At 30.2% G+C, this 115,343-nt stretch carries 124 protein-coding genes, 1 pseudogene and 2 riboswitches (1 of these 127 running past the window's edge); of the genes and pseudogenes, 13 read left to right on the plus strand and 112 right to left on the minus strand.

Translation table 11 applies throughout. From position 1 onward, the window contains the following. Positions 1 to 1,179: a 30S ribosomal protein S1 gene (gene rpsA, locus NR218_RS00005; protein ID WP_049336186.1), complete on the minus strand. Its 1,179-nt coding sequence runs from the start codon at positions 1,177 to 1,179 to the stop codon at positions 1 to 3. Positions 1,180 to 1,488: 309 nt separating this feature from the next. Next, positions 1,489 to 2,145, minus strand: a complete 657-nt coding sequence (cmk, locus tag NR218_RS00010; RefSeq protein WP_019835232.1) for a (d)CMP kinase — start codon at positions 2,143 to 2,145, stop codon at positions 1,489 to 1,491. Between the two features lie 75 nt (positions 2,146 to 2,220). On the opposite strand from cmk, the gene NR218_RS00015 reads away from it, so the two are divergent. Further along, positions 2,221 to 3,189, plus strand: a complete 969-nt coding sequence (locus NR218_RS00015) for an asparaginase (RefSeq protein WP_019835231.1) — start codon at positions 2,221 to 2,223, stop codon at positions 3,187 to 3,189. A gap of 62 nt (positions 3,190 to 3,251) precedes the next feature. On the opposite strand, the gene ypdA is transcribed toward NR218_RS00015, so the two are convergent. From ypdA to NR218_RS00035, 4 genes are all read right to left on the minus strand, one after another. Continuing rightward, positions 3,252 to 4,238 (minus strand): bacillithiol disulfide reductase YpdA, encoded by a 987-nt coding sequence (ypdA, locus tag NR218_RS00020; protein WP_019835230.1) that lies wholly within the window; start codon positions 4,236 to 4,238, stop codon positions 3,252 to 3,254. A 150-nt stretch (positions 4,239 to 4,388) separates the two neighbouring features. Then, positions 4,389 to 5,864 carry an elastin-binding protein EbpS gene (gene ebpS / locus NR218_RS00025; protein ID WP_019835229.1) on the minus strand — a complete coding sequence of 492 codons (1,476 nt, stop codon included), beginning with the start codon at positions 5,862 to 5,864 and terminating at the stop codon, positions 4,389 to 4,391. A 146-nt stretch (positions 5,865 to 6,010) separates the two neighbouring features. Beyond that, positions 6,011 to 7,390: a RecQ family ATP-dependent DNA helicase gene (locus NR218_RS00030; protein ID WP_019835228.1), complete on the minus strand. Its 1,380-nt coding sequence runs from the start codon at positions 7,388 to 7,390 to the stop codon at positions 6,011 to 6,013. After that, entirely contained in the window at positions 7,371 to 8,336 is a 966-nt protein-coding gene (locus tag NR218_RS00035; RefSeq protein ID WP_002455317.1) for a helix-turn-helix domain-containing protein, read from the minus strand. Before NR218_RS00035 ends, NR218_RS00030 begins: the two co-directional genes overlap by 20 nt. A 96-nt stretch (positions 8,337 to 8,432) precedes the next feature. On the opposite strand from NR218_RS00035, the gene NR218_RS00040 reads away from it, so the two are divergent. Beyond that, the gene (locus NR218_RS00040) at positions 8,433 to 8,681 is read left to right on the plus strand and encodes a ferredoxin (protein ID WP_002449743.1); all 249 of its coding nucleotides are present in this window, start codon (positions 8,433 to 8,435) and stop codon (positions 8,679 to 8,681) included. Between the two features lie 83 nt (positions 8,682 to 8,764). Here the strand turns inward: NR218_RS00040 and NR218_RS00045 are convergent, their stop codons facing one another. The 6 genes from NR218_RS00045 to NR218_RS00070 all read right to left on the minus strand — a co-directional run bounded on the left by NR218_RS00045 (position 8,765) and on the right by NR218_RS00070 (position 14,427). After that, the gene (locus NR218_RS00045) at positions 8,765 to 9,310 is read right to left on the minus strand and encodes an ECF transporter S component (RefSeq protein WP_002449844.1); all 546 of its coding nucleotides are present in this window, start codon (positions 9,308 to 9,310) and stop codon (positions 8,765 to 8,767) included. Positions 9,311 to 9,374: 64 nt separating this feature from the next. Then, positions 9,375 to 9,502: riboswitch (FMN riboswitch) on the minus strand. Positions 9,503 to 9,747: 245 nt separating this feature from the next. Further along, a complete protein-coding gene (locus NR218_RS00050) occupies positions 9,748 to 11,514 on the minus strand; it encodes an ATP-binding protein (RefSeq protein ID WP_270671344.1) in 1,767 nt (588 codons plus the stop codon). Then, the gene (locus NR218_RS00055; RefSeq protein ID WP_002449874.1) at positions 11,498 to 12,223 is read right to left on the minus strand and encodes a response regulator; all 726 of its coding nucleotides are present in this window, start codon (positions 12,221 to 12,223) and stop codon (positions 11,498 to 11,500) included. The genes NR218_RS00050 and NR218_RS00055 overlap by 17 nt, the downstream gene beginning before the upstream one ends. A 207-nt stretch (positions 12,224 to 12,430) precedes the next feature. Continuing rightward, the gene (locus NR218_RS00060; protein WP_017176278.1) at positions 12,431 to 13,168 is read right to left on the minus strand and encodes a pseudouridine synthase; all 738 of its coding nucleotides are present in this window, start codon (positions 13,166 to 13,168) and stop codon (positions 12,431 to 12,433) included. Between the two features lies 1 nt (position 13,169). After that, the gene (gene scpB / locus NR218_RS00065; protein WP_025987178.1) at positions 13,170 to 13,703 is read right to left on the minus strand and encodes an SMC-Scp complex subunit ScpB; all 534 of its coding nucleotides are present in this window, start codon (positions 13,701 to 13,703) and stop codon (positions 13,170 to 13,172) included. Beyond that, the gene (locus NR218_RS00070) at positions 13,696 to 14,427 is read right to left on the minus strand and encodes a segregation and condensation protein A (protein WP_019835226.1); all 732 of its coding nucleotides are present in this window, start codon (positions 14,425 to 14,427) and stop codon (positions 13,696 to 13,698) included. Before NR218_RS00070 ends, scpB begins: the two co-directional genes overlap by 8 nt. 98 nt (positions 14,428 to 14,525) lie before the next feature. Here NR218_RS00070 and NR218_RS00075 point away from each other — a divergent pair, with 98 nt between their 5' ends. After that, positions 14,526 to 15,029, plus strand: coding sequence for a DUF309 domain-containing protein (locus tag NR218_RS00075; RefSeq protein ID WP_019835225.1), 504 nt, complete (start codon positions 14,526 to 14,528; stop codon positions 15,027 to 15,029). 25 nt (positions 15,030 to 15,054) lie between these two features. On the opposite strand, the gene xerD is transcribed toward NR218_RS00075, so the two are convergent. The 3 genes from xerD to NR218_RS00090 all read right to left on the minus strand — a co-directional run bounded on the left by xerD (position 15,055) and on the right by NR218_RS00090 (position 17,198). After that, the gene (gene xerD, locus NR218_RS00080; RefSeq protein ID WP_002449900.1) at positions 15,055 to 15,942 is read right to left on the minus strand and encodes a site-specific tyrosine recombinase XerD; all 888 of its coding nucleotides are present in this window, start codon (positions 15,940 to 15,942) and stop codon (positions 15,055 to 15,057) included. Positions 15,943 to 16,108: 166 nt separating this feature from the next. Continuing rightward, complete coding sequence (locus tag NR218_RS00085) at positions 16,109 to 16,555, minus strand: Fur family transcriptional regulator (protein ID WP_002449777.1); 447 nt, start codon at positions 16,553 to 16,555, stop codon at positions 16,109 to 16,111. Between the two features lie 100 nt (positions 16,556 to 16,655). Next, the gene (locus tag NR218_RS00090) at positions 16,656 to 17,198 is read right to left on the minus strand and encodes an NUDIX domain-containing protein (RefSeq protein WP_002449742.1); all 543 of its coding nucleotides are present in this window, start codon (positions 17,196 to 17,198) and stop codon (positions 16,656 to 16,658) included. Between the two features lie 81 nt (positions 17,199 to 17,279). On the opposite strand from NR218_RS00090, the gene NR218_RS00095 reads away from it, so the two are divergent. After that, positions 17,280 to 18,188: an aldo/keto reductase gene (locus NR218_RS00095; RefSeq protein ID WP_002449875.1), complete on the plus strand. Its 909-nt coding sequence runs from the start codon at positions 17,280 to 17,282 to the stop codon at positions 18,186 to 18,188. A gap of 91 nt (positions 18,189 to 18,279) precedes the next feature. Here the strand turns inward: NR218_RS00095 and NR218_RS00100 are convergent. After that, positions 18,280 to 19,037: pseudogene (locus tag NR218_RS00100) on the minus strand (SDR family NAD(P)-dependent oxidoreductase). 104 nt (positions 19,038 to 19,141) lie between these two features. On the opposite strand from NR218_RS00100, the gene proC reads away from it, so the two are divergent. Beyond that, on the plus strand, positions 19,142 to 19,957 hold the full coding sequence (gene proC / locus NR218_RS00105) for a pyrroline-5-carboxylate reductase (protein ID WP_017176269.1): 816 nt from the start codon (positions 19,142 to 19,144) through the stop codon (positions 19,955 to 19,957). 94 nt (positions 19,958 to 20,051) lie between these two features. Here proC and rnz read toward each other — a convergent pair whose 3' ends face one another. After that, positions 20,052 to 20,972 (minus strand): ribonuclease Z, encoded by a 921-nt coding sequence (gene rnz, locus NR218_RS00110; protein WP_019835224.1) that lies wholly within the window; start codon positions 20,970 to 20,972, stop codon positions 20,052 to 20,054. A 242-nt stretch (positions 20,973 to 21,214) separates the two neighbouring features. Between rnz and zwf the strand changes: the two genes are divergently transcribed. Both zwf and NR218_RS00120 read left to right on the plus strand, forming a co-directional pair. Next, complete coding sequence (zwf, locus tag NR218_RS00115) at positions 21,215 to 22,699, plus strand: glucose-6-phosphate dehydrogenase (protein ID WP_070436448.1); 1,485 nt, start codon at positions 21,215 to 21,217, stop codon at positions 22,697 to 22,699. A 211-nt stretch (positions 22,700 to 22,910) separates the two neighbouring features. Further along, positions 22,911 to 23,777: an AraC family transcriptional regulator gene (locus tag NR218_RS00120; RefSeq protein WP_002449782.1), complete on the plus strand. Its 867-nt coding sequence runs from the start codon at positions 22,911 to 22,913 to the stop codon at positions 23,775 to 23,777. 53 nt (positions 23,778 to 23,830) lie between these two features. Here the strand turns inward: NR218_RS00120 and NR218_RS00125 are convergent, their stop codons facing one another. The 3 genes from NR218_RS00125 to NR218_RS00135 form a co-directional block, all read right to left on the minus strand. After that, positions 23,831 to 25,477, minus strand: coding sequence for a glycoside hydrolase family 13 protein (locus NR218_RS00125; protein WP_019835223.1), 1,647 nt, complete (start codon positions 25,475 to 25,477; stop codon positions 23,831 to 23,833). A 361-nt stretch (positions 25,478 to 25,838) separates the two neighbouring features. After that, positions 25,839 to 27,245, minus strand: a complete 1,407-nt coding sequence (gndA, locus tag NR218_RS00130) for an NADP-dependent phosphogluconate dehydrogenase (protein WP_017176264.1) — start codon at positions 27,243 to 27,245, stop codon at positions 25,839 to 25,841. A gap of 77 nt (positions 27,246 to 27,322) precedes the next feature. Beyond that, entirely contained in the window at positions 27,323 to 28,447 is a 1,125-nt protein-coding gene (locus NR218_RS00135) for a M20/M25/M40 family metallo-hydrolase (RefSeq protein WP_017176263.1), read from the minus strand. Positions 28,448 to 28,615: 168 nt separating this feature from the next. Between NR218_RS00135 and prli42 the strand changes: the two genes are divergently transcribed. Continuing rightward, the gene (prli42, locus tag NR218_RS00140) at positions 28,616 to 28,711 is read left to right on the plus strand and encodes a stressosome-associated protein Prli42 (RefSeq protein WP_017176262.1); all 96 of its coding nucleotides are present in this window, start codon (positions 28,616 to 28,618) and stop codon (positions 28,709 to 28,711) included. A 151-nt stretch (positions 28,712 to 28,862) separates the two neighbouring features. Here the strand turns inward: prli42 and NR218_RS00145 are convergent, their stop codons facing one another. The 17 genes from NR218_RS00145 to NR218_RS00225 all read right to left on the minus strand — a co-directional run bounded on the left by NR218_RS00145 (position 28,863) and on the right by NR218_RS00225 (position 44,607). Further along, positions 28,863 to 29,840, minus strand: a complete 978-nt coding sequence (locus NR218_RS00145) for an aromatic acid exporter family protein (RefSeq protein WP_017176261.1) — start codon at positions 29,838 to 29,840, stop codon at positions 28,863 to 28,865. Between the two features lie 12 nt (positions 29,841 to 29,852). Then, positions 29,853 to 30,290: a bacilliredoxin BrxB gene (gene brxB, locus NR218_RS00150; RefSeq protein ID WP_017176260.1), complete on the minus strand. Its 438-nt coding sequence runs from the start codon at positions 30,288 to 30,290 to the stop codon at positions 29,853 to 29,855. A gap of 92 nt (positions 30,291 to 30,382) precedes the next feature. Continuing rightward, the gene (locus NR218_RS00155) at positions 30,383 to 31,669 is read right to left on the minus strand and encodes a dihydrolipoamide acetyltransferase family protein (protein WP_070443599.1); all 1,287 of its coding nucleotides are present in this window, start codon (positions 31,667 to 31,669) and stop codon (positions 30,383 to 30,385) included. Positions 31,670 to 31,681: 12 nt separating this feature from the next. Continuing rightward, complete coding sequence (locus NR218_RS00160) at positions 31,682 to 32,665, minus strand: alpha-ketoacid dehydrogenase subunit beta (protein ID WP_049420509.1); 984 nt, start codon at positions 32,663 to 32,665, stop codon at positions 31,682 to 31,684. Beyond that, positions 32,658 to 33,659, minus strand: coding sequence for a thiamine pyrophosphate-dependent dehydrogenase E1 component subunit alpha (locus NR218_RS00165; RefSeq protein WP_017176258.1), 1,002 nt, complete (start codon positions 33,657 to 33,659; stop codon positions 32,658 to 32,660). The genes NR218_RS00160 and NR218_RS00165 overlap by 8 nt, the downstream gene beginning before the upstream one ends. A gap of 13 nt (positions 33,660 to 33,672) precedes the next feature. After that, a complete protein-coding gene (gene lpdA, locus NR218_RS00170) occupies positions 33,673 to 35,097 on the minus strand; it encodes a dihydrolipoyl dehydrogenase (protein WP_048787742.1) in 1,425 nt (474 codons plus the stop codon). A gap of 142 nt (positions 35,098 to 35,239) precedes the next feature. Further along, positions 35,240 to 36,913, minus strand: a complete 1,674-nt coding sequence (recN, locus tag NR218_RS00175; RefSeq protein WP_049434811.1) for a DNA repair protein RecN — start codon at positions 36,911 to 36,913, stop codon at positions 35,240 to 35,242. 15 nt (positions 36,914 to 36,928) lie between these two features. Next, on the minus strand, positions 36,929 to 37,381 hold the full coding sequence (gene ahrC / locus NR218_RS00180; protein WP_002449839.1) for a transcriptional regulator AhrC/ArgR: 453 nt from the start codon (positions 37,379 to 37,381) through the stop codon (positions 36,929 to 36,931). 261 nt (positions 37,382 to 37,642) lie between these two features. After that, positions 37,643 to 38,524, minus strand: coding sequence for a polyprenyl synthetase family protein (locus NR218_RS00185; RefSeq protein WP_019835216.1), 882 nt, complete (start codon positions 38,522 to 38,524; stop codon positions 37,643 to 37,645). Then, on the minus strand, positions 38,502 to 38,732 hold the full coding sequence (locus NR218_RS00190) for an exodeoxyribonuclease VII small subunit (RefSeq protein ID WP_017176254.1): 231 nt from the start codon (positions 38,730 to 38,732) through the stop codon (positions 38,502 to 38,504). The genes NR218_RS00185 and NR218_RS00190 overlap by 23 nt, the downstream gene beginning before the upstream one ends. Continuing rightward, positions 38,725 to 40,062, minus strand: a complete 1,338-nt coding sequence (xseA, locus tag NR218_RS00195) for an exodeoxyribonuclease VII large subunit (RefSeq protein ID WP_019835215.1) — start codon at positions 40,060 to 40,062, stop codon at positions 38,725 to 38,727. Before xseA ends, NR218_RS00190 begins: the two co-directional genes overlap by 8 nt. Before the next feature lie 20 nt (positions 40,063 to 40,082). Further along, complete coding sequence (gene nusB / locus NR218_RS00200; protein ID WP_017176252.1) at positions 40,083 to 40,469, minus strand: transcription antitermination factor NusB; 387 nt, start codon at positions 40,467 to 40,469, stop codon at positions 40,083 to 40,085. 32 nt (positions 40,470 to 40,501) lie between these two features. Further along, a complete protein-coding gene (locus NR218_RS00205) occupies positions 40,502 to 40,861 on the minus strand; it encodes an Asp23/Gls24 family envelope stress response protein (RefSeq protein ID WP_017176251.1) in 360 nt (119 codons plus the stop codon). Positions 40,862 to 40,873: 12 nt separating this feature from the next. Beyond that, positions 40,874 to 42,229 carry an acetyl-CoA carboxylase biotin carboxylase subunit gene (gene accC / locus NR218_RS00210; RefSeq protein WP_017176250.1) on the minus strand — a complete coding sequence of 452 codons (1,356 nt, stop codon included), beginning with the start codon at positions 42,227 to 42,229 and terminating at the stop codon, positions 40,874 to 40,876. Beyond that, positions 42,229 to 42,705 (minus strand): acetyl-CoA carboxylase biotin carboxyl carrier protein, encoded by a 477-nt coding sequence (gene accB, locus NR218_RS00215; protein WP_019835214.1) that lies wholly within the window; start codon positions 42,703 to 42,705, stop codon positions 42,229 to 42,231. Before accB ends, accC begins: the two co-directional genes overlap by 1 nt. Positions 42,706 to 42,963: 258 nt before the next feature. Further along, on the minus strand, positions 42,964 to 43,521 hold the full coding sequence (efp, locus tag NR218_RS00220) for an elongation factor P (RefSeq protein ID WP_002449752.1): 558 nt from the start codon (positions 43,519 to 43,521) through the stop codon (positions 42,964 to 42,966). 27 nt (positions 43,522 to 43,548) lie between these two features. Then, positions 43,549 to 44,607, minus strand: coding sequence for a M24 family metallopeptidase (locus tag NR218_RS00225; RefSeq protein ID WP_019835213.1), 1,059 nt, complete (start codon positions 44,605 to 44,607; stop codon positions 43,549 to 43,551). 100 nt (positions 44,608 to 44,707) lie between these two features. Here NR218_RS00225 and NR218_RS00230 point away from each other — a divergent pair, with 100 nt between their 5' ends. Next, a complete protein-coding gene (locus tag NR218_RS00230) occupies positions 44,708 to 45,289 on the plus strand; it encodes a hypothetical protein (protein ID WP_017176248.1) in 582 nt (193 codons plus the stop codon). 16 nt (positions 45,290 to 45,305) lie between these two features. Beyond that, positions 45,306 to 45,521: an SA1362 family protein gene (locus tag NR218_RS00235; RefSeq protein ID WP_017176247.1), complete on the plus strand. Its 216-nt coding sequence runs from the start codon at positions 45,306 to 45,308 to the stop codon at positions 45,519 to 45,521. A 51-nt stretch (positions 45,522 to 45,572) separates the two neighbouring features. Here NR218_RS00235 and NR218_RS00240 read toward each other — a convergent pair whose 3' ends face one another. After that, entirely contained in the window at positions 45,573 to 46,403 is an 831-nt protein-coding gene (locus tag NR218_RS00240) for a lipoate--protein ligase family protein (RefSeq protein ID WP_017176246.1), read from the minus strand. Positions 46,404 to 46,554: 151 nt separating this feature from the next. On the opposite strand from NR218_RS00240, the gene NR218_RS00245 reads away from it, so the two are divergent. Continuing rightward, positions 46,555 to 46,941, plus strand: a complete 387-nt coding sequence (locus tag NR218_RS00245; protein WP_002449897.1) for a rhodanese-like domain-containing protein — start codon at positions 46,555 to 46,557, stop codon at positions 46,939 to 46,941. Positions 46,942 to 47,025: 84 nt separating this feature from the next. On the opposite strand, the gene gcvPB is transcribed toward NR218_RS00245, so the two are convergent. From gcvPB to NR218_RS00390, 29 genes are all read right to left on the minus strand, one after another. Further along, on the minus strand, positions 47,026 to 48,504 hold the full coding sequence (gene gcvPB / locus NR218_RS00250; RefSeq protein ID WP_017176245.1) for an aminomethyl-transferring glycine dehydrogenase subunit GcvPB: 1,479 nt from the start codon (positions 48,502 to 48,504) through the stop codon (positions 47,026 to 47,028). Continuing rightward, complete coding sequence (gcvPA, locus tag NR218_RS00255) at positions 48,491 to 49,843, minus strand: aminomethyl-transferring glycine dehydrogenase subunit GcvPA (protein ID WP_265883173.1); 1,353 nt, start codon at positions 49,841 to 49,843, stop codon at positions 48,491 to 48,493. Before gcvPA ends, gcvPB begins: the two co-directional genes overlap by 14 nt. A 16-nt stretch (positions 49,844 to 49,859) precedes the next feature. Then, positions 49,860 to 50,951, minus strand: a complete 1,092-nt coding sequence (gene gcvT / locus NR218_RS00260) for a glycine cleavage system aminomethyltransferase GcvT (RefSeq protein ID WP_172473646.1) — start codon at positions 50,949 to 50,951, stop codon at positions 49,860 to 49,862. 76 nt (positions 50,952 to 51,027) lie between these two features. Then, a riboswitch (glycine riboswitch) is annotated at positions 51,028 to 51,149 on the minus strand. Further along, entirely contained in the window at positions 51,146 to 51,655 is a 510-nt protein-coding gene (locus NR218_RS00265; protein WP_172473645.1) for a shikimate kinase, read from the minus strand. It overlaps the preceding riboswitch by 4 nt. Positions 51,656 to 51,819: 164 nt before the next feature. Beyond that, entirely contained in the window at positions 51,820 to 52,281 is a 462-nt protein-coding gene (locus NR218_RS00270; protein WP_265883174.1) for a type IV pilus minor pilin ComGF family protein, read from the minus strand. A 227-nt stretch (positions 52,282 to 52,508) separates the two neighbouring features. Then, on the minus strand, positions 52,509 to 52,955 hold the full coding sequence (comGD, locus tag NR218_RS00275) for a competence type IV pilus minor pilin ComGD (RefSeq protein ID WP_265883175.1): 447 nt from the start codon (positions 52,953 to 52,955) through the stop codon (positions 52,509 to 52,511). Then, positions 52,933 to 53,244 carry a competence type IV pilus major pilin ComGC gene (gene comGC / locus NR218_RS00280; RefSeq protein ID WP_070672217.1) on the minus strand — a complete coding sequence of 104 codons (312 nt, stop codon included), beginning with the start codon at positions 53,242 to 53,244 and terminating at the stop codon, positions 52,933 to 52,935. The genes comGD and comGC overlap by 23 nt, the downstream gene beginning before the upstream one ends. 19 nt (positions 53,245 to 53,263) lie before the next feature. Continuing rightward, positions 53,264 to 54,328 (minus strand): competence type IV pilus assembly protein ComGB, encoded by a 1,065-nt coding sequence (gene comGB / locus NR218_RS00285; protein ID WP_416346225.1) that lies wholly within the window; start codon positions 54,326 to 54,328, stop codon positions 53,264 to 53,266. Then, positions 54,300 to 55,274, minus strand: a complete 975-nt coding sequence (gene comGA / locus NR218_RS00290; RefSeq protein ID WP_172473643.1) for a competence type IV pilus ATPase ComGA — start codon at positions 55,272 to 55,274, stop codon at positions 54,300 to 54,302. Before comGA ends, comGB begins: the two co-directional genes overlap by 29 nt. Before the next feature lie 50 nt (positions 55,275 to 55,324). Continuing rightward, positions 55,325 to 55,951, minus strand: a complete 627-nt coding sequence (locus tag NR218_RS00295; RefSeq protein ID WP_172473642.1) for an MBL fold metallo-hydrolase — start codon at positions 55,949 to 55,951, stop codon at positions 55,325 to 55,327. Position 55,952: 1 nt separating this feature from the next. After that, positions 55,953 to 56,276 carry an MTH1187 family thiamine-binding protein gene (locus tag NR218_RS00300; protein ID WP_070549119.1) on the minus strand — a complete coding sequence of 108 codons (324 nt, stop codon included), beginning with the start codon at positions 56,274 to 56,276 and terminating at the stop codon, positions 55,953 to 55,955. After that, positions 56,276 to 57,262 carry an ROK family glucokinase gene (locus NR218_RS00305; protein WP_265883176.1) on the minus strand — a complete coding sequence of 329 codons (987 nt, stop codon included), beginning with the start codon at positions 57,260 to 57,262 and terminating at the stop codon, positions 56,276 to 56,278. The genes NR218_RS00300 and NR218_RS00305 overlap by 1 nt, the downstream gene beginning before the upstream one ends. After that, entirely contained in the window at positions 57,259 to 57,462 is a 204-nt protein-coding gene (locus NR218_RS00310; protein WP_265883177.1) for a YqgQ family protein, read from the minus strand. The genes NR218_RS00305 and NR218_RS00310 overlap by 4 nt, the downstream gene beginning before the upstream one ends. Further along, the gene (locus tag NR218_RS00315) at positions 57,446 to 58,903 is read right to left on the minus strand and encodes a rhomboid family protein (protein WP_265883178.1); all 1,458 of its coding nucleotides are present in this window, start codon (positions 58,901 to 58,903) and stop codon (positions 57,446 to 57,448) included. Before NR218_RS00315 ends, NR218_RS00310 begins: the two co-directional genes overlap by 17 nt. Continuing rightward, on the minus strand, positions 58,903 to 59,454 hold the full coding sequence (locus NR218_RS00320) for a 5-formyltetrahydrofolate cyclo-ligase (protein ID WP_265883179.1): 552 nt from the start codon (positions 59,452 to 59,454) through the stop codon (positions 58,903 to 58,905). The genes NR218_RS00315 and NR218_RS00320 overlap by 1 nt, the downstream gene beginning before the upstream one ends. A gap of 211 nt (positions 59,455 to 59,665) precedes the next feature. Further along, positions 59,666 to 59,815, minus strand: coding sequence for a 50S ribosomal protein L33 (gene rpmG, locus NR218_RS00325; protein WP_002449881.1), 150 nt, complete (start codon positions 59,813 to 59,815; stop codon positions 59,666 to 59,668). A 122-nt stretch (positions 59,816 to 59,937) separates the two neighbouring features. Continuing rightward, positions 59,938 to 61,983, minus strand: coding sequence for a peptidoglycan D,D-transpeptidase FtsI family protein (locus tag NR218_RS00330; RefSeq protein WP_265883180.1), 2,046 nt, complete (start codon positions 61,981 to 61,983; stop codon positions 59,938 to 59,940). Between the two features lie 129 nt (positions 61,984 to 62,112). Beyond that, positions 62,113 to 62,715, minus strand: coding sequence for a superoxide dismutase (locus tag NR218_RS00335; protein ID WP_002449767.1), 603 nt, complete (start codon positions 62,713 to 62,715; stop codon positions 62,113 to 62,115). A gap of 230 nt (positions 62,716 to 62,945) precedes the next feature. Next, complete coding sequence (locus NR218_RS00340) at positions 62,946 to 63,368, minus strand: Fur family transcriptional regulator (RefSeq protein ID WP_002455286.1); 423 nt, start codon at positions 63,366 to 63,368, stop codon at positions 62,946 to 62,948. Positions 63,369 to 63,371: 3 nt separating this feature from the next. Beyond that, positions 63,372 to 64,217 (minus strand): metal ABC transporter permease, encoded by an 846-nt coding sequence (locus NR218_RS00345; RefSeq protein WP_265883181.1) that lies wholly within the window; start codon positions 64,215 to 64,217, stop codon positions 63,372 to 63,374. Between the two features lie 56 nt (positions 64,218 to 64,273). Next, positions 64,274 to 65,050, minus strand: coding sequence for a metal ABC transporter ATP-binding protein (locus tag NR218_RS00350; RefSeq protein ID WP_048761607.1), 777 nt, complete (start codon positions 65,048 to 65,050; stop codon positions 64,274 to 64,276). Positions 65,051 to 65,170: 120 nt separating this feature from the next. Beyond that, positions 65,171 to 66,061 (minus strand): deoxyribonuclease IV, encoded by an 891-nt coding sequence (locus tag NR218_RS00355; RefSeq protein WP_049419727.1) that lies wholly within the window; start codon positions 66,059 to 66,061, stop codon positions 65,171 to 65,173. A 9-nt stretch (positions 66,062 to 66,070) separates the two neighbouring features. Continuing rightward, a complete protein-coding gene (locus tag NR218_RS00360; protein ID WP_017176225.1) occupies positions 66,071 to 67,417 on the minus strand; it encodes a DEAD/DEAH box helicase in 1,347 nt (448 codons plus the stop codon). A gap of 24 nt (positions 67,418 to 67,441) precedes the next feature. Next, complete coding sequence (locus tag NR218_RS00365; protein WP_017176224.1) at positions 67,442 to 68,545, minus strand: Nif3-like dinuclear metal center hexameric protein; 1,104 nt, start codon at positions 68,543 to 68,545, stop codon at positions 67,442 to 67,444. Beyond that, positions 68,535 to 69,224, minus strand: a complete 690-nt coding sequence (locus NR218_RS00370) for a tRNA (adenine(22)-N(1))-methyltransferase (RefSeq protein ID WP_017176223.1) — start codon at positions 69,222 to 69,224, stop codon at positions 68,535 to 68,537. Before NR218_RS00370 ends, NR218_RS00365 begins: the two co-directional genes overlap by 11 nt. Before the next feature lie 103 nt (positions 69,225 to 69,327). Continuing rightward, the gene (gene rpoD / locus NR218_RS00375) at positions 69,328 to 70,434 is read right to left on the minus strand and encodes an RNA polymerase sigma factor RpoD (protein ID WP_002449793.1); all 1,107 of its coding nucleotides are present in this window, start codon (positions 70,432 to 70,434) and stop codon (positions 69,328 to 69,330) included. Positions 70,435 to 70,706: 272 nt separating this feature from the next. Further along, positions 70,707 to 72,515: a DNA primase gene (dnaG, locus tag NR218_RS00380; RefSeq protein WP_017176222.1), complete on the minus strand. Its 1,809-nt coding sequence runs from the start codon at positions 72,513 to 72,515 to the stop codon at positions 70,707 to 70,709. A gap of 63 nt (positions 72,516 to 72,578) precedes the next feature. Continuing rightward, entirely contained in the window at positions 72,579 to 73,391 is an 813-nt protein-coding gene (locus NR218_RS00385; protein WP_265883182.1) for a pyruvate, water dikinase regulatory protein, read from the minus strand. A gap of 10 nt (positions 73,392 to 73,401) precedes the next feature. Next, a complete protein-coding gene (locus NR218_RS00390) occupies positions 73,402 to 74,025 on the minus strand; it encodes a helix-turn-helix transcriptional regulator (RefSeq protein WP_072291429.1) in 624 nt (207 codons plus the stop codon). A 330-nt stretch (positions 74,026 to 74,355) separates the two neighbouring features. Between NR218_RS00390 and NR218_RS00395 the strand changes: the two genes are divergently transcribed. Next, positions 74,356 to 75,747 (plus strand): glycine--tRNA ligase, encoded by a 1,392-nt coding sequence (locus tag NR218_RS00395; RefSeq protein ID WP_017176219.1) that lies wholly within the window; start codon positions 74,356 to 74,358, stop codon positions 75,745 to 75,747. 73 nt (positions 75,748 to 75,820) lie between these two features. On the opposite strand, the gene recO is transcribed toward NR218_RS00395, so the two are convergent. From recO to lepA, 19 genes are all read right to left on the minus strand, one after another. Next, positions 75,821 to 76,570 (minus strand): DNA repair protein RecO, encoded by a 750-nt coding sequence (gene recO, locus NR218_RS00400; protein WP_017176218.1) that lies wholly within the window; start codon positions 76,568 to 76,570, stop codon positions 75,821 to 75,823. A 33-nt stretch (positions 76,571 to 76,603) separates the two neighbouring features. Beyond that, a complete protein-coding gene (gene era, locus NR218_RS00405; RefSeq protein ID WP_242278874.1) occupies positions 76,604 to 77,503 on the minus strand; it encodes a GTPase Era in 900 nt (299 codons plus the stop codon). Next, entirely contained in the window at positions 77,504 to 77,908 is a 405-nt protein-coding gene (gene cdd, locus NR218_RS00410; protein ID WP_242278875.1) for a cytidine deaminase, read from the minus strand. It abuts the gene before it with no gap. Between the two features lie 13 nt (positions 77,909 to 77,921). Continuing rightward, positions 77,922 to 78,269: a diacylglycerol kinase family protein gene (locus tag NR218_RS00415; protein WP_029376821.1), complete on the minus strand. Its 348-nt coding sequence runs from the start codon at positions 78,267 to 78,269 to the stop codon at positions 77,922 to 77,924. Beyond that, positions 78,265 to 78,726 (minus strand): rRNA maturation RNase YbeY, encoded by a 462-nt coding sequence (gene ybeY, locus NR218_RS00420; RefSeq protein ID WP_242278877.1) that lies wholly within the window; start codon positions 78,724 to 78,726, stop codon positions 78,265 to 78,267. The genes NR218_RS00415 and ybeY overlap by 5 nt, the downstream gene beginning before the upstream one ends. Next, positions 78,727 to 79,674, minus strand: coding sequence for a PhoH family protein (locus NR218_RS00425; protein WP_002449734.1), 948 nt, complete (start codon positions 79,672 to 79,674; stop codon positions 78,727 to 78,729). A gap of 273 nt (positions 79,675 to 79,947) precedes the next feature. Beyond that, positions 79,948 to 80,643, minus strand: a complete 696-nt coding sequence (locus NR218_RS00430) for a hypothetical protein (RefSeq protein ID WP_242278879.1) — start codon at positions 80,641 to 80,643, stop codon at positions 79,948 to 79,950. 16 nt (positions 80,644 to 80,659) lie between these two features. Then, positions 80,660 to 81,646, minus strand: a complete 987-nt coding sequence (gene floA, locus NR218_RS00435; RefSeq protein WP_017176214.1) for a flotillin-like protein FloA — start codon at positions 81,644 to 81,646, stop codon at positions 80,660 to 80,662. 14 nt (positions 81,647 to 81,660) lie between these two features. Next, complete coding sequence (locus tag NR218_RS00440; protein WP_242278881.1) at positions 81,661 to 82,368, minus strand: NfeD family protein; 708 nt, start codon at positions 82,366 to 82,368, stop codon at positions 81,661 to 81,663. A 151-nt stretch (positions 82,369 to 82,519) separates the two neighbouring features. Continuing rightward, positions 82,520 to 82,696: a 30S ribosomal protein S21 gene (gene rpsU, locus NR218_RS00445; protein ID WP_002449867.1), complete on the minus strand. Its 177-nt coding sequence runs from the start codon at positions 82,694 to 82,696 to the stop codon at positions 82,520 to 82,522. Positions 82,697 to 82,828: 132 nt separating this feature from the next. Beyond that, a complete protein-coding gene (gene mtaB / locus NR218_RS00450; RefSeq protein WP_242278883.1) occupies positions 82,829 to 84,175 on the minus strand; it encodes a tRNA (N(6)-L-threonylcarbamoyladenosine(37)-C(2))-methylthiotransferase MtaB in 1,347 nt (448 codons plus the stop codon). A gap of 5 nt (positions 84,176 to 84,180) precedes the next feature. Further along, positions 84,181 to 84,933 (minus strand): 16S rRNA (uracil(1498)-N(3))-methyltransferase, encoded by a 753-nt coding sequence (locus NR218_RS00455; RefSeq protein WP_265883203.1) that lies wholly within the window; start codon positions 84,931 to 84,933, stop codon positions 84,181 to 84,183. A gap of 1 nt (position 84,934) precedes the next feature. Further along, complete coding sequence (prmA, locus tag NR218_RS00460; RefSeq protein WP_242278885.1) at positions 84,935 to 85,873, minus strand: 50S ribosomal protein L11 methyltransferase; 939 nt, start codon at positions 85,871 to 85,873, stop codon at positions 84,935 to 84,937. A 2-nt stretch (positions 85,874 to 85,875) separates the two neighbouring features. Further along, complete coding sequence (gene dnaJ, locus NR218_RS00465) at positions 85,876 to 87,006, minus strand: molecular chaperone DnaJ (RefSeq protein ID WP_049336072.1); 1,131 nt, start codon at positions 87,004 to 87,006, stop codon at positions 85,876 to 85,878. Between the two features lie 152 nt (positions 87,007 to 87,158). Continuing rightward, positions 87,159 to 88,991 (minus strand): molecular chaperone DnaK, encoded by a 1,833-nt coding sequence (dnaK, locus tag NR218_RS00470; protein ID WP_017176208.1) that lies wholly within the window; start codon positions 88,989 to 88,991, stop codon positions 87,159 to 87,161. A gap of 42 nt (positions 88,992 to 89,033) precedes the next feature. Then, on the minus strand, positions 89,034 to 89,657 hold the full coding sequence (grpE, locus tag NR218_RS00475) for a nucleotide exchange factor GrpE (RefSeq protein ID WP_265883183.1): 624 nt from the start codon (positions 89,655 to 89,657) through the stop codon (positions 89,034 to 89,036). A gap of 31 nt (positions 89,658 to 89,688) precedes the next feature. Further along, positions 89,689 to 90,666, minus strand: coding sequence for a heat-inducible transcriptional repressor HrcA (hrcA, locus tag NR218_RS00480; RefSeq protein WP_070443257.1), 978 nt, complete (start codon positions 90,664 to 90,666; stop codon positions 89,689 to 89,691). Positions 90,667 to 90,769: 103 nt separating this feature from the next. Then, positions 90,770 to 91,891, minus strand: a complete 1,122-nt coding sequence (gene hemW, locus NR218_RS00485; RefSeq protein ID WP_265883184.1) for a radical SAM family heme chaperone HemW — start codon at positions 91,889 to 91,891, stop codon at positions 90,770 to 90,772. A gap of 83 nt (positions 91,892 to 91,974) precedes the next feature. After that, a complete protein-coding gene (lepA, locus tag NR218_RS00490; RefSeq protein ID WP_049336065.1) occupies positions 91,975 to 93,798 on the minus strand; it encodes a translation elongation factor 4 in 1,824 nt (607 codons plus the stop codon). Between the two features lie 330 nt (positions 93,799 to 94,128). Here lepA and rpsT point away from each other — a divergent pair, with 330 nt between their 5' ends. Then, positions 94,129 to 94,380 (plus strand): 30S ribosomal protein S20, encoded by a 252-nt coding sequence (gene rpsT / locus NR218_RS00495; RefSeq protein ID WP_017176203.1) that lies wholly within the window; start codon positions 94,129 to 94,131, stop codon positions 94,378 to 94,380. 41 nt (positions 94,381 to 94,421) lie between these two features. Here the strand turns inward: rpsT and holA are convergent, their stop codons facing one another. The 26 genes from holA to ruvX all read right to left on the minus strand — a co-directional run. Next, on the minus strand, positions 94,422 to 95,396 hold the full coding sequence (gene holA, locus NR218_RS00500; protein ID WP_070443261.1) for a DNA polymerase III subunit delta: 975 nt from the start codon (positions 95,394 to 95,396) through the stop codon (positions 94,422 to 94,424). A 70-nt stretch (positions 95,397 to 95,466) separates the two neighbouring features. Then, positions 95,467 to 97,656 (minus strand): DNA internalization-related competence protein ComEC/Rec2, encoded by a 2,190-nt coding sequence (locus NR218_RS00505; RefSeq protein WP_265883185.1) that lies wholly within the window; start codon positions 97,654 to 97,656, stop codon positions 95,467 to 95,469. After that, positions 97,650 to 98,114: a ComE operon protein 2 gene (locus NR218_RS00510; RefSeq protein WP_017176200.1), complete on the minus strand. Its 465-nt coding sequence runs from the start codon at positions 98,112 to 98,114 to the stop codon at positions 97,650 to 97,652. Before NR218_RS00510 ends, NR218_RS00505 begins: the two co-directional genes overlap by 7 nt. A gap of 66 nt (positions 98,115 to 98,180) precedes the next feature. Beyond that, entirely contained in the window at positions 98,181 to 98,843 is a 663-nt protein-coding gene (locus tag NR218_RS00515) for a helix-hairpin-helix domain-containing protein (RefSeq protein ID WP_049419718.1), read from the minus strand. Positions 98,844 to 98,895: 52 nt separating this feature from the next. Further along, positions 98,896 to 99,627, minus strand: coding sequence for a class I SAM-dependent DNA methyltransferase (locus NR218_RS00520; RefSeq protein WP_019834856.1), 732 nt, complete (start codon positions 99,625 to 99,627; stop codon positions 98,896 to 98,898). Position 99,628: 1 nt separating this feature from the next. After that, entirely contained in the window at positions 99,629 to 99,982 is a 354-nt protein-coding gene (gene rsfS / locus NR218_RS00525) for a ribosome silencing factor (protein ID WP_002449779.1), read from the minus strand. Next, a complete protein-coding gene (gene yqeK / locus NR218_RS00530) occupies positions 99,983 to 100,567 on the minus strand; it encodes a bis(5'-nucleosyl)-tetraphosphatase (symmetrical) YqeK (protein WP_017176197.1) in 585 nt (194 codons plus the stop codon). It abuts the gene before it with no gap. Beyond that, positions 100,557 to 101,126: a nicotinate-nucleotide adenylyltransferase gene (locus NR218_RS00535; RefSeq protein WP_049420492.1), complete on the minus strand. Its 570-nt coding sequence runs from the start codon at positions 101,124 to 101,126 to the stop codon at positions 100,557 to 100,559. Before NR218_RS00535 ends, yqeK begins: the two co-directional genes overlap by 11 nt. 4 nt (positions 101,127 to 101,130) lie before the next feature. Next, positions 101,131 to 101,421, minus strand: coding sequence for a ribosome assembly RNA-binding protein YhbY (gene yhbY / locus NR218_RS00540; protein WP_017176196.1), 291 nt, complete (start codon positions 101,419 to 101,421; stop codon positions 101,131 to 101,133). 6 nt (positions 101,422 to 101,427) lie between these two features. Beyond that, positions 101,428 to 102,234 carry a shikimate dehydrogenase gene (aroE, locus tag NR218_RS00545; RefSeq protein WP_019834855.1) on the minus strand — a complete coding sequence of 269 codons (807 nt, stop codon included), beginning with the start codon at positions 102,232 to 102,234 and terminating at the stop codon, positions 101,428 to 101,430. A 12-nt stretch (positions 102,235 to 102,246) separates the two neighbouring features. Continuing rightward, the gene (yqeH, locus tag NR218_RS00550) at positions 102,247 to 103,347 is read right to left on the minus strand and encodes a ribosome biogenesis GTPase YqeH (RefSeq protein ID WP_049419717.1); all 1,101 of its coding nucleotides are present in this window, start codon (positions 103,345 to 103,347) and stop codon (positions 102,247 to 102,249) included. Continuing rightward, positions 103,348 to 103,875 (minus strand): YqeG family HAD IIIA-type phosphatase, encoded by a 528-nt coding sequence (locus NR218_RS00555; protein WP_017176193.1) that lies wholly within the window; start codon positions 103,873 to 103,875, stop codon positions 103,348 to 103,350. It abuts the gene before it with no gap. Between the two features lie 27 nt (positions 103,876 to 103,902). Next, positions 103,903 to 104,589: a 5'-methylthioadenosine/adenosylhomocysteine nucleosidase gene (locus NR218_RS00560; RefSeq protein WP_017176192.1), complete on the minus strand. Its 687-nt coding sequence runs from the start codon at positions 104,587 to 104,589 to the stop codon at positions 103,903 to 103,905. Between the two features lie 167 nt (positions 104,590 to 104,756). Continuing rightward, positions 104,757 to 105,995: an NRAMP family divalent metal transporter gene (locus NR218_RS00565; RefSeq protein ID WP_017176191.1), complete on the minus strand. Its 1,239-nt coding sequence runs from the start codon at positions 105,993 to 105,995 to the stop codon at positions 104,757 to 104,759. Positions 105,996 to 106,007: 12 nt separating this feature from the next. Then, positions 106,008 to 106,760 (minus strand): 5-oxoprolinase subunit PxpA, encoded by a 753-nt coding sequence (gene pxpA / locus NR218_RS00570; RefSeq protein WP_048680291.1) that lies wholly within the window; start codon positions 106,758 to 106,760, stop codon positions 106,008 to 106,010. Continuing rightward, the gene (locus tag NR218_RS00575) at positions 106,760 to 108,121 is read right to left on the minus strand and encodes an acetyl-CoA carboxylase biotin carboxylase subunit (RefSeq protein ID WP_019834851.1); all 1,362 of its coding nucleotides are present in this window, start codon (positions 108,119 to 108,121) and stop codon (positions 106,760 to 106,762) included. Before NR218_RS00575 ends, pxpA begins: the two co-directional genes overlap by 1 nt. Positions 108,122 to 108,137: 16 nt before the next feature. Further along, the gene (locus NR218_RS00580) at positions 108,138 to 108,578 is read right to left on the minus strand and encodes an acetyl-CoA carboxylase biotin carboxyl carrier protein (protein WP_019834850.1); all 441 of its coding nucleotides are present in this window, start codon (positions 108,576 to 108,578) and stop codon (positions 108,138 to 108,140) included. A 2-nt stretch (positions 108,579 to 108,580) separates the two neighbouring features. Beyond that, positions 108,581 to 109,585, minus strand: a complete 1,005-nt coding sequence (locus NR218_RS00585) for a biotin-dependent carboxyltransferase family protein (protein WP_265883187.1) — start codon at positions 109,583 to 109,585, stop codon at positions 108,581 to 108,583. Next, positions 109,575 to 110,303 (minus strand): 5-oxoprolinase subunit PxpB, encoded by a 729-nt coding sequence (pxpB, locus tag NR218_RS00590; RefSeq protein ID WP_048680284.1) that lies wholly within the window; start codon positions 110,301 to 110,303, stop codon positions 109,575 to 109,577. The genes NR218_RS00585 and pxpB overlap by 11 nt, the downstream gene beginning before the upstream one ends. Positions 110,304 to 110,639: 336 nt before the next feature. Then, entirely contained in the window at positions 110,640 to 111,116 is a 477-nt protein-coding gene (gene greA, locus NR218_RS00595) for a transcription elongation factor GreA (protein ID WP_017176185.1), read from the minus strand. 57 nt (positions 111,117 to 111,173) lie between these two features. Continuing rightward, positions 111,174 to 111,797 (minus strand): uridine kinase, encoded by a 624-nt coding sequence (gene udk, locus NR218_RS00600; protein WP_017176184.1) that lies wholly within the window; start codon positions 111,795 to 111,797, stop codon positions 111,174 to 111,176. Next, positions 111,797 to 113,065: a peptidase U32 family protein gene (locus NR218_RS00605; protein WP_019834847.1), complete on the minus strand. Its 1,269-nt coding sequence runs from the start codon at positions 113,063 to 113,065 to the stop codon at positions 111,797 to 111,799. Before NR218_RS00605 ends, udk begins: the two co-directional genes overlap by 1 nt. Positions 113,066 to 113,078: 13 nt before the next feature. After that, the gene (locus tag NR218_RS00610) at positions 113,079 to 114,002 is read right to left on the minus strand and encodes a peptidase U32 family protein (RefSeq protein ID WP_017176182.1); all 924 of its coding nucleotides are present in this window, start codon (positions 114,000 to 114,002) and stop codon (positions 113,079 to 113,081) included. Positions 114,003 to 114,004: 2 nt separating this feature from the next. Beyond that, complete coding sequence (locus NR218_RS00615; RefSeq protein ID WP_025987143.1) at positions 114,005 to 114,640, minus strand: O-methyltransferase; 636 nt, start codon at positions 114,638 to 114,640, stop codon at positions 114,005 to 114,007. Between the two features lie 260 nt (positions 114,641 to 114,900). Then, a complete protein-coding gene (locus tag NR218_RS00620) occupies positions 114,901 to 115,215 on the minus strand; it encodes a DUF1292 domain-containing protein (protein WP_017176180.1) in 315 nt (104 codons plus the stop codon). 14 nt (positions 115,216 to 115,229) lie between these two features. Further along, positions 115,230 to 115,343: the end of a Holliday junction resolvase RuvX gene (gene ruvX, locus NR218_RS00625; RefSeq protein WP_017176179.1), read on the minus strand. The gene runs 315 nt beyond the window's last position; the window shows 114 of its 429 coding nt (coding positions 316-429); the start codon falls outside the window, past its right edge — the gene reads right to left on this strand; its stop codon occupies positions 115,230 to 115,232.

The raw sequence follows: 115,343 nt of genomic DNA on the forward strand, positions 1-115,343 counted from the left end.
TTAGAATTTTAAGTTTTTAAATTTATCACCAAAAACGTCACCTAAAGTTGGATTGTCTTCATCTGTTTCATTAGATAAATATGATTGAGTTGTAGCTTCGTCACTTTCAATCACATCTTCATTTGGTAATGTAGCTTTAATAGATAAAGAAATACGCTCATTTTCTTCATCAATACCTAAAATTTTAACGCTCACTTGTTGTCCTGGTTCTAACACTTCACTTGGTGTACCAATATGTTTATGAGCAATTTCTGAAATGTGTACAAGTCCTTGAACACCAGGAGCAATTTCCACAAAAGCGCCAAAGTTAGCCAAGCGAATTACTTTACCTTCGATAACGTCGTTTTCGTGGAATTTACCTTTAATATTTTCGAATGGAGTTGGTAAAGTATCTTTAATAGATAAAGAAATACGTTCAGAATCTTTTTCAACAGATTTAACTTTAACGTCCACTTCTTGTCCAACGCTTACCACGTCTTCAGGAGATTGAACATGCTCATGTGATAATTCTGATACGTGAACTAATCCATCAACGCCACCAATATCTACAAAAGCACCAAAGTTAGTAAGACGAGCAACTTTCCCTTTGATAACGTCTCCTTCATTAAGTGAATCTAATAACGATGCTTTTTTAACGTCATTTTCAGCTTGTTCAACTGCTTTACGGCTTAAAATGACTCTATTATTTTCAGGATCTAATTCTTCTACTTTAAGACGAATGGTTTGTCCTTCAAATACAGAGAAATCTTCAATGAAATCAGTTGAAATGAGTGACGCAGGAACGAATCCTCTTTGGCCCACATCCACAACTAAGCCACCTTTAACTACTTCAGTAACTTTAGCTTCGATTACTTCGTCATTATCAAGCTTTTCTTGTAAATATTCATATGATTTTTCGGTTTCAAGTTGACGTTTTGATAAAATGTAAGCGCCTGATTCATTTTCTTCGTCAATTTCAATTTTGGTTACATATGCTTCAATTTCATCACCCTCTGAAATAATCTCACTTGGATTTTCAATGTGATGAGTTGAAAGTTGGCTAATTGGAATAATTCCATTATATTTAGCCCCATCAATATGAACTACTACTTGTTTATCTTCAACTTGTTGAACTTTTCCAGTGACTTTGTCACCTTCTTTAATATCATTAATCATTGATTCATTGAATTCTTCAGTCATCATGTTTGCCTCCTTATACACTACATAACTATAACATCTTATAAACACGAGGAATTGTCAAGAAATACCCCTTTAGTTTCATAAGTTTTTAAAAAATATATCATTTTTTAAAATTATTTAATATTAAGCAATAGAAAAATATATTTATTAATATCGATGAAAATCGAAACTTATGATTGAATATAAGACTAAGAAAATTTATTGTTTATATTTTCATAATTAATTATATATAACTAAAATAGCTATTTAAAATAATTCGCTTATACTTTAGTCATTTGACGAATTAAATTAAATAGCTATGTATGAAAATTACAGATTCTCTACTAACTTTAATATTTCTTCAGTTACGTCTTCTATAGTTTTACTCGTTGTATCCACTGTTATAGCATCTTCCGCTTTTCTTAAAGGTGAAATATCACGATTCATATCGTAATGATCTCTTTCTTCAATCTCTTTTTTTAATTGATTTAAAGTGGAAGGAATGCCACGTAATTCATTCTCTTTTTGTCTTCTTTCCGCTCTTTCATCTACAGAGGCAATCATATATACTTTTAACTCAGCATCTGGAAGAACGATGGTACCAATATCTCTACCGTCCATAACAATTCCTTTTTTTATTGCTAATTCTTTTTGTTTTTGTACGGCGTAGGTGCGTACAGGTTCTTTTGATGCAACATATGAAACATGTTGTGTGACATCATTTTCTCTTAAATAGTCTGTCACATCCTCGTTATCTAAAATAATTCGTTGGCCTTTTGATGGATTGTAAGTTAATTCTAAAGAAGTATGATTAATTAAATTTTGAAAATCTTCAGGAGCATCTTGCTTTAAATATTTATACGTTATTGCACGATACATTGCACCAGTATCGACATAAATCATTGATAATTTACTAGCTACTTGTCTTGCAATTGTACTTTTCCCAGCAGCAGCAGGACCATCTAATGCAATATTAATTGGATTCATAACATTTTTCCTTTCTTGTTGTTTTATCTGTATTATTTTATCATAAATATATATTTTAAAAATAGGAGGAGTTTAATGAAAAAGATACTTGTTATTCATACAGGTGGAACAATTAGTATGTCTCAAAATCAACTCAATCAGGTCGTTACAAATGATATCAATCCTATTTCATTGCATAAAAACATCATAGATCAATATGCAAATGTATATGAAATAAGTCCCTTTAATGTGCCATCACCACATATCACACTTTCTCATGTCATAAAGTTAAAAGATATTATTATGAAGGAATTTTCTAAGAATCATTATGATGGATGTGTGATTACACATGGCACAGATACGTTAGAAGAAACAGCTTATTTGCTCGATTTAACAATCGATATAAGTCAACCTATTGTTATAACAGGTGCAATGCGTTCATCAAACGAGATTGGTTCAGATGGGCTATATAACTTTATCTCAGCAATTAGAGTTGCAACTTCATTAGAAGCTTCTGATAAAGGCGTGATGATCGTATTTAATGACGAAATACATACTGCGAGAAATGTTACTAAAACACATACCTCGAATATCAATACCTTTCAGAGTCCTAATCAAGGCCCTTTAGGTATCTTAACTAAAGATCGTGTTCAATTTTATAATCGTCCATATCGACAAAAAGTATTTCCAAGAATAGATGAAAGTTTAAATGTGCCATTAATTAAAGCGTATATGGGAATGACTAAGGATGTTTTAGAATTTTATGCTCAACAAAACGTTCAAGGTATAATTATTGAAGCGTTAGGCCAAGGTAACTTACCTCCAAGTTGTTTGAAAGGTATTGAATCATGTGTCAAAAAAGATATTCCTATCGTACTCGTGTCTCGCTCATTTAATGGCATTGTAAGTCCAGTATATGATTATGAAGGTGGAGGTTTTCGATTAGCTGAAGAGGGTCTTATTTTTTCTAACGGATTAAATGGCCCTAAAGCAAGATTAAAACTTTTAATTGGTTTAAGTAACCATATGAATCATAAGGAATTGAAAGAATACTTTGAAACTTAAAAAAGAGAGAAACAATGATGATGCACTCATTGTTTCTCTCTTTTAATTAAAATAAATGAAATTTAACTTTCTAGTGGAGTTTGTTTTTTTCTTAAAATACTTTGAGCGATAATGCCACCATGATATTTACCGTTTTCAATGAAAATTGAATTATTATCATTACCAGCTGCTATAACACCAGCAATATAACAGTTTTCCACATTTGTTTCATACGTTTCTTTATTATAAATTGGAGCTGTTCCAAATTCATTAGTATGAATATCTATACCAATAGATTGTAAAAACTCATAGTCTGGATGATAACCAATCATTGCAAAAACAAAGTCATTTGGTATTGTTACTGTTTCACCATTTTTTTCATAAGTTACTGAATGTTGAGTGATTTCAGTAACATTTGCATCAAATTCCATATCGATTTTTTCATGGTTAACTAAAGATTCAAAGTTTGGCAAAATCCAAGGTTTAATTGCTGCTGAATATCGATCTCCACGATACAATACAGTCACATTTGCCCCAGCCTTTTCCAATTCCAAAGCTGCATCTACTGCAGAATTCTTACCTCCAATAACCACGACATCTTGATTGAAGTATGGATGTGCTTCTTTAAAGTAATGTTTAACCTTAGATAAATCCGCACCTTTAACATCTAAAGTATTATGTTGACCATAATAACCAGTCGCAACTGTTAAAAATTTACATTCATACACGTCTTTAGTTGTTGTAATTGTAAATTTATTTCCAATTTTTTTAACTGTTAATACTTCCTCAAAAGGATGTACATTCAACTGATGAAATCTTACTACTTCTCTATAATAGACAAGTGCTTGGTTACGACGAGGTTTACTTTCCTCTACAATAAATGGCACATCTCCAATACTTAATTTATCGCTAGAAGAGAAAAAAGTTTGATGCGTAGGATAATGATAAATGGCATCTACAATGTTACCTTTTTCAATTACTAGTGTTTCTATGCCTTTTTTCTTTTGCTCAATTGCTGCACTTAAACCACATGGGCCTCCACCAATAATAATACTTTCAATTGTTTGCATGTTTAATGGCCTCCTTTAATCACTAACATATTATATCAGTTTACAGATATATTTCTAAATAAAAATATTTACATTGTTATTTACTTATCTTCAAATGAACATAAAAAAGATACACCATTTTAGGTGTACCTTTTTTAATACATTCAGATATTATTGAGGAATAACTAATTTTTGACCATTTACAATATTATTACTAGTTAAGCCGTTAGCTCGTTTTAATTTATTTACATTTTCAACTGTACCTTCACCATAGTATTGAATTGCAATACGATATAAATTATCATTACCAGATACTACGTGAGTTTGTTGGCCAGCACTATTACTTGATTGTGTGCTATTTTGAGTTGATTGAGAATTTGAGTTATTGTCTGAACTTGATGAATTGTTATATACATTTGATTTATTGTTATCATTTTCAGATGTTGCACTTTCAGTAGAATTTTTATCATTATTATTGTTTGATGTACTGTTTTCTGTTGTAGCTACTTCATTTGACTCATTACTATCTTTTTTAGTGCTATTATCTGATTCGCTTGATTTATCTTCTTTTGTTGCTACTTTTTCATTTGATTGGTCTTTTTCATTTGTAGCTTTGTCTTTAGCGTTATCTTTGTTCTCAGTTTGTTCTGTTTTATTATCTGCAGTGTTATTGTTTTTTTCTTTATGGTCATTGTTAAGATACATGCCAATAAAAATAGCTAGAGCAGCTAAAATAAGTAATAAAGCTATGAGTGGAAGTAAAATTCCCATTAAACCACGTTTTTTATTACCGTTATGTGCTTGGAAACCATCATTATCTTCGTATTCACGATGTTTATCAGCATCATGATGATTTAGATTGTTATGTTCATCATGTTGTTTATGTTTAGAAGCGGCAGCACCAGCAGCACCTGCTCCAGCTGTGCCAGCACCAACTGCAGCAGCTTTTTTGCCTTTATTACCTTTTTTTCTGTGATGTTTATTATCTAGTTCATTATTATCTTCGCTGTTATGTTGAACGCTTCTATTTTCATTATCTCTATAATTTTCATCATCATGACGATTATTTTTACGTTTTTTATTACGTGATGCTTTTGCTCCAACAGCTCCTGTAGCAGCAGCTCCTCCAGCAATTGTTGCGTCTTTTCCGATTTTTGAATGATGAGCTTCATGTCTATCGTTATCTTGATCAAAATCACGATGACGACGATGATCACTATTCATTCTATCATCACTATTATCATCATTTTCATAACTATCGTCCTCAAGACGATGATTAGAATGACGATTATGTTCATCATAACGCTCATCTACATCGGAACGTTGATTATTCTCATCATTCTCGTGATTATGATGAGAATTATTATCGTTATGTACTTTGTCAAATGTCTCCTCATCATAACGGTCATCTAATGAACCTTCTTCATAATCATTAACCTGATCATTAAATTTTTTGTTACGACTAGAAGATTGGTTTCTTCTTCTTTGTCGTCTTTGTGCATTTCTTGGTGGAAACTGTTGATCGGTTTCATTGTTAAAATTGTCTATTTCATCGTTAGTTTCATTATTTACACGATCGAATTGATCGTTTGAATCTATCGATTGTCGATTTTTTTCAAAATCATCCTTAAAATTATCTCTAGACATAGTCAACATCCTCTCTTTTTCTTATTTTAATTGTCACATTATTTATACCCAAGTAATGCATAAATATGTATCATTTTTAAATTTCTTATAAATCACTATGTAATTTAATTATATCCTGTATAAAATATTTTAGTAAAGTAAAGTCACTAAACTCTAAATAAATTTTTAATTTTTTCATTGAAAGTAAATTGTCTTTTAACTTTTTTTCTGTTGTAACACTCAATTTTACTTAAATCTGAATCATTGTCACAACATTCATTAGGTTGATTAGGAGATTCTCCAAAAAATTCCAATAAAAATTTTCTTCTACATTGATCTATACGAGTATAACCTATAATTCTTTGATAACCAGCTTGTTTACGTATATATGAGGTTTTAAAAATGTGTTTCAATTCTTTAAATGTATAATTTTGGTGTAATACTGTTAAAATTTCTTCTTTATTAGGTGGAAGGAATGCGCCTAGCTCAAAAGTTTCGACATCTTCTGTTACGATAGCATCATTAAATAGTAACGTCTCTAGAATATAAGCATCGTCTGGTTGATATAGACTAATCGCTTGACTTTGTTTTCCATCTCTCCCAGCTCTTCCAATTTCTTGTAAATAATTTGAAGGACTAGATGATAAATGAAAATGAATCACAGTCCGAATGTCTTTTTTATTAACCCCCATTCCAAAAGCACTAGTAGCTACAATAACTGGAATAAAATTATTAATAAATTGATTTTGAACAGTTTGACGTTCTTGATAAGTTAAATCCCCATGATAAATACCAGTTAAATATCCATGTTGATAAATGAGTTTTGCGAGTTGTAAGCATATTTTCTTAGATGATACATAAATAATTGTGGGACCTGAAGATTCAATAAATTTCAATAACCATTCTATTTTTTCGTCGTCATCCTTGAAATTAAAATGTGATAACGAAATATTTTTACGATTCATAGTAGTTTGTATAGTGTTTAATTTAACTTTTAAAATATGTTCTAAATCACTTGTTAAATGTGGCGGTGCAGTAGCAGTTAATGCTAAAATAGTCGCTAATTTAAAATGATGAGTGATTTGACCGATAAGTGCGTAATGCGGTCTGAAATCATATCCCCATTCTGATAAGCAATGCGCTTCATCTAATACTACTAAACCAAATGGGATGTTTTTAATTAAATTGAAATGATGAGATTGAAGAATAAATTCAGGACTTAGAAATATAAAACGACTTTGATTTAATAAATTGATATTTTCCTTCTTTTCTTGTTCATCCATACCTGAATGAATACATACAACCTTTCGTTCACCTTGAGATTTAAGTTGTATCACTTGATCGTCCATTAAAGAAATTAGCGGTGAAATAATAAGAGTAGGTTTTTGTTGCATATAAGTTGGAAATTGGTAACACAGACTTTTCCCACTACCTGTTGGCAAAACACCAAGTGTATGATTGCCTTGTAACACACTTTCTATAACTTCTTTCTGACCTGGGTGAAAACTTTCATGTCCAAACCATTGTTTAAGATTGTTCTCTAACATTGATTTCACCTCTTTCTATCCCAACAATCATGAGTTTAATTTCAAAGTATGATAAATGGTCAAACTCTTGTTTATATATTTTTAATCTTTCTCCTTTATGCTCTGTATAGTATTGAGTAAATTGAAAAACATCTTTTTTCTCTACGTAATTTTCGTAATTTTTCTCATAGCCTTTAATAAATAATTCTAAAATATGATCTTCTATTGTATTGAGTTTAACATTCTGTGCAATTGCAATTTCATTTAAACTCAAACCTTGATGAAGATATTGTTGAGTAATAGATGTTTTATTTAATAATGATGAAAGAATAATACATTCAGACAATATAGGATAACGTTGTTTATTTTCAATTTCACTTCCTAAGGTGACTAAATTATTCAATTCTAATGTATATAATTTTGAAATAGAAATATTCTCAATCAAACTTACCTGTTGTCTTGTATACATAGGCTCATCATAACCATGCAAATAATAATGAAGGTAGCACTTATTATTATTATTTAAACTGATTGCTTGAAATAAATCAGTCACTTCATTTTCAAAATCTTTTATTAAATCATTTTTAATAATAGTTCCATAAATCTTTTTAACTTTATTTTGAATAATAACTTGTTGGTTCATTGGTACGAATTTAAGTTGATGATGGAGATATTGAGATATCGTCTGAATTAATAATTGAATACATTTAAAAGTATTATTAAGACTGTCATAAGTGAACCGAGGATGCACCTTGATATTTAATTCTTTTATATCATTTTTATTCAAAAGTCGTTCAAATGTCTGATATTTTAATTTAGGTAAACTATGATATAATGATAAAAGTTGTTGAGAGCTCGCATCAAAAAACGTTTGATGTGACTTTTTTCCACTTAAAATATTATATATACTTTTATTAGTTTTATAATTGAATGAGTGATGTTTAACATAACTAATCATTTCTTGCATGAGTGAACTCCTCTTTTATAGAACTTTTATATCTAGAATATAATAAAATTATTTATTATGACTAGTGTAGCATTTTTATCAAAGGAGGCGAATAAAATGGCAAAGTACACAATCGTTGATATGGATACATGTATTGCTTGTGGTGCTTGTGGCGCTGCTGCACCAGATATTTACGATTATGATGACGAAGGTATTGCTTTCGTAATCCTTGACGATAATCAAGGTACTGCAGAAGTACCAGAAGAATTATATGAAGATATGGAAGATGCTCTTGAAGGCTGTCCAACTGATTCAATTAAAATTGAAGAAGAGCCTTTTGATGGAGATGCCTTAAAATTTGAATAAATCTGTAAATAAAATTGTATTACCATAATTATAATATAAAACCTCCAATGATTCCTACTTAGAAGTCATCGGAGGTTTTAATTTTATTTCAATACTTTTTTTAAACGGCGATATAGCAAGATAAAAATGATCGATATGACACATCCTTTAATAATATTAAAAGGAATAATACCAGATAAAATGATTACTTTTAAATTAGTAAACACATCACCAAGATTAAATATCATACCATATAAAGGTAGTAAGACAAAATAATTTAAAATACTTAAAACGATAGTCATTGCAATAGTACCGGCAACTAATCCTATAATTAGTGAACGACGAGATGAATATTGTTTACGATGACTAACAAAATAAGCTGTTAGTAAAAAACTAGCTCCAGCTAAAAAATTTGCCACAGGCCCAACAGGATCGCCAATATTAAATAAGAAATTTAATATATTTTTAATTAATGCTACAAGAAGACCAGATAAAGGACCAAAAATAAAAGTAGCTAATAAAGTCGGTACATCACTAAAATCTAATGTTAAGTATGGAGGCAAAAATGGTAACGGAAATTTCAAAAATGTTAATATGAATGCAATTGCACTCAACATACTTATGGTAATTAAACGTTTATTTTGTTGCATATTCAGTTTTCTCCTTCCATTCATCTTACTAAGAATTGGAGGATACGTTTACACAACAAAAAACCTCCACCTTCTCCCATCCAGACTATACTGTCGGCTTCAGATTTACACTGAATCAGCCACTTTTATTGAAGCGGGTCGCAGGCTCAAATTACTGCCGGTTGGGAATTACACCCTACCCCGAAGATGAATTATTGAATTTATCATTTAAAATTTATATTACACGAATAAATCTTTCATTGCAATGTGTCTGTTTATTTATAAAAATGAGAGATATGTTTCATCAGTTTCATCGACTGATTTTAAATTAATATGACATGAAATATTATATTTAAAAAACTATAGATATAAAAATGCTCTTCAAAGTTTTATCTTTAACTTTGAAGAACATAATCTCAAAAAATTTGGATATTTAATCCTATTTTGTTGAAAGTTAATTATTTAGAATCTATAGAAGGTTTAGGTAATTTAATAATAAAGGTTGTGCCTTTATTCACTGTACTTTCTACAGAAATAATTCCGCCATGCTCTTGAATAATCATCTTACTAATAAATAATCCTAAACCAGTTCCTTGTTTACCCCTAGTTCTAGAAGCTTCTACTTTATAAAAACGATCAAATACATGATCAAGATGTTCAAGAGCAATACCGCTACCTGTGTCGTTTATATTTAAAATTTGATACTGACTATCTTTATTAGCAGTAATCGTAATTGAATCTCCAGGGTGTGTATAGCGTGTTGCATTATCAATTAAGTTTGTGAGTACTTGATCAATTCGATCAGCATCGTAATTCCATAAATCATCTTCATTAATATTTGGTAACAAGTCTATGTTTAGTTCTAAATCTTGTGCTTGTTGACGGTATTTAAGTTGTATTTTGCGTAATAATGGCATTATGGGCTGTATTTCTTTATTAATGGTTAATCCTTCCGCATCCATTCTTGCAACATTTAAAAGCTCGTTGACAAGGCGATTAAGTCGTTTTGTTTCATCTAATACAATTGATAGTGATTCTTTGATTTCGTTAGGTTCTGTTACAATGCCATCAACTATCGATTCAGTATAACCTTGTAATAACGAAATCGGTGTACGGAGTTCATGGGATACGTTTGCGATAAAATCTTTTTTCATTTGATCAAGATTATGTTCATTTGTCATATCTCTTATGATGATTACAATTCCACTACGACCATCTTGTTGAATACGATCAATATAACTCATTATAAATACATAATACTTAGAGTTTATTGCATATTCATTAAACTCTGTGCCTTTTGAATGAAAAGTGGCATTAATTTGATTTTTAATTTCTGAATAAATAGATTCATCAATTGTCGGTAGTATTTGGTCTGCCATTTTGTTAGATAAAATAATTTCACTTTTATCATTTAAACCCACTACACCTTCAATCATAGAATTAAATAAACGATCACGAATATTTTTTTGAGTAGATAAAGCTTCAATGTGTTCTTGAATTTTATGACTCATATTATTAAAAGTATAAGAAAGTTCACCAATTTCATCTTTTGTATTTACTGTTGTTTTTTGAGAGTAATCTCCATTTGATACATTGATTGCCTGTGTACTTAATTTTCTAAGTGGTTTAGTGATACGATTAGATAAAAAGAACGCAAAAATCGTTGAAACAATAAAAAATACAATAGCAGTAATTAAAATAATAATGGTAATTGCATTATTAGTATCTTCAATTGTTTTTAAATCTTGATATATAAATACGCCACTAAACTTAGCATGTTTACGATCTTGAGATTGCATCGGGTATCCTAAAAGAATATAAGAATGAGAGGCCCCTTTTTCACTTATTGTGACATTTTGTGTGGCAGATTTCCCTGTATTAAATACTTTATTAAAGTTGTCGTTGTTTTGAATTTCTTTTAACATTCTTTTTTTAATCAGATTATAAGATTTTTCTGCTGACATATTTTTATTAGACATAATAATAACGCCACCTGTACCATCAATTAATGCCTGACTATGTTGTATGGCAAGTGACTTGTTATCAGCTTTTTCAACAAGATGACTAATCCTTGAAGCATCTTCTCTTATAGCATTTTCTGTTTGTTGGGTGTAATAATATTGAATAAATGTAATTAATGCTGCACTTAATAAAATTAAAACTGTCGTTACTATAAATATTATAGTTAACCACAGTTTTATAACAACACTATTTAGACGATTCATCATTTGTATTGACCTCAAATTTGTAACCGACACCCCAAACGGTTTGAATCATATGTGCTGCTTCTTCAGAAACTCGATTTAATTTTTCTCTTAATCGTTTAACATGTGTGTCTACAGTTCTTAAATCACCATAAAATTCATAATGCCAAACTTCTTTTAATAGTTGTTCACGATCAAATACTTTATTAGGTGTTTTTGCTAAGTATATTAATAACTCATATTCTTTTGGAGTTAAATTCACTTGTTGTTGATCCGCTAATACACGATGCGCATCATTATCGATAATAAGATGATTAAACTCAATGACATCTCTTGCATGTGGTTCGCTTTGTTCTGGTTTAGATGTTTGAGTTCTACGTAGTAATGCTTTCACTCTTAATACGACTTCTCGGGGAGAGAAAGGCTTCACTATATAATCATCTGCACCTGATTCGAACCCTTCCACACGATTAGTTTCTTCGCCCTTAGCTGTAAGCATAATAATAGGCGTATCTTTATGCTCACGTAATTTTGACGACATTTCAATACCATCCATTTCAGGCAACATTAAATCTAAAAGAATGCACGCATAGTCATTTTCCATAGCAAGTTCATATGCTTCTTTACCATCACTTGCTTCATGGATAGTAAACGATTCTCTTTCTAAGTAAAGTTTTAATAATCTTCTGATTCTATCTTCATCGTCTACAATTAATATTTCATTCGTCATTACAATATACCTCCTACACATGCGCTATACCGTTTTAATTATAGCATATTCACTATATTAAAGCTTTCTATTCAATTGACTTTGTGAAAAAAATATCAAAATATCTTTTTTAATGTAGAACCTATGATTTATTATTACAGTGAATAAATAAAAAAAGAATACACATTGTAATTGAGAAAATACTTTGTATTGTTAAGTTATTTCGAATTAATTACCATTTTCAGCCATATGTCTTAATATTTTCACCTCATGAGGTGTTAATACTCTACCTTCACCTGCATTTAATCCTTTTAAATTAAGATTTCCAAATTCGATTCGTATTAATTTATCGACGGTGTGATTAAAATGTTCGAACATACGTCTAACTTGTCTATTTCTACCTTCGCTAATAGTTATTTCAACCAGTGTCGTATTTTTTTCTTTATTTTGATTTTTTATTTTAACTTGAGCAGGTTGTGTAAAACCATCCTCTAATTCAATTCCTTGTTCTAATGCTTTAACTTCTTCTCTCATTAAATACCCTTTTAATTTTGCAACATATTTTTTTTGAATATGATATCTGGGATGAGTCATTAGATTAGTAAATTCACCATCATTTGTAAGTAATAATAACCCTGAAGTATCATAGTCTAATCGTCCAACTGGATAAATTCTTGCTTCTAAATCTTTAAAATAATCTGTTACAACCGTTCTACCTCTATCATCTGAAACACTAGTAATAACTTGCGTTGGTTTATAGAAAAGAATATAAATTTTATCTTCTTGCTCAATTTTAATTCCTTCAACTTCAACAGTGTCTGAAGATTTAACTTTCGTTCCAAGTTCTGTAACTACTTGACCATTTACTTTCACTTTACCTTCAGTGATTAAAGTTTCTGCCTTTCTTCGAGAGGTATATCCACTGTTAGCAATTCGTTTTTGAAGTCTTTCTAAATCTTTATTCATTTTATTTCTCCTTTTGATCTGTAAGTGTACTAAAGAAAGTCTCAATCTCTTCGTTATCTTCTTCAGTAGATGGTAATTCTTCTATTGATTTCATTCCAAAAACATTTAAAAATAAATCAGTAGTCATGAGTAAATGACTCCGCGAATTCTCCATGTCTTTTGCTTCAATAAGTCCTCTAGCAATTAATGTTCTCACTGCACCATCAGAATTGATACCTCTTGTTATTTCGATATCACTTCTAGTTAATGGTTGATTATAAGCAATAATTGATAGTGTCTCCATAGCAGCTTGAGATAATTTCATGTTTGCTTTTTGCTTCACTAGTACTTCGATAAAAGGTGCACACTCTTTTTTGGAGGTTAACATATAAATGGAACCATATCTTTGTATTTCAAGACCTTTTGAATGATACGTCGAAATTAATTGATCAAGTTCATCTAAATCCATTTTTAAAATATCTGCAAGCTGACGTGCTTCCAGTCCTTCATCGCCTACAGTAAATAATAAGGACTCTATAATTCCAAGGTTATCCAATCGCATAGTTCACTCCTCTAATGATATTGATGTCTTCAAAGTTATTTGACTGTTCTATATTAATAAGACCTGCTTTAGCCATTTCTAATATTGCTAAGAAATGTGTAACGACTTTACTCACAGGTTCATTAAAGTTAAATAAACTAAAGAAGTTAAATGCTGTTTGTTTCTCTAAATGTTTAGCAACCACTTCAGTAGCTTGTTGAATTGTAAAAGTATCTTTTGAAATTTCAACTGCTTTTGGTGTATTTAATGCTACTCTATTTTTTACTCTTTGGTATGCAACAATCAGTTGAGTCAAATCAATCGTTTGATTTTTGTCCCAATGCGTTTCTTTTTCCAAGTGAGATAAATCAGCTGGTGATTTAGTATAATATAATTCTCGTTCTTTTTTTAATTCTGTTAATAGTAAAGAATATTCTTTATAATTTTGATATTCGATTAAACGACCTACAAGGTCCTCACGAGGATCTTCTTCTAAGTCATTTTCAGTTTCTTGTTGTGGCAATAATAATCTACTTTTTATCATTAATAATTCTGAAGCCATCACTAAATATTCACTTGCAATATTAATTTCAACTTCTTTCATTGCATGAACATATTGCATATATTGTTCAGTTAAAGCTTTCATTGGTATATCATAAATATCTATTTCATATTTATGAATTAAATGAAGAAGTAAATCTAATGGGCCATTAAAAGCATCTAATTTAACTTCGTACATAAATTAACTTCCTTGTATTATAAAATCTAAATTGTGCATAATTCACCTAAATATTATAGCATGAATATATATTAGAATTAAATTAAGGGGGAGTATTCATGAATAAAGCATTAAGTCAATTCTACTATCAATTTCATACACACCAACATTATTTTTTATGTCATGATATTTTAGAAGAATTATGGAAGTCTAACCCTAATTTTTCTAAGAAAGATGCTATAGTGAGTTTAATACTATTTTCAACTGCCATGTATCACTATAGACGATGTAATAAGTTAGGTGCATTAAAAAGCTTTAAAAAAGCGTTATATACATTTAAGCATGCAAAGGATAAGGATACACTAGGTTTAAAGGTCAATGAATTTACTTTATTGATTCAAAATCAAATAGAAAAAGTGAAACATGATCAGACATTTCAACCAATACAGTTGCCAATTACATCTTCAATAGAAAGGGAACTTATCAATTTATATCCTAATTATGAATATAAGAAACAAATTAACAATGATGACATGATTGTTCATTGTCATCGTCTAAGAGATAGAAGCGATATCATTGCAACTAGAAAAAAAGCACTTAAAAATAAAAGAAAGAAAAGTTAAATCATTCACTTTTCTTTCTTTTATTTTAAGCTCTAGGATGAAATTGATTATACATTTGTCTTATTTGGGATTTAGACACATGTGTATAAAGTTGTGTCGTTGAAATATCTGAATGACCAAGCATTTCTTGAACTGCTCTTAGATCTGCCCCATTTTCTAAAAGATGTGTAGCAAATGAATGTCTCAACGTATGAGGGGTTAAAGTTTTATTAATATTGGCCTTCAAACCATATTGTTTAATCATTTTCCATATTCCTTGTCTAGTTAAAGGTCTACCGTGCATATTTAAAAATAATACATTCGTAATAGTCTTTTTCAAAAGTTGAGGACGTACCTTTTCTAAATACGTATCTAGAAATTCAATCACAGTGTCTCCTAATGGTATAATTCGTTCTTTATTACCTTTACCAAATACTCTAACAAATCCCATAATAAGATTTATATCCTCAATATTAATTTGTATCAGTTCCGAAACACGCATGCCAGTCGCATATAATAATTCTAATATTGTACGATCACGATACCCATTTTTCTTATTTAAGTCCGGTGTTTCTAAAAGTTGAAGTACTTCCTCAACTTCTAAAACATCGGGTAACTTCTTCTCATATTTCGGAGTCTCAATTAAGACTGTTGGATCTTTAGCGGCATATTTTTCTCTAAGTGCAAATTGATGAAAATTGCGAATTGTAGAGATAAAACGCGCCATTGATTTAGCTGAAGCACCTTGGTCTATTAAATATCCTAAGCATTCTTGTATGACTTGGCGATCAATAAAATCGATATGAGCAATTTTATGTTCTTTCATGTACTCTTCATATTTAGCTAAATCGCGTCGATATGCGCCGATAGTATTGTCACTCAATCCCTTTTCAATTTGAATAAATTTTAAGAATTCTTCAATAATCGTATTCATATTACACCTCTGTTTATATAAAAAAGGTATGAAATAGAATTCAAAGTTGATTCCTAATTTCACACCTTCTATCGATTAATTATTACATATCACTTTTTTTATCTTGAAAAGCTCTTCTAGGCATTTGCATATAAAGTTGATACAACACTTTATTAGGTTTAACTTATTATTTACCTTTAGCTTGACATTCTGAACATATACCGTGAAATGTTAAGCGATGATCCAAAATTTTAAATTGATATTCTGATTCAACACGTTCTTCCACTTTTGGTAATAAATCTTCATGAATTTCCTCTACCTTACCACATTCCATACAAACTAAGTGATGATGAAAATGTTTAGCACCTTCTTTTCTCAAATCAAATCGTGCTACGCCATCACCAAAATTAATTTTATCTACTACTTTTAATTCAGCAAGTAGTTCTAAAGTTCGATAAACAGTAGCTAAACCAATTTCAGGTGCTTTATCTTTTACCTTTAAATATACGTCTTCAGCACTTAGATGATCTTTTTCATTTTCAATTAACACACGAACTGTTGCTTCGCGTTGAGGCGTTAATTTGTAAGAAGATTGCTGTAATTGTTGTTTTACTCTATTTAGACGTTCTTCCACGGGAGCATCACTCCTCAATTAATTATAATCATTTTAAATTAAATTATTTCAATTAATAAATTACCAATAAATTTAGTAAAAATCAAGTAGTTATCACGTCTTATTTAGAATGATTATAATTTAATAATACATATTGTAAAGCAATCATTGTTTTCGCATCTTCAATTTCATGATTTTCTAAAAGTGCATGGATATCATCTAAGTGTATTTTATGCAATTCTACAAATTCGTCATCATCCAGATTCAATTCTCCTTCACTTAAATTATCAGTAAAATAAATGGTTAGTTTCTCATTTGAAAATCCTGGAGAACCATACATATGAGTGATGAATGTTAGATGATTAGCTTTGTAGCCAGTTTCTTCTTCTAATTCGCGTTTAGCTGCTTCTTCTCTTTCTTCATCTTCTTCTAGTTTACCTGCTGGAATTTCTAACAAGGGTTTTTCAATAGGTTTACGATATTGTTTAACCAATAATACTTCTTTTTCTGGAGTAATAGCGCAAATTGCCACAGCACCATTATGCTTGATAATTTCTCTCTTGGAAGTTTTCCCGTCCGGTAACTCCACATCGTGTAGTTCTAGATCGATAATTTTACCATTATAAATGACTGTTCTATCAAAAGTTTTTTCATTAAAGTCCATTATATCCACGTCCCTTTTCATTAAGTTAATAAATTGATAAGATAAATGCGTTAACTAAAGTGTATCGGAAGGAGATTGTTCATGCAAAAAAATATATTAAAAAGTGGCATTGAAATTTCGGAACTAGGTTTAGGGTGTATGAGTTTAGGCACAGAATACCATCACGCAGAGGAAATCATTGAGTGTGCAATTGAAAATGGTATCACATATTTTGATACCGCAGATATTTATGATAGAGGTGTCAATGAAGACATTGTTGGAAAGTCTTTAAAGAAATATCAAAATAGAGATGATATTGTTATAGGAACAAAAGTAGGAAATAGACCGCTTAATGATGGTAGTACTACTTGGGATCCTTCAAAAAAATATATTAAAGAAAGTGTTAAAAGTTCTTTAAAACGTTTAGGCTTAGAACAGTTAGATCTTTATCAACTTCACGGTGGTACAATTGATGATCCCCTAGATGAGACGATTAGTGCATTCGATGAACTGAAAAAAGAAGGTGTAATCAAAGCTTATGGAATTTCTTCTATTAGACCTAACGTGATTGAGTATTATTTAAAACACAGTCAAATAGAAACGATTATGTCTCAATTTAATCTTATTGATAATCGTCCAGAACGTCTTTTGAATCACATTCATTCTCATGGCGTAAAAGTTTTAGCACGTGGTCCCGTGTTTAAAGGGTTACTTACTTCAAATAGTGTTAATGTACTTGATCAGAAATTCTCAGATGGTATTTTTGACTATAATTATCATGAATTAGGAGAAACGATTGCTTCTGTTAAGGAAGTTGAAAGTAATTTAAGTGCTTTATCATTCGAATATTTAAAATCCCATGATGCATTAGGATCTATTATTGTTGGTGCAAGTTCTGTTTCACAATTAAAAGATAATATTACTAATTTTAATAAAACAGTAAGTTTGGATCAAATTAAATCTGCACGTCACCGCGTGAAAGATTTAGAATATACTCAGCATCTTGAGTAATTAATTAATAAATTCTTATAAACAATCGTTGATGTAAAGTACAAGTGATGAAGTATCTATGATGAATGCTTCATCATTTTTTTAGGTTAAATTATATTTTATTTTTAAACAATGAAGTAAAATATTTTTCAATTTTTCTAGGAGCTAATTGGTAAAGTTTTAATAGTGGATTCATCCATAGCGGCTTGTTAATTTCTACTTTACGAGTGATGATACCTTTAACGATATCTTCTGCGAGTATTTTAGGATCTATCATTAGTGATGCATATTTATTAGCGTACTTCAATGATGGATCTGCTTTTTTGTGAAATGGTGTATTAATGGGACCTGGATTAACAGTCATAACATGAAAGCCTTGCTCCTCAATTCTTAGAGCATTTAATACGCCATTTAAAGCAGCTTTAGATGAGCCATAAAATGCAGCGTTCGCTTGCGTTACAAATGCTGCCTGACTTGAAATAGCCACTATAGAAGCATTCATTGTTAAATATGGTTTAACAGTTTTAAATAATGTAATAAAACCAAGCACATTCACATCATAAGTCTCCAAGGTTTCTTCTAACGAATGAGATTGTATTGATTTAAAAAAGCCTAAACCTGCACTATAAATAATTCCGTCAATCGGATAACAAAGGGATTTAGAAATAGTATCTATTTGTGAAGTATCTTGTAAATTACATTTAATCATTGAAACACGATGTTTGTACGGATTAAAATTAATATTTTCGAATTTCTCCGTACTACGAACAATGAGGGTAATATATGCACCTTTTTTAATAATTTTTTCGTTATTTCTAAACCTAAGCCACTAGTTCCTCCAGTTACGATGAAATGTTTACCTACAATCACGGATGACTCTCTCCTATCTAACAAGTATAGTTAATTTTTGATAATAATTATATTGAATATGTTACTATAGTTTTATCAATTAAGGGTAAGGATGGTGCTGTTTTATGAAGTTAGTATTTTATGGCGCTGGTAACATGGCACAAGCCATTTTTAAAGGAATTATTGATTCTAAAATATTAAATCATAACGATATTTATTTAACAAATAAATCAAATGAAAATACGTTAAAATCATTTGCGAAAGAATTAGGAGTAAAATATAGTTACGATGATGCATTTTTATTAAAAGATGCAGATTATGTTTTTCTAGGTACTAAGCCTCATGATTTTGAAACGGTCGCATCACGTATTAAATCACATATACAATCAGACCATCGTTTTATATCTATTATGGCTGGTTTATCGATAAATTATATCCGAGAAAAGTTAGAAACGAATAATCCCGTTGCTAGAATTATGCCCAATACAAATGCACAGGTAGGTCATTCAGTAACAGGTATTAGTTTTTCTGGTAATTTCGATCCTCATTCTAAAGATGAAGTAACAGAATTAATTAGTGCTTTTGGCTCAGTTATTGAAGTTGACGAAGAATATTTACATCAAGTGACGGCTATTACAGGAAGCGGACCAGCTTTTTTATATCATGTATTTGAACAATATGTTAAAGCAGGAACATCATTAGGTCTTGAAAAAAAACAAGTTGAAGAATCCATTAAGAATCTCATTATTGGAACAAGTAAGATGATTGAACGATCGGATTTAAGTATGGAACAACTTAGAAAAAATATTACCTCTAAAGGTGGCACAACACAAGCTGGATTAAATGAACTTGATCGACATGATATTGAGAGTATTTTTAAAGCCTGTCTAGATGCTGCAGTTCATAGAAGTATCGCCCTTTCTAAAAGTGAAGATGAGTAATAAATATTAAAAATAACTATAACGAAAATTAAGTCATACATATCGTTATAGCTATTTTTTAGTTTTTACGTAGCATTTAAAACGCTATTATTATTTAAAATTTGAATGTATCAAAGTCTTTAACAAACTCAAAATTTGGTGTATCTTTCATTTCTTTTAATGCACGGTTTATCTCTTCTATATCTTCTAAATTATATCGATTACTTAGATGGGTAATAAAACTTTTCTTCACATTAGACTGATGAATTAACCTAAATACATCGTCAATGTGACTATGATGATAGTTATTTGCTAAAATTTTGTCACCGTCAATATATGTTGCTTCATGAATCATAATATCCGCATTTTCTGCAAGTATATATTCGTTATCACATGGTTTCGTATCTCCAAAAATAGTAACAATAGGTCCTGGTTTGGCTGGACCTTTAAAGTCTTTAGAAAGATAAATTTGATTATTATATTCAAATTTATCAAACATTTTTACTTCTTGATATTTAGGACCCGGTTCTAGTCCAATGGCCTTTAATGCAGTTACATCAATTGTACCTGGTGTTGTAGGAGCCTCAATTCGATAACCATATGAAGGTATACCATGATTTAATAACCTTGATGAAACTGTAAAGCCATTATGATGATATGTAAAATTATTATCAATTTCAATATATGTAATAGGATAGTTTAAATGAGATTCAGATAATTTCAAAGCGGTTTCAATAAATTGTTGCAAACCTGTTGGCCCTATTAACGTCAATGGCTTATCTTCTCCACCTTGGAATGAACGACTTGTTAATAATCCAGGTAATCCAAAAATGTGGTCGCCATGCATATGCGTGATAAAAATATGATCAACTTTGCCTAATTTTATCGAGTGATGCAAAATTTGATGTTGAGTCCCCTCTCCTACATCGAATAACCATATTGAATTTGAATAAGGTTCTAGGTTTAAAGCAATCGCTTGAGTATTACGATCTTTAGTAGGTAAACCCGCACTCGTTCCAAAAAATGTAACTTCCATGCATTTGCCTCCTCTTTCTTCAATATATTTTATCATACGTCTATAAGTTTGTTATCATATGAAATAAAATAAATGAATTTATCAGAATTTAGGGTATAATGTAACTTATAAAAAATAAATTGTATGTTATTTAGTTTAATGTTGTAAATATTATCAACAATTTTAGGCAAAAACATATCAAGAAAAACAGTTTTAATTTATAATGAATTAATCATAGCAATTAAAGAATTGAGGTTTTGAATTTGAACACACACACTAAACATATCCCTTGTTTAATTACTATATTTGGCGCAACTGGAGATTTGAGTCATAGAAAATTATTCCCTTCTTTATTCCACTTATATCAACAAGATAATTTAGATGAACATATTGCCATTATTGGCGTTGGTCGAAGAGATTATACTAACGACTTTTTCCGTGAACAAGTTAAACAATCTATTCAAACGCACGTCAAAGATACTGATCGACTCGATGAATTCATAGAACATGTTTTTTATTTTAAAAATGATGTCAATGAAGAAGAAAGTTATCATGAATTATTAGCATTCTCTAATGAACTTGATGATACATTTAAATTAGAAGGTAATCGCCTATTCTATTTAGCAATGGCACCTCAATTCTTTGGACCAATTTCTGATTATTTAAAAGCTTCTAGCTTAACTGAAACTAAAGGATTTAAACGCCTTGTAATTGAAAAACCATTTGGTAGTGATTTTAAATCTGCTGAAAAATTAAATAATCAATTACGACAATCATTTAAAGAAGAAGAAATATACAGAATTGATCACTATCTTGGTAAAGATATGGTGCAAAATATCGAAGTTCTACGATTCGCTAATGCGATGTTTGAACCTCTTTGGAATAATAAGTATATCTCTAATATACAAATCACTTCTTCAGAAATACTAGGTGTTGAAGATCGTGGAGGTTATTATGAATCGAGCGGTGCATTAAAAGATATGGTACAAAACCATATGTTACAAATGGTTGCATTACTAGCAATGGAAGCACCTATTAGTCTTAAAAGTGAAGATATTCGAGCTGAAAAGGTGAAAGTATTAAAATCTTTAAGACAATTAAAACCTGAAGAAGTCAATCAAAACTTTGTGCGTGGACAATATGGAGAAGGAACTATTAATGACCAACGTGTTATCGCTTATAGAGATGAAGATCGTGTTGCATCTGATTCCAATACACCAACCTTTGTTTCTGGAAGATTAACTATCGATAACTTCCGTTGGGCTGGTGTACCATTCTACATTCGTACTGGTAAGCGTATGAAGTCTAAATGTATACAAGTTGTTGTAGAATTTAAAGAAGTTCCTATGAATTTATATTATCAAACGGATCGATTACTAGATTCTAATTTATTAGTTATTAATATTCAACCTAATGAAGGTATTTCATTACACTTAAATGCTAAGAAAAGTATTCAAGGTATCGAAACAAAGCCTGTTCAACTGTCTTATGCTATGAGTGCACAAGATAAAATGAACACAGTAGATGCATATGAAAACTTGTTATTCGATTGTCTTAAAGGTGATGCAACGAACTTTACACATTGGGAAGAACTTAAATCTACATGGAAATTTGTAGACGCTATTCAAGAACATTGGACTATGATTGATCCAAACTTCCCTAACTATAAATCAGGGACAAATGGCCCTATCGAAAGTGATTTATTATTAAGCAGAGACGGAAATCATTGGTGGGACGATATTCAATAAACAGATATACTAGACGTTTCATGTGATAAATGTATAAAGGATAAGACACATTATATTATTTTCACTCATTGAAAATAAGGTCTTGTCCTTTTTAAATTGAATATTGAAAGAGTCATTTAAAAATTTAATTTAATTTTATATTATTGATGTATATTTTTATAAAATAATGTAAAATATTAGTATTGATTGTAAATTTATTGGAGTGAAAGTTTTGGACGTTATCAAGCAGATACAACAGGCAATTGTATATATAGAAGATCATTTATTAGAGCCTTTTAATTTGCAAGATTTAAGTGATTACGTTGGTCTCTCTCCTTACCATCTTGATCAATCGTTTAAAATGATTGTTGGACAACCTCCTGAAAGTTATGCTCACTCTCGAAAAATGACTGAAGCTGCTAAAGAAATGATACAAAGTTCTTCGAGATTAGTTGATGTAGCAAAACGCTATAATTATTTAAGTTCAAATGACTTTGCAAATGATTTTAGTGATTTTCATGGAATATCTCCTATTCAAGCTTCTACTAAAAAAGAAGAACTAAAAATGAATGAACGCTTGTATATTAAATTAACAACTACAGAAAGAGCACCATACCCTTACAGACTAGAAACGACTAAAGACACACCTTTAGTTGGATATGTAAAATATATTGAGGCTAATCAACTATCTAACCCTTACAAAGTTCCTGACTTTTTAGAAGATTTATATTTAGATGGTAAAATAAAAGAATTAAAACGATATAATAATATAAGTCCATATGAGTTATTTGTTATTACATGTCCTTTAGATGAAGGTGTAGAATTATTTGTGGGCGTACCTAGTGAACGTTATCCAGCTCACTTAGAAAGCCGATTGTTACCAGGGCGACACTATGCAAAATTTAATTTGCAAGGTCAAGTGGATTATACTGTTAATGAAGCTTGGTATTATATTGAATCCAGCTTACAACTTACTCTACCCTATGAAAAAAATAGCTTATATGTTGAAATTTATCCTTTTGATCTCTCATTCGAGGACCCGTTCACTAAAATACAATTATGGCTACCTATTAAACAAGAAACTTATGATATAGAATAAAAGAAGCGTTAGATGACTAAGTTATTAAACTTATGTCATCTAACGCTTTACTATTAAAGTTCGGCTACGAATGCTTCAAAAGGTTTCATATTAGTGATATCTAAATCATTTTTATAATTGTGTAGCTTAATTTGAGATGCTTCAACTTCAAATGGTAAATTTAATGATGCAACATGATCTGTTAAATTTCCTGCAACTAGAACTGTCTTATTATTAAGTTTACGTGTGTAAGCAAAAATATTCTCATTCGCATCATCGATTAAATTAAATTCACCATAAGTATATATATCATCGGATTTTTTTAATTTAATTAGACGTTTATAAAAATTAAGAACGGAATCTGAATCTTCGGATTGTTGTGCTACATTTATTGTTTTATAGTTAGGGTTGACTGGGAACCATGGCGTACCTTCAGTAAAACCTCCATTTACTTCATTAGTCCACTGCATAGGTGTTCTAGAATTATCACGATTCTCCATTTTATATTTATCTAATAACTGATTAACATCTCCACCTTGAGATTTAACAATTTGATATTCTGTTTTTACAGCAACATCGTTAAATGTTTCAATACTTTCAAATGGATAGTTTGTCATACCAATTTCTTGACCTTGATAAATAAAAGGTGTGCCTTGTTGTAAGAAATATACCACTGCATGGCTAGTAGCAGATTCAAACCAATACTTTGTATCATCTCCCCAAGTAGAAACACGTCTAGGTTGATCATGATTTTCAATAAATAGTGCATTCCATCCTATACCCTCTAGTTGTTTTTGCCAACGGTTTAATACATTTTTATAAGATAAAACATCAAATTTAGAGTCTCCAGTACTCCATAAACCTAAATGTTCAAATTGGAAAATCATATTGAATTTACCTTCTTTTTCTCCAACCCACTCTTTTGCATTATCTGGATTTACGCCATTTGCTTCGCCAACAGTCATAATGTCATAATGGCTAAGTGATTTGTCCTTCATTTCTTGAAGCCAATCTTGAATGCCTGGTTGATTCATATCAACATCAAATGCTGGAGCGTATTGTTTTCCTTTTGGAACAGGTAAATCACCAGCTTCAAATGTTTTTTTGATATGTGTGATCGCATCGACTCTAAAGCCATCAATTCCTTTTTCGAACCACCAATTCATCATTTTAAAAACAGCTTCTCTAACGTCAGGATTACTCCAATTTAAATCAGGTTGCTTTTTACTAAATAAGTGGAAATAATACTGTTTTGTTGTGTCATCATATTCCCATGTTGAACCATTGAAAATACTTTCCCAATTATTAGGTTCAGAACCGTCAGATTTAGGATCTGCCCAAATATACCAATCTCGTTTAGGATTATCTTTACTAGAACGAGATTCTATAAACCATGGGTGTTCATCAGATGTATGGTTAACAACAAGGTCTAAAATTAATTTCATTCCACGCTTATGAGTCTCAGATAATAAATGATTAAAGTCTTCCATTGTTCCAAATTCTTCCATAATATCTTGATAATCACTAATATCATAACCATTATCATCGTTTGGAGATTTATACATTGGACTAAGCCAAATGACATCAATACCTAAATCTTTCAGATAGTCCAATTTTTCTACCATCCCTGGTAAATCACCAATACCATCATTATTGCTATCATTAAAACTTCTCGGATATACTTGATATGCTACGGCTTCTTTCCACCAATTTTTTTCCATTTATATCGCTCCTTTGAAATTATTATGTAAATCAATTAACTTTGAAATAATTAATCATAATATTCGAGTTAATTATTTAATATTCAATGTTAGGCTTCAATATATAATCTAAATTTTTCTGGATTTATATAAATATAAAATAATATGTAATAGCATTATATAGCGATAATCCAGTTTTTTAGAAAACGCTTACACCTATATTTATCGTACTAATCGAATTTCTAAATGTCAACTTGGGATATATCGATTAAATGTAAATTAAACTAACAAGGCTATATGTATTAAGACATCTATACAAAACTGTCATAATAAAAAAATCTGAGACACTTAATGATGTCCCAGATTTTTAATCCTACAATAATTATTCTTCAGTCCATTGAGTATGGAAAATACCATCTTTATCTTTACGTTCATACGTATGTGCACCAAAATAATCACGTTGAGCTTGAATTAAATTAGCAGGTAGATCTTCTGAACGGTAGCTATCATAATAGCTGATACTTGCTGAGAAACCAGGTGTTGGTACGCCATTTTTAACACCAGTAGCAACTACTTCTCTAAGTGCATCTTGATATTCAGTAACAATACCTTTGAAATAAGGGTCTAATAATAAGTTTTGAAGACCTGAATTATTGTCATATGCGTCTTTAATTTTTTGTAAGAATTGAGCACGAATAATACAACCTTCACGCCAAATCATTGCTAAATCACCTAATTTAAGGTTCCATTCATTTTCATTGCTCGCTTTACGCATTTGTGCGAAACCTTGAGCGTATGAACAAATTTTACTCATATATAACGCTTTACGGATTTTTTCTAAGAAGTCTTCTCTATTGCCATCAAAGTTTGATTTAGGACCACTTAATACTTTCGATGCATTCACGCGTTCTTCTTTAATTGAAGAAATGAAACGTGCAAATACAGATTCAGTAATGATTGTTAATGGTATACCTAATTCTAATGCATTAATTGATGTCCATTTACCAGTTCCTTTTTGACCCGCAGTATCAAGAATTTTTTCTACAAGAGGTTCATTATTTTCATCTAATTTAGTGAAAATATCGCCTGTTATTTCAATTAAATAACTTTCTAATTCTCCAGCATTCCATTCTTTAAACGTTTTAGAAATTTCTTCATGAGACATACCTAATAATTCTTTCATCATTGCATAACTTTCAGCAATTAATTGCATATCAGCATATTCGATACCATTATGAACCATTTTTACATAATGTCCTGCACCATTTGGTCCAATATATTCTACACATGCAGCACCATCTTTTGCTTTAGCAGCAATGGCATCTAAAATATCACTTACTTTGTTGTAAGCTTCTTGTTGACCACCAGGCATTAAAGATGGACCAGTTAACGCTCCGATTTCACCACCAGAAACACCCATTCCAATAAAGTTGATACCACTTTCAGCAAGTGCTTTGTTACGACGAATTGTATCTTGATAGTTTGTATTACCGCCATCAATTAAAATGTCATCGTCATCTAATAAAGGCAATAAGCTATCAATTGTTGCATCTGTAGCAGGACCAGCTTTAACCATTAATAATATTTTACGTGGTTTTTCTAAAGAGTTTACAAAATCTTCTAAAGAATACGTTGGATGAATTTGTTTACCTTCTGATTCCTTAATCATTAAATCTGTTTTATCACTAGAACGGTTATAAACAGATACGCTATAACCACGTGATTCGATATTCCATGCTAGGTTTTTACCCATAACAGCTAAACCTACTACACCTATTTGTTGAGTCATATTACTTACCTCTCTTATTCAATAATTTCATTAGTATTGTATCACAAAAATATAAATGACTTCACTAAAGTAAAATATTATTTCGCTACTAATTCAACAATTTTAATCAATTGATTCGTAAGTTGATTTAAAGCAGCTACAGGAATACGTTCAGAAGTAGTATGAATATGTTCATATCCTACACCTAATATAACAGTTGGAATATGATACGTATTAATAATACTTCCATCTGAACCTCCGCCAGCAATAACAGTTTTACCTGAAAGGCCTAAAATTTTCGCACTTTTTATAGCATATTGAGTTACAGTCTCAGAATCGTTTCTTCTAAAACCAGGATAACTCTTAGAAATTTCAACGTTTGCTTTACCCCCTAATTCTTTTGCTGTCGTTTCGAAAGTCTCTTTCATATGGTTGACTTGATATTCTAAACTTTTATCATTATGCGAACGAGCTTCTCCCTCTAAAATGACTTTATCTGCAACAATATTTGTAGCAGAACCACCATAAAATTTACCAATATTCGCTGTGGTATCTTGATCAATCTGACCTAAATGCATTTTATTAATCGCCTTAGCTGCAATATGAATTGCACTTATACCTTGGTTGGGTTTACTAGCATGTGCTGTTTTCCCATAAATAGTTGTATTGATAATCATTTGAGTTGGAGCACCCACCACTGTTGTTCCAACCGCTTGGCTGGCATCGACAGCATAGCCGAACTCCGCATCTATCAAGTTTTGATCTAATTCTTTAGCACCTTTTAAACCTGCTTCTTCTCCTACAGTGATAATAAATTGAATTTGTCCATGAGGTAATTGTTGTTCGTTTATAGTTTGAATCATTTCTAACAAAGCAGCTATACCTGCTTTATCATCTGCTCCTAATACAGTTGTGCCATTTGAATATACATAGCCATCTTCTTTAAGGATCGGTTTAACGTTAATACCTGGAACAACCGTATCCATATGGCTAGTAAAATAGATTTTAGAAACATGTTCTTTTCCTTTACTACTTGGTAAGGTACAAATTAAATTATTTGCACCTAACCATTCTCTTTTAGACGCATTATCTTCTACAACTTTTAATCCTAAATCTATAAATTTCTTTTTTAGAATGGGTTGTATCGTTTCTTCATTCCCAGTTTCAGAATTAATTTGCACTAACTCTAAAAAAGTATTAAGTAAACGGCGACTATTAATCATTATGAAAACCCCTTTCTTATATAGATAATATTTTAACTGACTTTGACAATTAGAGTAAATAAATTGATTGCCATTTTTATCGAAATCATTTAAGGTTATTTTATATACTATAAGTTATTAATATAACGAATAATCAAATTATTTTAAAGGTTTCAAGGAGCGTTTACATTGAATAATAAAGTGCTAAAGATTATTATCATTATCATGTTAATTGCAGTTGTAGCTGCATTGTTACTTACAAGTCTTGTTCCTCTCATGCATTAAAAATTAATTAGATTAAAAACTATCGACAAAAATTCGAATTTGACGATAGTTTTTATTATTATTTCTTAAAATTATGCAAATAAAAAAGACAAACTTTTTGTATTTAAAGAAAGTTTGTCTTTTTACTTTGATTAGAAGTTAATCTTAGATGTTATATTTCACTATGTAATTTTAAAGAGCCGAATTGAGATTTAATATTTAAATATTCTTCTAATTCATTTAAAATTTGCATCATACTTGCTCTTGATTTTAAAGATTGATGTGATTCTGGCAATGGCAATTCGTCTAATTTTAAACGTATCTCATATAATGAATGTAGTCTTAATACAGTATAATCATTACTATTAACATTATCTCCAATTTCAGCCATTAAATGGGCAACAGTCTCTAACAAAGGATCATTAGCTGAAGTATTATGAATTAATGTTTGGATTCTGCGTAGTATTTCTAGTTGTTCTTCTCTCATATCAAAATAGTGATAATATGAGTTTTCATTTCGCACAAAGTGATTTTTAACGTCTCTAAAAGCAATAGATTTAGCCTTACGAATATTGTTTTCTAATGTATCAAAAGAAATTGACAATTGTTTATTAATATTTAAACATGCTTCACTATATTGTGTAAATATTGTTTTAATTTCATTTTCAATTTCTTTCTTAAAATTACCTAATGTATTATCTAGACTAGGCATAATTAAATTCATTAAAAATGCTATTCCTAAGCCAATGATAAGAAGTAAAATTTCATTAATAATTAAATGAAGCCCAATAACTTTGGCATTAAATACGTGAAGTAAAATGACACAACTTGTCACTACACCTTCTTGAACATTCAACATCACTGTAAGTGGAATAAATAATAAAACAATTAATCCTAAAACGATTGCATTTTGACCAAGTAAATTAAAAATAAATGAACCAAAAAATAACATTAATAAACACGAAACGAATCGAGAACCAATTGCTTGTAGTGAGTGAACCTTAGTATGTTTAATACATAGAACAATGAGGATAGCACTTGAAGCATAGTTATCAAGCCCTATCCATTTAGCTAAAATAACACCTAAAGTAATTCCTACAGCTGTTTTAAGTGTTCTAAATCCAATTCTATAAGGATTTAAAGTTAGCATGTATTGTTCCTCTTATCTTTCTTCACAATACTTATCAAATAACTTTTGAAGTTGATTGATAACATCCATTACGTCATGACCTTCTATTTGATGGCGTTCTATCATTTCAGTAATCTTACCATCTTTCATCAGTGCAAATGAAGGACTTGAAGGTGCGTATCCTTCAAAATAGTCTCTTGCTTGCTGAGTTGCTTCTTTATCTTGACCAGCAAATACAGTAACCAATCTATTAGGTAACTTATCATAATGAAGTGCGTGACTTGCTGCTGGACGCGCTATACCTCCTGCACATCCACAAACAGAATTTATCATTACGAGTGTAGTGCCATCTTGTTTAAATACTTTATCAACTTCATCTGAAGTAGTTAATTGTTCATAACCAGCAGATTCAATTTCATTTCTAGCTTGTTCTACAACACCATTCATATATAAATCAAAATTTAAATCCATTTAGAATCACCTTTCAGTCAATTATTATTTATTGTCATTTTACTAATTTACAACATATAGTTCAAATAGGTTGGTTGTAATATAACAAACTTTTAATAAATATTTGTTGTTTCAATTGAATAGCTTTCAATTCGATTTTTTACTTGCGACATAAATCGTCCAGTTTGAACACCATCTAAAATACGATGATCAATTGAAATACATAAATTAACCATATTTCTTATAGCTATCATATCGTCGATGACAACAGGTTTTTTAACAATTGATTCTACTTGTAAAATTGCTGCTTGAGGATGATTAATAATACCCATTGAAGATACAGAACCAAATGTACCAGTATTATTAACTGTAAAAGTACCACCAGTCATGTCTTCTTGAGCCAGTTGTTGATTTCGAGCTTTTTGTGCTAGTTGATTGATTTCTCTAGCAATACCTTTAATTGATTTTTCATCAGCATTTTTAATTACAGGAACATATAATTTATCTTCATCAGCTACAGCTATTGAAATATTGATGTCTTTATGAATTATAATTTCATTACCATCCCAACTGCTATTAAGTAATGGATTAGATTTCAAAGCTTCTGCTACAGCTTTTACAAAGAAAGCAAAGAAAGTTAAATTATATCCTTCTTGTTTTTTAAACACAGTCTTATAATGATTTCTAGTTTTCACAAGATTTGTAGCATCGACTTCTATCATCATCCAGCCATGTGGAATTTCAGTGGCACTGGTAACCATATTTTGGGCAATTGCTTTTCGCACGCCTTTAACTGATATTGTATAATCGTCTAATGGTTCATTTGATGAAGCGTTATTATTTCTTGAAGTTGTTTCGGAATGATTCGTTATCTGAGTGGTATATGTTTCTTTTGAATTTTGTTGGTTATTTTCTTGAATATAAGTTTCAATATCTTTTTTGGTTACTCTACCTTCAAATCCTGTGCCTGGGACTTGTGATAAATCAATATCGTTTTCTGAAGCTATCTTAAATACGACTGGAGAAAATCTTCCATTATTGATCGAATGCTTAGATGATTGATTTGTGTTAGAAGGCTTAGACTGGCTCTTTACAGAATTACTTTGTGTTTGACTGGGTGTTTCATTAGTTTCGTTAGTATCGTCTTGATTAGAATTTAAAGATGTATCATCGGGTTGAATTTTACAAATGGTTTGATTGATTTCAATCGTTTCACCTTCAGTAGCAATTAACTCTGTAATTGTACCAGAAATAGTTGAAGGAACTTCTGCTGTTACTTTATCTGTAACTACTTCACATAGTGGTTCATATTCATCCACATGATTCCCTTCAGAAACTAACCATTGTTCGATTGTACCTTCATGGACACTTTCTCCTAATTTTGGCATTTTAACATCCATTATGTTACCTCCCTAAAATTGTGCTAACTCACGCATTTTTTTTAATATCTTATCAGGATTCATCATTACTTCATTTTCTAAGTTAGGAGAAAATGGCATTGATGGAACATCAGGACCAGCTAACCGCATAATTGGTGCATCTAATTCAAATAAACAATGTTCGGCTATGATTGCTGAAACTTCAGACATAACACTACCTTCAAGGTTGTCTTCAGTTACAAGCAAAATCTTACCATTTCGTTTAGCGCGTTCAATAATCGTTGTTTTATCTAATGGATAAACTGTTCTTAAGTCAACTACTTCAACATTAATGCCATCTGCCTCTAAAATATCGGCTGCTTGAATACAATAGTTAACACATAAACCATAAGTGAAAACTGTAATATCATCACCTTCACGTTTAACATCAGCTTTACCCAAAGGGATAGTATAGTAAGAATCGGGTACTTCTTCTTTTAAAAATCGGTATGCTTTTTTATGTTCAAAAAATAATACTGGATCATTTGATTCAATTGAAGATAATAATAAACCTTTCGCATCATATGGAGTTGAAGGAATTACAATTGTTAATCCAGGTGTAGACGCAAAGATACTCTCAATACTTTGAGAATGATATAAACCACCATGTACGCCACCACCAAATGGTGCACGAACAGTTAAAGGACATTGCCAATCGTTATTAGAACGATATCGCATTTTAGCAGCTTCACTAATAATTTGATTAACTGCTGGTAAAATAAAATCTGCGAATTGAATTTCAGCTATAGGGCGTTTGCCAAGCATTGCTGCACCAATTGCAGTACCGATAATATTTGATTCTGCTAAAGGCGTATCAATTACACGCAGTTCTCCATATTTTTCTTGCAAACCACGTGTCGCACCGAATACACCACCTTTTCGTCCTACATCTTCTCCTAATATAAAAATATTATTATCTTTTTCTATAGCCAAGTCTTGTGCATTTTGAATGGCTTCTATATAACTCATTTTAGTCATTGAAAATATCTCCTTCTGGATCATACACATATTGATATGTTTCTTCTACATCTGGATATTGAGCATTTTCAGCATCTTTTGTAGCTTTATCTATAATAGATTTATGTGCATTATCTAATTCGTTTAACCAATCTTCATCAATAATGCCTAAATCGAGTAATTCATTTTTGAATTTAAGATTACAGTCAGATGTCTTGAAAGCATCTCTTTCTTCTTTAGAACGATATGTATCATCATCATCAGAAGAATGAGGAGTCATTCGAGTAGTAATAGCTTCAATCAACGTTGCTCCTTCGCCATTAAGTGCCCTTTCTCTTGCTTCTTTCATTGCTTTGTACATCGCAATTGGATCATTTCCATCTACAGTTTCTCCATGAATACCATAACCTATTGCTCTATCAGATAGATGCGTTGCTGCATATTGTAATGAATCAGGGACTGAAATTGCGTATTTATTATTAATAATTACACATACAAACGGTAATTTATGGACTCCAGCAAAATTCAATCCTTCATGAAAATCTCCTTGATTAGAACTACCTTCTCCTACAGTAGCAGTTGCTATATTAGATTGTTGATTCATTTTTAATGCTAATGCTGCGCCTACTGAGTGAGGGATTTGTGTTGCTACCGGAGAACTTTGAGATAAAATACCTTTTTCTCTATGACTAAAATGAGAAGGCATTTGTTTTCCTCCAGAATTAATGTCATCCTTTTTACCGAAAGAAGCTAACATTGTATCATAAGGTGAAATCCCCATATATGTAACGAAAGCTAAATCTCTATAATACGGAGATGAAATATCTCCTTCTTTCATTGCATACGCCATACCAATTTGAGTGGCTTCTTGTCCTTGACCACTTACTACAAAGGGTATTTTTCCAGCACGGTTAAGTAACCATAGGCGTTCATCTAGTTTTCGTCCTAGGTCCATCCATTTATATATTTCTCTCAAATCTTCATCTGTAAGTCCCACAGATTTGTAGTCAATCATTTTACTTCCTCCTTTAAACGTGGATCGCTCTGTTTTCAGCCTTTAGCCCAAGTTCCATCAATATTTCAGACAATGACGGATGTGCATGAGTCGTTAATCCTAATTCTAATGTTGATCCATTCATAAATTGTAATAAAGCAACTTCATTTATTAACTCTGTGACATGTGGGCCTACCATACTTATTCCAATAATATCTCCATTATCTTTATTTAATATAATTTCACAAAAACCACGTTTATTTTTAGTTTCTTCAATAACTGCTTTTCCAATAGCATTAAAAGGAACTTTATAACTTGTTGCCTTAATATTTTGAGATTTAGCAGTTTCTATATTTAAACCGATAGATGCGACTTCTGGATAAGTATAAACACATTTGGGCATTAAATGATAATTCACTGGAAGCGGATGATCATTAAACATATGTTCAACTGCAGTGATTCCTTCTTTAGAAGCTACGTGAGCTAATTGTAATGTTCCGATACAATCACCTGCCGCATAAAGATGCTTATCACTCGTTTGTTGAAATTCATTTACTTTGATATACCCATGAGTATCTAATTGAATTTTAGTATTCTGAATACCAATATCACTTGTATTAGGTACACGACCTACTGCAACTAATATTTTATCAACTGTAATAGTAGTTTTTTCATTTATATTTATTTGAATGACATCATTTTTATGTATGATATTCTCTTCACTTAGTTGGCAATCCTCAAAAAATTCTACACCTCGTTCAATTAAACTATCTCTTAAAAATGTAGAAATGGATTTACTGTCAGAAGGTAATATACGTTTACCTGCTTCAATCACTTTAACATTTACATTTAAATCAGTTAGTAAGGAAGCAAATTCAAGACCAATCACACCGCCCCCGACAATAGCAATACTGTCTGGAAGTGTATCAATTTGTAATATATCATCGCTCGATAAAATATTCTGATGATTAATTTCTAAAAATGGTAATGTTTGAGGACGTGACCCTGTAGCGATAAGTACAAATTGATTTGGAAGTAACTCTGAGCTGCCATCTTCGTATTCAACAGAAATTGTTCCGCTTTGTGGAGAAAATATAGAAGTTCCCATAATACGTCCTATACCATTATAAATATCAATATGATTTTTTTGCATTAAACTTTGAACGCCATTATGCATTTGATTAACAATATCCGTTTTTCGATTCATCATTTTTTCAAAATTAATATGTAAATCGTTTGTGTCTATACCAAATTCTGAAGATTGTCTAACAGTACGAGTCACTTCAGCAGATTTAAGTAGCGCTTTAGTAGGAATACACCCTTTATGTAAACATGTGCCACCTAATAAAGATTTCTCTACAATTGCTACCTTTTTTCCTAATTGAGAAGCACGAATCGCTGCTACGTATCCTGCTGTCCCACCACCTAAAACAACTAAGTCATATTGTTTTTCAGACATTTTGCTACTCCTTATTAATCAGATTTAAAGGTTAGAATTGAAAAGTGTGAATAAACAATTTGAATATAAAAAATAACATTATACTCAGTATGTTCTATTTCTTTTCGACATCCAACCTTAATTTAAATTATTCAATTATAAACTATTTATGATTTTGAGCAATCATTTCTCTAGCATTTTCTCTTGTTAATTCAGTTACACTTGCTCCAGAAATCATACGAGCAATTTCGTCAATTTTATCTTCTTTTTTTAACTCTTTCACTTGAGTTGTTGTACGATCATTCTTAGTCATTTTACTAATTAATAAGTGATGATCACTCATAGAAGCTACTTGCGGTAAGTGAGATATACAGATAACTTGAATATATTTTGCAATATCTCTCATTTTTTCAGCCATTTTTTGAGCTGCTTGACCAGAAACCCCCGAATCAACTTCATCAAACAAAATAGCAGTTTGACCTCTTGATTCAACGAATATACTTTTTAACGCTAGCATAATACGAGAAAGTTCTCCGCCAGAAGCTATTTTATTTAAACTTTTAAGTGGTTCTCCCTTATTAGGACTAATTAGAAACTCTACAAACTCAATTCCTTCTATTGTAGGAGTTTCTAAGGGCTGAAATGAAATTTCGAGGTTAGCATCTTTCATTTGTAAATTTTGAATTTCAGCCACGATATGATCCCGTAACGTTCGAGCTACAATTCGTCTTTCCTTCGATAATGACTGTCCATATTTTATTACTTTTTCATAAAGCAAGTCAATTTCTTCTTTTAATTGAGAAGTACTTTCTTCATAATTTTCAATCTTAGAAATTTCACTTTCTAATTTAGATTGATAAGTAATAAGTTCATCAATAGTTTTACCGTACTTACGTTTAAGATTATTCAGTAAGTTCATTCTAGATTCTAATTCATTAAGTAATTGTTCATCAAATTCAGTATTTGACATTTCATCGTATAGTTCGTGTTTAGCATCCTCTAAGGTATAGTAGAACTGATCAATATCTGCTTTAAGTTTTTTAAATCTACCTGGAATAATGTCATCAATAGTTTGTAAATGATTACTTAATTCATATAAACGGTCGGTGATAGCATGTTCATCTGTAAGTGTGACATGCGCATTGTTTAATGCTAAACTTAATTTTTCAGAATTTTGGATTCGTTTTATATCAGATTCTAATTGAGTAATTTCACCTTCTTTTAGAGAAGCTTCTTGCAATTCCTCAAATTGAAACTTCATTAAATCAAGACGTTGCAATAATGCTTGATCAGCAGACTGTAATTCTTCAAGTTCTTTTTTCTTTTCTTTATATTCATTAAATGTCGTTTCATATTGTTCTTTAACACGGCTATATTGATTTTCAGCATAATCATCTAATAATTTTAAATGATATTTTTGTTTTAATAACGTTTGCGTTTCATGTTGGCCGTGTATGTCTAAAAGTTCTTGCATCACTTTTCTTAGATCTTGAAGCGTAACAATTTGATTATTAATACGACAAATACTTTTTCCCGAACTAAAAATCTCTCTTTTTACTAATAGAAAGTCTTCATCAATATCAATATCTAACTCATTTAAAACTGAAATGGCCTCTTTACTATTATCAATATCAAAAATCCCTTCGATAATTGCTTTTTTCTCTCCATGTCTTACAAAATCAGAAGAGGCACGCATACCAATAAGTTGGCCTATTGCATCTATAATAATTGATTTACCAGATCCAGTTTCACCACTAAGCACAGTTAAACCATCAGAAAAATGAATTTCGAGTTCATCTATAATTGCAAATTGCTTTATTGATAAGGTTTGTAACATAGATTAATCGCATCCTTATAATAAATTGAAAATTCTTGTTTTAATTGTATGACTTGCTTCTTCATCTCTGCATATTAATAGACAGGTATCATCACCACAAATAGTTCCTAATACTTCATCCCAATCAATTTGATCTAAGATTGCTCCGATAGATTGAGCATTACCAGGAAGCGTTTTTAGTACGAGTAGGTTTCCTGTTCCTTCAATATTTACAAATGAATCCATTAAGTATCTACCTAATTTTTCTAAAGGATGGTACTTTCTATCGTTGGGGAGGCTGTATACATATTGTCCTGATGAAGCAGGTACTTTAATTAATTGCAATTCTTTAATGTCACGAGAGACAGTCGCTTGAGTAACATTTAGGTCGTATTCATTTAGACGTTTTACAAGTTCATCTTGTGTTTCAATTTGTTCACTTGAAATAATCTCTCTTATTTTTATATGTCTTACAGATTTTTTTGCCATTATGAACACTCCTAGTTTCGAATATTTATACAATGATTTTAACACAACGTTATTTTAACTACTACTAAAGTTATCCTTTAGAAAGGTTGATTTGAAGAAAGATATTATTATTTATGATACGTATTATCATATTTTCTATTTAAATTAAATTTAAATTTATATACATTTATGCATTATAAATCATTAAAAGTAGATTACTAAAACAAAAAACTCTTTAAAGATTATTGTTTTAGTAATCTTTAAAGAGAAAAACTCTAACTATTAATGGTCACGTGAATAAAATAAATCTACAATTTCTAGAAGCGGTTCAACATCATATTGTGATTTCAATTGATTAATTGCATCTATTGCAGCATCTTTATGATATTTTAGTTTTTCTTCAGCGCCTGATTTACCAAGTAAAGAAACATAAGTACTTTTATGGTTTTCTACATCGCTTCCCACTTTTTTACCCAATTTTTTCTCGTCACCATAAACATCTAATAAATCATCTTTTATTTGAAACATTAGGCCTAAGTGTTCACTGAAACAATCTAATGTATTTAAAGTTTCATCATTTACATTGGCAATATCCGCAGCACTTAAAATAGAAAATTTTAAAAGAGCTCCAGTTTTTGCCTTATGAATTTGCTCTAGAGTATGTAATTCTATTGGAGTATTCTCACTATCCATATCTAAGGTTTGGCCACCGACCATGCCGAGATTGCCACTATCATGTGCTAGTCTTGAAATAACTTTTACTTTTGTTTCAGCTTCTAAGTTTTTATCATTTGCAATTAGTTCAAATGCTTTTGTTAGTAAGGCATCTCCCGCTAAAATCGCTTTCCATTCTCCGTACACTTTATGATTTGTTAATTTTCCTCTTCTAAAATCATCATTGTCCATTGCAGGCAAATCATCATGTATAAGTGAATAAGTATGAATCATTTCTAATGCCAGTGCGGTTTGTAACCCTTTTTTATAATTTTCATTTAACACTTCTAAAGTGAGTAATACAAGCACTGGACGAATTCTTTTACCACCAGCATCAAGTGAATATTGCATACTTTCCTCTAGTTTAGTATTTAATGGAGACGATTTTATAATACCGTCAAGATTATTATTTATAATTTCAATCAATTCATTCATTGATTTCTTCAACATCATCTTCATCCTTTGTTTCTTCTTTGATTAATTGATTTACTTTATTTTCAGCATCTTTCAAAGTTTTGTCACAAGCAGATGATAATTTCATACCACGTTGATATAAATCAAGAGATTCTTCTAATGAAACAGTTTCATTATCTAACTTTTGAACTATACTTTCTAATTCTTTCATCATTTCTTCAAAACTTTGTTGTTCTTTACTCATCTTCACACCTTACTTTCTTAACTATAGCATCTATATTACCGTCTTTCATTGATAATGTGATTTCATCTTGTTCATTTAAATCGTGTGTGCTTGTAATGACTTTATTATCCTTATTAACAATTGAATATCCTCTTAACATTGTATTAGTTGGACTAAGTTGATTTAATTGCTCAATTTTATTTTTTAAATTAGCTTTATTATGATTAATTAAGTTATATGTTAAATTTATTAATCTATTTTCATTATTACGGCTCATTTTTTGATATTGTACAATTAAATCATTTAATCTTCTTATATTAAAATGTTGACGCAATACAGTGATATTGTTTCTATTTTTTTCAATATTTAACGTTAAACGTTGTGTTAGTTTTTTCTCTAAATCGTCTCTTCGTTGAATCTGTTGATCATATAATAATGTAGGTTGCTTAAATTTATAATATGATGACAAATAATCTAATTGTTTATGTTGTTTTTCTACTAGTTGTTTAATACTTTTAGTAAGAGAAAATCGATACTGATGTATTTGTTGAATGAGTTCGTACTGATCTGGTGTAGCGATAACAGCAGCTTGAGTAGGTGTTGCTGCTCTCATATCTGCTACAAAATCACTAAGAGTAAAATCAGTTTCATGTCCTACAGCTGAGATAATTGGTGTATGACACTCATATATAGCTCGAACAACTTCTTCTTCATTGAAATTCCATAAATCTTCAATAGAGCCGCCTCCACGGCCTAAAATGATGGTATCTACTCCTAAAGTATCTGCATACTTAATTTTTTCAATAATGTCATTTTTAGCATTAATACCTTGCACTAATGTACTAATTGATATTTTTTCTACTAGAGGGTATCTACTATCTATGGTAGTGTGAATATCTCTGATTGCTGCTCCAGTATCAGCTGTAAGAATAGCAATTTTTTTAGGAAATCTAGGGATTGCTTTTTTATGATTTTGATTAAAAATTCCCTGCTTATTTAGTTTTTCTTTTAATTGCTCTAGCTTTTGGTATAAATTTCCTATACCATCAATTTCCATTTTATTAACATAAATTTGATAATTTCCTCTACGTTCATAAACTGAAACTCGAGCTTCTAATAAAACTTCGTCTCCTTCTTTAGGATCAAATGTTAGTTTAGAAGCATTTCCCTTAAACATCATAGCACTTATCACACTATTTTTATCTTTCACATTAAAATAAAGATGACCACTAGAATGTTTTTTAAAGTTTGAGAGTTCACCTTTTAAGAGGATAGATTGTAAGTGGGGATCTTGATCAAATTTATGTTTAATATATTTAGTTAAAGTAGAGACACTTAAATATTCTGACATGATTCATCACTCAAATATGTTTATTTTATATTACTTAAGACACCGTTTATAAATTTATAATGACCTTCATCACTAAATTGTTTTGTTAGCTCTACTGCTTCATTAATGATGACTTTAGGGGGCGTATCACTATGAAGCAATTCAAAGGTAGCCATTCTTAAAATAATACGATCCGTTTTTAATAATCGTTGTATAGACCAGTCTTTTAATTTTGGTTCAATTGTTTGATCTAAAACTTGTTCATGATCTTTCACTCCTGTAACAAGCCAATGAATGAACTCAAAATCTAAGTCTGGATAATCGTCTTTTATAAAATTTATAGCTTCATTGATTGTTAAATCTGTATTTTTCATTTCTAGTTGAAACAATGTCTGAAATGCTTGTTTTCTTGATTCTTTACGACTCATAAGAAACTCCTTTGTATTATGGTAACTTTGATTTATTCAGCTGTAATGTGCATGATATGAATGTTAATTTCTTTGGGTTCGATAGCAGTCATTGTTTTAATGGAATTAAAAATAGAAGTCTGAATTTTACTTGCAACTTTAGCTATTTTTATTCCATGTTTAATAGAGCAATAAACATCAATATGAATACCATCATCTTTAGTATTAACTTTTAAATTTTTATTTAAATTTTTACGACTTATTTTTTCAATATTACTCTTTCTTAGTTCATAAAAATGCCCAGTCACTCCTTCAACTTCAGAAACAGCAATACTTGCTATTACTGAAATAACTTCTGGTACAATTTCTACTTTACCTAAATTAGCATGTGAATAATCTGCTACATTTACCATTGTTTTATCCTCCTATTCACTCTCAGCCATAATATTATACTTTTCTAAAAAGTTTGTATTATAATCTCCAGATTTAAAAATATCATTATTCATTAATTTAAGATGGAATGGAATTGTTGTATCTATTCCTAGAATTAAATATTCACTTAGTGCTCGAATCCCAGTCATTATTGCTTCATCTCTGGTAGGTTCATGCACAATCAATTTTGCTACCATTGAGTCATAATAAGGTGGAATCGTATAGTTTGTATAACATGCTGATTCGATTCTTACTCCGTATCCTCCTGGCGCAAGGTATTGTGTAATTTTACCTGGTGAAGGCATAAAATTTTTATAAGGATTTTCAGCATTAATTCTATATTCAATGGCATGGCCATTTATTGTAATATCATCTTGCTTATAAGGTAGCGGTTCTCCCATAGCAACTTTTAATTGCAATTTCACTAAGTCTACACCGGTTACCATTTCAGTAACTGGATGTTCTACTTGAATTCGTGTATTCATTTCCATAAAATAGAATTTATTTTCATTTAAATCATATATGAATTCTATAGTACCAGCATTTTCATAATTCACTGCTTTAGCTGCGCGAATAGCGGCTTTACCCATCTCTTTACGTTTTTCATCTGTAAGTATTGGCGAAGGTGACTCTTCTACTAATTTTTGCATACGTCTTTGAATTGTGCAGTCACGTTCGCCTAAATGAATTACATTACCGAATTGATCACCAATCACTTGAATTTCAATATGACGGAAATTTTCAATGAATTTTTCTAAGTATAATCCACCATTACCGAAAGCTGTTTGCGCTTCTTGTTGTGTCATACGGTAACCATTTTCTAAATCGTTCTCATTTCGTGCAACGCGAATTCCTTTACCTCCGCCACCAGCAGTAGCTTTAATAATAACTGGATATCCTATCTGTTTAGCCACTTTTTTAGCATCTTCAATCGAATCAATTAATCCATCACTTCCTGGTACTACAGGCACGTTAGCTGCTATCATTTCAGCTTTAGCTACATCTTTAATACCCATTTTTTGAATGGATTGATAACTTGGTCCAATAAATTTTAATTGGCAAGCTTCACAAAGTTCAGCGAAATCACCATTTTCGGCTAAAAAGCCATAACCTGGATGAATTGCATCACATCCTGTTGAAGTCGCTATAGATAGGATGTTTGGAATATTTAAATATGAATCTTTAGACTGAGTTGGACCGACACAATATGCTTCATCAGCGATTTGAGTATGTAATGCATCTTTATCTCCCTCAGAATATATAGCAACAGTTTGAATACCTAAATCATGACAAGCTCTAATAATTCTAACTGCAATCTCACCACGATTTGCGATTAATACTTTTTTCATTATTTCACCTTAAATAACGGCTGGCCATACTCTACCATTTGTCCGTCTTCCACTAAAATTTCAACGATTTCTCCTGTGACTTCTGCTTGAATTTCATTAAATAATTTCATGGCTTCTAAGATACATACAGTTGAATCATTAGTGACTTTATCCCCAACTTGTACATAAGCTTCCTCTTCAGGTGATGGAGATTTATAAAAAGTCCCTACCATCGGGGCATTAATTGTTTCGTAGTTTGACATTTCATTTTCTTGGTTTACTTCACTAGTTTGAGACATTTCATTTGCCATTGGTGTTTGTACAGATGGTTGAGATGCCATCACTGTTGGTTGTTGTGAATATTGAGGCGTAATAATTTCAGTTTCTTTTTGTTTTTTTAAATTAACTACGCTACCTTTATTATCTTCTATATTAATTTCAGTTAAACTTGATTCATCAAGAATTTGAATTAATTCTTTAATTTCTTTAAAGTTCATAATTTAATGACTCCTCGACTTAGTTTTCATCTACCCATCTATTTTACTTGAGTGTGAAAATCAATTCAAGCGTGTTCATTTAACTGAGATCTAACTTATGATTAAAAAAGTATATAAGTAATTATAATATAGTAAATTTATATTAAAACTTAGATACTAAAATATTGATTATTCTTTTTCATTATTTATATAAAAACAGGTTAATCCATAATTAAATATGCATTAACCTGTTTTAATTTAAATTTTTAAAATTATTAATTATGCTCTTGAAATGTAACTACCATCGCTTGTATTAATAACTAACACATCGCCTTCGTTAACGAATAATGGTACATTTAAAGTATAACCGGTTTCAACTGTAGCAGATTTTGTAGCACCAGTTGCAGTATCACCTTTAATACCTGGCTCTGTTTCAGTAACTTCAAGTTCAACAGTTTTTGGTAATTCAATACCAATCGTTTCACCTTCATATGACTGAATTTGAACTTCCATATTCGCTTTTAAATATTTTAATTCATCTTTTAAGTAATCGCCAGATAATTCTGTTTGATCAAATGTTTCATTATCCATGAAGACATGAGTATCTCCATCAGCATATAAATATTGCATACGACGATTTTCAATCATCGCTTGTTCTACTTTTTCACCAGCTCGGAAAGTTTTTTCTTGAATAGCGCCTGTTCTTAAATTACGTAATTTAGAACGAACAAAAGCAGAACCTTTACCTGGTTTTACGTGTTGGAAATCAATTACTTTCCAAATTCCATTATCTACTGAAATAGTTAAACCTGTTTTAAAATCATTAACCGAAATCATTCAGTTTCCTCCTCAATTATACGCTTACTATAAAATAATAAGGTCTTTTGTGCATTTAGTAAAGACTTCACACCCATTTTCAGTAATTAAAATGTCATCTTCTATACGCACTCCACCAAGACCATCTACATAAATACCTGGTTCAATAGTAACACAATTATTAACTTGAACTGTATCATTAGTATTTTTAGATAATACTGGACCTTCATGAATATCCAAACCAATACCATGACCTAAAGAATGACCAAATTCATTACCATAACCATGTGCTTTAATATAATCTCTAGATAATGCATCAACTTCCTTAGTTGTCATACCTGGCTTGATTTCTTCAATTGCCTTTATTTGAGATTGAAGCACGATATTATAGATTTCTTTCAATTTTTTATCAGGTTCACCAATCGCAAATGTTCTAGTAATATCTGAACAGTATCCTCTATAATATGCACCAAAGTCAAGAGTAATCATGTCACCTTTTTCGATTACTTTATCACTAGCAACTCCATGAGGCAAAGCCCCTCTATAACCAGAAGCAACGATTGTATCAAATGATGGACCATCAGCGCCTAGTTCTAACATTTTACTTTCAAGCAATGCTTTTAACTCTCTTTCAGTCATTCCAACTTTTGCAATATTTAAAATGTAGTTATAAGTATCATCCACGATCTTAGCCGCATATTTTATTTTAGCGATTTCTTCAGGTGATTTAATTTCTCTAATTTTTTCAATGGCATTGCCTATACTTACGTACTTCGTATCAATTTGGCTTAATTCTTGAAACGTATCATAGCTAACTAAATGACCTTCAAAACCTACTGTTTTATACTGCTTGTTTTTTATAATTTCTTTTATCTCATCATTAATCCCACTACGTCGATTTACAATTTCAAAGTGAGTGGCTTGATTTGTGGCTTGTTCAATATAACGGAAATCTGTAATCAACTTATTTTCATTATTAGAAATGATTAAAGCGCCACTTGTTCCAGTGAAATCAGAAATATAACGTCTATTATAGTCAGATAATATAACAAGAGCATCAAGATTTTCACTTTTTAATATATGACGAACTTTAGCTAATTTATCCATTTAACCCACTCCTTGTATAACGTTTGTACATTTTTATTATATACATTAAAATAATAACATACTTAAAATATTAAAGATATTTTGATTTAGGGAGATTTACATGAAAAGATTATTAACGATTTTAGGAGCTTCTTTGTTTTTGGTTGGCTGTGGCTCTCAAAATTTAGGACCTTTAGAAGATAAAACAACCAATTTAAGAGATGAGAATCATAATTTAAAATTAAAAATTCAACAACTAAATCAAGATATAAATAATCAAAAATCTCAGTTAGAAGCATTAAATAAAGATAAAAAGAATGTATCTAAAACTGTTGATAATAATAATGAAGCTAATTTTTTACAAGCTTCTTCAAATTATTATCAAGATATTGCTAAGATTATCGATAAATTTAATCAACTTGATTTAAATAAAACTAAAAAAGATGATAAAAATCAAAATCTTGAAAAGCTAAATTCATTATCAAATGATATAGATGATGCCTACAGCAAATATAAAAGTGATACAGATAAAAGTAATATATCAAATGATAATACTAACGAAGATAAAACTATTAAACAAATAAACAAAAATCTTCAATCTGCTTTTAAAGATATTAAAAATGGCTATGAATCTAACAATAAAAAGAAAATAAATCAAGGTAAGATGAAGTTATCACAAATTAATGTTTCTAGTAGTTCATAAAATAGGAGTTTTTTAGTTGAAAAATATTATATTTTATTTCGTTTTAATTATAGCAGCTATAGGTTTACTGCTAAATCTAAATATTTTTGTAATGTCGTTCATGAAAACAATTTTCACACTTATAATGATTGCTCTTATTATTTACTTTATCTATTATTTCTTCTTCCTTACAGAAGATCAGAGAAAATATCGAAGAGCAGTCCGAAAATATAAAAAAAGACAAAGAAAATAAAAACAAGGAGGTTCAAGAGTATTAGTACTCTTAAGCCTCCTTGTTTTATATCTATTTTTTATATAACCACTCTTCTGAACGATATTTTTCTTCAAGAACTTTTACTTCGGCTAATTGATTTTCAGTTAGAGATAGTGGTTTAAATTCGATATTTAAACCTTTTTTAAATCCTTCTTCAAATGCTTTTTCCATTTCTTCAATAGAGATGTGTCTATCTGATATATCATTTATTGCTACAGCTTTATCTACAAAAGCTTTTTTCATTTTTTCTTTCAAGCGATCATTCTTAAAAATAAACATATCAAATAATTCGTCTACATCTACATCTTGAAGTAGTGACCCATGTTGAAGAATAACACCCTTTTGACGTGTTTGTGCACTACCTGCAATTTTACGTCCTTCAACGACCAATTCATACCAACTTGGGGCATCAAAGCAAACGGCACTTCTTGGTTGTTTTAATTTTTCTCTCTCTTCTTTAGAACGTGGAATAGCAAAATAAGCATCAAATCCTAATAATTTAAAGCCTTCTAAAAGTCCTTCTGAAATGACACGGTAGGCTTCAGTAATTGTAGAAGGCATATTTGGATGAGATTCAGGTACGATAACACTATATGTTAATTCTTTGTCATGTAGAACGCCTCTACCACCAGTTTGACGGCGAACTAAACCAAATCCTTTTTCTTTCACTTTATCGATATCAATTTCTTTTTTTAATCTTTGAAAATAACCTACAGATAAGGTAGCAGGATTCCAAGTATAAAATCTAACTACAGGATCAATTTCCCCTCTTGAAACAAAATTTAATAAGGCTTCATCCATCGCCATATTATAATAAGGATCATGGCTTCCAGTATTGATAAAATTCCATGTTTCAGTCATATAAAAAACTCCAATCACAACTTAATTTATATAAATTCAACGTTAATGTTACTTTAGAATGTATTAGAAATATGAAACAATAAAAAATTTTTGATAAATTGAGCTAACACCTTTATAATTAATAATAACGGTTAATTAGGGAGGATGCAATATGAATGTATCTTTGATTATAGCATTAATAATTATAGTTTTAATAATCCTTTACATGGTTGGAAATTTCTTTCTTAATCGACGAGCTGTAACTGAACTAGATCAAAACGAATTTCATAAAGGTTTAAGAAAAGCTCAAGTCATTGATGTACGTGAAAAAGTTGATTATGATTATGGTCATATTAATGGTGCTCGCAATATTCCAATATCTATGTTTAGACAAAGATTTCAAGGTTTACGTAAAGATCAACCTGTATATCTTTGTGATGCAAATGGTATTGCCAGTTATCGTGCTGCTCGCATTTTGAAAAAAAATGGATATAAAGATTTATACATGCTTAAAGGCGGCTATAAAAAATGGACTGGTAAAATTAAAACTAAAAAATAATTATCAGAAATAAAACTCTCAAGAAATTTCTTGAGAGTTTTATTATTTCTGATAATTAAATCATTCATTAAATTATTTACAATATTAAAGTTTTTCTTGATGTAAATCTTCAAATTTAAGAATTGGTTTACGGGCTGCAGTTGTTTCATCCAATCTATCAATGATAGTTGTATGAGGTGCTTCTAATACTTTATCAGGATCACTTTCAACTTCATCTGCAATTTGAAGCATTGCATCAATGAAGTAGTCTAAAGTTTCTTTAGATTCAGTTTCAGTTGGTTCAATCATCATACCTTCTTCCACATTTAGCGGGAAGTAAATTGTTGGTGGATGTACGCCAAAATCTAGTAAACGTTTTGCCATATCTAGAGTACGGACACCATATTCTTTTTGTTTAGATCCACTTAAGACAAATTCATGTTTACAATATTGTTCATAAGGGATTTCATAACGATCTTTTAATCGAGCTTTAATGTAGTTCGCATTTAAGACAGCTGCTTCAGACACTTCTTTTAATCCTTGTGCACCCATTGTTCTAATATACGTATAAGCTCTTAAATAAATACCAAAGTTACCATAAAATGGTTTTACTCGACCGATTGAATTTTCAATATCATTATCATATTTAAATGTATCACCGTCTTTAATCACCATTGGTTTTGGTAAATAACTTGCTAATTCTTTTTTTACGCCGACTGGGCCTGAACCAGGGCCACCACCGCCATGAGGACCTGTGAATGTTTTATGCAAGTTTAGGTGCACAGCATCAAATCCCATGTCTCCAGGACGAACTTTATCCATAATAGCATTTAAGTTTGCTCCATCGTAATAGAGTAACCCGCCTGCTTCATGAACAATTTCACGGATGTCCATAATATTTTTCTCAAAGATACCTAAAGTATTTGGGTTAGTTAGCATAATAGCAGCAGTATTTTCATTAACGACACGCTTTAAGTCTTCGATATCAACTTCACCGCGTTCATTAGATTTAACAGTTACTGATTTAAATCCGGCAAATGAAGCTGATGCAGGGTTTGTACCATGTGCAGAGTCTGGAACAATAACTTCATTACGATGTCCCTCACCATTTTTTATATGATATGCTTTAAAAATCATTAAAGCTGTCCACTCACCATGAGCACCTGCTGCTGGTTGTAGAGTTACTTCATCCATACCTGTAATTTCTTTTAGTTCTTCTTGTAAACTATAAATAATTTCTAATGAACCTTGAATTTGTTCTTCCTCTTGTAATGGATGAGATTCTGCAAATCCAGAAATACGAGCAACTTTTTCGTTAATTTTTGGATTATATTTCATAGTACAAGAACCTAAGGGATAAAATCCAGAATCTACCCCAAAGTTTTTATTCGAAAGTTCCGTGTAATGACGTACTAAATCTAATTCTGCCACCTCAGGAAACTCTGCTTTATTTTTACGAATAAATTTATCATCTAAAATACTTTCAACAGAGTCTGTTTTAATATCACTTTGTGGTAAAGAATATGCATATCTACCTTCTCTAGATCTTTCAAAAATTAATGGACTAGATTTACTTACTACCATTTAGCTCACCAGCTTTCTCAACAAATGTATCAATCTCTTCTTTCGTTCTTAATTCAGTAACAGCAATTAACATATGATTGTCAAAGTCTGATGAAGCTTCACCTAAGTCAAAGCCTCCGATGAAACCATGTTCTGCTAATTTTTTATTTACATCTTTGATAGGTTGATCAAACTTAACAACAAATTCATTAAAAGATGTACCATCTAGGACTTCAAAACCGTTGTTTTTAAATTGATTTTTAGCATAATTAGCATGTTCTAAGTTTTGAACCGCAATATCATAAATACCTTGTTTACCAAGAGCTGACATAGCAATTGAGGATGCTAAAGCATTCAATGCTTGATTTGAACAAATATTTGATGTGGCTTTATCACGACGAATATGTTGTTCACGAGCTTGTAAAGTAAGAACAAACCCTCTATTACCTTCATCATCTTGCGTTTGTCCTACTAATCTGCCAGGAACTTTACGCATTAACTTTTTAGTAGTAGCAAAGTAACCACAATGAGGACCGCCAAATTGAGTAGGAATACCAAATGGTTGTGTATCACCAACAACAATATCTGCTCCAAATTGGCCTGGAGGTGTTAAAACGCCTAATGCTAATGGGTTAGAATAAACAATGAATAACGCTTTTTTATTTTCAATATAAGAATGAATTTTTTCTAAATCTTCAATTGATCCATAGAAGTTAGGATATTGTACAGCAACTGCTGCAGTATCATCATCAATTGCTTGTTCTAATTTTTCTAGGTCAGTAATCGTTCCATTTAAATCAACTTCAACAATTTCAAATTCTTTTCTTACTTTAATATACGTTTTTAATACTTGTAGAGCCTGATAATGGAGACCTTTAGATACTACAATTTTGTTCTTTTTAGTATGATTAAAAGCTAATATACAAGCTTCGGCAAAGCTAGTTATGCCATCATACATAGACGAATTTGCGACATCCATTTGAGTAAGTTCACAAATTAATGTTTGGAATTCAAAAATTGCTTGTAGTTCACCTTGAGAAATTTCAGGTTGATAAGGTGTATAAGCAGTATAAAATTCAGAACGAGAAATCATGGCGTCTACTACTGCAGGTGTGTAATGATCATATACTCCTGCACCTAAAAAACTCACATGTGTTTCTTTAGTAATATTTTTATTTGCAATAGTATTCAATCTTCTTAAAAGTGAAGTTTCAGCTTCTGCACTATCTATATTCAAATCTCTATTAAGTAAAATATCTTTCGGAATATCTCCAAAGAGATCGGTAATTGAATTTGCTCCAATTGTTTCTAACATTTCTTTTTTATCTTTATCAGTTAATGGTATATAACGATGACTCACACTGCACACCCCTTAGTTATTTTTCGATTTGATTTTTCTTAACAATTTTAGCTTTTAATTGTCTTTTACGAACTTGAACTAGTAATTCTTTACCTAACTCAAATTCATCACGATCAATAATAGCCATAGCAATTGATTTTCCTGAAGAAGGTGATTGAGTTCCTGAAGTAATTTCACCTATTTCTTTTCCGTCAAGATTCATTACTGTATAACCCGTTCTTGCAATGCCTTTATCTATAAGTTCTAAACCTACAGTACGTCGTTTTGATCCATTCTCTTTTTGATCTTTTAAAACAGATTTACCAATAAATTCATCTTCAATTAAAGGTTTAGCAGCAAAAGCAATTCCACCTTCATAAGGCGTGATTGATTCAGTGAGATCTTGTCCATGAAGAGGTAAACCAGCTTCTAATCTAAGTGTATCTCTTGCACCTAAACCACAAGGTACAACGCCTTTATCAATAAAACCATTCCAAATGTCAACTGTATCATTTGAATTACAATAAATTTCAAAACCATCTTCACCTGTATATCCAGATTGAGATAAGATAACATTTTTTCCAAAAATAGTTACATTTTGTTTGAATTCAAAAGGCTTCATTTCACTTACATCAACATCAACAAGTTCACTTACTAAAGTTCTTGCTTGAGGGCCTTGAACCGCTAATTGACCATATTGTTCAGACACATTTGTTACAGTAGCATTAAATTTAGATTGATGTTTTTGAATCCATTCGAAATCCTTATCAGTATTGGCTGCATTAACAATTAATAAGTATTTGTTATCAGCAATTTTATATGTTACTAAATCATCAATAATACCACCCTCATCATTACATAAAGCTGTATATTGAGCTTTAGTTTCAGATAAATTAGTAGTATCATTTGAAAGTAAATATTGAACAAATTTACTAGCATCTTCACCTTCTATTAAAATTTCTCCCATATGACTTACATCGAACATACCTACTTTGTATCTAACTGCGTTATGTTCTTCTTTAATACTAGTAAATTGAACAGGCATAGCCCACCCACCGAATTCAACTATTTTAGCACCACTATTTACATAAGTTTCATATAATGGTGTCTTTTTTAATTCGTTTGTCATTTAAAAACCCCCTATTTTTTTATAAAAAAAGCAGAGTAGCAGAAGCTACCCTGTCTAAATAACAAATCCAGGACTGCGTAACAGTATTATCCTTTTGCCTGAGAGTTTCGTAGTTTACTTGCACCTTCGGCGATAACATGACATAATTTCAAAACAACTATAGAATCAGTTCAAGTTATTCTCTCTAATACTGATCATTCGCATGGTATATGATTTAAAATTGCTTTATATACACATTCAATTGTTTTACTACTATCTACTTTTGTGGATGCGATTTCATTATATCTTGAAACTCTCGATAAATACAAGTCTTTTAATTGTTTTTCACTTTTGTTTTTCGCATTTGGTCTATGTGGATCATTAGCAATTCTATTATAGATAATATCTATATCACAATCTAACCAAATAACTGTTTTATTTTTTAAAAGTGAGATAGAATCATCGTTTTCTATAATTCCTCCCCCCGTTGATATAATATCGTATTTACCAATACAATCATTTAAATATTTATACTCTAACTTACGAAATCCTTTTTCACCAATTTCATTAAAAATATCTGGTATTGTTTTAAATTCTTTCATTTCTATATATGTATCTAAATCAATATATGAATAGTGTAATTTTGAAGCCAAATATTTGCCAATAGTACTTTTACCAGTACCCATAAAGCCTGTTAATATAAGTGGTAAATAAGAATAAGTCATCCTAATCACCTCTCTTAAGTTTATCACTTATTATACTATCATAATATATTTGAATATTATGTATTGTTTTTAATTTTATACTATATTGAGCAGAATAAGTAGATATAATTATCAAATATATACTAAGAATAAATAATGTATAGCTACTTATATATCCTTTCATTTTATAAAAATAAGTTTTTTTCATAGTAGTCGTTTTTATCACCTATTTTTAGATTTAATTTTATGATGTTAGAAGGTAAAATTTGAAATTCTGCATTGATAACATTATTTAGTAAAACGATATTGCCATTCCCATTAATTTTGTAAAATAGTTTGTTGTTTTTAAATTCTATATAATCTTTAGACGATTCATTATCAATGATAATTGTATGTTTATCCTTAATTATAAGGGCATGATGCTTTTTCGAAATAATTTGTGTTATATTTGTCTGAAAAAAAGCATATTCTGTTTGATAACTATTATATGACTCGTATAAATAGGAATGAGTCAATTTAATTAATTGAGGAAAAAATGTTAACATCATTGTTGCTAAAAATAATGAAACTAACATTTCTATTAAAGTGAATGATTTTAATTTAATATTTAATGCATGATTCGATTTCAGTTTCTTTGTGAAGTCCACATATTTTATTGGAATAAAGTTTAATATGATAATCACCTAAAATTATACCCTTTGAAATGGTTTTTTTATCATAATGGTTGATACTACTCATTATGGTTTGTTTAATTTCAATAATTTGGTATTCTCTTTTTAATGTATGATTTAAACTGATTAGTATTGGAATTAAAGTAAAAACTATAATAGTGAATATATACAAGCTAAATAAACTATCGATGAGTAACACTGCTTTAAATTTTAAAATATCTAATTCTTCCTTTTTCAATATTAATAATCAACTTATATTGATGTTGATTCATTTTCAATATTAAAGAGCCAAACTGATTTATTCTTCCTTCTTTATTAAAAGTAATTTTCTCTAAATTTTTAACTTCAACTATTTTTCCATCTTCAATATTGTAGTTGTACCGCCCACCATGTGCTTCTATTACTTTTATAATTGAGGAATGTTTTGGAATTAACAATGTAATAGATTGATGATCACGCATCGCTTTAGATTTAAAATATTCTAATTGATTAACAAATTGTGTTGCTTTTATATCGTCTGACAAAGAAATATTGTTAAATACATTTACCCTTAAAGTTGCATTAAGTAAGATTGTTAAAATCAAAATAATTAACAGGCTCTCTATAAAAGTGAATGCTTTAATATTCTTACTCTGCAACTGCTTCTCCATTTTTAATACTGATAGTTTCTCCAGACTTACAAGATGATTGCCCTTGTTTTATAAACCCTTCAGTTATTAAGTCCTCAATAGAATTAGGAACTCTATTATGTTTTAAAGTATAAGCTTCAATTTGACTATTGACCATTTTCACTTGTGCTTCACATCCTGTTGATTGAATATGTGCCATTTGTTTAGCTATATTTGGAATAATAAGAATGAGTAAAACACTAATTATTAATAGTACAAGTAACATCTCAATTAAAGTAAAAGCTTTTAATTTATTTTTGAATTTTTTCATAAAAAACCTCCATTTTACTTTACTTAATATTTTGCATAAGTTGGAACATGGGTAACATGATCACTAGATACAAGCTGACTATAAAGGCTCCTAAGAATATAAATACGATAGGTTGGATAATTTTTGACTGTTTTAAAGCTGTTTGTTGGAGTCTTTGAATTAATATTTGACAATACATTTTCAACTCAATATCTAATTTATTATTTTTCTCACCTTGTTTAATAAACTGTATTAAGTCATATTGATAACATGGTATTTTAATCAAAATATTAGGTAAATTAATGCCTCTATTTAGTTCATTTTGAATAACGATACCAATATAATTCAAAAATGAATTGTTTTGTAGATGAATGTACATATCCACGACTTGTTGAATACTAATGCCATTTTTATAAAATAAAGCTAAATCATTAGCAAGTTGATATGTTTTTATAGTCGAATAATAAAAACGTACAATTGGTATGTAAGAAATGAATGTAAGTTTTTTGGAAATATCTAATTTATTAAGAAAGATAAATATAATGATGGATAAAGTTAGTAAAGTAAAAAAAACAAAAAGAAAAATTTGCGGTAAATGACTAATTAAATATGTAATAATAGTTTGTGATAAATTGAGTTTAACATCCATCATTGAATACAGATGTTCAAATTGAGGTAAAACTGTATAATTTAATATACTTAACATAGTTATAAATATTGCAATCAAAATAATGGGATATTGAATAGCTTTTAATATTCGTTGTTTAGCTTGAAGATTTGTTTTTAAATAATACATTGCTTCCTCTATTGCTTCATTTATATTCCCATATTTCTGCGCAAATTGAATTTGAGTGATAATAGATTTAGGATAGCCTATTAATTCTAATATTTGATCGCATTCTCCTCCCGATTTTATTATTTTAACTATCTTATTTGCTATATCTTTATTTTTATAATTAAAATACAAATTTATAAAATTAAAACATTCTAATAATGTAAATCCACTTTTAAGTAAGTTATTCAAATTATTTAGAAGTATAATTTGTTGGTTTTCGCTAAGAACTTTAGAATGTTTGTTAAATATATTTTTCAACCACATCTTCACATATAAGACCTTCTTTCGATAGCGATAACAATTTTTCTTTTAAATTATTAAATGTCTTAGGAAGTGTATGGTTATGTTCAAAAAAATATTGAATTTGATTATTTGTAATAGACTCACAAACAAGCTTTCTTTGATTTAAAGTAGTTGTAACTAATCTTTGATTTGAAATGACATTTATTGCTTGTGAAATTTCTTGAACACTAATCCCCATCTCTAACAATCTGAGTATTGCGCCCTTACAATTGCTTGAATGCATAGTAGTGAGCACTAAATGACCACTTAAACTTGCTTGAATAACACATTTTGCCACTTCAGCATCTCTAATTTCACCAATTAAAATAACATCTGGATCACATCTTAATATTGCTTTAAATGAACTAACATAATCTATACCGGCTTTATGATTTACTGACACTTGTGTTATGCCTTTTAGTAATTGTTCAACAGGATTTTCGATTGTAATAACATTTAAATTTAATTCTTGAAAAGCATAGAGTACTAATTGATACATCAAAGTACTTTTACCTGAACCTGTTGGACCAGTAAGTAAAATGAGACCTTGCTTTTTATTCATTAGAGGTTTAAAGTCATTAAAGTCCTTATATTCTCTTTTAGAAGTGAAATATTGAGGGATAAGTCTGATAACACAACTTTCTACTCCTAATGACAAAGGTAAAGTAGAAATTCTTAAATAAAATATTGATTTAGCATGATAAGTATATCTACCACTTTGAGCTATTTGATGTGTTGATACATCTAAATTTGCTTTAAATTTCATATAAATTAATAATTTTTCATAAATGTCATTACTAAACATTTCATATGTCTCTAACATATCATTCACTCTGAATTTAATATGTACTTTATCCTCTGAAGGAATAAAGTGTACGTCACTTGCATTTTTTGAAATTGCTTTATTAATTATTTCTTGAAATAATAATTTCAAAAAAACACCTCCTACATATATAAACGTAAGAGGTGTTTAAATTACTTTTTTTATTGTCCATCTAAATATGGATTGAGTTGTTCGTCATCTACCGTAGTGTATTGACCATGACCTGGGAATAAAGGCAAATCTCCGTCTAATTCAAATAATTTGTCCTTAATTGAGTCTACTAATGTTTCATAGTCTCCTCTATATAAGTCTGTTCTTCCAATACCGTTATTAAATAATGTATCTCCTACTACTGCAAAATCGTCAAAAACGTAAGTTAAACTTCCTGGCGAATGACCTGGTGTATGAAGAACATTGAATTTAAATTCATCGATTGTAAAATTACCTTCATCTAAAGCAATTGGTTGAGCTTTACTAGTAGTGAGTGGCATACCATATTGTTTAAATTTTGAAGAACCATTTTTTTCAGGATCAGTTAAGAAAGAAAATTCTTCTTTATGCATATAAACAGGTACATCATATTTGGATAATACATCGTCTAAAGCACCAATATGATCAAAATGAGCGTGTGTAAGTAGTATTGCTTTTAAAGGTTTATTGATTTGATTTAATTTCTTAAATATTTTATCAGATTCTCCAGCAGGGTCAACTAATAATACACTGTTATCACTTTCTATAAAATACGCGTTTGTATCAACTAATCCTAAAGATAAATTAGAAATTCTCATATTATTCACCTTGTTTATCTAAATGTTTTTGAACAGATTTTAATTTATCATTCATTTTACGAGACTTATCTCTTCTATCATCAATACGGATATTTGTACATACTCTATCTAATCCTTTATCAAATGGTAATTCGTGAATTGCTTGAACTACTTCAAATAAATCTTTAAGATCACCTTCGATAAGCGTATTCATAGGGGTTAATTGATAGTCAATTTTACCTTGCTTTTTAAATGCTTCTAGTTTCGTTTGGATTTCTGCAATATATTTACTAACACTAGGACCTTCCGTTCCGACAGGTATAACAACTACATCAACAATAGCCATTATTTAACACCATCCTTTTCAATTATATATGTTTTTATTAGTCCAGCAGCACCAGTGATACCAGCATCATTTCCAAGTTTTGCTTGGACAATTTCAGTATCTTTTTGAGCAGGAGTAAATGTTAAATTATGATATTCTGTTTTAATATTTTCAATCAATATTAATCCAGCTGTAGACATTCCTCCACCTAAAACAATATATTTAGGATTGCTTGTAGCACTAATTATACTACATAAATAAGCGATATGATTTGCGACCTTCTCTGTTATAAATATACAGAATTGATCTCCTGCTTTTGCTGCATCAAATACAGCTTTAGCAGTTACTTTATTCTCTTTTATAAGTGATAAAAGAGATGATTTAAAAGTAAGTTTAGGATAATAAAAATTGACTAAATTAACCACTCCAGTAGCTGAAGCAACAGTTTCAATACATCCTGATTTGCCACAGTTACAATTAAAACGTTGATCAAAATCAGTTCTAATATGACCTATTTCCGCACCTGAACCATTATGACCATGTACAATTTCACCATTTGAAATGATGCCTCCACCAAGACCAGTACCAAGTGTAATAGCAACTACATCATTTGCACCTTGACCAGCACCTTTATGCTTTTCACCCAGTGCAGCTACATTTGCATCATTATCAACATATACAGGACAATCTATAAATTCACTAAAAATCTCTCTCACATTTACATTTCCAGGCCAATGTAAATTAACAGCTCCATGTACGATTCCCGTTTCAAAATCAACAGGACCGGGAACTCCTATACCAACTCCGATAACATTTTGAATATCAAAATGATAAGATTCAGTTGCTTCTTTAAAAGAATCAAAGACTTGCTTTAATAATGTTCGACCTGTATGGTCTGAAGTATCGGTTTCAATAGACCATTTATGTAATCGTTCTAATTTCGTATCAAAGATACCTAGTTTACATGTTGTTCCACCTATATCAGCTGCTAAAATAATATTTTTCATTTATGCTCATTCCTTCTTTGATTAATTATTAAAATACATTTTAGATATTCTTCATTTGTTAAAAGATCAAAATTGTAAAGAGAACGTATTTCTTGTTGCATCATTTCATACATATCTTCTTTATCTTTAAAATATATAATAAAACCATAACGTTTCAAAAGTTGCAAGACATCATAAAAATTGTTAATTTTTCGATTCATTACTATCTTTCAATTCTTTTTCTAAATTTTTATAGCTTTGGTTATTGGCATCAATTTTCAAAGCTTTTTTTATATATTTTAAAGATTTATCGTTATCATTTAATGCTCTATTAGCTATGGATAATTCATAGTTTAATAATGCAGAGTTAGGATGACTTCTTAGGCCTCTTTCCCAATCAGCCATTGCTTCTGCTTTAGAACTTTTAGTAGCAGTTATTAAACCTTTTAAGTAATATGTTTCATCATCATCGTATCCTTTATTGATTGTATGTTCAACAATTGATAAAGCATCATCATAATTATAGGATATCATTTCGTCTTTAATAAGTTTATCGTAAATATTTTCTTCTTTAATTGAAAATATTCTAATTTGTAATAAAACAAAAAGTACTAATAATAAAATTAAAAATAACCAAAATAAATTACGATTCTCATGAAAATAATAGCCTATTAATGTAATAAGGATACCACCTATGAAACCACCTAAATGAGCCATTAAATTAATATTCGACATAAATAGCGAGACAAAAATCAATATTAATACAACAACTAACAATTGTATTATCATTTTCTTATTAAAAGTCTTACTTAAGTACATCATCGTTAAAATAGCCCCTATAAGACCAAAAATGGCTCCACTTGCACCAACAGATATTGTACTTATATTAAAGGATAACGAAGCAAAGTTTCCAAATAATCCAGAAATTAAATAGATACCTAACATTTTATATGGACCAACGATCGTCTCTACAATTTTACCAAAAATGAATAAAGATAGCATATTCATTAAAATATGTTCAAAATTAAAATGTAAAAACATCGAGGTAATAAGACGGTACCACTCTCCGTGCACTACATTGAAGTGTACTAACCCCCCAACATCTAGTAGCTTAATATCTGAAAAATGATTTAGATAAATCTTCATATATAACCATACTAGGACGTTTATAGCTATAAGTGTATAAGTCATTGGTGAAAACATCATCATATACTTATCAACAAGGTTCGTATTAAGTACACGTTTTTTATAATCCAACGATGATTTTTTATCTTTTTTATTAATACGTTTTTTTAAAATAAAATTAGGCATTATATTTTCTAAGTCTTTTTCATTAGTGATACTATGATAAATCAACTTAGTAGGATGCATTTCATCGAAATTATCAATATTCAGCGATGTTTCTAAAAAGTAGAAGAACTCAACTTTTTTAATTTTAAATCCTAACTTTTTTTGTAAATTCTCTTTATGATCATTTATTTTAGATTTGTCGAAGCGTATCTCTTGAGTTGAACTCACTTCTTTTCTAAATACAATAAGTTCTTTTTTTTTCTTATTGGATAACCAAATTTCATTTGTATTTTTATCTGTGTGTTCTAATTTATAGTTAAAATATTTGATCCAATAATAAATTGATTTCCAATATAGTTTATCAATATTCATTAATTCCTCCCAAATTTAGTGTTACATATAATTAAATTATCTACAGGTTGATCATGTTTTTCCACATCGAAATCTGATATTTGGAAGTCATATATAAGACTAATTGAGTTAATATCGTGTTGATTTAGAAATTTATCATAGTAACCTCCTCCGTATCCTATACGAAAACCATTTGTTTGAAAAGCTACTCCAGGTACAATAAGTAAATCCATGTCATTACTAATAGATGTATCTTCATTAACATAATTAATGCCTTTATCATCGGTAGTTATTGATGACAAATCTAATAGTTGTTTAAAGTTCATATTACGACTTCTGTAATCTGTATCGGGCACAAAAATTTGTTTTCCATTATCTAAAGCGAAATTAATGATATTGTATGTATTAATTTCATGTGGCATAGACAAAAAAATACCGATACGATGTGCTTTTTTGAATTTTTCGTTTTCAATTAATTGTTTCATTAACCAAATATCAGCTTTATGCTTACTTTTTTTATCAAAGTCTTTCATTTGTGATAAAATATTTTTTCTAATTTGTTTTTTACCCATTCTTTCTCCCATCCTTTAATATATATTATAACGTTATTATATAGTGATGTCATTTGTGATAATTCAAATTATTTTAAGTTAAAAACTTATATTAATTTATATAAAATAAATATAGTTGTTAATTATATATTTAGGATTATTAATAGTTGAATGAGCGACTAAAGTAAAAAAGGTTGGAACAAAATTGTTCCAACCTTTTTTACTTTTAATATTATTTAGTTTCACGATGTAGAGTTTGTTTGTTATCACGTGAACAATATTTTTTCATTTCAATACGTTCAGGATTATTTCTTTTATTTTTAGTAGTAATGTAGTTTCTGTCACCACATTCAGTACAAGCTAATGTTACGTTTACGCGCATGATTATACCTCCTTACCTTTTCTAAATACGACTTTATTATCATACCACTTAGACGATTAATTGAAAAGTATTAATTTTTACTAGTGTTAAGTTGAAAAGCATCTTATCAACGGTTATTCAAATTATTTTTCATTTTTAAAGTAGTAATTAATGATATCTCTTCCTAAATCTCCCCCATTTAACCATGGTGGTGGAACAGGTTGATTAGTATATACGATAGAAAAAGCTAATTTAGGATCTTTAACAGGCGCATAACCTATATATGTTGAGTTAACTCTAGGTTGTCCATTTTGATAAACTTCAGCAGTACCAGTTTTACCAGCTGATGGAACAACAGTTTTATGGAAGCTTGCATAGCCTGTACCATCTTTTTCATTGAAAGCCATCTTGAATCCTTGTTTTACTTCATCTATCTCATCTTGAGAATTATTGACTTTATTTAGTGTATTACCTTTAATTTTATCTTTTACAGGTCCTACTTGATCACTATTTGTTGCTTCATGTATAGCTAAACCAATGTGTGGTTGTACTCTGTAACCATTATTTGCAATTGTAGATATATATTGTGAAAGTTGAATAGGTGTATAAGTATCATACTGACCTATTGATAAATCTAAATAATTACCTGGATTATTAGTTAATGGTTCAATTTGACCAATTGTTTCATTAGGTAAATCGATACCTGTTTTAACACCTAATCCTACTTGATTTAGACCTTTTCTTAGTTTTTGACCAGCTTCTTCAATATTATTAGGTAAATTCATACCACTTGAGTAAGGATCACCAGCTAGTCTTAAAGCAGTTTTAAACATATATACGTTTGAAGAATGCATTAATGCTTCTTTGTCGTTAATTAGAACTTTGCCATTTTGGTTAAAATAAGAACGTTTAGTTAGTCCGCCTCTAAAGTGTAAAGGTTCATCAATCATTTCTTCACCGACTTTGATAGTATGATTTTGATAACCAGTTAATAAGGTTGCTCCTTTAACAGAAGAACCGACTGCAAATTGGCCAGTAAAATTACCTAAATCATAATCTAGCAGTTCCCCATTTTTATCAATTTGTCTTCCAGCCATTGCAAGAATATCACCATTTTTAGGATTTTGAACAACTACAAGAGCATTGTCCATATTGGTTGCTCCTTGACTACGCAGTGTTTTTATTTCGTTTTCTAATAGAGACTCAACTTTTTTCTGTAAATCAATGTCAATGGTTAGTTGTAAATCATTTCCGCGTGACCCAGGGTTAATCACTTTAGAACTAATAACTTTACCAGATTTATCAGTAGTGTATTTCAGCTGTTTCTTTTTACCACGTAGAATGTCTTCATATTGATACTCTAGATAAGCTTTCCCAACCCTATCATTTCTAGAATATCCTTTTGCTAAATACTGTTCAGTTAATTCTTTAGGAATACCCTCGGAAGGTGTAGAGACACTACCAAATATACTTCTTAAAGTTTCACCATATGGATATTTTCGATCCCAATCCATTGAAGTATTGACACCAGGTAAATTATCCAATTGTTGAGAAACAGCAGCATATTCCTTTTCACTAACATCTTCATTTTTTATCATTTGCGGATCAAGTGTAGATCCAGCTGACATTTCTCTGTATATAGCTAATACTTGTAAATCATGCTTAGATAAACTATTTAATTGAGTTTTTGTAATTTTACTATGTAATTGTTTATCATACTGTTCTTGACTTATACTACCATTGTTAAGCATAGTTGTTTCTTTTTTCATTAATTTAGTAACTTCTTTTGGATGATTTTGTATCCAAAAGTCTTGTTTATCTCGCTTTGTAATCTTATCAGTATTCATTGTAATGAGTTTAGCTAATTTTTTAGCGGTGTTTAACATGTCTTGTTGACTGGTTTTTTTAGAACGAGTGTAGGTAATTGCTAATTTCGAAGCATTATCAACTAAAATTTTGCCATTTCTATCTAGTATTCTTCCTCGTGGTACGGATTCATTGACAGTAATATTCTCATCATTTTTCACTAATTGACTATAATGTGCACCTTGTGCAATTTGTAAATATCCTAGTCTTAGGACAATTAATACGAAAATCAAAACAATCGCACCAAATATAAAACTAATTCGTTTATTCATCGTATGTTTTATTTTTTCATCATTTGATTTTTCTTTTAATCTTTTAAGCAAGACAACCGACCTCAATTATTAATTATGTATACTTATAAATGATATATGAAATTGTATAATTTTTCTATATTTTTCATAAAAAAAAGTGATCTCCCAAAAAGAGACCACTAATAAATACTTTTTTATTTATTATTTTGTAGCAGCATTGTATAACTCGTCTACTTTTTCCCAATTTACAACATTCCAGAAAGCACTGATATAATCAGGACGTTTATTTTGATATTTAAGGTAATAAGCATGTTCCCAAACATCTAAGCCTAAAATTGGAGTTTTTCCTTCAGTAATAGGGTTATCTTGATTTGGAGTAGTAACAATTTCTAATTTTCCATTATTTACTACTAACCAAGCCCAACCTGAACCAAAACGTGCTGCAGCTTTATCAGCGAATTCTTTTTTAAACTCATCTAAAGAACCCCATTGTTCTTTAATTTTATCAACTACAGTACCTTTTTCTTCAGAATTAGGAGTTAATAATTCCCAGAATAATGAGTGATTTAAATGACCTCCACCATTATTACGTACTGCTGTTTGAATATTTTCAGGTACACTATCTAAATTTGCAACAATTTCTTCAATTGATTTAGATTCTAAATCAGTACCTTCAACTGCAGAATTTAATTTTGTAACATAAGTGTTATGATGTTTGTCATGATGAATTTCCATTGTTTCTTTGTCGATATGTGGTTCTAATGCATCTGCTGCATATGGTAAATTTGGTAATTCAAAAGCCATAAATAATCATCCTCCTAAATTATCTTTATATAAATAATAACAAGCTATGTGATGTGCAACAAATCATTTGCTCTAAATATTATTCACATAGTTGTCATATTTCTTATTATACTCTTTTTATATCTCATTTTAGTAGTTTTTAAACATATATTTCAATATTAGTAGAAATTCAGACTTTTGACCTATAAAAAAACAGAGACGCTTATTTACGTCTCAGAACATTTCTCATTTTAATTTATACCTTTATTATGGCAAGTTTCACATATACCATATACCTCTAATTTATGAGTATGAATATCTACATTAGGTAGAAATTGCTTAACTTGCTCAATTGGACAAAAATCTATTACTTTTGTATCCCCACAATTTTCACATATAAAATGATGATGATGATGATTAGTACAAGCGATTCTAAATTTCATTTCTCCATCTAATTCTGTACTTTCAACAATATTTAAATCTTTAAAAAGATGAAGATTACGATAAATAGTATCAAAAGATATACCTGGATAATCATTGTCTAATTGTTGTTGTATATATTTAGCATTAATATATTTATCTTCATTAACAAAGATATTAATCATATCTTCTCTTTTCTTAGTATATTTTAACCCATTGTCTTTTAAAATTTTAATAGCGTCATTTGTATTCATAATTTAATGCTCCTTTTTGGCAGTTCGTTTAGTTTTCTGTAGTAACATCGTTATTCCTAAAATTAGAACTAATAATACCACGATGACACCACCAGGAGATATATTAATATAAAATGCTAAGGTAAGCCCTAAAATAACAGAACATTCACCTATAATAATACTTAAGATAATCAACTGTTTAAATCCTTTAGTTAATCGCATTGCTATAGCCACAGGTAATGTAATTAATGCACTCACGAGTAAAATTCCTACTACTCTCATTGATGCAGAAATAACCATAGCAACAATCGTTATAAATAAAAACTGAATCCATTTTGGAATATTAATAACCTTACTATATTCCTCATCAAAAGATAAAATAAATAATTCTTTGTATAATAAAAGAATGAATAATAATACGACGATTGAAATAATCGTAATTGTGATTAAGTCACTTAAATTTACAGCACTAATTGATCCGAATAATAATCCAACAATTTCTTGATTGAACCCATCAGCTAGAGAAATAAAAATTGCACTTAATGCAATTCCTGCACTCATTATAATTGGAATTGCAATTTCTTGATAGTTTGAATATGAAGTTCTTAATTTTTCTATAAGTAAAGCTCCAACTATTGCAAAGATTATACCAAACCACATAGGGTTTATAAATGCTAATGCTGATGATAAGGTAATAATAAACATTCCAAATGAAATACCGCCTAGTGTGACGTGACTTAAAGCATCAGCAATTAATGATAATCGCCTTACCACTATAAATGCACCAATTAAAGGTGCAATAAAACCAATCAATATCCCACTTAAAAGTGAATATCTCATAAAATCAAAATTTAACAATGCTTCAATCATGATATTCACCTCTTAATTCAATCCATATACTTATCATAATTAACTCCTATTTAAAATTATGCTTCACAGCATGAACGATTATGTTGATGATCAACAAATTTAATTGGATGACCATATATTTTTGAAATTTCAACTTCATCAAGAGACTTAAATTCTTCAGTAGAACCGTGGAAATGAAGATGTTTATTTAAGCAAGCGACTTTTGTAGCTGTGTCTACCACAACGCCTATATCATGAGTAACTAAAATAATCGTTATACCTTCTTCTTTTAAATGTTGCAAGGTGGCATAGAATTCATTCACATGTTTTGCATCAATCCCATTTGTCGGTTCGTCTAATACTAAGACGGATGGATTTGAAATTAAAGCGCGTGCAATTAGTACACGTTGTTGTTGTCCACCTGATAATTCTGCAATATTTTTATTCTTTAGATGATGAATATTTAAACGATGTAAAACATTATCTACTTGTTGTTCATCACTTTTATTAAACCACTGAAAAATTCTTTTCGTTTTAGTTAAACCACTTAAAACAACTTCTTTCACACTAGCAGGAAATCCTGCAGTAAAAGCATTGGCTTTTTGAGACACATAACTAATTTTTAATGCAGATTGAGTATTTTTTTTATAAGATTTCCCGTCAATGTATATTTCACCGTGTTGTAATGGTAACAAGCCAAGAATAACCTTTAAAAGAGTAGATTTCCCGGCTCCATTAGGACCAACAATTGCAAGAAAGTCACCTTTATTAATTCGGATATTAATGTTTTCTAATACTTGTTTATTATCAAAATAATAATCAATATTTTTTAATTCAAAAACAGGTTGATTCATCTTTTCACCTCGCTAAATACTATACAATTATATATGTTTTTTGTAAATAGTAATGTTTACGAATTAAAATAAGAGTAAGATAGCCTCTTTATAGATTATGCTATCTTACTCTTATTTTAATTATTGATTCAATATTTTTTCTTTTAATTTGGGGTCAAAAATTTGAGATTTTAACATTTCGATTTCAAAGCGATATGGTGGCTTTTTATTTTTCTTATCTTCTCCTACATAAGGAGTTTCAAGGATTTTAGGAATGTCTTTAAAAGCTTCATGATGTACCACATTATTCAAGGCATCAAAACCAATATATCCAAATCCAATATTTTCGTGTCGGTCTTTATGTGCACCTTGTTCATTTTTACTATCATTTACATGAACAACTTTAATACGGTCTATTCCAATAATTTTATCAAACTCATTCAAAACTCCATCAAAATCATTTTTGATATTATAACCAGCATCATGTGTATGACAGGTATCAAAGCAAATAGATAATCGATCGTTATGTGTCACACCATCAATAATACGAGCAAGTTCTTCAAAACTACGTCCAATTTCTGTTCCTTTTCCAGCCATTGTTTCAAGTGCAATTCGTACATCATGATCATGTGTTAATACTTCATTTAATCCTTTAATAATCTGATTAATTCCTTTATCTGCACCGGCACCTACATGCGCACCTGGATGTAAGACAATATCTTTCGCTCCTATAGCTTGCGTGCGTTCAATCTCATTTTGAAGGAAATTCACACCTAGTTCATAAACTTCAGGCTTCGTTGTATTTCCTATATTTATTATATAAGGAGCGTGTACAACAATATTGGATAAACCATATTGTTCCATAACTTTATGACCTTTTTCAATATTTAAATCGTTTATACTTTTTCTTCTTGTATTTTGAGGTGCACCTGTATAAATCATAAATGTTGATTCACCAAATCGATGTGCTTCTTCGGCCGATCCTTCTAACATTTTTTTACCACTCATTGATACATGTGAGCCAATTAACATTTGTTTCACCTAACCTTTTTTATTGTTTTTTCGTTGTTGTCTACTACGTTGTTTACTGTATTGCTTTCTCTCTTGTCGTTTCATTCTTTCTACTTCTTGTTTAAATTTCTTTTTATAGCCTGGTTTAACTTTATTTTTAGATTTACTTCTTACTTTATGTTTTACTTGATTTGTTAAATGATCATCTTTACGTTCACGTTTATGACGTGTATTGTGCGCTTTGATTGGCTTAAGTTCTCCATTTTTAATATCAACATTATCAAAGTGATAGCCTTTATCTTCAATAAGAGAAATATTATGTTCTTCATCTGGGCTATATAACGTTATAGCCACGCCTTTATAATTTCCACGTCCTGTTCTACCCACTCTATGAGTAAAGAAATCAATATCATTAGGAACATCAAAATTTACTACATGACTAACGCCTTCAATATCAATTCCTCTTGAAGCTAAATCACTTGCAATAACATATTGGAAATCTAAATTCCGAATACGTTTCATTTGTTGTTTACGTTCTCTAGGTGTTAAACCGCCATGAATCATACCAACTTTAATGCCAGACTCATTAAGAGATTGAGCAAGTTCATTTGCATTTTCTCTACTGTTACAAAAAATAATACATAGATATGGATTTAGTATATCAATTAATTGCAAAGTTTTATCAACTTTTTCAGTTCCTTTAGTAGGAATCAAATAAAATTCAATATTTTTTTTATTTTGGGATTTGTTATCAACTACAACATATTCAGGGTGACTAAGATACTTATTTAAAAACGGTTCTAATGATTTTGGAATTGTTGCACTAAAGACTGCAATATTAGCATTTTCATCTAAACGAGCAGCAATATAATCCACATCTTCTATTAACCCTAAATCAATGAGTAAATCTGCTTCATCGATAATTAAATATGATGCCTTATGAATATGCAAATGTCCACTCTGAGCTAAATCATTGATTCGTGTTGGTGTACCAATCACTAATTGAGGTTGTTGATTTGTTCGTTGTTTATCTTTCTCTATGTCAGTACCACCAATAAATAAACTTACTTTAATATCTGATTGAAAACTAGCTAGATGACTAGCCACTTTATATAATTGTTGTGCTAATTCACGAGTTGGTGCAACAACAATACTTTGAGGTTCTTTAATGTCAGTATTAATTAAATCTATTAAAGGTAATAAAAAGGCGTGTGATTTGCCAGTACCGGTTTGTGATTGACCAATTAAATTAGTCCCTTTTTTTATACGTGGAATAATTCTATTTTGAATTTCAGTAGGTTTATTAAAATTTAAATCTTTAACTGCATCAATAAGATTTGGATTTAAATTAAATATTTCAAATGGATGATTAGCCATTCATCTGGCCTCCTTTGTATTGTTTTAAATATAATTAAATGGATCTGTATTTATTTCTGAAGCTTCTATATTAAACTGCTTACTATCATTACTAAATAACCATCGTCCTAGTAAGTCTTTAAGTCCTTCTTTCATAACGTACTCACTATAATGATTGATATCTAATAAATGAATGCCATTAGTTTTAGCATCAAGTGCATCATGATGTTTTATGTCTCCAGTAACGAAAACATCTGCTCCCTTTTTAAAAGCACTAGTTTCAAAACCGATACCAGCACCTCCGATAATAGCAACTGTTTTAATTAACGCTTCTGAAGGACCTGTATAACGAACGCTAGGAATATTTAAATGTGCTTTAGCATATTTAGCAAAATCTTCTAAATTTAATGGTTCATTTAGTTCACCTATTTTTCCAAGACCATAATTAGCAGATGTCGTCATCTTAATAAAATCGTATACAGGTGTTTCATAAGGATGGTAATTAATAATTGCATTTTTAGCAATACTTAATTGATCTTTACGAATCATAAATTCTACCTTCACTTCATTTACATGTTCAATTCGATTTAGTTCTCCAATATGAGGGCGAGCGTCTCCAACTGGTTTGAATTGACCTTTACCTTTGGACTCAAAGAAACAATATTCATAATTCCCTTCTTTTGCTAGACCAATATTATTTATATGATATTTAAATGATTCTAGATTTTCTTCCGGAATGTAAGTTTGTACTTTATAATAAAAAGATTCTTCTTCATTTAAAAATCTAATATTAGTTAAATTTAATTTTTTTGCTAGCATCTCATTGACACCATCAATGTGATTATCTAAATTGGTGTGTAAAGCAATAAGTTGAATATCATTTTGAATAAGCATGTGTATCAATTTACCGTATCCATCATTAACTAATGATTTAACACCTTTAAAAATTAAAGGGTGATGCGCAATAATTGTATTGTATCCTTTGCTAATTGCCTCTTCTATTACTTCCATTGTGCAATCTAATGCTGTCAAAATACCTGTTATTTCTTTAGTGTCATCTCCAATTAATAAACCCACATTATCCCAGCTTTCAGCAGTTTTAAGGGGAACATGTTGGTCAATAATTGACATTAGTTCTTTAATTTTCATTATAGAGCACCTCTCTTATCATTGATATCTCTTCTTCAATCTCTTCTAGTCTCTCATGATGTTGTATTGGATTCAATTGATTACGAATATACTCTAAAGCTGCTAACTCTCTTTCCCATTTTTTTATAAAAATATCGTTTTTATGATTTAAAAGAATAGGACCAAATTTAAGTGATTTCTTATTAAGAAGATTAAGATTTTCTTTCCATTCACTAACTACAATTTCATAGATATGCCCTTTTTCTTCTAAAATTTCTTCAGCAATAATATCATAATTAAGATGTTGAAGTGTCTTGCGTAAGGTTTCAGTTTGAATATTACTTTGCAAAATTAGACGTGGATGATGTGCAAGTTTATTTTTACCCTCATCTAATATTTTCGCTATCAAAGGTCCACCCATTCCACAAATTGTGACATTATCTACTTTATCTTTCTCAGTTAGAATACTAAGACCATCACCTAATCGAACATCGATATGTTGAGTAAGTTGATGCTGTGCTACATTCGTTTTAGCAGCTGTATAAGGTCCTTTTATTACTTCACCAGCAATAGCATCATCGCATAGATGATGTTGTAATGCATAAATAGGTAAATAAGCGTGATCAGAACCGATATCAGCTAATGAATTAGGTAATAAGTATTGGCTTACAACTTTTAATCTATGATTTAATGATATCATTGTTATCTCCTTTATTATAAAAAGAGGCTAGGACATAGTATTGTCTTAGCCTCAAATTTCTTTATACATAACATCTATCGTTAACTCAGATTTAGCATTAATCTTAGTCCATAAAATCTTTAAGACGCTTGCTACGACTTGGATGTCTTAATTTTCTAAGCGCTTTAGCTTCGATTTGACGAATACGTTCTCTTGTAACACCGAACACTTTACCTACTTCTTCTAATGTTCTAGTTCGTCCGTCATCAAGGCCAAATCTTAAACGTAAAACATTTTCTTCTCTATCAGTAAGTGTATCTAAAACGTCTTCTAATTGTTCTTTCAATAACTCATAAGCAGCATGGTCAGAAGGACTTTGTGCTTCTTGATCTTCAATAAAGTCTCCTAAGTGACTGTCATCTTCTTCACCTATTGGCGTTTCTAGGGATACTGGCTCTTGAGCTATTTTAAGTATTTCGCGAACTTTTTCAGGTGGTAAATCCATTTCTTCACCAATTTCTTCAGGAGCAGGATCACGACCTAAATCTTGTAATAATTGTCTTTGTACGCGAATAAGCTTATTAATTGTTTCAACCATATGCACAGGAATACGGATGGTGCGAGCTTGGTCAGCAATAGCACGTGTAATGGCTTGTCTAATCCACCATGTAGCATAAGTAGAAAATTTAAATCCTTTACTAAAATCGAACTTTTCTACTGCTTTGATAAGCCCCATATTTCCCTCTTGGATTAAGTCTAAGAAAAGCATACCACGACCAACATATCGTTTCGCAATACTTACAACTAATCGCAAGTTGGCTTCTGCAAGGCGAGATTTTGCTACTTCATCACCTTGTTCAATACGTTTAGCTAATTCAATTTCTTCTTGTGCGCTAAGAAGATTTACACGTCCAATTTCTTTTAAGTACATTCTTACAGGATCATTAATTTTAACACCTGGAGGCGCACTTAAGTCATTTGGATTTAATTTTTCATCTGTATCTGAACTATCTTTTTCATTTACTAAACTAATATCGTTATCATTTAGTTGGTCAAAGAAATCATCCATTTGGTCGGAATCCATGTCAAAATTTTGCAGCTTTTCAGCAATTTCTTCATGACTTAGATGACCTTCCTTTTTACCTTTTTCAATTAATTGTTTTTTAACATCTTCTAATGTTAAAGTCGGATCAATTGTTTGTTTTTTGATTTTAACTTGGTTATCAGACATGAAAAGGCCTCCCAATCGTATTTTCAACTTTCAATTAAGATATTTAATTATATAATAAATTATTATAATAAGAAAAGTATATTTTATAATAAACATGAAATATTATCATTCTATAGGTAATAAAATGATATCCTTATTTCATAAATATTTAACTTATTATTTCTCTACCCTTTAAAAAAGCATAATAACCATTATACAGTAATGGTTATTAAATATAAATACTATATTAAAAGTTTAATATTTGTTTATATTCCTTTAATTTAAATGTTCATCTACATGCGTTGCTTGTTTTTATTAACTATCATTTGTAAATAATACTTTTGAGATTCTACGTCACCAATTCTAAGTGCTTCTTTTAATTTATGATTAAGTTCTTCAATAGAATCTTCATATTTGTTTTCATTTAAAGTTGAGATATATTCTTCAATTTCTAAATCATAAGGTTCTCGATTTAATTCATAATCATCAAGCTGTATGATTGCTTCTCTAATATCTTTATCTTCAATGTATAATATTAAATCACTAATCGAATAGTAATCATTTTCAGAATAATAATCGGTTAGCACTTTAAAAATACTTTGGAAATATTTATTCGTAAAATCATTTGCTTCAAGTTGTCGATTATAATTTAGAAATACATCTTTATCCATCATAAAGTGTTTTAATAAAGCTCTTTGTGCTTTTTCACTTTTGTTTAAATGTGTAAAAACAATATTTAAATTTTGAGAATTTAAATTCGAGTTATCATTGGTATTTCCAATATAGTCTTCTTCATATGAGATAAATTCAGGTTGTTGATGTACATTGGACATAATAGTATTGGCATCAATATTGAAAATGTCAGCTACGTCATTCACAATTTTATTTTTTAATATTGAAGATCTGACAAATGAAAGATCTTCAGTAATCTCTTTAAAGTGACGCTCATAAGCTAGATCATTATTTTCAATTTCATCTCGATAGAATTGAACTTTGTAAATAATAAACGATTTCTTCTCATTATTTATAAATTCTATAAATTTTTCTTTACCGAATTTAACTATATATTCATCGGGATCCATGTTTTTTGGTAATTGTACTACAAATACATTCAATCCATGTTTAAGTAAATGTTCTCCAGTTTTTAAAATGGCCTCTTGACCAGCAAAGTCTCCATCAAACATTAAAGTTATATTAGAGGTTAATTTTTTTAACACTGTAATGTGATCTTCTGATAATGCTGTACCCATACTTGCTACTACTGTTTTTAATCCAGCGTAATCAGCTTTAATTACATCCATGAATCCTTCTAACAACATTACTTCATCATTTTTTCTAATTGACTTTCTTGCGCTATCAAGATTATAAAGTAATCGTCTCTTTTGAAAAATCGGTGTCTCAGGACTATTTAAATACTTAGGCTCTTGATTGTTATAAGTTCTACCAGAAAAACCGACAATTCTTCCTTGAGCGTTTTTTAAAGGAAACATAATGCGATCTCTAAAACGATCATAGTAACTAAAATTTTCTTCGTTACGTGATAACAAACCAGCTTCATAAGCTAGTTCTATGTCATATCCTTTTTGTTGTAAAAAGTCATGACAAAAGTGAGCGTTATTAGGGGCATACCCAATTCCACGAGATTTTATTAATTCTTCAGTGAAACCACGATTTACAAGATAATTTAAAGCTTCTTCACCTTCTACGGATTTCATTAATGCATACATATAATATTCATTAATTAATTCATGCATTTCAATCATTTTTAAGTCTTCAGATGCTATCTGCGTTGTAGATGGATTAGAATGACCAATATCTACTTTTATATTAACGCGTTCTCCAAGTTCTTGTACTGCTTCTACGAATGAAATGTCCTTAATGTCTTGAATAAATTGAAAAACATTTCCACCTTTTTTACAACCAAAGCAATGGCATATTTGTTTATCTTCAGAAACTGTAAACGAAGGTGTTTTTTCATCATGAAAAGGACACAAACCAATGTAATTGCGTCCTCTTTTTTCTAATTTCACATATTCACTTACTAAATCTAAAATATCTGTTTTTTCCTTTATTTCGTTGATTACAGACTGTTCTATACGCAATATATATCACCTATTAAATAGTAGTCATAGTATTATACACTTTTATAGAAGGTTTTTAAATATTTATGCTTTACTTTCAATGATTTGTATAACATCATTTGCTGTTTCTTCAATAGCCTTATCAGATACATCAATAACAGGACATCCTATTTTTTCGACAATTTTTTCAAAATATTGAATTTCTTCTTTAATTCTATCTTCAGTCGCATATCTAGCATGCTCACCTAATCCTAATTGTTTAAGTCGTTGTTTTCTTATTAAATTAAGTTTATCTTCACTAATCTTTAATGCTATACATTTATTTGGATTAATTTTAAACAATTCGTCTGGTGGCGTTACCTCTGGAACTAGAGGAATGTTCATTACTTTATAGCTTTTATGCGCTAAATACTGAGATAGAGGTGTCTTAGAAGTTCTTGAAATGCCAATTAAAACAATATCTGCCTTAGGTAATCCTTTCGCATCTTTGCCATCATCATATTTTACCGCAAATTCAATTGCATCTATTTTTTTGAAATAGGCATCGTCTAATTTATGAACTCTGCCCGGCTGATTATACGGCTCCTCATCGTGCGTTTGATTAAGTAGTGTCATTAGAGGACCCATTATATCAACAGCTTTTAAGGAGAAAGCGTCTACTTTTTTCTTCATATATGCTTTGATTTCTGGTTCTACTAACGTATATACAATAATTGCATTTTTATCTATAGCGACCTGTATAACTTCATCTATATCCTTAAAGGTTTCTATATAAGGATATCTCAAAAAACCATGTTTACAAGCTTTAGGATTAAATTGAGAGACGCAAGCACTAGCAACCAACTCAGCTGTATCTCCTATTGAATCAGATGCAATGATTATCTTTATATTTTCCATTGTTTATCACCTATTCTTTAAATAATGAAACAAATAACTTTGTTATTGTTGTTTTAGATATTCTACCTACAACTTTATATTTACTATTTTCTTTTTTTCTAACAACGGGAATTGAATCAATTTCCTTATCTATCATTTGACTTGCTGCATAGATGACGAGGTCTTCTTCTTCTAAATAAACAATATTAGGCATACGTGACATGATGACACTTATAGGCATAGTATGAATATCTTGACCAATCATAGAGGCACGTAACAAATCTTTTCGCGAGCTCACACCAATCAATTCATCTTTTTGATTAGTAATAAATAATGTTCCTGTATCTTCTAAAAATATAGTACATATAGCATCATAAATTGTCATATCTTCTTTAACGATAACAGGTAGAGACATATGATCTTTTATTATATATTGACGTAAATGATCACTGACTAATTTATTCTTAGATTTACCTGAATAATAATAACCCACACGTGGTCTAGCTTCAATAAAACCAGACATAGTTAAAATAGCTAAATCAGGACGTAAAGTAGCACGAGTTAAATTAAGTTTATCTGCTATATGTTCACCTGTTATTGGGCCACCATCTTTAACTATTTCAATTATTTGTTCTTGTCTTTTACTTAATTCTATAGGTCTTCACCCCTTTTAATTTCATTTTTATTATACCTATTTATATATATACCTACAAATACATATAAATCCTTGCTATTAAATTTTCTATGAATTAAAATATGATTAAGCGAGTTAAGGTCGGTGGAAGCTTAACATTTCAAAAATTGGCTTATCAATATCATTACATAAAAGCGAGTGTCTACACTAATTTGGGTGGAACCGCGGGTTATTTTGTTAACACTATATATTTATATAGATGAATTATTAACTCGTCCCAAGATAATAATAAGTATTATTTTATATTTATTTATTGTCTTGGGACGTTTTTATTTTAAAAGGAGAGATATTATGGTTAAAGATATGGATACTATTGTATCACTAGCTAAGCATAGAGGATTTGTATTCCCAGGCAGTGATATTTACGGTGGTTTATCTAATACATGGGATTATGGTCCATTAGGTGTTGAATTAAAAAATAATATTAAAAAAGCATGGTGGCAAAAATTCATTACTCAATCACCATACAATGTTGGGATTGATGCTGCCATTTTAATGAATCCAAAAACTTGGGAAGCATCTGGTCATTTAGGTAATTTTAACGACCCAATGATTGATAATAAAGATAGTAAAATTCGCTATCGTGCAGATAAATTAATCGAAGACTATATGCAAAATGAAAAAGGCGACGAAAATTTCATTGCTGATGGCTTAAGTTTTGAGGAAATGAAACGTATTATCGATGATGAAGGCATTGTATGTCCTGTAAGTGGTACTGCGAATTGGACAGATATTCGTCAATTTAACTTAATGTTTAAAACATTCCAAGGTGTTACTGAGGACTCTACTAATGAACTATTCTTACGTCCAGAAACTGCTCAAGGTATTTTCGTAAACTATAAAAATGTTCAACGTTCAATGCGTAAAAAATTACCATTTGGTATTGGTCAAATTGGTAAATCATTCCGTAATGAAATCACGCCTGGTAACTTTATTTTTAGAACAAGAGAATTTGAACAAATGGAATTAGAATTCTTCTGTAAACCTGGTGAAGAAATTGAATGGCAAAATTACTGGAAAACATTTGCAAGTCAATGGTTAAAAGATTTAAACATCAATGAAGAAAATATGAGATTACGTGATCATGATGAAGAAGAATTATCTCATTATTCTAATGCGACTACAGATATTGAATATAAATTCCCATTTGGTTGGGGAGAATTATGGGGTATTGCAAGCCGTACTGATTTTGACTTGAAAAAGCACAGTGAACATTCTGGTGAAGATTTCAGATATCATGATCCAGAAACAAATGAGAAATATATTCCATATTGTATTGAACCTTCTTTAGGGGCAGATCGTGTTACATTAGCTTTCTTATGTGATGCTTATGATGAAGAAGGCGTTGAAGGTAGTAAAGATGCTCGTACAGTAATGCATTTCCACCCTGCTTTAGCGCCATATAAAGCTGCTGTTTTACCATTAAGTAAAAAATTATCTGAAGAAGCAATTAAAATCTTTGAACAATTAAGTTCTAAGTTTTCTGTTGATTTTGATGAATCACAATCAATTGGTAAGCGTTATCGTCGTCAAGATGAGATCGGTACTCCTTATTGTATTACATTTGATTTTGATTCATTAGAAGATAATCAAGTTACAGTACGTGATAGAGATTCTATGGAACAAGTTCGTATGCCAATCTCAGAATTAGAAACATTCTTAGCTGAAAAAGTTAAGTTTTAATATAACAAGGACCCACTTATTACTTGCTATGAGTAATAAGTGGGTTCTTTTAATTAATTTAAACAATTTTATATTATTCTAATCGCTTAAGTTGATTAATTAATTTTTGACCTTTAAAGTACATGCCAGCATATTCTCTATACAGCATTATCATTAATTCTGACATTTCATCTAATAAAGCTTGGTTAATATTAAAATGATTCATTTTATCAATTGGCAACTTTTGTAAAATATCCAATAAATAAAATGTTTTATTGGATAGCTTTAATGCATAAGGATCATTATTTAATACAGTTTCTGAGATTGTTCCATCATATTTAAAACTGTAAGCAATAAGCTTAGATTGATCAGTATCACCAGTAATTGCACAATAATCGAAAAATGCGCCAAAACCAAATTTATTCATACATTTCAATAATACGATAATCGACATTAATTGAGCAGAATTACCTTCTGAAATTTTATTGAGTACAAATTCTAATAACTTATAATGGTATAAAGAAACTTCATTTGGTTCTAATGATCGATCTATTGCTTCGACACATAAAGTCGCATAACTACTATCAAAAATATCTAATCGTAATTGATAATATTGGTTTATGACATCAATAGAACTGAGCGTTCCCATACCTTTCCATTTATTATAAATAAATAAGCCATACACAAAGAGTTGTGTATGAGCTTGCAAGCCGGTTTTAGATTTCTTAGCACGTCTTACCATAATAGGAATTTTAGCACCATGCTCGTTTAATATTGTAATAATTTTATCGGATTCACCATAATCTACTGATTTTATGATAATTCCTTTTTGTTTTTCTAACAATGCATCTCACCGGCTTTCCTATTAATTTAAACGTTAATCTTGATCTTCAACATATCCCATTTGACGAATAAAATTTACTTTATTTCTCCAATCTTTCTGAACTTTTACCCATAATTCGAGGTAAACTTTTGATCCGAGAAGCATTTCAATATCACGTCGAGCTCTTTTACCAACCTCTTTAAGTTTTTTCCCACCCTTACCTATAACAATTCCTTTTTGAGAATCACGTTCAACAAAAATAGTTGCTTCAATTCTTACTCTTTCTTCACTTTCCTTAATCATTCTATCTACATTTACCCCTATTGCATGGGGGATTTCTTCACTTGTTAGATGTAAGATTTTTTCTCTAATAATCTCGCCTACTACAAATTGTTCTGGATGATCCGATATTTGATCATCAGGATAATATTTTGGACCTTCAGGTAAATAATCTTTAAGTACATCGATAAAGTGATCCACATTCAATCCTTCAAGTGCCGAAATGGGCACAATTTCAGTAAAATCCATATAGGTTTTATATTTTTCAATCTTAGGTATAAGTGCATCTGGATGAACTAAATCAATTTTATTTAACACTAGAAATACTGGTGTTTTAACATTTTTTAGCATTTCCATTATATATTCGTCACCACGACCAATATCTTCATTTACATTTACCATAAACATAATAGCATCAATTTCTGATAGTGTATTTTTAGCTACACGCATCATATAATCTCCTAATTTATGCTTAGGTTTATGAATACCTGGTGTATCTAAGAAAATGATTTGAGCATCTTCTCTTGTCATTACTCCCTGAATTTTATTTCTTGTTGTTTGAGCTTTATCTGACATAATTGCAATTTTATGTCCAATGACTCTATTCATAAACGTGGATTTTCCCACATTCGGTCTCCCTATAATAGATACAAATCCTGATTTGTGTTCTGTCATTTATTCTAAATCCTTTCCCGAAAAGCCGTGAGGTAATAGTTCTGCTACAGTTGATTTAATCATCTCACCTTTATGATTTGTCATATACACAGGCATGTCGTCATCACAGAGTTCTTTTAATACTTGACGACATGTTCCACAAGGTGATGACGGATGTTCAGCGTCAACGGTAACTGTTATTGATTCAAAATCTCCTGGTCGATAGCCTTCTGAAATTGCAGCTACTAAACTAGATCGTTCTGCGCAAATCGTTGCTGGATAAGCTGCATTTTCAACATTTGCTCCATAAAAATGGCGACCGTCTTTTGTTTTTAAATATGCACCTACTTTAAATTGACTATACGGTACATAAGCACGTTGTTGAGCTTTTCTAACTTCTTGAAAATAATGTGATTGATAACTCATTTTATTGTCCCCTTTAAAAAAAGATGTGAGGTATAAAAATCATTAAACCCATAATTAGTGCAAAGATTGAAACAACCATAACACTAAAGGCGGCAATATCTTTAGCTTGTTTAGCTAATTCGTGATAGTCAGAAGTGACTAAATCTACGACGCATTCTATAGCTGTATTCACAGCTTCAAGCGTAAGTACCAAAGTGATGCTTAACAAAATAAACAACCATTCTACAGTTGAAAGTCTTACGATAATTCCTAAAATGATAGCTATGAATGCGAATATTAAGTGTATTAGATAATTGTGATCTTTTTGAAGAAGTGTTTTTAAACCATCAAAAGTGTATTTAAATCGTTTTAAAAATTTAATCTCTAGTCAATCCATATGCGTTTAAAATTTCTTTTTGGCGTCCAAACATTTCTTTTTCATCTTCTTCATTCATATGATCATATCCTAATAAGTGTAAAAAACCATGTAAAGCTAAAAAACCAAGTTCTCTTTCAAATGAATGATTATAAGATTCAGCTTGTTCCTTAGCTACATCAGTACAAATAATAATATCTCCTAACACTCTAGGAATATCTAAACCAATAATATCTGGTTCATCTTCTTCAAGTGCAAAAGAAATAACATCAGTCACTCTATCTTTATCTCGATAATTTTTATTTATTTCTTGAATTTCATCTTTATCTACAAAAGTAACTGACAATTCAGCATCTTCATGAATGTTTTCTTTTTCTTTAGCAAAGTTAATTAAGTCTTCGATTTGATGATACCATTCATCATTAACTAAGTTTGTATGATCATTGAAATCAATCGTAAACATTTAATTGTCTCCTTCATAACGTTCGATAATTTTACTTACTAATGGGTGTCGTACTACATCACTTTGATCTAGTTCCATAATATTTATTCCTTTAACACCACGAAGGTTCTTAATAGCTTCTTTTAATCCACTTTTAACACCTTTTGGTAAGTCAATTTGAGTTTGGTCTCCAGTTACAACCATTTTTGAACCAAACCCTAGACGAGTTAAAAACATTTTCATTTGTGCATGTGTTGTATTTTGAGCTTCATCTAAAATGACAAATGCATCATCTAGAGTTCTCCCTCTCATATACGCTAAGGGAGCAATTTCAATTGTACCTCGTTCAATAAAACGTGCTGTTTGTTCTCTACCTAGGACAGTATTTAAACCATCATAAAGAGGTCTTAAATATGGATCAACTTTTTCTTTTAAGTCTCCTGGTAAGAAACCTAATGATTCACCAGCTTCTACAGCTGGTCTTGTTAAAACAATTCTTTTTACAGTTCCTTTTCTTAATTGTTTTGCAGCATAAACAACTGCAAGGAAAGTTTTACCTGTTCCAGCAGGACCTATACCAAACACTAAATCATTACGTTTCATAGCATTAATATAAAGACGTTGCCCCATTGTTTTTGCACGAATTGTTTTACCAAAGGCATCTTTAGTAATCTCTTCATCATATAAATCCAAAAGATATTGAATAGTGTCATTTTTAGCCATCTTTATGGCAGCCTCAACATCTTTTAATGTAATTGAATGTCCTAACTCAATTACCTTTAATAAATTTTTAAGAACTAATTCTGCTTTTTCAACATGCTCTAATACTTGACCTTTTACTGCAATTTCTTGCCCACGAGCATGTATGATAACATCAAATGCTTCTTCAATCGATTTTAAATGTTCATCATTATTACCAATTAAAGCTTGAGAATGGTTGATGTTATCTATTTGAATTATTCCTGGCATAAAAGCGCTCCTTTTCACATAAAACATATTCATTAATAATTAATCTTTCATATAAATTTTACTAAACAATGATAAAGTATACAAATTTAAATGTTTTGAATGAATAATTAACCTAAGATAATATATCATAATAAAAAGTGCCAAGAACAATATGTATTTTAGGCGCGTCTTAATATATTAGGAACATAAATAAAGAGACTTTCACGTAGAAAGTCTCTTGTAAAGGTCAGAATGAAACAATGAATGTTGACTTATTCTTTTATTTATAACCCTTTATAATTTTTTAGGTTTATTTAATATTTCTTGCCAAATAATCCCATCAACTATCGGATCATTGTCAAATTGAAACGTTTGATGAGTCATATTTTTTTCAATAGATTTACTATTGAGTAATTGATTCAGTTTATAACGTTTCGTTTTTTCAGATAAGTACTTATCATTAATAATTTCTTTAGCTTTCTTTTCAATTAAAGAAAGTTGTTTTTCTTTTTCCTTGTCAATTTCAGATCTCACATTAAATAATTCTTTTGATAGCGAGTCTTCTAACTGTTTTTTAATATCTTTTTCACTTTGAGCTCTCTCTCGTGAAGTTGAATCACTATCTTTAGAAGGCACTTTTTCGGTATGAGATTGTTTAGTTTCAAACCGTTTTAATTCTCCACGCTGATGTTCAGTCTTAACTTCTTTTTTAAGATTTTTATCACTGTGAACCGTTTCTTTTTTAGAAGATGGTTTTGGTGATGATGTTTTTTTATTTTGTTCTTCTTCATCAAATTCTGATGCCATCTCATTAAAAGCTTCTTCTATCTGTTCAAAAATACCTTTTTTTCTTGGTGTGTTTTGCGTAGGTCTTTGTGTATTTTTGTGTGGAGGCGTTTGATTTTTTCGTTGTTCATGACTTTTATCTCTCATTGCACTAATACCAGTAACAATCACAGAAATAACGAATATAAGAATTCCAATATTCATTTAATCACCCCTCTATTTAATTTGGTGATTCATCGTCATTTTGTTCGGTACGTTTATTAATAGCGTTTCTCATACCTGTATCTGCTTCTACATTTTTTAAATTATAGTAATCTTTTACTCCAATATTACCTTTACGTAAAGCTTCAGCCATTGCTAGTGGTACTTCTGATTCAGCTTCTACTACCTTAGCACGCATTTCTTGAACACGTGCTTTCATTTCTTGTTCAGAGGCAACAGCCATAGCACGTCGTTCCTCAGCTTTAGCTTGAGCAATATTTTTATCTGCGAGTGCTTGTTCCGTTTGTAAATCAGCGCCGATATTTTTACCAATATCTACATCTGCAATATCAATTGATAAAATTTCGAATGCTGTTCCTGAATCCAATCCTTTACTTAATACTGTTTTAGAAATATTATCAGGATTTTCTAGTACTTGTGTATGATGTTCACTAGAACCAATTGTGGAAACAATACCTTCACCAACTCGTGCAATAATTGTTTCTTCTCCAGAACCCCCTACAAGTCTAGAAATATTAGCTCTTACTGTAATTCTAGCTTTAGCTTTAACTTCGATACCGTTCATCGCAACACCGGCAATAAAGGGAGTTTCGATTACTTTGGGATTAACAGACATTTGAACTGCTTCTAAGACATCGCGTCCTGCTAAGTCTATTGCGGCCCCTCTTTCAAAAGGTAAATTGATATCTGCACGCTGAGCTGCTATGTTGGCATCCACTACTCTATCTACATTACCACCAGCTAGATAATGAGATTCCAATTGATTTGTTGTTAAATTTAGTCCTGCTTTATGAGCTTTAATAAGAGGACCTATCACTTTACGAGGAGATACTCTACGAAGTCGCATTCCTACAAGTGTAGCAATACTAACTTTTACACCTGCAGCAATAGCGGAAATCCATAATCCGACTGGTACAAATGAAAATAATAATAATAAAGCAACTATTATAATAATCGCAATAATTATAATTCCAATATTTAACATTGACTTTACTCCTTTTATATTTTTATTTCTCTTACAACTACTCTACTACCTTCTACCTCTAAAATTTTTACTTTTTTATTTCTCAAGATAAATGTACCGTCAGAAACAGCATCAATTCTTTTGTCATCTAAAGTTATGATTCCAGCAGGTCTTAAATCAGTAGTAGTATACGCAGTTTTTCCCACTAAGTAAGAACGATCATCATGAGATCTATAACCAGCTTCTGTACTCGTTGAATCATTCAATATCACTTTATCAAAAAATGGTATTTTACGATTAAACACTTTCACCAAAATCACCCATTCTATAATAGAAAGTATTAAAGCGACAATAACATTAAAGAGCATAACTAAAATATTATCTCCTAACATAATCATACTAACAATAATAAGCACTATTCCTATAATTCCAATTACTGCTCCAACAATGAATAGTTCTATTATTACTAAGATGATACCTATGAAAAACAATAAAATTGAAATCAAATTGACATCGCCACTAATTAAAAATCCTAAAAATAGAATAAGCAACGCTAGAGAAGCTAAAATACCTAAAATATTTATCCTTTTAGAATAAAGTTGATATAAAAAACCTAAAAAGATAATACATGTAAGAATTAATAAAACAATAGGATTAACAATGATATTTGACATATCACTCAACCATGAATGATTCAATGAAGCAAAAGTATTCTCGATATGTATCAAATTTATACTTATCATTATCTCACCTCGCTCTCAATTAAATTATACATGAAATAAATACTATATTATAGTATTACAATGATATAAAAAAACTCTCAATTAGTTTAACTAATTGAGAGAATATATATATAATTAACATTCATGTTGAGGGAGTCAACAGAGCTATTAATTATTTGAATTTACGTTTACGTGCAGCTTCTGATTTTTTCTTACGTCTTACACTTGGTTTTTCGTAAAATTCACGTTTACGTACTTCTTGGATTGTACCACTTTTAGATACTGAACGTTTAAATCTACGTAATGCATCTTCTAGTGATTCGTTTTTACGTACTACTGTTTTAGACATCTGTATTTCCCTCCCTCCAAATATCAACGAAACTTAAAGTCAATAATTGCATAGAAATAATTAACTATGCTTTATTTAGTATAATATATGAAATAATTATGGTCAATTATAAATCTTTATAATTTCAAAAATTTATAATAATACGCCTTCTTCAGTTTTATTAGTAGCATGATTAACGATTCTAACTGCACTACCAATGTTAATTGGATAATCAGCTTTATTAATTTTAACTTTAACAATCTCACCGATTAAATCCTCACTACCCTCAAATTCAACTTTCATATAATTATCTGCGTAACCTACTAATGTATCTTTTGTTTCTCCTACTTCTTCTGGAATCACTTCTAAAACTTCATTTTCAAATTTTGATGCGTATTCTTTAGCAAGTTGGTCACTTAAAGCAATAAGTTTATGTACACGTTCATTTTTAATTGACTCATCAATTTGATCATCCATACGTGCAGCAGGTGTACCAATACGTTGTGAATACGGGAAAACATGTAACTCTGAGAATTTATGTTTAACTATAAAATCATATGTTTCTTGGAATTCTTTTGCAGTTTCTCCTGGAAAACCTACTATAACATCACTTGTAACCGCTAAATCAGGTAATGCATCATGTAATTTTGTTAGTCTTTCAGAAAAATGTTCCATAGTATATTTACGGCGCATACGTTTTAATACTGTATCTGAACCTGATTGTAATGGTACATGTAAATGTCTAACCACTTTATTAGAATTTTTTAGAACATCAATGACTTCATCAGTAAGTTGACTGGCTTCAATTGAAGAAATTCTAATTCTTTCTAAACCATCAATTTCCTCAAGATCTCTGAGTAATTGAGCTAAATTATAATTTTTTAAATCTTGACCGTATCCACCGGTATGAATACCAGTTAATACAATTTCTTTATATCCAGATTGAACTAATTGTGTTGCTTGTTCAACTACTTTTTCAGGATCTCTAGAGCGCATTAAACCACGTGCCCATGGAATAATACAAAACGTACAAAAGTTATTACAACCTTCTTGGATTTTTAGAGATGCACGAGTTCTATCCGTAAAATAAGGTACATCTAATTCTTCATATGTACGATTTTTCATAATATTTCCAACACCATTAATTGGTTGACGTTCTTCTCTAAATTGATCAATATAACTAAGTAATTTATGTCTGTCTTGAGTACCAACAACGACATCTACGCCTGGAATCTCCATAATTTCAGCAGAAGATGTTTGTGCATAACAACCTGTAACACATACTACTGCATCAGGATTACGACGTATTGCTCTTCTAATGACTTGTCTACTTTTTTTATCACCTGTATTTGTCACGGTGCAAGTATTAATGACATATACATCTGCATTAGTTTCAAAATCTACTCTTTCATAATTAGCATCTTTAAATAATTGCCATATTGCTTCAGTTTCATAATGGTTTACTTTACAACCTAAAGTATGAAACGCTACTGTTGCCATTTAATTCACCCCATCAATTCTTTCTCAAAACTTATAGCACTAAGTGCATATAGTGGCGCAGTTTCTGCTCTTAATATTCTAGGGCCTAAACCAATGTTTAAGCTTACCTCCCTAAAGAGATCGATTTCCTTATCGGAAAAACCACCTTCAGGTCCGAATATGATTAACACACGATCATTCGTTTGAAAGTTGTTTAAAATATTTTTAAATCGACTTTTTTCACCATGCTTGGCTTCGTCTTCATATGCTATTAACACATAGTCATAATTATTTATGGTATCATAAATTACTTTTAAATTCGACTGAAATTTAACATCTGGAATAACAAGTCTATAACTTTGTTCAGCAGCTTCTTTTACAATCTTTTGCCATCTATCTATTTTCTTTTGTACCTTGTTCTCTTGTAATTTAACTACAGATCGATCCATACCCACTGAAATAAAATGATTGGCACCCAATTCTGTACTTTTTTGAAGCAACCATTCATATTTATCAGCTTTTATTAAACCACTACAAATCGTTACATCAACTGGTAATTCAGTGTCGATATCTAATTGGTTTACTGGTAAAACTTCAATTTGATTAGAACTTATATGTGTGATTTCAGTAATAAATACTTTTTTATCATTAAAATTAATTATAATTTTGTTACCAATCGTATTTCTCATTACATTTTTGATATGATGTATATCTTCTTCATTGGTAATAAAAAAACGCTGATGAGAATCAGCGTTTTGATTGATAAAGTATCGTTGCAAATTATTCACTCACTTTCTGACCAACAATGCAAACCCATCCATTGTCATGATTGATTGATACAATATTAAATCCAACACGCTTCATATGCGACAGTATATCTTCATGCTTTTCTTCTATAATACCTGAAGTTATAAAATAACCATCTTCATTTAGTGTATTATAAGCATCTTCAATCATTTCATCAATAATATGAGCTAAAATATTTGCGATAACTACATCAAATTTTTCATTTTCTTCTTTTAATAAATTACCAGGAATTGCTTCAATAGCATTTTCGCAATGATTTTTTTTAAAATTTTCCTTAGCCACACCAACAGCCATTTCGTCTATATCTAAGGCTTTAATTCTTTTAACACCTAATAAGTGACTAGCGATACTTAATATACCAGAACCTGTACCTACATCAATGACTGAAGAATCTGGTGTTACATAAGTTTCAATCGCTTTTAGACACATACTTGTTGTTGGATGATCTCCAGTACCAAAAGCCATTCCAGGATCTAATTCTATACACAATTCATCTTCTGATTCTTTTGAATAATCTTCCCAACTTGGAACAATCGTAAATCTCTCAGAAGCTCTAAAAGGATGAAAATAGTTTTTCCATTCATTAGCCCAATCTACTTCAGCAATAGTCTTTGCTGAAAACTCAACTACTGAATCATCTATAAGGTCCAAATTTAATATTTCATTTTTTAATTTATTTTTAAATTGAGTGTTATATTTCAATTCGTTAAAGTATGCTTTTAATCTCACACCTTGTTCAGGGTAATCTTCTTTTTTTAATTCGTAGATTTCACCAAATTTATCAGTAGGTTGATTAATTAAATCATTTGAATCTTCTATAACTACTCCATTTGAACCATAGTTTTCTAATATGTTAGTGACTAAAGGTTCAACTTCATGATTTACAGTGACTGCAAATTCTGTCCAGTTCATGACTATTCACCTCTAAAGAATTTACGAGCTTTGTCTTTAAAATTAGCAGGTTGTTCTTCCGGATTTTCACCACTGATTTCCGCAAATTCTCTCATTAATTCTTTTTGTCTATCAGTTAGTTTATTTGGTGTGACAACTTTTATATTAACAAATAAATCACCATGTCCATATCCATGAACATTTTTAACGCCTTTCTCTTTAAGACGGAATTGTTTACCAGTTTGAGTACCAGCAGGAATTGTAAGCATAACATTACTGTTTAGAGTTGGTACTTTGATTTCATCGCCAAGTGATGCTTGTGGGAAGCTAATGTTAAGTTCATAGAATAAATCATCGCCATCTCTTCTAAATTTATCAGAAGGTTTAACACGGAATACTACATAAAGATCACCATGAGGACCGCCATTTTCACCAGGTGCACCTTCACCAGCAAGACGGATTTGTTGTTCATTGTCTACACCTTCAGGTACAGTTACTTCTAATTTTACTGTTTTATTTTCAGTCCCTTTACCATGACAAGTTGGACATGGTTCTTCAAATTCTTGACCACTACCCTCACACTTAGGACAAGTTTGCTCAGTTCTTACGCGTCCTAAAATTGTATTTTGTTCAACAGATACATGTCCTGAACCATGACAATAGCTACATGTTTTTTTACTTGTGCCTGGTTTAGCACCATCACCATGACATGTATGACAGGTAACATCTTTTCGAATAGAAATTTCTTTTTTAGTACCAAAAACAGCTTCATCGAATTCTAAAGTCATAGTGTATTGTAAGTCGTCACCTTTTCTAGGTGCATTTGGATCTCTTTGACGTGAACCACCAAAGAATGAGCTAAATATATCTTCAAAGCCTCCACCGAAGCCACTGAAGTCTTGTCCACCAAATCCTTGACTACCAAATCCACCTTGGGCACCGCTATGTCCAAATTGATCATAATTTGCACGTTTATTGTCATCACTTAGAACTTCGTATGCTTCAGAAATTTCTTTAAACTTTTCATCGGCGCCTTCTTCTTTATTGATGTCCGGATGATATTTTTTTGATAATTTACGATATGCTTTTTTTATTTCATCTTTTGAAGCATCTTTGCTTACGCCAAGAACTTCATAATAATCTCTTTTAGCCACAAGTATCTCTCCCTTTCTAAATTTTATAATTTAAACACATACTCAAGTATCTTAACTATAAAAGAAAAAGTCAAAGCCAATGTTCAATTGACTTTGACTTTTTGGCTTACATTTATAAATGTTTACATAGTAAACGTTATAAACGATTAGCTTTATTTTTTATCTTCGTCGTCTTTAACTTCTTTGAACTCAGCGTCTTCAACATTGCTATCATTTGATTGTTGTGAACTACCTTGTGCTTGTTGTTGAGCTTGTTGAGCTTGTTGATATACTTTAGCAGATAATTCTTGAATTACTTGTTCTAATTCTTCTTTTTTAGCTTTAATATCATCTAAATCTTGACCTTCTAATGCTGATTTAAGTGCATCTTTTTTGCTTTCAGCATTTGATTTGTCTTCTTCACTGATATTTTCACCTAAGTCTTTAATTGTTTTTTCAACTTGGAATACTAAGCTATCTGCTTCGTTTCTTAAGTCTACTTCTTCACGACGTTGTTTATCTGCTTCAGCATTTTCTTCAGCATCTTTAACCATACGATCAATTTCTTCATCAGATAATGCAGAACTTGATTGAATAGTGATATTTTGTTCTTTATTTGTACCTAAGTCTTTTGCAGTAACGTTTACGATACCGTTTTTATCAATATCAAATGTTACTTCAATTTGAGGTACACCACGTGGAGCTGGTGGAATATCAGTTAATTGGAATCTACCTAATGTTTTATTATCTGAAGCCATTGGACGTTCACCTTGTAATACGTGAATGTCTACTGCTGGTTGATTGTCAGCTGCTGTTGAATATACTTGAGATTTTGATGTTGGAATTGTTGTATTACGTTCAATTAACGTATTCATACGACCACCCATAATTTCGATACCTAATGATAATGGAGTTACGTCTAATAATACAACGTCTTTAACATCACCAGTAATTACGCCACCTTGGATAGCAGCACCCATTGCAACAACTTCATCTGGGTTTACACCTTTATGAGGTTCTTTACCAATTTCTTTTTTAACTGCTTCTTGTACTGCAGGAATACGAGTTGAACCACCAACTAGGATAACTTCATCAATTTCAGAAGTAGATAAGCCAGCATCTTTAAGTGCTTGACGAGTTGGTTCCATTGTTCTTCTGATTAATGAATCAGCTAATTCTTCAAATTTAGAACGAGTTAAGTTGATTTCTAAGTGTAATGGACCATTTTCTCCAGCTGAAATGAATGGTAATGAGATTTGTGTTTGAGATACACCAGATAAATCTTTTTTAGCTTTTTCTGCAGCGTCTTTAAGACGTTGTAACGCCATTTTATCTTGTGATAAGTCAACACCATTTTCTTTTTTGAATTCTGATACTAAATAGTCGATGATTACTTGGTCAAAGTCGTCCCCTCCAAGTTTGTTATCCCCTGCAGTTGATAATACTTCGAATACGCCATCGCCTAATTCAAGAATAGAAACGTCGAAAGTACCGCCGCCTAAGTCAAATACTAAAACTTTTTGATCTTGTTCAGTTTTATCTAAACCATAAGCTAATGCTGCAGCTGTTGGTTCGTTAATGATACGTTCTACTTCTAAACCAGCAATTTTACCAGCATCTTTAGTAGCTTGACGTTCAGCATCATTGAAATAAGCAGGTACAGTAATTACTGCTTTATCCACTTTATCTCCTAAATAACTTTCAGCAGTGTTTTTTAAATTTTGTAAAATCATTGCTGAAAGTTCTTGTGGTGTATATGATTTGCCGTCAATATCTACTTTATAATCTGTACCCATATGACGTTTAATTGATTGTACAGTATTTGGGTTTGTAATTGCTTGACGTTTAGCAACTTCACCTACTTGAGTTTCTCCATTTTTAAATGCCACAACTGATGGCGTTGTTCTAGCACCTTCAGGATTTTGAATTACTTTAGGTTCGTCTCCTTCTAATACAGATACGCAAGAATTTGTAGTACCTAAGTCAATACCTATTACTTTACTCATAATAAAATTCCTCCAATTTTAAAAATTTTTTAAATTTAAATCTTATTGATTAACTTTGACCATAGATGGTCTTAAAACTCTATCTTTTAATTTATACCCTTTTTGTAATTCTTGAGTGATTTCACCAGAATTGAAATCAGGATTGTCATCTTGAACAACAGCTTGATGGAAGTTTGGATCGAATTCTTGACCTTCAGAATCAATTTCTTCTAAGCCATTGTCTTTTAATGCTCTTAATAAGCTTTCATGAATCATTTGAACGCCTTTTTTGAGAGATTTAAATGATTCGTCATCACCCTCAATTTGAAGTGCACGTTCAATGTTATCGATAGTAGGTAAAATATCAGTAAGCACGGGTTGAGCTTGATATTTTTTATTTGTTTCATTTTCATTTCGAATTCGACGCTTATAATTTTCGAATTCAGCATATAATCTTAAATATTTTTCTTCATTTTCATTTGCTTTTAATTGTAATTGTTGAATTTCTTCGTCTTTAGATTGATCATTTTTATCTTCATTATCATGTTCAGATGTAGATTCATTATTTAATTCTTCTTCAGAAGGATTATTTTCTACATCATTTGAAGACGACGCTTCGTTTTTAACGTTTTCATTTTCTTCAGTATGTTCAGTGTTATTCTTCACTGATTCGTCTTTTTCTGTCATTTTATGCCCTCCAATATAATTACAATTAGATTCACCATATTTGATTAAGTAATTGAATCACATTTTGATAATGCATCGCAGTTGGCCCGATAACCGCAATTTGTCCTTTTAGTGCATCATCAAAATGGTACTGGCTCGTTATAATTGAAATATCACTTAACCCTTCATCTATTTCGTGGCCAATTTTAACATTAATTTCAGAAGTGGAAATATCTTCTAGTAACTCGATAATTTTTTCTGATTCTAGATATTGTAAAATTGGCTGAATAGAAGAAACATTGGTTTCGTTCAGTGCATCAATAAGTTTAACCTTTCCACCCATAAAAATGCTATTACTTTGTTTATGGAGATGAGAAGTTAGCATGATAGTTAATTCATTTATAAAGGATTGTTCCGCAATAGAATTTGTAAGTTGTTTTAATTTCTTATTAAAATCAAATTGACTTTTATAATAATTATCAGTCAAAAAATTTGAAATCCTTGTTAACCTTTCATCGTCAAACTCCATTGATTCACTTAAATGTAAATGTTCTACATGTCCAGAATTATAGATGATGACCATTATAATTATAGACGAATTTGCACGAATCAAATGAACATTATTTATAATATCTGTTTTGTGATTAGGTCGAACAACCAACGTTGCATATTGAGATTTTATTGATAATTCATCAGCAAAATAACTAAGGGCTGAAGAAATATCATAATGATTCTCAATCAAAAGTTGATTTAAACGTTGAACTTTATTTTGTTTTTGATGAGATGTTTGTTTTAACAATTGATTGACGTATAATCTAAAACCTTGTTCAGAAGGTGCACGCCCTGAAGATGAATGTATTTTTTCTAAAAAATTCAACTCTTCCAAATACTTCATTTCATTTCTAATAGTAGCTGGGCTTACATTTAAGTTATGTCTATCAATTAAGGTTTTAGAACCTATCGGTTGTCCTAAATCAACATAATCTTCAACAATTGCATTTAAAATGCTTAATTGCCTATTTGTAATCATGTCTTCACCTCATTAGCACTCCTTTGTCTCAAGTGCTAATTATAATTTAACAAATTGGTCAAAGTAAGTCAACGTTAAAGCTCTTATTTTTCAAAAAAATTTATTAATTTAATAGAAATGCTTCAAAAACTTCATTTCCAATGATTTTTCCCCTGTTGGTCAATGAAATATGGTTATCTCTTTCATAAAGTAAATTTTTCTTTTTCAGATTATTTATTGTCTCACCAAATACTTTATCCATTGAGGTACCAAATTTTGAAAGAAATTTAACTTTATCGACACCTTTATTCATTCTTAATCCTAAAAACATTTCTTCTTCCATTCTTTCTGATTGAGTAGGAAAATTGGAAGTTAAAATAGGACGTTGATGATTATTAATAGCATTGATGTAATGATTAACAGGATTGAGATTCGAATAGCGTTCCCCATTTACATATCCACTTGCGCCTGCTCCAAAACCATAATATTCTTCATTTAGCCAATAAGTCTTATTATGCCTTGATTCATGATGAGACTTAGCGAAATTTGAGATTTCATATTGTTTAAATGAGGTTTCTCCTAAAACATTCATTAAATATTGGTACATTTCAGCTCCTAGATCTTCGTTTGGCAATTTCAATTTGCCTTTTCGATACATATTATAAAATTGAGTTTTAGGTTCTAAAATTAATCCATAACTTGAAATATGATCTATATCCATTTGTATTGCTCTATTAAGACTATCTGAAAAATCTTCTAATGTTTGAGTTGGTAAATGATACATTAGGTCTAAACTAATCGATTCAATATTTGCTTTTCTAGCATACTCTACAGCATTATATATATCTTGAGATTTATGTGTTCTACCTAGAATTTTTAGTAATTCTGGTTTAAATGTTTGTACGCCCATAGAAATTCTATTTACACCATATGAGTGTAGTAATTTCACTTTATCTAAGGTTAATTCATCGGGATTTGCTTCAAATGTATATTCACCTTTAATTGAAAAAGTTGACTGTATTGCTTTTAAAAGTCTTTCAAGTTGCTTGAGATTTAAAGCTGTAGGCGTACCTCCTCCAACGTACATTGTTTCAAGATTTCTAATTTCACTTGTTTTCATTTCTTTAATTAATGCAGAAATATACTCATCTACTGGTTGTTTGTTAATAAAGTACTTATTAAAATCACAATATGTACAAATCCTAACGCAAAAAGGTATATGAATATATGCACTTTTTATTGACATCGTTACACCCTCATTTTTAAGTTTTTTAAAACACAAACGAGGTTGGAACACATGATTCTGGGTTCCAGCCTCGCATTAATAACCTATTCATCATCCATTTTAAGAACAGCTAAGAAAGCATCTTGTGGTATTTCTACGTTACCAACAGCTTTCATTTTTGCTTTACCAGCTTTTTGTTTTTCAAGTAATTTACGTTTACGGCTGATATCTCCACCATAACACTTAGATAACACGTTTTTACCCATAGATTTAATATTAGTTCGGGCCACAATTTTTTGACCTATTGCAGCTTGAACTGGAACTTCGAATTGTTGTCTAGGAATAAGTGTTTTTAATTTTTCAACAAGAGCTTTACCTCGTTCATATGCAAAATCTCTGTGAACGATAAAACTAAGTGCATCTACTTTGTCACCATTTAATAAAATATCCATTTTAACTAAATTACTTTCTTTATTTTCAATAAATTCATAATCAAATGAAGCATAGCCTTTCGTATTAGATTTTAATTGGTCAAAGAAATCAAATACAACTTCTGACAATGGAATTTCATAAACGATATTCACACGGATATCATCTAAGTAATCCATATTTATAAATTGGCCACGTTTACGTTGACACAGTTCCATAACTGCTCCAACATAGTCATTTGGCACCATCATTGTCGCTTTTACATATGGTTCATAAATCGCTTTAATTCTATCACGTTCAGGCATTTGAGATGGATTATCAACTGTAACTTCTGAACCATCATTCATTTCACATTTATATATAACTGAAGGTGCAGTCGCAATTAATTCTATTCCAAATTCTCGTTCAATTCTCTCTTGAATAATTTCCATATGTAGCATACCTAAGAATCCTGTTCTAAATCCAAATCCCAGTGCTTGTGATGATTCTGGTTCAAATTCTAATGATGCATCATTTAATTGAAGTTTTTCAAGAGCTTCTCTTAAATCGTTATAATCTTTATTATCAATTGGGAACAATCCACAATAAACCATTGGATTCATCTTTTTATACCCTTTTAACGGAGCATCTGCTGGTCTATCTACATGAGTGATAGTATCCCCAACACGTGAATCGTCGACATTTTTAATACTTGCAATAATATATCCAACATCGCCTACTGTAAGTTCTTCAATTGGTAGTTGTTTAGGAGTATTAATCCCAACCTCAGTAACTTCAAACTCTTTTCCTGTTGCCATCATTTTGATACGATCTCCAGCTTTTACAACACCTTCCATTACTCGAATAGAAGAAATAACGCCTCGATAAGGATCGTACTCTGAATCAAAAATAAGAGCTTTAAGCGGTGCACTAGGATCTCCTTCTGGTGGAGGAACAACTTCAACAATTTTTTCTAAGATTTCATCGATACCAATATTTGATTTGGCACTTGCTAACACAACTTCATCTTTATCTAAGCCAATAACATCTTCTAATTCTTGTTTTACTCTTTCTGGTTCAGCAGCGGGTAGATCTATTTTATTTACTACCGGTAAGAGTTCTAAATCATTATCTAGTGCTAAGTAAACATTAGCAAGAGTTTGAGCCTCGATGCCTTGTGCAGCGTCAACTACTAAAATAGCGCCTTCACATGCAGCTAATGAACGAGAAACTTCATATGAGAAATCGACGTGCCCTGGAGTATCGATTAAATGAAACGTATAAGTCTGTCCATCTTTAGATTCATATTTTAATCTAACAGCATTTAATTTAATTGTAATACCGCGCTCTCTTTCAAGATCCATTGAATCAAGCAATTGATTTTGCATTTCTCTAGTTTCTACAGATTTAGTATTTTCTAAAATTCTATCTGCTAACGTTGATTTACCATGATCAATATGAGCAATTATAGAAAAGTTTCTTATATTATCTCTTCGGTTATAGCGTTCTTGCATATCCATAACTTATCATTCTCGCTTTCGTAAATTTACCCGTATATGTATACATCTTTGACATAATATCGTTTTTAATCATTATTTGCAAATTTAAGAGAAAAGAATCATCATGTGAAGATTCTTTATTTACTTTTAATTTTAAGATTTTTCTTAAACTACATAACAATTATAAAGTGTTGTATAAAGGTTTCCAATAGTTAATATCGTTCTTTTTGTAAATAAATAGGTTTAATGTTAATAAATGATTGCACAAATATTCATGTTTTGATAAAATATTTCTTGTTGTAATCAAAATAAAATTTGATATGCTTAGATCACTTTTAGGAGGTGACAGTAATGCCAAATATTAAATCTGCTATTAAACGTGTAAGAACAACTGAAACTGCTGAAGCACGTAATATTTCACAAAAAAACGCTATGCGTACTGCAGTGAAAAATGCTAAATCAGCAATTGAAAATAATGCTGATAATAAAGCTGAATTAGTTAACTTCGCAATTAAATCAGTTGATAAAGCTGCACACAGTAACTTAATTCATTCAAATAAAGCTGACCGCATTAAATCTCAATTAATGTCTTCAAGCAAATAATCATTTAAAAAGTTCAAGCGATTAGCTTGAACTTTTTTTATTTATAAAGAAAGAATAAATAATTCTAAAATCAGTTGTTTATCCATATATGAGGATTTTAACTTATAATCAGTTTCTGCACATTGATCAATAATATTTAACAAATGAGTTAATTGATAATGTTTTACTTGATTTAAAGCCAATTTAACTCGGTATGGGTGCACATTAATTGTTTTAGCAATTTGTTGTCCGCTATATCCTTTTCGACTTAAAATTTTACATTGATAATATAATCGATAATTACTTGTTATTAATGCCAATAGTTTAATAGGTTCTTCTTTCATTACTATTAAATCTTTAATAAGTTGAATGGCTTTATATTTTTCCCCTTTTTGTATATATTCAGTTAAAAGAAAAACATTTTGTTCTAAACTTCTATTAATAATCTCTTCAACATCTTTTTTATTTATAGTTGTTCGCTCTCCTAAGAATAAAATGATTTTTTCTAATTCTTGCGAAACTATATTAAAGTTAATACCAGTTAATTCTATAAATAAATCTAATGCATCCTGTTTAATATCTTTAAAATTTTCATGAAGTTTATTTTTTATCCAATTTTTAATCTCTTGTTCAGACATCTGTTCAACTTTAGCTAGCTTGCTTGTCTTTTTTAAAGTCTTAGTAATTTTCTTTCTTTCATCTAATTTATTTTGATACACTTCAAAAATGATAAAGTTTTCTCCATCATATTTTTCTAAAAATTCGTTTACTTGTTCGTTGTTCGGTTGGATATCTTTTGAAACTTTCTCACCTGTAAAGATAAAAGCATTTTTAACAACAATAGCTTTTTTCTCTGAAATAAAAGGCATTGTTAATGCTTCTTCTATAATCTGATTAAAACTTGTATCATAAAGATTATATTTAACATAGTTAAAATCGTCTTTTTTTTCATTTAAGTAACTTTCTACGATGTCATTACTTTTTTTCTCCACTAGTTCTGGCACTTCTCCGTATATAGCCATTATATTATTAACCATGTAAACTTGCACCCTTTCAAAATTCTACCATTAAGTTATTATAGCATTGTGTAATTATTATTCTCTATCATTAACTTCTATTAAAGGATGCTATAAGTTGATTATCGAGATTTAAAGTGATTTCTCCATCAGTTTGAGTATTGTAGATATGAGAATTAATTTTCTCTAATTTATCTATCGTTTCATTATTAGGCAAATGAAAAGTATTATTTTTTCCACTTGAAATAATACTAATTTTAGGTTGTATGATTTCTAAAAAATATTTTGAACTACTTGTTTTACTGCCATGGTGTCCAACTTTTAGAACATCAATTAACGGTAAATGATATTTCTTTAATAATAAATTTTCATTTTCTTCAATTGCGTCGCCCATCAATAATAATTTGTAATTTTTGTACTCTATTAATGAAATTATACTTTGTGCATTTTTGTCTTCATTGGAATCAATAAAAGCATTTAAAAATGATATTTTAGCTTCTTTCAACTGAATATTATTAGTCTCTGAAACATCAATAACTTTTATATGATATATACTACAAAATGTATGTATAGTTTTAATTTGATCGACTGAATAACTTTTTATATATAAATACAAATTTTTAATTCTTATATTTTGTGCTAAATAAGGAAATTCGCCTATATGATCATTATGTGGATGAGTAAGAATTAAGTGATCAATTTTTGATATTCCTCTAGATTTTAAAGTAGGAATAATATGATATTGCGCAATATTATGATTATCTTTAATCTTCGTTTGAACTACTTTACCACCAGTATCTACCATCACAGTTTCATTATTTTTTGTTTGAAAAAGAAAACTATCACCTTGACCAACATTTAAAGCAGTAAACGTCGTTGCTAATGGCTGATTAGTTAATCTTATAAATATTATAAATAAGATAATTATAATTAAGAATGCTCTATAATTTTTATAACATATAAATATAGTTAGTAGAGTTAATAAAATGAAACAGTAGAGTAGACTTAAATTTGATTGATCAGCGATATTTATTTGGTAATTTCTAAATAAAATGAACGGTTGCATTATTCTATCGTGCAGTTCAAATAATTGATTTGCAACCATATTTATACATCGCAAGTCACTAAAGAAATGATAGAAAGTAAATAGAACAATAGAAAGTGGAAAAATAATGAAAGAATATAATGGAACAAATATGACATTAGAAATAAAACCAATCCATTGAAACTGATTAAAATGGTAAATACTAATAATCATGGATGAAAATTGAGCGATAATTGTTATATAAATATAATTCTTTAAAATTGATTGATTATTAAATAATGGCTTAGAAAATAGTATAAAAAAAGAAATAATGAAAGAAAATTGAAATCCAATGTCATAAGCAAAATTCATATTCCAAATTGTCATAAATAAAAAGACCAACGATAATACACTTATAGACGAAATTTTAAAAGTCTTAGGGATAATAAAAAAAGTAATAGCGGTTAAAACTGCTCTTATAGCACTCGGTGCAAAATTTGTATAAAAAATAAATAGTATTAGTATCATAATAATAAAAATTCGTATGAATAATTTTGGAATATTAAACCTGACCAAACTATATTGAATGATAAAAATAATGGTAGCAACGTGTGATCCACTGACAGCAAGTAAATGATAAATACCTATCGCTTTAACTTTATCTAAGTAATCTGTATCAATTGCACTAGTATCTCCAGTAATTAAAGCTAAGACTCTCTCTGGATATTTTAACGAAGAATGGTATAACTTGTTTTGAATATAATTTAGGTGTTTATCTATAAAACTTATATGATTAACTTTAGTACAATGTTTATTATCTATTTGATCGATATAAACATAGACTTCATTATGAATACTATTTGTGATATTTCCATTAATTTTACATTCTCGATTTTTTAAATCTTTAGCTTTCAATTGTGGACTTTTAAAAGTAAAGTGATAATTATTATGTTTATATTGAAATTGTCCTTTAATAATTTGATTGAATTGTTTTATATCATTTTGAAACGTTACTTTTGAATTTATATTACTGTGGACTTTTAAATTTTGGAGTATAAAATGATTTGTTTTCAAAGTATGGTGTACTTGAAATAAAGCTAGAAAGAAAAAGGATAAAATTAATAAATAGTGGTATAAAGGAATACTCTTTCGATACACAATAATTAATATAATAGCAAATATTAAAATTGAAAATAATTTAAGATGAACCCATAATATACCACTTAAAAAAGAAAGTGCATATAAAACAACTAACATTCTTTAGTTAAAAATTCAGCTATTTTATTAGCAGAAAATGGTATTTTTTCATACTCAATACCTGCTTGATTTAATAATTTAATAGCATATTTATGATTATGATAATCTTTTGCATAGTATATTTTCTTAATACCTGCTTGAATAATAGACTTAGTACAGTTTAAACAAGGAAAATGTGTGACATATATCGTTGCATTATCTGATGATACACCTTGTTTTGCGCATTGTAATAATGCATTCATTTCTGCGTGAATGGTTCTAATACAATGACCATCTTCTATTAAACATCCTACATCAATACAGTGAACTTCTCCTGCTACTGAGCCGTTATAACCTCCTGCAATTATTCTATTGTCTTTTACAATTGTTGCGCCTACTGATAGTCGTTGACATGTAGAACGTAATGCAAGCAAATGGCTTTGTGCCATAAAATATTCGTCCCATTTTATTCTATCCATAAAGTTCAACTCCTTAAAAAAATATATATCTATTATAATTTATATTAAAAATTCTTCCAATTTAATTTATGTAGTAAAGTAATCTTTAAGTTTCTCGAAAGTTTTCCCTCCAATTCCTCTTACTTGTTTTAAGTCTTCAACCTTATTAAATTGTCCCTTTTCCTCTCTGTATTTAATAATCTCTTTCACTTTAGTTGGACCTATACCTGGAACATTAAGCAATTCTCTTTCATTTGCTGTGTTAAGATTGACTTTAATACTTTCAGAAGTATTTAAATCACTTTGATTAGTGGGTGTAGCATTTAGTTTCGTTTCATTTTTATTAGGTATATAAATCATTTTTTGATCAGTAAGTTTTTCAGATAAATTGATTTTTGTAATATCAGCATTTTCAGAAACTTTAGCTTTTTTTAGTACATCTTTAACTCTATCGTTCTTTTTCATTTCATAAACATCTGGTAATTTAACCGCTCCTTTGACATCTACATAAATAGTTGAATTTTCTTTAGAAGAAGTGGATAAATTATTATCATTTTTATTTTTATTATATTTTTCATTATTATTAAATTGGCTATTGTTAGCATTAGATGTTGTCATATATTCTGAAGGCTCATTATTTTTCATAAGCATGAGAATCACTATAAAAAGTAACACTACTGCAATTAAAATGATGATATGAGTCTTCCACTTAGTTAACAATTGAATTATTTCATTTCTATACTTAAACAAAAACTCATCTCCTTATATGTATAAACGTATAAGAAGATGAGTTTACTTTATTTTATTTATAAGCAACAAAAAACAATCTGTCACCTTTTTCATTATGATTATTGATGTCAAAGTCTACAAAAGTTTCAATACGATTAAATCCAGTTTGTTTTAACAATCGAATATAGAAATCCTTTTCAAATGTTCTTTGATAATGTGATTCATTAAAACGGTGATAATTACCATTATGCTGTTTTAAAAAGAAACTCATATCATGATAAACACTATAAGGTTCTTCACCCTTTATAGCTTCCCACGCTAAAAATATATCATCATTATCATCAATATAACATTGATTATTAAATGCTGTGTTCATTTTATATATCGTATGAATATCGAATATAAACATTCCTAAATCAGATAAATGATTAAATACACAATTAAACGTATTTACGATATCATCAATATCAGGTAAATAATTCAGGGAATCACAAAATATTGTTACAACATCATATGTTGTATTTAATGAAAAATCGGTCATGTCACCTTCTAACCAAGTAACTTGATTAGATTTATTTGCAGCAATAGATAACATGTCTGTACTTAAATCCATGCCGGTAACCGTGCCAATAGAAGGAAGTAATTGCGTTAAACTTCCGGTGCCACAACCAATATCAAGAATATTCATTGAATCATTAGAAGACATTGTTCTTGTATAATATTTTACAATATTAAACCATTCTTCATAAGGTTGATCTTGAGTAAGCTGATCATAAACTTTACTCATTTCAGTGTATTGCACCATTTTAATATGCTACCTGATTATATGATTCTATTGGAGCATCTTGATAAAGTTTCTCTATATTATAGTAATTGCGTTCATCTTTATGGAAAATATGAACTACTACGTCTGCTAAATCAATTAAGACCCATCTTGCACTTTGATAACCTTCCATACGCTTTACTTCAATATTATTTTCATGCACTTTTTCTTTTACTGCTCTAGCAATTGATTGAACTTGACGTTCATTGTTACCGTGACACACTACAAAATAATCAGTCATATCACTAATACCTTGCATATTAAGAGAAACAATATCTTCTGCTTTTTTATCTTCTGTCGCTGTGACAGCAATATTTAATAATTCTTCTGAATTCATTTAATCATCCTTTATCTTTTGATCACTATAATTATAATAATTTAAACATTCAATCGTAGAACCATAAACAGTAATATCTTTACTAATTAAAAATAGCACTGTTCGCTTTGATATTTCATAAATTGTTTTATCTAAGCTACCTTGATTGTATGCCATATCTCTAATTTCTTCAACTCCTGGAGTTTTTCTACCAGGTTCTATATAGTCAGCAATAAATACCAATTTTTCAGTTTTTGTCATTTCTTTACGACCAGTAGTGTGATATTTAATGGCTAATAATGTTTCTTCATCTTCGATGCCATAATCAGCCTTCATTAATGCTGCACATACAGGTCCATGAAGAATTTCACTTCCATAACTTAACAAATTGCTATCTAAATCATGTTGGCGAACGACTTGATACATTTTTCCTAAATCATCATATTTACAATAATCATGTAAAATGCCTGCTAACTCTGCTTTACTTTTATCTCCATCATAGATTTCAGCAAGCTTAACTGCTGTGTCAGCTACTCTAAGAGAATGTTTAAAACGCTTTTCGGGCAATTTATTTTCGATAAGTTTTTTTGCTTCTTTAGTGTTCATAGAATCCTTCCTCTCTAATATATTTACTAACATTTCGAGGGACTAAAATATCAATTGTTTTTTTATCTTTTACACGTTGTCTAATCATTGATGAACTAATATCCATTCTTGGAATAGATATGGAAATCATATTTTCATCAACCCTTTGAATATTTTTTTCTCTATTTACTACTATAAAGATAATCATTTGCTTTAATTCATCTATTTTATACCATTTATCAAGTTGATCATATTGGTCTGATCCTATTACAAAATAAAACTTATCGTAAGGATTTTGGTCAATTAAAGCTTTTAATGTATCATACGTATAACTTTGACCTTTTCTTTCTAATTCTGCATAACAAATATTTCCGAAACCTAACTGCTCGATTACCATATTAATCATTTTGATGCGATAATGAGCATCTAAGTAATCGTTATGTTCTTTAAGTGGAGCCATATAACTTGGTAAAAAATAGAAAACATCCGGTTTAATTTTATGAAATACTTCATTAGCTACTAACATATGTGCAGTATGAATAGGATTGAATTGTCCGCCGTATAAAACAATTTTTTTCATAGAATTATGGTAATGAAATTTCCTTATTTTCTTGAGATTCTCTATAAATGATTATCATTGATCCAATGACTTGGACCACTTCACTATTAGTAGCTTGACTTAGCGTTTGGGCTAAATCGTTTTTATCATCAAAATTATTTTGAAGTATATGAATTTTAATTAATTCTCTATTTTCAAGTGTTTCATCTATTTGACTAATCATATTATCATTAATTCCAGCTTTACCTATTTGAAAAATTGGATCAATGTTATGCGCCAAACTTCTTAAATATCTTTTTTGTTTACCTGTTAGCATAGCATATTATTCTCCTTTTAATTGATTTAAAACTGCTAATTTCATTTCTTTAATTTCAGCATCTTTGCCAGTCCATATTTTAAAGCTCTCAGCACCTTGATATACAAACATATCTAGACCATTATAAATAGGGTTACCCTTCTCTTCAGCTTGTTGTAAAAATGATGTTTTATAGGGAATATAAATGATATCACTTACCAATGTATTCGGTGATAATTGATTGAGACGAATTACACTCTCTTTATTATTATCTAATCCTGCTGATGTTGTATTAATAATAATATCAAACTCATCAAGATATTGTTCAGCTTGTTGTAGGGTAATCGCATTAATATCTAATTTCCAATTATCAAAGCGACTCATTGTTCTATTCGCTATAGTTAATTTAGGCTGTACACATTGTGAAAGTGCAGTTGCAATACCTTTGCTTGCGCCCCCAGCTCCAAGAATTAAAATATATGCATTAGATAAGTCAGGATATACTTGTTTTAATCCTTTTACGTATCCAAGACCATCAGTATTATAACCAATCCATTTATTCCCCTCTATTTTCACAGTATTCACTGCACCTACAGCTTTAGCTTGTTCATCAATATCATCTAAGAATGGAATGATGCGTTCTTTATGAGGAATAGTAACATTAAATCCACTTAAATTTTTTTCAGTTATTATTTCTTTAATATTATCGAAATCTTGAACCGGTATATGCAATGCTTCATAAGTATCATTTAAACCTAAAACTTTAAAATTAGTATTATGCATCACTGGTGATAATGAATGTGAAATCGGATCTCCTATCACTGCAAATTTCATTATGAATCCTCCCTACATAATAGATTGTCTTAAAACAACATCAACACTTTTAGGAACTCGGACAATCACTTTTGCACCTGCTTCGATTGTAATAAAGCCCAATCCAGAAATCATAATGTCACGTTTTTCTTTCCCTGTTTCTAGACGTACAGCTTTCATATCACTTATATTAAATTTTTCTGGATTACTAGGTGGACTTAATAAATGTCCTATTTGCTTTCGCCATAAATCATTTGCCTTTTCAGTTTTAGTTCTATGAATATTTAAATCATTAGAAAAATAACATACAAGTGGTCGTTTCCCACCAGAAACATAATCTATCCTAGCTAATCCACCGAAGAATAAAGTTTGTCCCTCATTTAATTGAAATACACGTTGTTTAATTTCATTCTTAGGAATAATCACTTTTAATTCTTTTTCAGTAACATAATGGGTCATTTGATGCACTTGTATAATGCCAGGTGTGTCATACATAAAAGTTTTCTCATCTAAAGGAATATCTATCATATCTAATGTTGTACCTGGAAATCTTGATGTTGTAACGACATCTTTTTCACCTACACTTTGCTCAATTAATTTATTGATTAAAGTTGATTTACCAACATTTGTAGTACCAACGATATAAACATCTTGATGATTTCTAAAACGGTTGATTGATTCTAAAAGTGCATCAATACCCCATCCTTTATGAGCTGATATTAATACCACCTCTTCAGCTTCTAATCCATACTTTCTAGCTGTTCTTTTTAACCATTCTTTTACACGACGTTGGTTAATTTGTCTTGGTAAAAGATCTAATTTATTCGCTGCCAAAATGATTTTCTTATTTCCTACAATTCGTTTTAAAGCATTAATAAACGATCCTTCAAAGTCAAAAACATCAACTACGTTAACGATAATCCCTTGTCTATCGGATAATCCATTTAATAAATTTAAAAAATCTTCACTATCCATTCCTACATCTTGTATTTCATTATAATTTTTTAATCTAAAACAACGTTGGCATATAACATCATCTCTAAATAAATTATGTTCTGGCACATACCCAGGTGCGTTTTTATCTTCAGATTGTAAAGGAGCGCCACAACCGATACATTTTAAAGTTTCATCCAATCAATTTTCCTCCCATGTAATATAACCTTTTCTTTTAAAATAGTTTAATAATCGACGTTCGATTATTCTATTTAGTCTAGTTAAAAATCCATCTGTCTTTTTGACAGGAACTACCATGATAGTATATAGACCGTTATTATTGCCACCAAGTACGTCTGTAAGCATTTGGTCACCTATAACGATTGTTTCTTCTGGTTTAATATTCATGTGTTGTATCGCTTTTTTAAAAGCTCTTCCCATAGGTTTTCTAGCTTTAAAGATAAAATCAACGTCTAAGTCTTTCGAAAAACCGGAAACACGTTTTTCATTATTATTTGATACTATTGTAATCGTTAAACCTAAATCATTTGCCTTTTTAAACCATTCTTGTATTTCTTTCGTTGGTGTTTTAACGTCCCAACCTACTAATGTATTATCTAAATCTGTAATAATACCTTTAAAACCAGAATTTGCTAATTTTTCAATATCAATTTGAAATACAGATTGTACATAATCATTAGGCATAAAATATGTTTTAATTAATCCCATTCATTTCACCTTTAAGTTATTTATTTTTTATATTTCATTAACCAACTGTTCAACAATTTTACTTGATGATTGAGCTGCTTTACCAAGAAACTCTTCAAACGACATCTCTGCTTCCCCATTTGCTAAATCAGAAACAGCACGAGTAACGATAAAAGGTAAATTAAATTGATAACAAGTTTGAGCAATAGCCGTTGCTTCCATTTCAACTGCCATAGCTTTTGAAAACTGACGTTTAATTTTTAATCGCTGTTCACTACTACCAATAAAACTATCGCCACTTACAATTTGACCAATTTTAGCGGTTAAATTTTGTTGTTTTACAACTTTTTCAGTTAATTGGAGTAATTGTTGGTTAGCTTCAAATTGAGCTGGCATTTGAGGTATTTGACCGATGTCGTATCCAAAGGCAGTTGCATCTGCATCATGGTACATCACATTATTACTAATTAAAATATCTCCAACTGATAAACTATCATCTAAAGCACCAGCAGAACCTGTATTTATAATCAATGTAGGTTTAAATTTTTCAATTAATAGTGTTGTCGAAATTGCAGCATTTACTTTTCCAATTCCACTTTGTGTTAAGACAACATCTTTATTATTTAGTTGCCCACGATAAAATTTTACATGTGCTACTTCAATCTCATTTAAATTCACTAATTTATGTTTTAAAATCGCTACTTCTTCTTCCATAGCTCCAATAATTCCAATCATATTTACACCTCAACTTTAATCTTAGCACATGTTATTCTAACATAATTTCTAGTTCATCACGACTAACTTTTTTTATTAAATCATCTTGAAAAATATTTAATAAAAAAACTGTCGATACAGTTAAACACTGTCGACAGTTAAATTTTAAATTACATATTTATTTATGGTTAACCTTTCCATAAAGTAGCTAAATCTTGTAGAGACAATACACCTGTTATAATTGTAACAATAACTGCTACAATGCCAAATACTAACATCCATATTGGATGTTTATAATCTCCAACAATTGATTTTTTTCTACTCGCTATCAATATTGCACCCAAAGTAATCGGTAAAATCCATCCATTTATTGCTCCTGCAATAATCAATAAACTAATTGGTTTTCCAATTAATAAGAAAATTATTGTTGAAATCACGATGAAGACAATGACAATCAAATTATTTTTATTAAATAATGATTTGTGTAATGTTTTTAAGAAAGTTGCACTTGTATATGCTGAACCAATCACTGATGACATTGCGGCTGCGAAAATAACAACTCCAAAAATATTTTTTCCTATTGGTCCAATAGCATGTTCAAATACTGATGCTGGCGGATTATCTGCATTTAAAGTGACACCTGTCACTACAACTCCAAGTACTGCTAAGAATAATAATGTTCTCATAATACCTGTAGTTAAGATACCTGCAATAGCTGAACGATTCACAAATGGTAAAAACTCTTTACCTTTCATTCCAGAATCAAGTATTCTATGTGCACCAGCAAATGTGATGTATCCACCTACTGTTCCTCCAACTAAAGTAATGATTGGTAAAATTAATTTAATAGGATGTTCTGGTGCAACTGTATGAACAAGTGCATCACCATAGGGAGGGTTAGATACAACCATGACATAAGCTACTACTAATATCATTATTACTCCTAAAATCATTGAAACAATATCCATAATTTTTTGACCACTTTTACTTACAAATATTAAAATTGCAAAAATGGCTGTAATAGCTGCTCCCCATTTAACATCAAGTCCAAACATTGCATTCAATCCTAAACCTGCACCAGCTATGTTCCCGATATTAAAAGCAAGTCCTCCAAAAGCAATCAATATTGAAATTAAAGTTCCTAATCCAGGTAACACTTTATTTGATACTTCTTGACCACGTAAACCTGTTACAACTAATACGCGCCAAATATTAATTTGAGCTCCAATATCAATTAATATAGATATTAAGATTGCAAAAGCGAAACTTGCATAAAATTCTGCCGTAAACACAGCAGTTTGAGTTAGAAATGCAGGACCGATCGCTGATGTAGCCATTAAAAATACAGATCCATAAAGTAAGCGTCTATGACTTTTTGTAAATTTAAAATTGTCTTTATCTTGTTTTTGATTTAAATTTTCTTTCATTAGAAAACCCCCTTATAAGGATTGAATATCAATGCCTTCTTTCGTTAATTTTTTTCTTATTTGTTCAACAAATTCTAGTGCATGTTTACCATCACCGTGAACACATATTGTATCTGTTTCCAAATCAATTTCTTTTCCATTGCGACTTATCACTTTGTTTTCAGTTACCATTTTCAAAACTTGTTTTAATGCTTCGTCAGAATCAGTAATGACTGCGTCTGGTTCTTTACGACTAACTAATTGACCATTATCTTCGTAACGTCTATCAGCAAATACTTCAGAAGCTGTTTTCAATCCGATTGCTTTAGCTTCAGATATTAATAATGAATTAGATAAACCTACAAGCACTATAGTAGAATCAAAATCGTATACTGCTTTTGCAATTGCTTTTGCAATTGCTTTATTTTTAGCACCCATATTATACAGTGCACCGTGTGGTTTAACATGATTTATTCGTGTTTGGTGTACTTTACAAAATCCTTCTAAAGCACCTAACTGATAAACTATTAGGTTATATACTTCGGTAGGACTAATATCCATCTTTCGACGACCAAACCCTTTTAAATCTGGAAGTCCGGGATGAGCGCCAATACTCACATGATTTTCTTTAGCTAATTTTACTGTTTGATTCATTACATTTTCATCACCCGCATGAAAACCACAGGCTATATTAGCAGATGTAATTAAAGGAATGATATCTTTATCACCTCCAAATGAATAGTTACCAAATGCTTCACCTAGATCACAGTTTAAATCAACTTTCATCATAATTTCACTCCTTTAACTATTTGATGTTTTTCAAGGAATTTAATATCAACTTCTTCTGCATTTCCTTTTGCATATGGTGGGTAACTTAATACTGCATATAGAAAATCAGCCGTAGTAGTGAAACCATCAATTACCATTTCATCAAGTGCCACTTTTAATTTGTTAATCGCAGAAGTTCTATTAGAGTCTTTTACGATAACTTTTGCAACTAGTGAATCATAGTAAGGAGATACTTGATAACCAGCATATAATAACGAATCTACTCTAATATTAAAACCTTGAGGTAAGTGTAGACGTTTAACTTTACCTGGAGTAGGTTGGAATTTCTTTTCTGGATTTTCAGCGTTGATACGTGCCTCTATTACATGACCATTGAATACAATATCTTCTTGACTGAACGGTAATTTATTATGTAATAACAAATATAATTGTGCTTGTAATAAATCTCTATCTGCACGCATTTCAGTAACAGTATGTTCTACTTGTATTCTTGCGTTCATTTCAATAAAGTAATGTGCATCTTCAGTAACTAAAAATTCAATAGTACCAGCACTACGATAATTAGAAGCTTTTGCAACTTTGACAGCATCATTACATATTTTTTCACGTCGTTCTTCAGATAATGCTGCACATGGTGCTTCTTCTATTAATTTTTGATTTTTTCTTTGGACTGAACAATCTCGTTCACCTAAATGAACATAATTTTCTTTTCCGTCACCAATCACTTGAACCTCTACGTGTTTTGCAACAGGAATAAATGCTTCCACATACACACGATCATCATTAAAATATTTTTGACCTTCACTTTTAGCTTCTTTTAATGATTTTTCAAGTTGATTTTCTTCTTTAACAATTCGAATACCTTTACCGCCACCACCGCTTGCGGCTTTTAATACTAAAGGATATCCTATGTCTTTTGCTAATTCTTTAATTTCTTCTACAGAATTTACTGCATCTGTTGAGCCAGGAATAACTGGCACTCCTGCTGAATGAACAGTTTGACGAGCAGTTATTTTATCACCCATCATTTCCATTGTTTTTTTGTTAGGGCCAATAAAATGAATATCATTTTCTTCAACTTTTTGGGCAAATGTTGTACTCTCCGATAGAAAGCCGTATCCAGGATGAATAGCATTAGAACCTGTGATTTCAGCTGCACCAATAATACGCTCTATATTTAAATAACTATCTAAAGGATTTGCTTCTCCAATGCAAACTGCTTGATCAGCCAAGCTTACATGAAGACTTTTTTCATCACCTTTAGCGTATAATGCAACAGTTTCTATTCCCATTTCTCGACACGCTCGAATGATACGTACCGCAATTTCTCCTCTATTCGCTACTAAACAACGATACATATTTCTGTCCCCCCTTTTACTTCACTTTAACTAGAACTTGATCGTATTCAACGTTTGTACCATGTTCAATAACAATGTCGGTAATCTCACCATCTATATCACTAGTCACTTCATTCATTACTTTCATTGCTTCAACATATCCGATAACATCACCAGATTTAATGTTATCACCTACTTGAATTATAGGATCCGTTAATTCCTTGCTATCTTGTAAGAAAAATGTGCCTACCATAGGAGAAGTAATTGTTTTTGCTGAATCATTTGAAGGGTTATTTTCTGAAATATTTTTATTTTGAGAATGTCCTTCAGATTGTATTACTGGAGTACTATTATTTTGATTGTTACTTTGTTCAGTAAAATCTAATTCGATTTCGTTTTTGTTATCTTTATATTTAAATTTTTTTACATCATTTGATTTTACAAGTTTAATGACTTCTTCTATTTTTTTAATATCCATAACTATCTCTCCTCTGTAATGATTGTAGTCAATTTCTTTGCTGTCGGTCTCATTTCGCTCATATTAAAGGTTGGTGATGTGTTAATTTCAGTTTTTAAATGATTAAAGTGATTTAGATATTGTTCCTGAGCCTTTGTAGCCTCTTCAATCGTTGACCACTTAAATCGAATTAAATCTCCCGGCTTAAATTGAGCAATTTTATTTAAATCCAGTTGAGTGACTGTAGCAATTTTCGTATAGCCACCTATAGTTTGTTTATCATTTAATAAGATAATAGGATTACCATCATTTGGGACTTGAATGCTTCCTAAAGCAACAGGTTCTGAAATAATATCTGCTCCAGTTTTAGGAGGAATACACTCACCATTAAGACGATATCCCATTCTATCAGATTTTTCAGAAACTTTATACTCCATATTAACGAGTTTATTTATACTTTCCTTTGAAAATGCTTCGATTTGTGGGCCAGTAATAATATGTATTATATTATCTTCGGGAATAGCATTATAAACTGTTGTTTTGCCCAAGTTTTGTTTGAAAGATAGATTTTCTTTTAAGCATATCAAATCTCCTTTTGATAATGGTCTTCCTTTGTAACCGCCAATTTTACTTCTAGTATGTGTCGAGTAACTTTCTGCTATTGGTTGAATATCTAAAGGATGGCCAAAGAAAATATAACCACGGGCGCCTGCAGTCACTGCTCCAACTTTCAAAATATCGCCTTTACATGCATAAATCACAGTATTAATATCAACTGTCTCTTCATTTAATTTTGCGTTTACATGTGCTCCTGTCAAAATAAATGTATTATCTTTATTGAATTGAAGTGTTGGACCGATAATAGTGTATTCAAGGCTGGGTCCATTATTACCAATTAAAGACTTACCAATTAAATAACTATATAAATCCATAGCTCCAGCACTTGAAAAACCAAGGTGTTGAAAACCAAATCTTCCTTCATCTTGAACAGTTGTGAACATACCAGGTTGAATAATACTAATCGACATGATTTAACACCCACTTTTCTTTATTAAATCGATTTTCTGCTATTTCACTTTGGATGTCGTTAAATGTATTTTCATCAATAGAATAAAACTTAATATAATCCCCCGCTTGATATAAAGACATTTCATTGTCATTGATATCAAATACTTTTAATGGTGTTCTTCCAATAATTTGCCAACCACCTGGTGAATCAGAAGGATATAAACCAGTTTGATTATTTGCTATTCCTACTGACCCTGCGTCAATGTTGACTCTAGGTTCATCTCGACGTGGAGTATGTAAACGAGAATCTAATCCGCCTAAAAATGGAAAGCCAGGCATAAAACCTAACATGTAAACGAGATATTCATTTTGAGTATGGATTTCAATGACTTCATCAGTAGTTAGTTTGTTATGTTTAGCTACATATGATAAATCAGGTCCGACTTCTGAATTATATAATACTGGAATATGTATGATCGTTTTATCTGAAATATCTTTAGCATGTTCACCATTTAACTGCTTTAAATCTAATATATCTATTAATTGATTAAAATTAAGCTTTTTATTATCAAAGCTTATCATAATTGCCCTATATGACGGTATCACATCTTTGATACCATCTATTCTTTTAGCGTGTATATGTTTAGTAACGGATTCAACATCTCTGTAATTACTTTCAGATATTTCTTCTTTAAAATAAAGTGCAATTGATTGTTCATTAATAATCTTTATTTCCAAAGATGATGGTCCTCCTTCAATTATAAATAACGTATTTCATTCTATATATTAGTAATATAAAATATCCACGTATTCATAGTAGTTTCATATGTATTTCAAATAGACAATAATAAAAGAAGGCGAGTAATGCATCGATGTAATCGCTTACCCCCTTTCAGTACAAGATATTTATATAATTTGTCTACATTGTTATTTAAGCATATATTTATATTTTTGTCATGTGAAAGTTCTAAAAATTAAATGAATGTACTTGCTTATATCTAATTAATAGTTAAATAATTATAAATATTTAACTATAAAAAAATCCAAAAATCAAAATGATTTTTGGATTTTTTGTTACTTAATATCAACGATTTTAACTTTCATTTCTCCACCATTTGGAAGTGGAACACGAACTTCATCATTTAAACTTTTACCAATAAGTGCTTTCGCCATTGGAGATTCATTCGAAATTTTTCCTTTAAACGCATCTGCTTCTGCAGATCCAACAATTTGATAGCTTTCTTCTTCATCGCCAGGTAATTCGACAAACGTAACAGTTTTACCAATTTGAATAACATTGTTATCACCGTTGTCTTCAATAATCAAAGCATATCTAAGCATGTGTTCAATACGTTGAATATCTTGCTCAATAAAACCTTGTTCATCTTTAGCAGCATCGTATTCTGAGTTCTCAGATAAGTCACCAAAAGATCTAGCAACTTTGATTTTTTCTACTACTTCAGGACGTTTAACTGTTTTAAGTTCTTCTAATTCTTGTTCTAATTTTTCATAACCTTCCTGTGTCATTGGATATTGTTTTTGATTTTCCATAAGTTCATCTTCCTTTTCAACAAGTTAATTTAATTCTGAAAAAATACATATTATTCGTTAATGCTTACCAACAAGCGTTTGTATTTTTGTTGTCATTATATCAATTGCTACCTTATTACTTCCACCTTCTGGAATAATAATGTCAGCATATTTTTTTGTTGGTTCTATAAATTGATTATGCATAGGTCTGACAACATTTAAATATTGGTTAATAACTGATTCCATTGAGCGCCCTCGCTCTTTTGTATCACGTACAAGTCTTCTTAAAATACGTAAATCAGCATCAGTATCAACGTATATTTTAACATCCATCATATCACGTAATGTTTTATTTTCCAAAGCAAATATACCCTCTACGATAATAACATCTTTAGGTTCAAATGCAATTGTTTCATCACTTCTAGTATGATTTTTATAATCATATGTTGGAACTTCCACCGCTTGACCGTTACGTAAATCCTTTAAATTACTAATCAGTAAATCATTATCAAATGCAAAAGGATGATCATAGTTAGTTTCAAGACGTTCTTCAAATGTTAAGTGCGATTGATCTTTATAATAATAATCTTGAGCAAGTAAAGCAACACTATGGCCTTCTAAATTTTTCATTATTTCATTTGTAACAGTTGTCTTTCCTGATCCTGAACCGCCAGCGATTCCGATGATTGTTGTCTGTGTCATTAGCCAATTTCCTTTCTCATCATATTATTAGGATAAATAGGATGATCCACTTTAATTTGAACAATTTGAAGAGGATGACGTGCTGCATCAAGGTGGTTTCCTTCTTCATCATAAATGACATCAATAACCTGTTTAAATGATTCAATTTCAGGTCCAAAAAATTCAATTTCTTGGCCTGGTTTAAAGTGATTTCTTTGTTGTATTGTAGCAATATGAGTTGCTTCGTCATAATCTAAAACTAATCCACAAAAATCATATGGTGACTTTTTATTTTGTTGAACACCAAACATTTGCTCTTCATATCCAGGCGTTCCTTCAAAGAAAGCAGGTGCTGTATCTCGATTAGCACATTTGTCTAATTCAATTAACCACTCTGGTTTAATTTTAAAATTATCTGGATCTTCTGCATATGCATCAATAACCTTACGATAAACTGATACTACCGTAGCAATATAATGAATAGATTTCATTCGCCCTTCAATTTTTAAAGAATCTATACCAATATCCATCATTTGAGGAATAGACTCAATTAATTTTAAATCTTTTGGACTCATAGCAAAAGGCACAACATCGCCATCTTGATAAAATAAATCTAATTCCCCCTCTTCATCAACAGCTAGTAAATCATAATCCCAACGACAACTTTGGCAACAACCACCTCTGTTAGAGTCTCGTGCTGTCATGTGATTACTTAAAGTACATCTACCTGAATAAGCAATGCACATTGCACCGTGAATAAAGGCTTCTATTTCGATATCAACATTGTCTTTCATTTCTTTCATTTCCATAGCGCCTGTTTCACGAGCTAATACTACTCGATCAAGTCCTTCTTCTTTCCAGTATTCCACAGCTTTGTAATTAGAAAGAGATTGTTGTGTTGAAAGATGAATTTCTAATTTAGGAGCTACTTTCTTACATGTTTCAATAATAAGTGGATCAGCTACAATAATTCCTGTTGCACCTGTAGCTTCTAATTGACGTAAATAATCTTCTAAACCGTCTATATTTTCATCATGAGCGATAATATTAGTCGTAACATAAATTTTTGCACCATAACGGTTTGCAAATTCAACGCCTTCTTTAATTTCTTCCATTGTAAAGTTATCAGCGTTAGAACGTAACCCGTATTCTTGTCCACCTAAAAATACTGCATCAGCACCATAGTGAACCGCAATCTTTAACTTCTCTAAGTTTCCAGCAGGCGCTAATAATTCAGGTTTTTTTATTTTTCTTTTAGCATTTACTTCCATTTCATTTAACGTCTTCATACTGGCGCCTCCCTTAATATACTGTTTGTTTATATAAGAACCCTTCATCAAACGGACGATGTTCAGGTTGAATTTCTTCTATTGGATCAATTAACATAAATTTTTCATCTTCATAAGCTTCTGGATCTTCATGATATAAGTCAATGGCTTCTCTATATTGTGCTGTAACAGTATTAATGTATGCTTCACTTTGTAAGATACCATCAATTTTAAATGAATCGATATTTGCTTCAAAGAATGGCTCTAATTCTTCAATTAAACAGATATCATTAGGAGACATAATATGAGTACCATTGTAATCTTCAAAAACAGGATATTTATTTTCTCTTTCTTCATCGTACAATAATAAATCTTGATCATTTTCACTACGTTGGATTTTCATTTGTCTATCTTGAAAAGTGTAATAATTACCCAATAACATACGTTTAGATTGGAACATACAAGTCATACCGTGAACCTGAACTTCAATTTCAACATTTGCATGTTTTTTGATATTTAAAATTTCATCTAGATTTAATTCACGTGCTAATACAGCTCTTTTAGCGCCTTTTCCACCCCAATAATTACATTGGAAATAATTCGTAACAATTGTTTCTGCATCCCAATTTAATGGTATCGGATTATCTTGTTTTTTAACATACATCACGACAGCAGGATCACCAAAAATTATTCTATCCACTCTTATTTCATGTAAAAATTCAATATAGTTTTCTAAGGCATTTAAATGATAATTATGAAAAATACCATTAACTGCCACATATACTTTTTTATCATGTTCGTGTGCTAAATTAACTGCTTTTCTAACATCTTCACGATTAAATTCTCCAGGTAATCGCAATCCAAATTTTTGTTCTCCAATCACAAATGCATCAGCACCGAGTTCTATCAATGTTTTCATATGATTTAAAGATTTTGGAGTGACAAGTAATTCAGTCATATTCATTCTCCTTTAATAGATATGGCTAAACCATCATCCATATTTAAAAAATTTGTTTTATAGTTCTTTTGTTTCATAAGCCAAGTATTATATTTTTGTACCTTTTTTACCATTTGCTTAACGTTTCTTGATCGTACAATATCTATATTAGATACAAATCCATGATACAAAACGTTATCAGTAATAACTAAGCCACCTTTTTTTAATAACGGTGTATAGTATTCAAAAAATTTTTGAGATTGCGCTTTAGCTGCATCGATAAATATCATATCATATAAATGATTGCTCACTTTATCGTACTGTGATAGCGCATCGCCCTCTATAAGGCGAATTTGATTTTCGTATTCAAATTTTTTAAAATTAAGTTTTGCTTGTTTTATCATATTCTCATTACGTTCAATAGTAGTAATAGAAATATCTGGTGAAACAGAAGCAAATTGCATCGAACTATATCCAATAGCAGTTCCAATTTCCAAAATATTTTTCGAATGATGAATTCTAATTAATTGTTTTATCATGTCTAAAGTTAATTTATCTACTATAGGAACAGCGTGTTCTTCTGCATAAAATCTTAGCTCTTCAATATTATTATCTAACTGTTCATGAAGATTTAATAAATAGGATTGATTTGATTCCACTTCTATAACTTCCCTTTTAATATCAATAAGCATAAAAATAAATCAGTCAACTAATATTACATTATTTAAAATAAAATAATAAACTTACTTTATATTTTAATGTATAAATATAGTAACTGACTGTATATTTAAAAATTTATGCTTATAGTAATTTAACTTTAAATATTTTATCATAATTCTAAATTAAATTTAAGTCTGAAATATTAAAAATCTCTAACCAAAGTACATTGATTAGAGATTTATTATTAACAAAAGACTGTTTATTCTTCCATATTTGTATTTACAACTTCTTCAATCATATCCCATTCTTCATCTGTTTCGATAGGAACAAGTTTACCACCATCACCAGATTCATCTGGTTCATTAATCATTGGAATGAGCTCAATCATGTCATCATCATCAGATTGAGCACCTTCTTCAGCTAAAATAACATACTCTTTTTTAAATTCTGGATGATAAAATTCTAGCATTTTTCGATATAAAACTTCATTTCCATTTTCATCGAATAACGTTAATAATTCTTCTTCATTACTAATATTTAATTCTGTATTATGATTGTGATTATGTTCAGTCATAATGATATTCTCCTTTATTGAATTGAATCTAAATAGCCTTGCAGTATGAAAACTGCTGCCATTTTATCAATTACTTTTTTTCTTTTTTGTCTTGAGACATCAGCTTCTAATAATGAGCGCTCAGCAGC

The sequence above is a fragment of the Staphylococcus sp. SUC_1.2 genome, from assembly GCF_026222585.1.

Coding starts and splice junctions, on each gene's coding strand:
- rpsA (WP_049336186.1), bottom strand. CDS start 1,179: ATGACTGAAGAATTCAATGAATCAATGATTAATGATATTAAAGAAGGT.
- cmk (WP_019835232.1), bottom strand. CDS start 2,145: ATGAATCCAATTAATATTGCATTAGATGGTCCTGCTGCTGCTGGGAAA.
- NR218_RS00015 (WP_019835231.1), top strand. CDS start 2,221: ATGAAAAAGATACTTGTTATTCATACAGGTGGAACAATTAGTATGTCT.
- ypdA (WP_019835230.1), bottom strand. CDS start 4,238: ATGCAAACAATTGAAAGTATTATTATTGGTGGAGGCCCATGTGGTTTA.
- ebpS (WP_019835229.1), bottom strand. CDS start 5,864: ATGTCTAGAGATAATTTTAAGGATGATTTTGAAAAAAATCGACAATCG.
- NR218_RS00030 (WP_019835228.1), bottom strand. CDS start 7,390: ATGTTAGAGAACAATCTTAAACAATGGTTTGGACATGAAAGTTTTCAC.
- NR218_RS00035 (WP_002455317.1), bottom strand. CDS start 8,336: ATGCAAGAAATGATTAGTTATGTTAAACATCACTCATTCAATTATAAA.
- NR218_RS00040 (WP_002449743.1), top strand. CDS start 8,433: ATGGCAAAGTACACAATCGTTGATATGGATACATGTATTGCTTGTGGT.
- NR218_RS00045 (WP_002449844.1), bottom strand. CDS start 9,310: ATGCAACAAAATAAACGTTTAATTACCATAAGTATGTTGAGTGCAATT.
- NR218_RS00050 (WP_270671344.1), bottom strand. CDS start 11,514: ATGAATCGTCTAAATAGTGTTGTTATAAAACTGTGGTTAACTATAATA.
- NR218_RS00055 (WP_002449874.1), bottom strand. CDS start 12,223: ATGACGAATGAAATATTAATTGTAGACGATGAAGATAGAATCAGAAGA.
- NR218_RS00060 (WP_017176278.1), bottom strand. CDS start 13,168: ATGAATAAAGATTTAGAAAGACTTCAAAAACGAATTGCTAACAGTGGA.
- NR218_RS00070 (WP_019835226.1), bottom strand. CDS start 14,427: ATGTACGAAGTTAAATTAGATGCTTTTAATGGCCCATTAGATTTACTT.
- NR218_RS00075 (WP_019835225.1), top strand. CDS start 14,526: ATGAATAAAGCATTAAGTCAATTCTACTATCAATTTCATACACACCAA.
- xerD (WP_002449900.1), bottom strand. CDS start 15,942: ATGAATACGATTATTGAAGAATTCTTAAAATTTATTCAAATTGAAAAG.
- NR218_RS00090 (WP_002449742.1), bottom strand. CDS start 17,198: ATGGACTTTAATGAAAAAACTTTTGATAGAACAGTCATTTATAATGGT.
- NR218_RS00095 (WP_002449875.1), top strand. CDS start 17,280: ATGCAAAAAAATATATTAAAAAGTGGCATTGAAATTTCGGAACTAGGT.
- proC (WP_017176269.1), top strand. CDS start 19,142: ATGAAGTTAGTATTTTATGGCGCTGGTAACATGGCACAAGCCATTTTT.
- rnz (WP_019835224.1), bottom strand. CDS start 20,972: ATGGAAGTTACATTTTTTGGAACGAGTGCGGGTTTACCTACTAAAGAT.
- NR218_RS00125 (WP_019835223.1), bottom strand. CDS start 25,477: ATGGAAAAAAATTGGTGGAAAGAAGCCGTAGCATATCAAGTATATCCG.
- gndA (WP_017176264.1), bottom strand. CDS start 27,245: ATGACTCAACAAATAGGTGTAGTAGGTTTAGCTGTTATGGGTAAAAAC.
- NR218_RS00135 (WP_017176263.1), bottom strand. CDS start 28,447: ATGATTAATAGTCGCCGTTTACTTAATACTTTTTTAGAGTTAGTGCAA.
- NR218_RS00145 (WP_017176261.1), bottom strand. CDS start 29,840: ATGCTAACTTTAAATCCTTATAGAATTGGATTTAGAACACTTAAAACA.
- brxB (WP_017176260.1), bottom strand. CDS start 30,290: ATGGATTTAAATTTTGATTTATATATGAATGGTGTTGTAGAACAAGCT.
- NR218_RS00155 (WP_070443599.1), bottom strand. CDS start 31,669: ATGGATGTTAAAATGCCAAAATTAGGAGAAAGTGTCCATGAAGGTACA.
- NR218_RS00160 (WP_049420509.1), bottom strand. CDS start 32,665: ATGACTAAAATGAGTTATATAGAAGCCATTCAAAATGCACAAGACTTG.
- NR218_RS00165 (WP_017176258.1), bottom strand. CDS start 33,659: ATGATTGACTACAAATCTGTGGGACTTACAGATGAAGATTTGAGAGAA.
- lpdA (WP_048787742.1), bottom strand. CDS start 35,097: ATGTCTGAAAAACAATATGACTTAGTTGTTTTAGGTGGTGGGACAGCA.
- recN (WP_049434811.1), bottom strand. CDS start 36,913: ATGTTACAAACCTTATCAATAAAGCAATTTGCAATTATAGATGAACTC.
- ahrC (WP_002449839.1), bottom strand. CDS start 37,381: ATGGCAAAAAAATCTGTAAGACATATAAAAATAAGAGAGATTATTTCA.
- NR218_RS00185 (WP_019835216.1), bottom strand. CDS start 38,524: ATGTTGAAGAAATCAATGAATGAATTGATTGAAATTATAAATAATAAT.
- NR218_RS00190 (WP_017176254.1), bottom strand. CDS start 38,732: ATGAGTAAAGAACAACAAAGTTTTGAAGAAATGATGAAAGAATTAGAA.
- xseA (WP_019835215.1), bottom strand. CDS start 40,062: ATGTCAGAATATTTAAGTGTCTCTACTTTAACTAAATATATTAAACAT.
- nusB (WP_017176252.1), bottom strand. CDS start 40,469: ATGAGTCGTAAAGAATCAAGAAAACAAGCATTTCAGACATTGTTTCAA.
- NR218_RS00205 (WP_017176251.1), bottom strand. CDS start 40,861: ATGGTAAATGTAGCAGATTATTCACATGCTAATTTAGGTAAAGTAGAA.
- accC (WP_017176250.1), bottom strand. CDS start 42,229: ATGAAAAAAGTATTAATCGCAAATCGTGGTGAGATTGCAGTTAGAATT.
- accB (WP_019835214.1), bottom strand. CDS start 42,705: ATGAACTTTAAAGAAATTAAAGAATTAATTCAAATTCTTGATGAATCA.
- efp (WP_002449752.1), bottom strand. CDS start 43,521: ATGATTTCGGTTAATGATTTTAAAACAGGTTTAACTATTTCAGTAGAT.
- NR218_RS00225 (WP_019835213.1), bottom strand. CDS start 44,607: ATGGATAAATTAGCTAAAGTTCGTCATATATTAAAAAGTGAAAATCTT.
- NR218_RS00230 (WP_017176248.1), top strand. CDS start 44,708: ATGAAAAGATTATTAACGATTTTAGGAGCTTCTTTGTTTTTGGTTGGC.
- NR218_RS00240 (WP_017176246.1), bottom strand. CDS start 46,403: ATGACTGAAACATGGAATTTTATCAATACTGGAAGCCATGATCCTTAT.
- NR218_RS00245 (WP_002449897.1), top strand. CDS start 46,555: ATGAATGTATCTTTGATTATAGCATTAATAATTATAGTTTTAATAATC.
- gcvPB (WP_017176245.1), bottom strand. CDS start 48,504: ATGGTAGTAAGTAAATCTAGTCCATTAATTTTTGAAAGATCTAGAGAA.
- gcvT (WP_172473646.1), bottom strand. CDS start 50,951: ATGACAAACGAATTAAAAAAGACACCATTATATGAAACTTATGTAAAT.
- NR218_RS00265 (WP_172473645.1), bottom strand. CDS start 51,655: ATGACTTATTCTTATTTACCACTTATATTAACAGGCTTTATGGGTACT.
- comGD (WP_265883175.1), bottom strand. CDS start 52,955: ATGGAGAAGCAGTTGCAGAGTAAGAATATTAAAGCATTCACTTTTATA.
- comGC (WP_070672217.1), bottom strand. CDS start 53,244: ATGAAAAAATTCAAAAATAAATTAAAAGCTTTTACTTTAATTGAGATG.
- NR218_RS00295 (WP_172473642.1), bottom strand. CDS start 55,951: ATGAGAATTTCTAATTTATCTTTAGGATTAGTTGATACAAACGCGTAT.
- NR218_RS00300 (WP_070549119.1), bottom strand. CDS start 56,276: ATGGCTATTGTTGATGTAGTTGTTATACCTGTCGGAACGGAAGGTCCT.
- NR218_RS00305 (WP_265883176.1), bottom strand. CDS start 57,262: ATGAAAAATATTATTTTAGCAGCTGATATAGGTGGAACAACATGTAAA.
- NR218_RS00310 (WP_265883177.1), bottom strand. CDS start 57,462: ATGAATCGAAAAATTAACAATTTTTATGATGTCTTGCAACTTTTGAAA.
- NR218_RS00315 (WP_265883178.1), bottom strand. CDS start 58,903: ATGAATATTGATAAACTATATTGGAAATCAATTTATTATTGGATCAAA.
- NR218_RS00320 (WP_265883179.1), bottom strand. CDS start 59,454: ATGGGTAAAAAACAAATTAGAAAAAATATTTTATCACAAATGAAAGAC.
- rpmG (WP_002449881.1), bottom strand. CDS start 59,815: ATGCGCGTAAACGTAACATTAGCTTGTACTGAATGTGGTGACAGAAAC.
- NR218_RS00335 (WP_002449767.1), bottom strand. CDS start 62,715: ATGGCTTTTGAATTACCAAATTTACCATATGCAGCAGATGCATTAGAA.
- NR218_RS00340 (WP_002455286.1), bottom strand. CDS start 63,368: ATGAATACAAATGACGCTATTAAAATTTTAAAAGACAATGGGTTAAAA.
- NR218_RS00345 (WP_265883181.1), bottom strand. CDS start 64,217: ATGATTGAAGCATTGTTAAATTTTGATTTTATGAGATATTCACTTTTA.
- NR218_RS00350 (WP_048761607.1), bottom strand. CDS start 65,050: ATGAATCAACCTGTTTTTGAATTAAAAAATATTGATTATTATTTTGAT.
- NR218_RS00355 (WP_049419727.1), bottom strand. CDS start 66,061: ATGTTAATTGGCTCACATGTATCAATGAGTGGTAAAAAAATGTTAGAA.
- NR218_RS00360 (WP_017176225.1), bottom strand. CDS start 67,417: ATGGCTAATCATCCATTTGAAATATTTAATTTAAATCCAAATCTTATT.
- NR218_RS00365 (WP_017176224.1), bottom strand. CDS start 68,545: ATGAAAATTAAAGAACTAATGTCAATTATTGACCAACATGTTCCCCTT.
- NR218_RS00370 (WP_017176223.1), bottom strand. CDS start 69,224: ATGATATCATTAAATCATAGATTAAAAGTTGTAAGCCAATACTTATTA.
- rpoD (WP_002449793.1), bottom strand. CDS start 70,434: ATGTCTGATAACCAAGTTAAAATCAAAAAACAAACAATTGATCCGACT.
- NR218_RS00385 (WP_265883182.1), bottom strand. CDS start 73,391: ATGGAAAATATAAAGATAATCATTGCATCTGATTCAATAGGAGATACA.
- NR218_RS00395 (WP_017176219.1), top strand. CDS start 74,356: ATGGTTAAAGATATGGATACTATTGTATCACTAGCTAAGCATAGAGGA.
- era (WP_242278874.1), bottom strand. CDS start 77,503: ATGACAGAACACAAATCAGGATTTGTATCTATTATAGGGAGACCGAAT.
- cdd (WP_242278875.1), bottom strand. CDS start 77,908: ATGAGTTATCAATCACATTATTTTCAAGAAGTTAGAAAAGCTCAACAA.
- ybeY (WP_242278877.1), bottom strand. CDS start 78,726: ATGTTTACGATTGATTTCAATGATCATACAAACTTAGTTAATGATGAA.
- NR218_RS00425 (WP_002449734.1), bottom strand. CDS start 79,674: ATGCCAGGAATAATTCAAATAGATAACATCAACCATTCTCAAGCTTTA.
- NR218_RS00430 (WP_242278879.1), bottom strand. CDS start 80,643: ATGAATATTGGAATTCTTATATTCGTTATTTCTGTGATTGTTACTGGT.
- floA (WP_017176214.1), bottom strand. CDS start 81,646: ATGTTAAATATTGGAATTATAATTATTGCGATTATTATAATAGTTGCT.
- NR218_RS00440 (WP_242278881.1), bottom strand. CDS start 82,368: ATGATAAGTATAAATTTGATACATATCGAGAATACTTTTGCTTCATTG.
- rpsU (WP_002449867.1), bottom strand. CDS start 82,696: ATGTCTAAAACAGTAGTACGTAAAAACGAATCACTAGAAGATGCATTA.
- mtaB (WP_242278883.1), bottom strand. CDS start 84,175: ATGGCAACAGTAGCGTTTCATACTTTAGGTTGTAAAGTAAACCATTAT.
- prmA (WP_242278885.1), bottom strand. CDS start 85,873: ATGAACTGGACAGAATTTGCAGTCACTGTAAATCATGAAGTTGAACCT.
- dnaK (WP_017176208.1), bottom strand. CDS start 88,991: ATGAGTAAAGTAATAGGTATTGACTTAGGTACTACAAATTCTTGCGTA.
- grpE (WP_265883183.1), bottom strand. CDS start 89,657: ATGACAGAAAAAGACGAATCAGTGAAGAATAACACTGAACATACTGAA.
- hrcA (WP_070443257.1), bottom strand. CDS start 90,666: ATGATTACAAATAGGCAATTAAGCATTTTAAATGCAATTGTTGAAGAT.
- hemW (WP_265883184.1), bottom strand. CDS start 91,891: ATGTCAATAAAAAGTGCATATATTCATATACCTTTTTGCGTTAGGATT.
- lepA (WP_049336065.1), bottom strand. CDS start 93,798: ATGGATATGCAAGAACGCTATAACCGAAGAGATAATATAAGAAACTTT.
- rpsT (WP_017176203.1), top strand. CDS start 94,129: ATGCCAAATATTAAATCTGCTATTAAACGTGTAAGAACAACTGAAACT.
- holA (WP_070443261.1), bottom strand. CDS start 95,396: ATGGTTAATAATATAATGGCTATATACGGAGAAGTGCCAGAACTAGTG.
- NR218_RS00505 (WP_265883185.1), bottom strand. CDS start 97,656: ATGTTAGTTGTTTTATATGCACTTTCTTTTTTAAGTGGTATATTATGG.
- NR218_RS00510 (WP_017176200.1), bottom strand. CDS start 98,114: ATGGATAGAATAAAATGGGACGAATATTTTATGGCACAAAGCCATTTG.
- NR218_RS00520 (WP_019834856.1), bottom strand. CDS start 99,627: ATGGTGCAATACACTGAAATGAGTAAAGTTTATGATCAGCTTACTCAA.
- rsfS (WP_002449779.1), bottom strand. CDS start 99,982: ATGAATTCAGAAGAATTATTAAATATTGCTGTCACAGCGACAGAAGAT.
- yqeK (WP_017176197.1), bottom strand. CDS start 100,567: ATGAACACTAAAGAAGCAAAAAAACTTATCGAAAATAAATTGCCCGAA.
- NR218_RS00535 (WP_049420492.1), bottom strand. CDS start 101,126: ATGAAAAAAATTGTTTTATACGGCGGACAATTCAATCCTATTCATACT.
- yhbY (WP_017176196.1), bottom strand. CDS start 101,421: ATGCTAACAGGTAAACAAAAAAGATATTTAAGAAGTTTGGCGCATAAC.
- aroE (WP_019834855.1), bottom strand. CDS start 102,234: ATGAAATTTGCAGTGATAGGAGATCCGATTTCACATTCATTATCACCA.
- NR218_RS00555 (WP_017176193.1), bottom strand. CDS start 103,875: ATGGGATTAATTAAAACATATTTTATGCCTAATGATTATGTACAATCT.
- NR218_RS00560 (WP_017176192.1), bottom strand. CDS start 104,589: ATGATTGGAATTATTGGAGCTATGGAAGAAGAAGTAGCGATTTTAAAA.
- NR218_RS00565 (WP_017176191.1), bottom strand. CDS start 105,995: ATGAAAGAAAATTTAAATCAAAAACAAGATAAAGACAATTTTAAATTT.
- pxpA (WP_048680291.1), bottom strand. CDS start 106,760: ATGAAAGTTGATTTAAACTGTGATCTAGGTGAAGCATTTGGTAACTAT.
- NR218_RS00575 (WP_019834851.1), bottom strand. CDS start 108,121: ATGTATCGTTGTTTAGTAGCGAATAGAGGAGAAATTGCGGTACGTATC.
- NR218_RS00580 (WP_019834850.1), bottom strand. CDS start 108,578: ATGGATATTAAAAAAATAGAAGAAGTCATTAAACTTGTAAAATCAAAT.
- NR218_RS00585 (WP_265883187.1), bottom strand. CDS start 109,585: ATGTCGATTAGTATTATTCAACCTGGTATGTTCACAACTGTTCAAGAT.
- greA (WP_017176185.1), bottom strand. CDS start 111,116: ATGGAAAATCAAAAACAATATCCAATGACACAGGAAGGTTATGAAAAA.
- udk (WP_017176184.1), bottom strand. CDS start 111,797: ATGACACAGACAACAATCATCGGAATCGCTGGCGGTTCAGGATCAGGA.
- NR218_RS00605 (WP_019834847.1), bottom strand. CDS start 113,065: ATGAAGACGTTAAATGAAATGGAAGTAAATGCTAAAAGAAAAATAAAA.
- NR218_RS00610 (WP_017176182.1), bottom strand. CDS start 114,002: ATGACTGAATTACTTGTCACTCCAAAATCTTTAAATCATATGAAAACA.
- NR218_RS00620 (WP_017176180.1), bottom strand. CDS start 115,215: ATGACTGAACATAATCACAATCATAATACAGAATTAAATATTAGTAAT.